This window comes from Kocuria sp. MNB10, assembly GCF_054073685.1.
The window spans coordinates 575673-691015 of the sequence record NZ_CM133411.1; the positions used below are offsets into that span (position 1 = coordinate 575673).

General features: G+C 68.6%; 86 protein-coding genes, 2 tRNA genes, 3 rRNA genes, 1 pseudogene and 2 riboswitches (1 of these 94 only partly in view). Of the genes and pseudogenes, 35 read left to right on the top strand and 57 right to left on the bottom strand.

What is annotated here, in order from left to right; translation table 11 throughout:
- The 3 genes from trpS to ACW9PK_RS02585 form a co-directional block, all read right to left on the bottom strand.
- Nucleotides 1-537: the 5' portion of a tryptophan--tRNA ligase gene (trpS, locus tag ACW9PK_RS02575; protein WP_167319190.1), read on the bottom strand. The gene continues 501 nt to the left of window position 1, outside the view; only the first 537 of its 1038 coding nucleotides appear in the window; its start codon is at nt 535-537; its stop codon lies off the left edge, out of view.
- Between the two features lie 79 nt (nt 538-616).
- Nucleotides 617-1456, bottom strand: coding sequence for an exodeoxyribonuclease III (locus ACW9PK_RS02580; protein WP_064847184.1), 840 nt, complete (start codon nt 1454-1456; stop codon nt 617-619).
- A 35-nt stretch (nt 1457-1491) separates the two neighbouring features.
- Nucleotides 1492-2025, bottom strand: a complete 534-nt coding sequence (locus ACW9PK_RS02585; protein ID WP_064847185.1) for a hypothetical protein — start codon at nt 2023-2025, stop codon at nt 1492-1494.
- A 174-nt stretch (nt 2026-2199) separates the two neighbouring features.
- On the opposite strand from ACW9PK_RS02585, the pseudogene ACW9PK_RS02590 reads away from it, so the two are divergent.
- Nucleotides 2200-2613: pseudogene (locus tag ACW9PK_RS02590) on the top strand (MFS transporter); the annotation flags it as partial.
- Complete coding sequence (locus tag ACW9PK_RS02595) at nt 2613-2795, top strand: hypothetical protein (protein ID WP_457016389.1); 183 nt, start codon at nt 2613-2615, stop codon at nt 2793-2795. The pseudogene ACW9PK_RS02590 and the gene ACW9PK_RS02595, both read left to right, overlap by 1 nt.
- A gap of 156 nt (nt 2796-2951) precedes the next feature.
- Here ACW9PK_RS02595 and ACW9PK_RS02600 read toward each other — a convergent pair whose 3' ends face one another.
- Nucleotides 2952-3839 (bottom strand): bifunctional methylenetetrahydrofolate dehydrogenase/methenyltetrahydrofolate cyclohydrolase, encoded by an 888-nt coding sequence (locus ACW9PK_RS02600; RefSeq protein ID WP_367404316.1) that lies wholly within the window; start codon nt 3837-3839, stop codon nt 2952-2954.
- 1 nt (nt 3840) lies between these two features.
- Nucleotides 3841-5127, bottom strand: coding sequence for a serine hydroxymethyltransferase (glyA, locus tag ACW9PK_RS02605; RefSeq protein ID WP_064847189.1), 1287 nt, complete (start codon nt 5125-5127; stop codon nt 3841-3843).
- 306 nt (nt 5128-5433) lie between these two features.
- Here glyA and ACW9PK_RS02610 point away from each other — a divergent pair, with 306 nt between their 5' ends.
- Both ACW9PK_RS02610 and ACW9PK_RS02615 read left to right on the top strand, forming a co-directional pair.
- The gene (locus tag ACW9PK_RS02610) at nt 5434-8790 is read left to right on the top strand and encodes a beta-phosphoglucomutase family hydrolase (RefSeq protein WP_144998687.1); all 3357 of its coding nucleotides are present in this window, start codon (nt 5434-5436) and stop codon (nt 8788-8790) included.
- 155 nt (nt 8791-8945) lie between these two features.
- Nucleotides 8946-9506 (top strand): gamma carbonic anhydrase family protein, encoded by a 561-nt coding sequence (locus ACW9PK_RS02615; protein ID WP_052160784.1) that lies wholly within the window; start codon nt 8946-8948, stop codon nt 9504-9506.
- A gap of 132 nt (nt 9507-9638) precedes the next feature.
- Here the strand turns inward: ACW9PK_RS02615 and purH are convergent, their stop codons facing one another.
- Together purH and purN are read right to left on the bottom strand one after the other, a co-directional pair.
- Entirely contained in the window at nt 9639-11249 is a 1611-nt protein-coding gene (purH, locus tag ACW9PK_RS02620; RefSeq protein ID WP_239318984.1) for a bifunctional phosphoribosylaminoimidazolecarboxamide formyltransferase/IMP cyclohydrolase, read from the bottom strand.
- A gap of 57 nt (nt 11250-11306) precedes the next feature.
- Nucleotides 11307-11900 carry a phosphoribosylglycinamide formyltransferase gene (gene purN, locus ACW9PK_RS02625; protein WP_085107030.1) on the bottom strand — a complete coding sequence of 198 codons (594 nt, stop codon included), beginning with the start codon at nt 11898-11900 and terminating at the stop codon, nt 11307-11309.
- 96 nt (nt 11901-11996) lie between these two features.
- Here purN and ACW9PK_RS02630 point away from each other — a divergent pair, with 96 nt between their 5' ends.
- Nucleotides 11997-12716, top strand: coding sequence for a DUF308 domain-containing protein (locus tag ACW9PK_RS02630; protein WP_368835715.1), 720 nt, complete (start codon nt 11997-11999; stop codon nt 12714-12716).
- Nucleotides 12717-12826: 110 nt separating this feature from the next.
- On the opposite strand, the gene ACW9PK_RS02635 is transcribed toward ACW9PK_RS02630, so the two are convergent.
- Nucleotides 12827-14623 carry a cell division protein PerM gene (locus ACW9PK_RS02635; protein ID WP_457016390.1) on the bottom strand — a complete coding sequence of 599 codons (1797 nt, stop codon included), beginning with the start codon at nt 14621-14623 and terminating at the stop codon, nt 12827-12829.
- Between the two features lie 118 nt (nt 14624-14741).
- Between ACW9PK_RS02635 and ACW9PK_RS02640 the strand changes: the two genes are divergently transcribed.
- Nucleotides 14742-15905: a glycosyltransferase family 4 protein gene (locus ACW9PK_RS02640; protein ID WP_457016391.1), complete on the top strand. Its 1164-nt coding sequence runs from the start codon at nt 14742-14744 to the stop codon at nt 15903-15905.
- Between the two features lie 111 nt (nt 15906-16016).
- A riboswitch (SAM riboswitch) is annotated at nt 16017-16159 on the top strand.
- A gap of 20 nt (nt 16160-16179) precedes the next feature.
- Nucleotides 16180-16476 carry a hypothetical protein gene (locus ACW9PK_RS02645; protein WP_457016392.1) on the top strand — a complete coding sequence of 99 codons (297 nt, stop codon included), beginning with the start codon at nt 16180-16182 and terminating at the stop codon, nt 16474-16476.
- 114 nt (nt 16477-16590) lie between these two features.
- Here the strand turns inward: ACW9PK_RS02645 and ACW9PK_RS02650 are convergent, their stop codons facing one another.
- Nucleotides 16591-17241, bottom strand: coding sequence for a BCCT family transporter (locus ACW9PK_RS02650; protein WP_457016393.1), 651 nt, complete (start codon nt 17239-17241; stop codon nt 16591-16593).
- Between the two features lie 293 nt (nt 17242-17534).
- Complete coding sequence (locus tag ACW9PK_RS02655; RefSeq protein WP_367402952.1) at nt 17535-20615, bottom strand: hypothetical protein; 3081 nt, start codon at nt 20613-20615, stop codon at nt 17535-17537.
- A 224-nt stretch (nt 20616-20839) separates the two neighbouring features.
- On the opposite strand from ACW9PK_RS02655, the gene ACW9PK_RS02660 reads away from it, so the two are divergent.
- From ACW9PK_RS02660 to purU, 5 genes are all read left to right on the top strand, one after another.
- Entirely contained in the window at nt 20840-23833 is a 2994-nt protein-coding gene (locus ACW9PK_RS02660) for a DEAD/DEAH box helicase (RefSeq protein WP_457016394.1), read from the top strand.
- Nucleotides 23834-24085: 252 nt separating this feature from the next.
- Nucleotides 24086-24694 (top strand): hypothetical protein, encoded by a 609-nt coding sequence (locus ACW9PK_RS02665; protein ID WP_457016395.1) that lies wholly within the window; start codon nt 24086-24088, stop codon nt 24692-24694.
- Complete coding sequence (locus tag ACW9PK_RS02670) at nt 24676-24822, top strand: benzoate/H(+) symporter BenE family transporter (RefSeq protein ID WP_240505687.1); 147 nt, start codon at nt 24676-24678, stop codon at nt 24820-24822. The genes ACW9PK_RS02665 and ACW9PK_RS02670 overlap by 19 nt, the downstream gene beginning before the upstream one ends.
- A 214-nt stretch (nt 24823-25036) precedes the next feature.
- Nucleotides 25037-26197 (top strand): VIT1/CCC1 transporter family protein, encoded by a 1161-nt coding sequence (locus ACW9PK_RS02675; RefSeq protein WP_457016396.1) that lies wholly within the window; start codon nt 25037-25039, stop codon nt 26195-26197.
- A gap of 687 nt (nt 26198-26884) precedes the next feature.
- On the top strand, nt 26885-27757 hold the full coding sequence (gene purU / locus ACW9PK_RS02680; RefSeq protein WP_193519794.1) for a formyltetrahydrofolate deformylase: 873 nt from the start codon (nt 26885-26887) through the stop codon (nt 27755-27757).
- Between the two features lie 204 nt (nt 27758-27961).
- Here the strand turns inward: purU and sucD are convergent, their stop codons facing one another.
- The gene (gene sucD / locus ACW9PK_RS02685; RefSeq protein WP_064847200.1) at nt 27962-28879 is read right to left on the bottom strand and encodes a succinate--CoA ligase subunit alpha; all 918 of its coding nucleotides are present in this window, start codon (nt 28877-28879) and stop codon (nt 27962-27964) included.
- Nucleotides 28880-28911: 32 nt separating this feature from the next.
- Nucleotides 28912-30081 carry an ADP-forming succinate--CoA ligase subunit beta gene (sucC, locus tag ACW9PK_RS02690; RefSeq protein WP_085107038.1) on the bottom strand — a complete coding sequence of 390 codons (1170 nt, stop codon included), beginning with the start codon at nt 30079-30081 and terminating at the stop codon, nt 28912-28914.
- Between the two features lie 221 nt (nt 30082-30302).
- Here sucC and ACW9PK_RS02695 point away from each other — a divergent pair, with 221 nt between their 5' ends.
- Nucleotides 30303-31103, top strand: a complete 801-nt coding sequence (locus ACW9PK_RS02695) for a hypothetical protein (protein ID WP_144998671.1) — start codon at nt 30303-30305, stop codon at nt 31101-31103.
- A gap of 219 nt (nt 31104-31322) precedes the next feature.
- On the opposite strand, the gene pcrA is transcribed toward ACW9PK_RS02695, so the two are convergent.
- Both pcrA and ACW9PK_RS02705 read right to left on the bottom strand, forming a co-directional pair.
- Entirely contained in the window at nt 31323-33779 is a 2457-nt protein-coding gene (gene pcrA / locus ACW9PK_RS02700) for a DNA helicase PcrA (RefSeq protein WP_457016397.1), read from the bottom strand.
- Nucleotides 33780-33838: 59 nt separating this feature from the next.
- On the bottom strand, nt 33839-34567 hold the full coding sequence (locus ACW9PK_RS02705) for an NHL repeat-containing protein (RefSeq protein WP_231885634.1): 729 nt from the start codon (nt 34565-34567) through the stop codon (nt 33839-33841).
- A gap of 107 nt (nt 34568-34674) precedes the next feature.
- Between ACW9PK_RS02705 and ACW9PK_RS02710 the strand changes: the two genes are divergently transcribed.
- Nucleotides 34675-35376 carry a hypothetical protein gene (locus ACW9PK_RS02710; protein WP_064847205.1) on the top strand — a complete coding sequence of 234 codons (702 nt, stop codon included), beginning with the start codon at nt 34675-34677 and terminating at the stop codon, nt 35374-35376.
- 223 nt (nt 35377-35599) lie between these two features.
- On the opposite strand, the gene ACW9PK_RS02715 is transcribed toward ACW9PK_RS02710, so the two are convergent.
- Nucleotides 35600-35672, bottom strand: a tRNA-Arg gene (locus ACW9PK_RS02715).
- Nucleotides 35673-35747: 75 nt separating this feature from the next.
- On the opposite strand from ACW9PK_RS02715, the gene ACW9PK_RS02720 reads away from it, so the two are divergent.
- Nucleotides 35748-36629, top strand: coding sequence for a DUF4031 domain-containing protein (locus ACW9PK_RS02720; RefSeq protein ID WP_368835704.1), 882 nt, complete (start codon nt 35748-35750; stop codon nt 36627-36629).
- 186 nt (nt 36630-36815) lie between these two features.
- Here ACW9PK_RS02720 and ACW9PK_RS02725 read toward each other — a convergent pair whose 3' ends face one another.
- The 4 genes from ACW9PK_RS02725 to ACW9PK_RS02740 all read right to left on the bottom strand — a co-directional run bounded on the left by ACW9PK_RS02725 (nt 36816) and on the right by ACW9PK_RS02740 (nt 40600).
- Nucleotides 36816-37103, bottom strand: coding sequence for a hypothetical protein (locus ACW9PK_RS02725; RefSeq protein ID WP_064847234.1), 288 nt, complete (start codon nt 37101-37103; stop codon nt 36816-36818).
- Nucleotides 37104-37388: 285 nt separating this feature from the next.
- Entirely contained in the window at nt 37389-38483 is a 1095-nt protein-coding gene (locus tag ACW9PK_RS02730; RefSeq protein ID WP_457016398.1) for an NlpC/P60 family protein, read from the bottom strand.
- A 232-nt stretch (nt 38484-38715) separates the two neighbouring features.
- Nucleotides 38716-39327 (bottom strand): C40 family peptidase, encoded by a 612-nt coding sequence (locus ACW9PK_RS02735; protein WP_144998660.1) that lies wholly within the window; start codon nt 39325-39327, stop codon nt 38716-38718.
- Nucleotides 39328-39330: 3 nt separating this feature from the next.
- Nucleotides 39331-39489: riboswitch (cyclic di-AMP (ydaO/yuaA leader) on the bottom strand.
- A gap of 400 nt (nt 39490-39889) precedes the next feature.
- Entirely contained in the window at nt 39890-40600 is a 711-nt protein-coding gene (locus ACW9PK_RS02740) for a metal-dependent transcriptional regulator (protein ID WP_144931175.1), read from the bottom strand.
- Between the two features lie 206 nt (nt 40601-40806).
- Between ACW9PK_RS02740 and serC the strand changes: the two genes are divergently transcribed.
- Nucleotides 40807-41925 (top strand): phosphoserine transaminase, encoded by a 1119-nt coding sequence (serC, locus tag ACW9PK_RS02745; protein WP_312917415.1) that lies wholly within the window; start codon nt 40807-40809, stop codon nt 41923-41925.
- Nucleotides 41926-41931: 6 nt separating this feature from the next.
- Here the strand turns inward: serC and ACW9PK_RS02750 are convergent, their stop codons facing one another.
- The 3 genes from ACW9PK_RS02750 to ACW9PK_RS02760 are packed head-to-tail and all read right to left on the bottom strand — an operon-like array spanning nt 41932 to nt 44172.
- Nucleotides 41932-43179, bottom strand: a complete 1248-nt coding sequence (locus ACW9PK_RS02750) for an MFS transporter (protein WP_085107044.1) — start codon at nt 43177-43179, stop codon at nt 41932-41934.
- A 56-nt stretch (nt 43180-43235) separates the two neighbouring features.
- Nucleotides 43236-43796: a DUF3027 domain-containing protein gene (locus tag ACW9PK_RS02755; RefSeq protein WP_457016399.1), complete on the bottom strand. Its 561-nt coding sequence runs from the start codon at nt 43794-43796 to the stop codon at nt 43236-43238.
- A complete protein-coding gene (locus tag ACW9PK_RS02760; RefSeq protein WP_098054966.1) occupies nt 43789-44172 on the bottom strand; it encodes a cold-shock protein in 384 nt (127 codons plus the stop codon). Before ACW9PK_RS02760 ends, ACW9PK_RS02755 begins: the two co-directional genes overlap by 8 nt.
- A 149-nt stretch (nt 44173-44321) precedes the next feature.
- Between ACW9PK_RS02760 and ACW9PK_RS02765 the strand changes: the two genes are divergently transcribed.
- From ACW9PK_RS02765 to ACW9PK_RS02780, 4 genes are all read left to right on the top strand, one after another.
- Entirely contained in the window at nt 44322-44579 is a 258-nt protein-coding gene (locus ACW9PK_RS02765) for a hypothetical protein (RefSeq protein ID WP_368835700.1), read from the top strand.
- An 87-nt stretch (nt 44580-44666) separates the two neighbouring features.
- The gene (locus ACW9PK_RS02770; RefSeq protein ID WP_035963961.1) at nt 44667-45380 is read left to right on the top strand and encodes a response regulator transcription factor; all 714 of its coding nucleotides are present in this window, start codon (nt 44667-44669) and stop codon (nt 45378-45380) included.
- 4 nt (nt 45381-45384) lie between these two features.
- The gene (locus ACW9PK_RS02775; RefSeq protein WP_183085815.1) at nt 45385-46857 is read left to right on the top strand and encodes a sensor histidine kinase; all 1473 of its coding nucleotides are present in this window, start codon (nt 45385-45387) and stop codon (nt 46855-46857) included.
- Between the two features lie 106 nt (nt 46858-46963).
- Nucleotides 46964-47254: a WXG100 family type VII secretion target gene (locus ACW9PK_RS02780; RefSeq protein WP_064847213.1), complete on the top strand. Its 291-nt coding sequence runs from the start codon at nt 46964-46966 to the stop codon at nt 47252-47254.
- An 8-nt stretch (nt 47255-47262) separates the two neighbouring features.
- Here ACW9PK_RS02780 and ACW9PK_RS02785 read toward each other — a convergent pair whose 3' ends face one another.
- The 4 genes from ACW9PK_RS02785 to ACW9PK_RS02800 form a co-directional block, all read right to left on the bottom strand.
- Nucleotides 47263-48204 carry an RNase H family protein gene (locus ACW9PK_RS02785; RefSeq protein WP_313361934.1) on the bottom strand — a complete coding sequence of 314 codons (942 nt, stop codon included), beginning with the start codon at nt 48202-48204 and terminating at the stop codon, nt 47263-47265.
- A gap of 239 nt (nt 48205-48443) precedes the next feature.
- Complete coding sequence (gene groL, locus ACW9PK_RS02790; RefSeq protein ID WP_064847215.1) at nt 48444-50078, bottom strand: chaperonin GroEL; 1635 nt, start codon at nt 50076-50078, stop codon at nt 48444-48446.
- A gap of 256 nt (nt 50079-50334) precedes the next feature.
- Entirely contained in the window at nt 50335-50661 is a 327-nt protein-coding gene (locus tag ACW9PK_RS02795) for a hypothetical protein (protein WP_240505689.1), read from the bottom strand.
- Nucleotides 50662-50812: 151 nt separating this feature from the next.
- Complete coding sequence (locus tag ACW9PK_RS02800) at nt 50813-51037, bottom strand: DUF3263 domain-containing protein (protein WP_035963809.1); 225 nt, start codon at nt 51035-51037, stop codon at nt 50813-50815.
- Between the two features lie 59 nt (nt 51038-51096).
- Here ACW9PK_RS02800 and ACW9PK_RS02805 point away from each other — a divergent pair, with 59 nt between their 5' ends.
- Together ACW9PK_RS02805 and ACW9PK_RS02810 are read left to right on the top strand one after the other, a co-directional pair.
- Nucleotides 51097-51780 (top strand): uracil-DNA glycosylase, encoded by a 684-nt coding sequence (locus tag ACW9PK_RS02805; protein ID WP_206051961.1) that lies wholly within the window; start codon nt 51097-51099, stop codon nt 51778-51780.
- Between the two features lie 19 nt (nt 51781-51799).
- Nucleotides 51800-52651: a siderophore-interacting protein gene (locus ACW9PK_RS02810; protein WP_457016400.1), complete on the top strand. Its 852-nt coding sequence runs from the start codon at nt 51800-51802 to the stop codon at nt 52649-52651.
- Between the two features lie 4 nt (nt 52652-52655).
- On the opposite strand, the gene ACW9PK_RS02815 is transcribed toward ACW9PK_RS02810, so the two are convergent.
- The 9 genes from ACW9PK_RS02815 to ACW9PK_RS02855 all read right to left on the bottom strand — a co-directional run bounded on the left by ACW9PK_RS02815 (nt 52656) and on the right by ACW9PK_RS02855 (nt 65649).
- Nucleotides 52656-54773 carry a threonine/serine exporter family protein gene (locus tag ACW9PK_RS02815; RefSeq protein WP_457016401.1) on the bottom strand — a complete coding sequence of 706 codons (2118 nt, stop codon included), beginning with the start codon at nt 54771-54773 and terminating at the stop codon, nt 52656-52658.
- A 148-nt stretch (nt 54774-54921) separates the two neighbouring features.
- Nucleotides 54922-56004: a lipid II:glycine glycyltransferase FemX gene (locus tag ACW9PK_RS02820; protein ID WP_457016402.1), complete on the bottom strand. Its 1083-nt coding sequence runs from the start codon at nt 56002-56004 to the stop codon at nt 54922-54924.
- A gap of 88 nt (nt 56005-56092) precedes the next feature.
- A complete protein-coding gene (locus ACW9PK_RS02825; protein ID WP_457016403.1) occupies nt 56093-58000 on the bottom strand; it encodes an FMN-binding glutamate synthase family protein in 1908 nt (635 codons plus the stop codon).
- Between the two features lie 125 nt (nt 58001-58125).
- Nucleotides 58126-58407, bottom strand: a complete 282-nt coding sequence (locus tag ACW9PK_RS02830) for an HPr family phosphocarrier protein (protein ID WP_035963817.1) — start codon at nt 58405-58407, stop codon at nt 58126-58128.
- Between the two features lie 47 nt (nt 58408-58454).
- Nucleotides 58455-60188 carry a phosphoenolpyruvate--protein phosphotransferase gene (gene ptsP / locus ACW9PK_RS02835; protein WP_064847220.1) on the bottom strand — a complete coding sequence of 578 codons (1734 nt, stop codon included), beginning with the start codon at nt 60186-60188 and terminating at the stop codon, nt 58455-58457.
- Between the two features lie 6 nt (nt 60189-60194).
- Nucleotides 60195-62423: a PTS fructose transporter subunit IIABC gene (locus tag ACW9PK_RS02840; protein ID WP_457016404.1), complete on the bottom strand. Its 2229-nt coding sequence runs from the start codon at nt 62421-62423 to the stop codon at nt 60195-60197.
- A gap of 34 nt (nt 62424-62457) precedes the next feature.
- Nucleotides 62458-63504 (bottom strand): 1-phosphofructokinase family hexose kinase, encoded by a 1047-nt coding sequence (locus ACW9PK_RS02845; RefSeq protein WP_457016405.1) that lies wholly within the window; start codon nt 63502-63504, stop codon nt 62458-62460.
- Nucleotides 63501-64292 (bottom strand): DeoR/GlpR family DNA-binding transcription regulator, encoded by a 792-nt coding sequence (locus ACW9PK_RS02850; RefSeq protein ID WP_035963819.1) that lies wholly within the window; start codon nt 64290-64292, stop codon nt 63501-63503. Before ACW9PK_RS02850 ends, ACW9PK_RS02845 begins: the two co-directional genes overlap by 4 nt.
- 82 nt (nt 64293-64374) lie before the next feature.
- Nucleotides 64375-65649: an Nramp family divalent metal transporter gene (locus tag ACW9PK_RS02855; protein WP_457016406.1), complete on the bottom strand. Its 1275-nt coding sequence runs from the start codon at nt 65647-65649 to the stop codon at nt 64375-64377.
- 186 nt (nt 65650-65835) lie between these two features.
- Here ACW9PK_RS02855 and ACW9PK_RS02860 point away from each other — a divergent pair, with 186 nt between their 5' ends.
- The 3 genes from ACW9PK_RS02860 to ACW9PK_RS02870 all read left to right on the top strand — a co-directional run bounded on the left by ACW9PK_RS02860 (nt 65836) and on the right by ACW9PK_RS02870 (nt 70178).
- Nucleotides 65836-67581, top strand: coding sequence for an ABC transporter ATP-binding protein (locus ACW9PK_RS02860; RefSeq protein WP_457016407.1), 1746 nt, complete (start codon nt 65836-65838; stop codon nt 67579-67581).
- On the top strand, nt 67578-69497 hold the full coding sequence (locus ACW9PK_RS02865) for an ABC transporter ATP-binding protein (protein WP_144998635.1): 1920 nt from the start codon (nt 67578-67580) through the stop codon (nt 69495-69497). Before ACW9PK_RS02860 ends, ACW9PK_RS02865 begins: the two co-directional genes overlap by 4 nt.
- 78 nt (nt 69498-69575) lie before the next feature.
- A complete protein-coding gene (locus ACW9PK_RS02870) occupies nt 69576-70178 on the top strand; it encodes a TIGR03085 family metal-binding protein (protein WP_240918952.1) in 603 nt (200 codons plus the stop codon).
- A gap of 105 nt (nt 70179-70283) precedes the next feature.
- Here ACW9PK_RS02870 and ACW9PK_RS02875 read toward each other — a convergent pair whose 3' ends face one another.
- Nucleotides 70284-70769 carry a ferritin gene (locus ACW9PK_RS02875; RefSeq protein ID WP_167318787.1) on the bottom strand — a complete coding sequence of 162 codons (486 nt, stop codon included), beginning with the start codon at nt 70767-70769 and terminating at the stop codon, nt 70284-70286.
- Nucleotides 70770-70942: 173 nt separating this feature from the next.
- Between ACW9PK_RS02875 and ACW9PK_RS02880 the strand changes: the two genes are divergently transcribed.
- A tRNA-Thr gene (locus tag ACW9PK_RS02880) sits at nt 70943-71016 on the top strand.
- 98 nt (nt 71017-71114) lie between these two features.
- Here the strand turns inward: ACW9PK_RS02880 and ACW9PK_RS02885 are convergent.
- A complete protein-coding gene (locus ACW9PK_RS02885; RefSeq protein ID WP_064846617.1) occupies nt 71115-71990 on the bottom strand; it encodes a DsbA family protein in 876 nt (291 codons plus the stop codon).
- A 246-nt stretch (nt 71991-72236) separates the two neighbouring features.
- Between ACW9PK_RS02885 and ACW9PK_RS02890 the strand changes: the two genes are divergently transcribed.
- Genes ACW9PK_RS02890 through ACW9PK_RS02900 form a run of 3 tightly spaced genes read left to right on the top strand, consistent with a single transcriptional unit; the run spans nt 72237 to nt 75853 of the window.
- Nucleotides 72237-73781, top strand: a complete 1545-nt coding sequence (locus ACW9PK_RS02890) for an alpha,alpha-trehalose-phosphate synthase (UDP-forming) (protein WP_457016408.1) — start codon at nt 72237-72239, stop codon at nt 73779-73781.
- Nucleotides 73774-74571, top strand: coding sequence for a trehalose-phosphatase (gene otsB / locus ACW9PK_RS02895; protein WP_457016409.1), 798 nt, complete (start codon nt 73774-73776; stop codon nt 74569-74571). The genes ACW9PK_RS02890 and otsB overlap by 8 nt, the downstream gene beginning before the upstream one ends.
- Nucleotide 74572: 1 nt before the next feature.
- Nucleotides 74573-75853: a DUF4032 domain-containing protein gene (locus ACW9PK_RS02900; protein ID WP_144998624.1), complete on the top strand. Its 1281-nt coding sequence runs from the start codon at nt 74573-74575 to the stop codon at nt 75851-75853.
- Here the strand turns inward: ACW9PK_RS02900 and ACW9PK_RS02905 are convergent.
- The 4 genes from ACW9PK_RS02905 to ACW9PK_RS02920 are packed head-to-tail and all read right to left on the bottom strand — an operon-like array spanning nt 75850 to nt 80530.
- Nucleotides 75850-76470 (bottom strand): TetR/AcrR family transcriptional regulator, encoded by a 621-nt coding sequence (locus ACW9PK_RS02905; protein WP_064846614.1) that lies wholly within the window; start codon nt 76468-76470, stop codon nt 75850-75852. The genes ACW9PK_RS02900 and ACW9PK_RS02905 overlap by 4 nt on opposite strands.
- Nucleotides 76471-76472: 2 nt before the next feature.
- Nucleotides 76473-77288 (bottom strand): ferritin family protein, encoded by an 816-nt coding sequence (locus ACW9PK_RS02910; protein ID WP_064846613.1) that lies wholly within the window; start codon nt 77286-77288, stop codon nt 76473-76475.
- 3 nt (nt 77289-77291) lie between these two features.
- The gene (locus tag ACW9PK_RS02915) at nt 77292-79550 is read right to left on the bottom strand and encodes an HAD-IB family hydrolase (RefSeq protein WP_457016410.1); all 2259 of its coding nucleotides are present in this window, start codon (nt 79548-79550) and stop codon (nt 77292-77294) included.
- The gene (locus ACW9PK_RS02920; RefSeq protein WP_457016411.1) at nt 79547-80530 is read right to left on the bottom strand and encodes a hypothetical protein; all 984 of its coding nucleotides are present in this window, start codon (nt 80528-80530) and stop codon (nt 79547-79549) included. The genes ACW9PK_RS02915 and ACW9PK_RS02920 overlap by 4 nt, the downstream gene beginning before the upstream one ends.
- Nucleotides 80531-80627: 97 nt before the next feature.
- Between ACW9PK_RS02920 and ACW9PK_RS02925 the strand changes: the two genes are divergently transcribed.
- Genes ACW9PK_RS02925 through ACW9PK_RS02935 form a run of 3 tightly spaced genes read left to right on the top strand, consistent with a single transcriptional unit; the run spans nt 80628 to nt 83983 of the window.
- Nucleotides 80628-81410, top strand: a complete 783-nt coding sequence (locus tag ACW9PK_RS02925; protein WP_064846610.1) for an SDR family NAD(P)-dependent oxidoreductase — start codon at nt 80628-80630, stop codon at nt 81408-81410.
- A gap of 4 nt (nt 81411-81414) precedes the next feature.
- On the top strand, nt 81415-82278 hold the full coding sequence (locus ACW9PK_RS02930) for a lysophospholipid acyltransferase family protein (RefSeq protein ID WP_240505691.1): 864 nt from the start codon (nt 81415-81417) through the stop codon (nt 82276-82278).
- Nucleotides 82279-82306: 28 nt separating this feature from the next.
- Complete coding sequence (locus ACW9PK_RS02935; protein ID WP_368844417.1) at nt 82307-83983, top strand: FAD-binding oxidoreductase; 1677 nt, start codon at nt 82307-82309, stop codon at nt 83981-83983.
- A 59-nt stretch (nt 83984-84042) separates the two neighbouring features.
- Here ACW9PK_RS02935 and ACW9PK_RS02940 read toward each other — a convergent pair whose 3' ends face one another.
- The 7 genes from ACW9PK_RS02940 to ACW9PK_RS02970 form a co-directional block, all read right to left on the bottom strand.
- Nucleotides 84043-86058, bottom strand: coding sequence for an acetoacetate--CoA ligase (locus ACW9PK_RS02940; protein WP_085107067.1), 2016 nt, complete (start codon nt 86056-86058; stop codon nt 84043-84045).
- A gap of 334 nt (nt 86059-86392) precedes the next feature.
- Nucleotides 86393-86509, bottom strand: a 5S ribosomal RNA gene (gene rrf / locus ACW9PK_RS02945).
- A gap of 224 nt (nt 86510-86733) precedes the next feature.
- Nucleotides 86734-89861, bottom strand: a 23S ribosomal RNA gene (locus tag ACW9PK_RS02950).
- A gap of 438 nt (nt 89862-90299) precedes the next feature.
- Nucleotides 90300-91831: ribosomal RNA gene (locus ACW9PK_RS02955) — 16S ribosomal RNA — on the bottom strand.
- The 16S, 23S and 5S rRNA genes sit together here, the layout of an rRNA operon.
- Nucleotides 91832-92400: 569 nt before the next feature.
- A complete protein-coding gene (gene glgB, locus ACW9PK_RS02960) occupies nt 92401-96669 on the bottom strand; it encodes a 1,4-alpha-glucan branching protein GlgB (protein WP_457016412.1) in 4269 nt (1422 codons plus the stop codon).
- Between the two features lie 63 nt (nt 96670-96732).
- Nucleotides 96733-98502 (bottom strand): maltose alpha-D-glucosyltransferase, encoded by a 1770-nt coding sequence (gene treS, locus ACW9PK_RS02965; RefSeq protein ID WP_085108343.1) that lies wholly within the window; start codon nt 98500-98502, stop codon nt 96733-96735.
- 115 nt (nt 98503-98617) lie between these two features.
- Nucleotides 98618-101131, bottom strand: a complete 2514-nt coding sequence (locus tag ACW9PK_RS02970) for a maltotransferase domain-containing protein (protein WP_457016413.1) — start codon at nt 101129-101131, stop codon at nt 98618-98620.
- A gap of 133 nt (nt 101132-101264) precedes the next feature.
- Here ACW9PK_RS02970 and glgP point away from each other — a divergent pair, with 133 nt between their 5' ends.
- Nucleotides 101265-103895 (top strand): alpha-glucan family phosphorylase, encoded by a 2631-nt coding sequence (gene glgP / locus ACW9PK_RS02975; protein ID WP_085108340.1) that lies wholly within the window; start codon nt 101265-101267, stop codon nt 103893-103895.
- 17 nt (nt 103896-103912) lie between these two features.
- On the opposite strand, the gene glgX is transcribed toward glgP, so the two are convergent.
- From glgX to ACW9PK_RS03005, 6 genes are all read right to left on the bottom strand, one after another.
- The gene (glgX, locus tag ACW9PK_RS02980) at nt 103913-106057 is read right to left on the bottom strand and encodes a glycogen debranching protein GlgX (protein WP_457016414.1); all 2145 of its coding nucleotides are present in this window, start codon (nt 106055-106057) and stop codon (nt 103913-103915) included.
- Nucleotides 106044-107012 carry a 23S rRNA (guanosine(2251)-2'-O)-methyltransferase RlmB gene (gene rlmB, locus ACW9PK_RS02985; RefSeq protein WP_085108335.1) on the bottom strand — a complete coding sequence of 323 codons (969 nt, stop codon included), beginning with the start codon at nt 107010-107012 and terminating at the stop codon, nt 106044-106046. Before rlmB ends, glgX begins: the two co-directional genes overlap by 14 nt.
- 84 nt (nt 107013-107096) lie before the next feature.
- On the bottom strand, nt 107097-108539 hold the full coding sequence (gene cysS, locus ACW9PK_RS02990) for a cysteine--tRNA ligase (RefSeq protein ID WP_085108332.1): 1443 nt from the start codon (nt 108537-108539) through the stop codon (nt 107097-107099).
- Nucleotides 108540-108678: 139 nt separating this feature from the next.
- On the bottom strand, nt 108679-109212 hold the full coding sequence (gene ispF, locus ACW9PK_RS02995) for a 2-C-methyl-D-erythritol 2,4-cyclodiphosphate synthase (RefSeq protein ID WP_457016415.1): 534 nt from the start codon (nt 109210-109212) through the stop codon (nt 108679-108681).
- Nucleotides 109205-110053, bottom strand: a complete 849-nt coding sequence (locus ACW9PK_RS03000) for a 2-C-methyl-D-erythritol 4-phosphate cytidylyltransferase (protein WP_368836100.1) — start codon at nt 110051-110053, stop codon at nt 109205-109207. The genes ispF and ACW9PK_RS03000 overlap by 8 nt, the downstream gene beginning before the upstream one ends.
- An 18-nt stretch (nt 110054-110071) precedes the next feature.
- Nucleotides 110072-110557, bottom strand: a complete 486-nt coding sequence (locus ACW9PK_RS03005) for a CarD family transcriptional regulator (protein WP_064846759.1) — start codon at nt 110555-110557, stop codon at nt 110072-110074.
- Nucleotides 110558-110857: 300 nt separating this feature from the next.
- On the opposite strand from ACW9PK_RS03005, the gene ACW9PK_RS03010 reads away from it, so the two are divergent.
- Entirely contained in the window at nt 110858-111397 is a 540-nt protein-coding gene (locus tag ACW9PK_RS03010) for a hypothetical protein (protein WP_082943372.1), read from the top strand.
- Nucleotides 111398-111565: 168 nt separating this feature from the next.
- Here ACW9PK_RS03010 and ACW9PK_RS03015 read toward each other — a convergent pair whose 3' ends face one another.
- Nucleotides 111566-112231, bottom strand: coding sequence for a winged helix-turn-helix domain-containing protein (locus ACW9PK_RS03015; protein WP_457017154.1), 666 nt, complete (start codon nt 112229-112231; stop codon nt 111566-111568).
- Between the two features lie 11 nt (nt 112232-112242).
- On the bottom strand, nt 112243-113430 hold the full coding sequence (locus tag ACW9PK_RS03020; RefSeq protein WP_064846277.1) for a sensor histidine kinase: 1188 nt from the start codon (nt 113428-113430) through the stop codon (nt 112243-112245).
- Nucleotides 113431-113663: 233 nt separating this feature from the next.
- On the opposite strand from ACW9PK_RS03020, the gene phoU reads away from it, so the two are divergent.
- Nucleotides 113664-114362: a phosphate signaling complex protein PhoU gene (gene phoU / locus ACW9PK_RS03025; RefSeq protein WP_085108323.1), complete on the top strand. Its 699-nt coding sequence runs from the start codon at nt 113664-113666 to the stop codon at nt 114360-114362.
- 195 nt (nt 114363-114557) lie between these two features.
- On the opposite strand, the gene ACW9PK_RS03030 is transcribed toward phoU, so the two are convergent.
- Nucleotides 114558-115316, bottom strand: coding sequence for a phosphoglyceromutase (locus ACW9PK_RS03030; RefSeq protein WP_064846279.1), 759 nt, complete (start codon nt 115314-115316; stop codon nt 114558-114560).
- Between the last annotated feature and the right edge of the window lie 27 nt (nt 115317-115343).

The following is a 115343-nucleotide window of genomic DNA, read 5'->3' on the forward strand; positions in this document are numbered from 1 at the left end:
GGAGTTGAACCGCTGCGCGAGGTTGCGGGTCAGCTCGAGGTGCTGGCGCTGATCCTCCCCCACCGGGACCTGGTTCGCCTGGTACACCAGGATGTCCGCGGCCATCAGCACGGGGTAGGTGAACAACCCCACCGTGGTGTTCTCCGCCCCCTGCTTGAGGGACTTGTCCTTGAACTGGGTCATCCGCGCGGCCTCCCCGTAACCGGTGATGCAGTTGAGCACCCATGACAACTGCGTGTGCTCCGGCACCTGGGACTGGATGAGCAGCGTGGAGCGCTCGGGGTCGATGCCCGCGGCGATGTACTGCGCGGCCGTGACCCGGGTGCGCTCGGACATCGTGGCCGGGTTCTGGCCCGCGGTGATCGAGTGCAGGTCCGCCACGAAGAACACGCACTCGTTGTCGTCCTGCATGTCCACCCAGTTGCGCAGCGCTCCCACGTAGTTACCCAGGTGCAGGGAGTCCGCGGAGGGCTGCACGCCCGACACCACGCGGGGTGTGGGGTTCGGGGCGGTGTTCTGTTCGGTCACGGTCGACATCTTCTTTCGGTTCTCGGTCACGGGAGGCGGGGAGGTGCGGTGCGGGCAGCGGCGTCGTCGTCCGACGGCGCGCGGGACCTCACGAGAGGCGGTAGTCCACCACGAGCGGGGCGTGGTCGGAGAAGCGCGTGTCGTACGCGGCGGCCCGGTCCACGACGGCACTCCGGGCGGCCGCGGCGAGCCCGGGGGTGGCCATGTGGTAGTCGATGCGCCACCCGGCGTCCGTGTCGAACGCCTTGCCGCGGTAGGACCACCACGTGTAGGGCCCGGGGACGTCCCCGGCGAGGCTGCGGGCCACGTCCACGTAGCCCACGTCCCCGAAGAACTTGTCGAAGTACGCCCGTTCCTGCGGCAGGAAGCCCGCGTTCTTGACGTTGCCCTTCCAGTTCTTGATGTCCCGCTCGGTGTGGCCCACGTTGAGGTCACCCACCACGAGGGCATGATCGCCGCGCTCGGCCAGTTGCGGCATGCGGGTGAGCATCGCGTCCAGGAAGCGGTATTTGTCGTCCTGGCGGGGTGTGTCCACCTCGCCGGAGTGGACGTACGCGGAGACCAGGGTCAGTGTGGTGCCGTCCGGCAGGCGGACGTCGTTCTCGATCCAGCGCCCGGAGTCGTCGAAGTACTCGTCCCCGATGCCCACGCGGGACTCGGTGGGGAGCAGGGCGCCGTCGAACGCGTCGCGGCGCGTAGCGATCGCGACGCCCGCGCGGCCCTTGGCGGCGGCCTCGGTGTGCCGCACGTCCCACACGTCCTCGTCGAGCAGCTCGCGCGTGATCTTGTCCGGCGCGCGCACCTCCTGCAGGCACAACAGGTCGACGCCGCGCGGGGCGAGCCAGTCCGCCATCCCGCGCCGGTACGCCGCTCGGATGCCGTTCACGTTCACCGTGGCAATGCGCACCGTCTGCTGGGAATCCGCCATGTGCCTGTGTCTCCTCGCTCGTTACGGGGTGGTTCTCAGTCCACCACCGTACCGCTCACGGGCTTCGAGGAGTCCTTGAGGCTGCGCAGCCCGTTGGCCGCGGTCATGTCGATGGTCTCCAGGGCCCGCTGGATCTGCTCAGGATCGGGCTCGGCGCCGGAGAGCTGTTCCTTCACGACCTTGGACTGCACCAGGATCACCTGCATGCCGTGGGCGAGCTTCTCGTCCCGCAGGGACTGACCCGCACCGGCGGACGCCGAGGCGGCGGGAGCGCGGCCGTGCTGGGCCTGGAACTGCTCCTGTGCCTGGCGCACCTGCTCACGGCCGTACGCCGCGGCCTTGCGCACCATGCTCAGCGCCCACACCGCGAGCATGAGCCAGCCCAGGGCGATCCCCGCGAGGATCCAGCCGAGCAGGGAGTTGGAGTTGGCGGCCTGGATCAGGGCCACCGCGAAGATCACGGCCAGGACGGCCAGCCCGATCACCGTCCCCCACAGGGCGGTGCGTCCGGTGCGGGGAGCGTCCGGGGAGTCGGTGGCGCGGGTGTGTGCTGATCCGATCGACTGCATGAACCCATTGTCTCAAACCGCGCGGGGCGCACCGAATCGGGCGGGTCCCCGGGGACCCGACCCACCGGCGTCGCCCGAGCCCCTCGGCACAACCGGGCCCCGAGGGGGTATCAAGAGAGGGTGAGCACATCTTCCGCGGACTCTCCGCGCTCCCCCGGGGACGACTCCCCCGCCCTGGACCCCGCCGAACGATGCCGCATCCTGTGTGTCTTGCTCGTTCCCCTGTTCATGTCCCTCATCAGCGTCTCGATCGTGAACGTGGCCCTGAGTTCCATCCAGCAGGAGCTGGGGGCGAGTTCCTCGGCACTCCAGTGGGTGCTCACCGGGTACGCGCTCGCGTTCGGGGTGCTGCTCGTGGCCAGCGGCCGCGCGGGGGACGTGTTCGGCCGCCGGAAGCTGTTCATCGCGGGAATTGCGGTCTTCGCGGGGGCCTCGCTGTTGTGCGGTCTCGCGCCCAACACCACGGTGCTCAACATCGGCCGGGTGATCCAGGGCCTCGGATCCGGGATGCTCAACCCCCAGGCGGTGGGCATGATCCAGGAGTACTTCCAGGGTCGGGAGCGCGCCAAGGCGTTCGGGCTGTTCGGTTGGGCACCGCGATCGGCACCGCCCTGATCACGGCGGTGACCTTCGGTGTGCTCGCCCGCGCCGACTGGGATGCCGCGTTCACGGCGAGCTTCGCGGTGATCACTGTGATCGTGCTGATCGCCGTGGGGATCGGGATCGCGGACATGCGCCGACGCACCCCCGAGGAGCCATCCCGGGGCTGAGCCCCGCGCACCTCGTTCCCGGCACGTGTTCGGACCGCGGACTCCCGGGCTTTACGGCCGCCCGCGTACCGCACAGACCCCGGGGACGACGCCGCCGCGCGGCCGGCTCGAACGAACGAGACGGCCGCGCGGCGTCGTGACCGGAAGGCTACGGGATCAGGCCGACTCGACGGCCCGTTCGCAGGACTCCACCACGTTGACGAGCAACATGGCCCGGGTCATGGGACCCACGCCCCCGGGGTTGGGCGACAGCCACGAGGCGCGCTCGGCGGCGGCCGGGTCGATGTCCCCCGTGAGCTTCTTCTTGCCGGTCTCCGTGTCCTCGACCCGGGAGACACCCACGTCGAGCAGGACGGCACCCTGCTTGATCTGGTCCGCCCCGATCATGTGCGGGCGCCCCGCCGCGGCCACCACGACGTCCGCTTGCGCGAGCAGCTCGGGCAGGTTGCGGGTGCCCGTGTGGGCCAGGGTCACGGTCGCGTTGATCTCCCGGCGGGTCAGCAACAGACCGATGGGCCGACCCACGGTCACACCGCGGCCGATCACCAGCACGTGGCGCCCCGCGAGGTCCACCCCGTGACGCGTGAGCAGCTCCACGATCCCGTGCGGCGTGCACGGCAGCGGGGACGTGATGGGCTCGTTGACGTTGAGCACCAGCCGCCCCAGGTTCGTGGGGTGCAACCCGTCGGCGTCCTTCGCGGGATCGATGCGCTCGAGCACGGCGTTGGTGTCCATGTGCGGCGGCAGGGGCAACTGCACGATGTACCCCGTGCACCGGGGATCGTCGTTGAGCTCGTCGATGACGCGCTCGAGCTCCTCCTGGGACGCGTCCGCGGGCAGTTCCTTACGGATCGAGGCGATCCCCACCTGCTCGCAGTCGCGGTGCTTGCCCGCCACGTACGAGTGCGAGGCGGGATCGTCGCCCACGATCACGGTCCCGAGACCGGGCACCACGTCCCGTTCGCGCAGTGCGGCCACGCGCTCGGTCAGTTCTTCCTTGATCCGGGCCGCGGTCGCCTTGCCGTCGAGGACCTGGGCCGTCATCTCACCACTCCTCGAGGCCGGGGTACAGCGGGAACTGCTCGGTCAGGGCGTCCACGCGCGAGCGCAGGGCAGAGACGTCCGCACCGGGCTTGAGGGCCTCGGCGATCACGTCCGCGACCTCCTCGAACTCGCCCGCGCCGAAACCGCGGGTCGCGAGCGCCGGGGTCCCGATACGCAGCCCGGACGTGGTCATGGGCGGGCGGGGGTCCCACGGCACCGCGTTGCGGTTGACCGTGATCCCCGCCTGGTGCAGCAGGTCCTCGGCCTGCTTGCCGTCCAGCTCGGAGTGGCGCAGGTCCACGAGGACCAGGTGCACGTCCGTGCCGCCGGTCAGCACGGACACACCGTGCTCCGCGAGATCCGGGGAGTTCAACCGCTCGGAGAGGATCTGCGCGCCCTCGATCGTGCGCTGCTGGCGCTCGCGGAACTCCTCGGTGGCGGCGATCTTGAACGCCACGGCCTTGGCCGCGATCGCGTGCATGAGGGGCCCGCCCTGCTGGCCGGGGAACACTGCGGAATCGACCTTCTTCTTGAGGTCCGCTTCCGCGAGGATCACACCGGAGCGCGGGCCCGCGAGGGTCTTATGCACCGTGGAGGTGGTCACGTGCGCGTGGGGCACCGGGTTGGGGTGCAGCCCCGCGGCCACGAGACCCGCGAAGTGGGCCATGTCCACCCACAGCTTGGCATCCACCTCGTCCGCGATCGAGCGGAACGCCTCGAAGTCCAGCTGGCGCGAGTAGGCGGACCAACCGGCCACGATCACGTTCGGCCGGGCCTGCAGTGCCTGCTCGCGCACCTTGTCCATGTCGATGCGGTAGGTGTCCGGGTCCACCTCGTACGCGGCGATGTTGTAGAGCTTGCCCGAGACATTGATCTTCATGCCGTGGGTCAGGTGCCCACCGTGGGCCAGGGACAGCCCCATGAGGGTGTCACCGGGCTGCATGAGCGCGGCCATCACGGCGGTGTTCGCCTGGGCGCCCGAGTGCGGCTGCACGTTCGCGTGATCCGCCCCGAACAGTTCGCACGCGCGGTCACGAGCGAGGTTCTCCACGACGTCCACGTACTCGCAACCGCCGTAGTAGCGACGGCCGGGGTAGCCCTCCGCGTACTTGTTCGTGAGCACCGAGCCCTGCGCCTCGAGCACGGCACGCGGCGCGAAGTTCTCCGACGCGATCATCTCGAGCGTGGAGCGCTGGCGCCCCAGTTCGTCCTCGATGGCCCGTGCGACGTCCGGGTCCACCTCCGACAGCGGCTGATTGGTCACAGGGTGTCCCAGGGATTCCGTCATGCTCCACCTTCTTTGTGCGCGGGAGGGTCCGCTCCAGCATATCCGCGCGTCGCGGTGTTGCGCCTCAGCACGGCGGGGGCACGAGCGCGGCGATGCTCGTAGAGTTTCTGGATCGTCCGGGCCCTCGGCGGGCGGGTCCCGCCCGGGGAGCGAATGCGGGTAGCATGTGTACCCGTACCGCGTGCGTACCCCCTGCGCGCGGCAGCCGTCACAGCGCAGCCGGTCTGCCGCTCTCGCTCAGCGAGCGCGAGCATTCGCATCGTCCCGCCCCACGTCCTGATCCTTCGTGTTAGGAGATCTCGCGCCGTGAACGTTCTTCCCACCGCCCCGTTCACCGCTTCCATGCCGCGCATCACCGACGGCCAGTCGCCGCCGGAACCCGTGGACGTGGTGCGCACCCCGTACGCCGCCGTGATCTTCGACATGGACGGTGTGGTGACCGATACCGCCGGGGTGCACGCCCGCGCGTGGCAGAAGCTCTTCGACCGGTTGCTGACCGATCCCCGCCTCGAGCCCGTAGCTCCGGCCACCGAGGTGGACCGGCGCCCGTTCGACATGGGCGGTGACTACCGCACGTACGTGGACGGACGACGTCGCGAGGACGGCGTCCGCGCGTTGCTCGCCGCCCGCGGGACCATGCTCCCCGAGGCCCAGAGCCACGAGGACCCGCAGCCGGGTGACTGGACCGTGCAGGGCCAGGCCGCCGCGAAGGACGGCTTCTTCCACGAGGAGCTGCGCGAGCACGGTGTGCGCGTGTTCACGGGCACCGTGGCCCTGATCGAGCGGCTGCGCGAGGGCGGTGTGCCCGTGGGGCTGGTGACCGCGAGCCGCAACAGCGCCGTGGTCCTCGAGGCCGCCGGGTTGCAGCACTTGTTCGACCGCATCGTGGACGGCAATTGGGCCGCCTCGCACGACCTGCCGGGCAAGCCCGCCCCGGACACCTTCCTCGAGTGCGCACGCCTGCTGGGCGTGGCCCCCGGCGAGAGCGTCGTCGTGGAGGACGCCGTGGCCGGCGTCCAGGCCGGTGCCGCCGGCGACTTCGGCCTGGTCGTGGGGATCAACCGGGACGGTGCCCGGGAACGGCTCTACCGCGCGGGCGCCCACGTGGTGCTCAACGACGTCGCCGAGCTGGACCTGGGCGCGCGCCGGGACGACCCGTGGGCGCTCGTGTTCGACGGTTTCGACCCCGCCACCGAGCCCCGCCGCGAGGCCCTGCTGACCCTGGCCAACGGCTACATGGGCGTGCGCGGCGCGGCCTGTGAGTTCGCCGCGAACACCGTCCACTACCCCGGAACCTACCTGGCCGGCGTGTTCAACCGGGTGCTCAGCCACATCAACGGCCGGGACGTGGAACACGAGTCCATGGTCAACGTGCCCAACTGGCTGCACCTGGACCTGCGTTTCGCGGAGGGCCAGTGGTGGTCCGAGGGCGGAATGAAGCCCTCCGAGGAACGCGTGGAACTGGACCTGCGCCGCGGTCTGCTGACCCGCACGCTCGTGCTCACGGAAGCGGACGAGGACCCCGGCGCGGACCAACCCCCGCGCAGCCTGGAGATCACCCAGCGCCGCCTGGTGTCCCTGCGCTACCGCCACCTGGGCGCCCAGGAGACCCGGATCGTCTCGCGTGGATTCAGCGGGCGGTTGCACGTGCGCACCGGTGTGGACCCCGCCGTGACCAACAGCGGCGTGGCCGAGTACCGGGAACTCAACGCCCACCACCTCGCGCTGCTCGAGTCCACGACCCTGCCGGACGAGCACGAGACCCTGCTGTCCCTCGTGCGCACCTCCCAGTCCAAAATCGAGATCGCGATGGCCCAGCGCACGCGCATCGAGTCCGAAACCCCCGTGCGCGAGCGCCGCGAGGTGCGCCCCGGCGGGATCGAGTTCCGCCGCTACACGGTGCAGATCGACCCGCACAACCCCGTGCTCGTGGACAGCACGACCGCGGTGGTCACGAGCCGCGACGCCGCGATCGGTTCCCCCCGCGAGGGAGCGCTCGCCGAGCTTAACCGCACGCCGTTCGGGGTGCGTAAGCTGCTGGCCTCTCACGAGATCGAGTGGGCCCGGTTGTGGGACCGCTACGAGGTCACCCTGGAGGCCGCGGAGGACACCCCCGAGCACGTGGCCACCCAGCTCGCGGTGCGCACCCACCTGTTCCACGCGGCCCAGACCCTGGCCCCCCACCTGTCCCTGCGGGACGCCGGCATCCCCGCCCGCGGTCTGCACGGTGAGGGCTACCGCGGCCACATCTTCTGGGACGAGCTGTTCATCCTGCCCGTGATCAACATGCGTCAGCCGCACGTGACCCGGTCCCTGCTCTCCTACCGGTGGCGGCGCCTGGCTATGGCCCAACAGCACGCCCGGGACTTCGGTCTCTACGGCGCGGCCTTCCCGTGGCAGTCCGGTTCCGACGGGCGCGAGGAGACCCCGCCCGAGCTGTACAACCACCACTCCCGGCGCTGGCTACCGGACAACTCGTGGCGCCAGTTCCACGTGGGCCTGGCGATCGCGTACAACGCGTGGGTGTACTACGAGTCCACCGGGGACATCGACTGGCTCTCCAGCCACGGGACCGAGCTGATCGTGGGAATCACCCGACTGTTCGCGTCCCTCGCGGAGTACGACTCGCACGACGGCAAGTACCACATCTCCGGTGTCATGGGCCCCGACGAGTACCACGACGGCCCCGCGGGCCAGCACGGTGGCGGGCTCAAGGACAACGCCTACACCAACGTGCTCACGTCCTGGCTGTTCCGTCACTCGGCCCACATCTTCCACGACATGGTCGAGCACCAGCGCGAGGACCTGGAGTCCCGCTTCGAGATCTCCCCGCAGGAGGTCCAGAAGTGGCTCAAGATGGCCGAGAACATGTACGTCCCGTTCAACGCGGACGGCACGATCGCGCAGTTCGAGGGCTACGACGAACTCGCCGAACTGGACTGGGACTTCTACCGCACCAAGTACCGCAACATTGGCCGCCTGGACCTGTTGCTCGAGAACGAGGGCGACCTGACCAACAACTACAAGCTCTCCAAGCAGGCGGACACGATCATGCTCGTGTACCTGCTGGGTCCCGAGGGTTTGATCGAGGAACTCGCGCGCATGGGCTACACCACGGACCTGGACGCCATCCAGCGCACCGTGGACCACTACATCACACGCTCCTCCAACGGTTCGTCCCTGTCCCGCGTGGTCAATGCCGCGGTGCTCGCGTGGCTCGACCCGGACCGCTCGTGGGGTTCGTTCCAAGACGCGCTCATGATCGACATGGACGACACCCAGGGCGGCACAACGGGTGAGGGCATCCACCTGGGTGCCATGGCCGGTTCGGTGGACGTGATCACCCGCGCGTACGCCGGGCTGCGCGTGCGGGGCCAGTGGCTCGAGTTCCAGCCCGCCCTGCCCCGCGAGTTGGACGCCGTGGACTTCACGGTCCTGTACTGCGGTCAGGTCATCGAGGTCTCGCTGGACCACGACATCCTGGAGCTCGAGGCGAGCTCGGTCAAGGCGGATCCGGTCACGGTGCACGTCAACGGCGCCGAGTACGTGCTCAAGGGCGGGCAGAAGATCTCGGTGTCACTGCGCCACCGCGAGTCCCGGCGTCCCGAGAAGGCCATGGCTGCCTTGCGGCGCCGGTTCATTTCCGACGCCGGCGAAGGCTGAGCCCCGCCCCGAACCGTGGCCGTACGACAACGCCGCGCGGCTCGGGCGCGCCTGCTCATCGCGCGCACACCGCGCCGAGCCCCGGCCACGCGCCGGGCGCGTGGCGGCTACCGGCGGCGTCGTGACGAGCGCGAGCGCGCACTATGCTATGGCTCATGACACAGTTCTCCGAGCCCGCGGGCGCCGACGCCGCCCGCGAACCCCTGATCCTGCCCTACGGTCAGCACCGGCCCTCCGTGGCCCGCTCCGCTTTCGTGGCACCCAACGCCACGATCGTGGGTGACGTGGTGGTGGGTGCCGGGGCGGGCATCTTCTACGGCGCCGTGGTGCGCGGTGACCGCTCCCCCCTGCGGATCGGGACGAACTCCAACCTGCAGGACAACGTCACGGTGCACTCGGACCCGGACCACCCCACGACCATCGGCGAGCGCGTGAGCGTGGGCCACAACGCGGTCATCCACGGGTGCGTCCTGGAGGACGACGTCCTCGTGGGGATGAACGCCACCGTGCTCAACGGCGCCGTGGTGGGCCGCGGGAGCCTGATCGCCGCCGGGACCGTGGTACTCGAGGGCGAACGCATCCCGCCCGGTTCCCTCGTGGCCGGGGTCCCGGGCAAGGTCCGGCGGGAGCTGTCCGTGGACGAGCAGCATGCCGTGAGTCGCAACGCCCAGAACTACATCGAGCTCTCCCGGGAACACCGCGCCATGTTCTCCTGAGCCCGCCTGGACAACCGCAACACACGACGACGCGCGGCCCCGGAAGCCCGGGACCGCGCGTCGTCGTACGCCGGGTGAAAACGCGGTAGCCCGGCGGGAGCGGCTCAGTGAGTGTCGCCCAGTGGATGCCGCTCAGTGAAAGAAGTGCCGCGCCCCCGTGAGGTACATGGTCACGCCCGCGGCCTGGGCCGCCTCGATGACCTCCTCGTCACGGATGGAACCGCCCGGCTGCACCACGGCGCGCACGCCCGCGTCCAGGAGCACCTGCAACCCGTCCGCGAACGGGAAGAACGCGTCCGACGCCGCGACCGCACCGCGGGCACGTTCGGCGTGATCCTCGGCGAGCGTGTTTGCCCGTTCCACGGACAGGCGGCACGAGTCCACGCGGTTGACCTGGCCCATGCCGATGCCCACCGAGGCGCCGTTGTTCGCGAGCAGGATCGCGTTAGACTTCACGGCTCGCAGGGAACGCCACGCGAACTCGAGGTCCGCCAGGGTCTTCTCGTCCGCGGCGTCACCCGAGACCAGGGTCCAGTCGGCAGGGTCGTCGCCCTCGGCGTCGAGGCGGTCGGCCTGCTGGAACAGTGCGCCGCCGGAGACCCCGCGGTACTCCAGGGGATCGCGGCCGAAGCCCTCGGGCAGCGCGAGCAGGCGGATGTTCTTCTTGGCCCCGAGGATCTCGAGCGCCTCCGGCTCGAACTCGGGGGCCACGACCACCTCGGTGAAGATGGGCTTGAGGTTGCGGGCCATGTCCGCCGTGACCGTGCGGTTGGCCGCCACGACACCGCCGTACGCGGAGAGCGGGTCGCACGCGTGGGCCTTGAGGTGGGCGTCCGCAATGGGGTCCTGCGCGCCGGGGGTGGCCACGGCCACGCCGCACGGGTTGTTGTGCTTGACCACGGCCACGGCGGGCTCGTCGTAGTCGAATGCGGCGCGGACGGCGGCGTCCGCATCCACGTAGTTGTTGTAGGACATCGCCTTGCCGTGCAACTGCTCGGCCTGCGCGATCCCGGGCGCCGCGGCGTCGTTCGTGTAGAGCGCGGCCTTCTGGTGCGGGTTCTCGCCGTAGCGCAGGGACTCCGCGCGCTGCAGCGCGAGACCCGCGTACGGGGGCCAGAAGTTCGCCTCGGGGTCGTGGTCGAACTGCTGGGCGGTCCACGTGGCCACGGCGGTGTCGTAGGCCGCGGTGTGGGCGAACGCCGCCGCCGCGAGCTTCTGCCGGGCCGCGAGGTCGTAACCGCCCTCCTGGGCCGCGCGCACCACGTCCGGGTAACCGGCGGGATCCACGACCACGGAGACCGCGGCGTGGTTCTTGGCGGCCGCGCGCACCATGGACGGACCACCGATGTCGATCTGCTCCACCACGGCATCCTGCTCCGCACCCGAGCGCACGGTGTCCTGGAACGGGTAGAGGTTCACGATCACCAGGTCGAACGGCTCGATCTCGAGCTCGGTGAGCTGATCCATGTGTTCCTGCTTGCGCCGGTCCGCGAGGATTCCCGAGTGCACGCGCGGGTGCAGGGTCTTGACCCGCCCGTCCAGGCACTCCTGGAACCCGGTGACCTCGGAGACCTCGGTCACGGGGACCCCCGCGCCGCGGATGGTCCCGGCGGTGGAACCGGTCGAGACGATGCTCACGCCGGCGTCGTGGAGCCCTCGCGCGAGCTCCTCCAGACCGGTCTTGTCGTACACGGAGATCAGTGCGCGCTTGAGCGGCACACGGTTCAGGTCGGCAGTGTTCACGAGCTCTCCAGTGGGGACGAGGGTACGGACGGTAGGCGGGCCGGAGCCCGGTTCAGTCTACGACCGGGGCAGATCGGGGTCGGTGCTCGTGACGTCCCAGCTCAGTTTCGCCAGCGCGTTGACGAGCAGGGTGCGCTCGGCGGATTTGATCCGCTCGTGCAGCACGGCCTCGGTATCGTCCTCGGCCACGGGGACCGCGACCTGGGCCAGGATGGGTCCGGCGTCCACGTCCGCGACAACCTCGTGCACCGTGGCGCCCGTGACCTTCACGCCGTAGGCCAGGGCGTCCCGCACGGCATGGGCACCGGGGAAAGACGGCAACAAGGACGGGTGCGTGTTGATGATCCGGCGCGGGAACACGGACACGAACTCCGCGTCCACGATCCGCATGAACCCGGCGAACACCACGCGGTCGGGGTGGTAGGACGCCACGCGTCGTTGCAGCGCACGGTTCCACTGCTCCCGGTCCGGGTACTCGGACAGCGGCACCACGAAGGTGTCGATGCCCGCGGCGCGCGCCCGGTCCAGACCGGCGCACTCCAGGTCCGCACCCACGGCGGCGATATCCACCTCCACGTCCCCCTGGTGCAGGGCGTCGATCATCGCCTGCAAATTCGTACCGGAGCCCGAGACCAGAACCACTAAACGCATGGGCCCACTCTATCCAGCGAGGCTGCCTCGATGGCGCCGCGGCGGTGCCGCACCCGCGGCGCTGCTCGGTTCGTCGGCTCGCCTACAGTGGTGGGTATGCACGATTCCCGCCACCGGAGCACGCCGCCCCACGCCACGCACTCGATGGGTTCGACCTCCGGCGGCACCCCTTCCGGGGGTTCCCACTCAGGGGGACCGCACTCCGACGGCCCGCAGCAGGGAGGCCCGCACGCCGGCGACCCGCGCGGTGAGAAGCCCTCACCTCGCGGCCCCCAGTCCGGGGACCCCTCCGACGGCGACGGCGCTCGGCTCCGGTTCGCCGCGGTGGCCGCGGCCCTCGCGGTGCTCGCCTCCGCACTCGTGGTGGGTGACGTGTGGTCCACCGTGGCGGGGCTCGCGCTCGCCATCGCCGGGATCGTGCTGGGCATCATCGCGCTCGCTCGTTCCCGCGGTTCGTCCTCACGGGTCCTGATCACGGTGCTCGCGGTGTTGGCCATCGTGTGGGGTGTGATCAATGCGCTGGGCGGTGGCACCCGATTGCTCGTGTGGCCGGCCACCCAGGTCTACCAGGAATGCACCGATCGGGCCCTCACGCTGTCCTCGACCAGCCGGTGCGAGCAACAGCTCAACGACAACATGTGGAAGCATTTCTCGGGTGCGCCCCTCGAGACGGGTGCGCCGCAGGACGATCCGACGGCCACCGCCACGCCTGAGGCCTCCCTTGTCACGCCCACGCCGAGCGCCTCGAACCCTGCCCCTTCGGGGAGTGCTACACCGGGAGCGACCTCGCCGACCTCCGCCGGTCCCGGGTCCTGAGACGCCCGTTCCCAGCGAGTCCATTGCTATCGAGAGCGGTTCGTCATCGGCCCAGTCCCATGTCCTGGGACGCCCGAGCCCGTCGGCGCCAGGAGCGGTTCATCGTCGTCTCAGTCCCGCTCGTCGTCGAGGGCGGCCAGCCGCGCGGCCTTGCGCTTCTCGGACCTGCGCTGCGCACGACGACGCTTGGCCTCCTCACGGCGGGACAGTCCCGGTTCGTCTGCCGATCGTCCCACGGCCGTGGACCCGCCGCGGGGCTGGGACTCCCGCTCGGGCTCGGCGGCAGCGCGCGACGCGCGGCCCCGGAACAGACCCCGGACATCCCGAGCCGTGACCTCGCCGTCCGGGACGGCCGCCCCGGATCCAGGACGGCCACCGGGTGCCGTGCGAGCATCCTGCCCGGCGCCGGGGCCGGAAGCCGACCGGGAACTGTGCACGGCGCCAGCGGCGGGCAGGGCGTCGTGGTGGGCCACAGCGGCGTCGTCCTCCGGGGCCGGGGAATCCGACTCGGGGAGCTCGTCCGCCTCGGCGCGGGAGCGGGAACGGTAGCCCTCGCGTTCGAGCCAGGGCCCGGCCAGGCACCCCACGGTGGCGCCCACCGCGAGTTCGGCACCGAGCCACAGGAACACGTGCCACGCGTGCGGGCCGATGTCCGTGAGCCTGCCGATGCCCAGCGAACCGCTGGAGAGCCACGCGAGCGCGGTCACGAGGCCCGCCCCCACCACGGCCATGAACACCGCCGTGAGCACGGTGGAGAGCACGAACGTGATCCAGCGCAGGGGCAGGCGGATGGCCATCCAGTCGTCCAGGTGGTTCTCACCCTCGCGGCAGAACCACCACCCCGCGAGCAGACCCGCGAGCACGGGCAACCCCAGGACCGCAGGGGCGTACAGCCACGGGTCACCGGTGGGCAGCGCGGCGAGCGCCGGGAACTGCGGCAGCGGTCCCAGCGTGCTCTGGAACGGCGACACCAGGGTCCCGGTGCCCAGCGAGAAGCCGGCACCGGTGGCCCACGTGAGCGCCCACACGACCATGTTGGGCAGGTACCCGAACTGCAGTGCCGTCAGGGCGGTGTCCCCCGCAGCGCCGGTACCGAGGTCCTGGTAGACCGTGATCACGCGGTCCCAGTTCCACGCGAGCGCCACCACGAACAACAGGGCACCGGCCGCCACAGCGGTGACCGCGGCGAGGAAACCGGCGCGGATCACGGCCCACACGTAGGAACCGGCCCAGCGTGAGTGCTGGCTCGTGCGCTGCAACCAGGACGCGACGTCGGCCCCGAGCACCGCGGCGAGCGAGCGCGAAGCGCTCCACCCGCCCACGAGGGTGCCCAACCCGGCCGGGACCAGGGGCAACAGGGCGGCCGCCACGAGGTCCACCGAGACTTGTTCGGTGCGGCTGAGCCACCCCACGAGGGCCCCGAAGAGCGCGTACGCGAGCATCCCGGCGAAGAACGGGATCAGGAACTGACCGCGCCAGCACGCCCGGGCGATCCGGCGGCCCGCGATCACCGCGAGGCCGAACGGGATCAGCGTGAGCCCTAGAGGCACGAGCGTGACCGTCCCGCCACCGTCCAGCGACAGGCCCTGGATGGCTTGGATCGTGAGAGGCACGCAGTGCGCGAGCAACCAGACCTGACCGGCGAGCTGCAGGCTCCCGCCCGCGCCCATGGTCGCGAAGCCCCCCGCAGCCCATACCGCACCCAGGAGCACGGTGCCCAGCAACAGGCCCACCACGGCCACCGCGAGCAGCTCGATCACGCCCTGCAGCGCGAGCGGCATGGGCAGTCCCGGGGAGTCGTCCGGTTCGGGGCGGGGCACGTCGGCGGCGCGCACGGGGGACGAACCGTGCGACGTGAAGCGGTCGCGTACGCCCGAGACCACGCCGGGCAGTGAGGGAAGTTTCATCACCGGACATCTTTTCACGTTCACCCGCGCACCACGGGCAGCGAAGTTAGCCCGGACTTCACCTGCGGGCCACCCCCGGGTGACTCCCCCGTGAGGCGCCGGGCCCACAGTGGGAACCGTGAGAATCGCATTGGTGGCCGAACAGTTCCTCCCCCACGTCAACGGTGTCACTCATTCGGTGATCCGCGTCCTGGAACACCTGCGGGATCACGGGCACGAGGCCATGGTGATCGCCCCCTCCTACGAGAAGACCCTGTTCCTGGGCTCGGTGGACCACGTGGACGGCGTGCGGATCGAGCGCATCCCGTCCCTGCCGCTCGCGGGCTATCCCGAGGTCCGCGTGGCGAGCTGCACCGTGAGTCGCATGCAGCGCATCCTGGCCCGCTTCGCCCCGGACGTGGTGCACGTGGCGTCCCCGTTCGTGCTGGGCTGGCAGGCCATCCAGGCCGCCAAGGGTCTGGGCCTGCCGTGCGTGGCCGTGTACCAGACGGACGTTCCCGGTTACGCCGCCCGGTACGGGGCGTCCGTGCTGGAGACCGCCATGTGGTCCCACGTGCGTGCGATGCACAACAGTGCGGCCCTCACTCTCGCTCCCTCCACGGCGTCGATCAGCCAGCTCCACGAGCACGGCGTCCAGCGGGTGCACATGTGGCGCCGCGGCGTGGACACGAGCCGGTTCCGTCCCGCGCTGCGCGATCACGCGTGGCGCGAGCGCGTGGGCGGCGGCAAGCGACTCGTGGGATACGTGGGGCGGTTGGCCCCCGAGAAGCAGGTCGCGGACCTCGCCGCGATCGACGCCCTGCCGGACACCCGGCTCGTGATCATCGGTTCCGGCCCCGGGAAGGAGTCGCTGCGCTCGGTATTGCCCAACGCGCACTTCGAGGGCTTCCTCACGGGCACCGAACTCGCCACGGCCATGGCGTCGCTGGACGTGTTCGTGCACCCCGGTGAGCACGAGACGTTCTGCCAGACCATCCAGGAAGCCATGGCCTCCGGGGTCCCAGTGGTGGCCGTGGGCCGCGGCGGCCCCCTGGACCTCGTGGACTCCTCGCGTAACGGGTGGCTCTACGCCCCGGGTGACCCGGCCGGGTTGCGCGAGCGCGTCCGGGACCTCGCGGGCGACGACGCCAAACGCCTCGCCTTCGCGCGCACCGCCCACCAGTGCGTGCAGGAGCGCACGTGGGGTGCCGTGTGCGAGCAGTTGCTGGGCCACTACGAGCGCGCTCGCACGGTCACCTCCCGGATGCGCGGCACGCGCCGCAGCGGCCTGCACACCCCATGAGAACCGCCGCCGGGTGCCAGATGTTACTCAACAGAAGCTTGATTAAGTTTTGATGACATTCTCGGTCCGCGCCTGGCTGGTCCCCCGAATCCACGGATAGGCTCGAAGCAGCTTCACGAGATGCGCCCGCGCAACGACAAGGACGTCACCGCGCGCCCAGAGCTCCAACTCGGCGTACGCCAACCCTCGGTTCAGGGGTGGATTGGATGACGAAGCGGCCGGGGCCACACGTGTGGTTCCGGCAAGCGACCGGAAAAATCAGAGGCCCGACATCATGAACACGACAACGCAGAAATCCCACCCCGACCGTCAGACCCTTCCCGAGACCCGCGAGCAGTGGGTGGACGTCACCGTCCAGGCGGACCCCGCCCGGCACGTGGTGTCGATCACCGGATCGGACGGTCGTCAGCACGAATACTTCGCGGACGACGCCCGCGAGGTCGCGCTGGCCGCACAGCACACACGGGGGCGCGGCCAGTGGTGCGCCAAGTACAGCCGACTCCTGGTCCCCGGGGCCTCCCGGGTGACCGGCGGGGTGTCCTTCTACAAGCTGGAGCCGATGCCCGCGTAGTCCACGCGCACACGGTCACCGCGACCGCGAACTCCACGAACGGTGTGGCCCGGGTCCGAACGGATCCGGGCCACACGCGTGTGTCGAGCGCTTCTCTGCGCTCCCGCCCGGTTCTCAGTGGGCGGTCGTATCCCGATCCTGGGCGATCAGCTCGGCGGCGCGTTCACCGATCATGAAGACCGTGATGTTCGGGTTCACCGTCACGAGCTCGGGCATTATCGAGGCGTCTGCCACGCGCAATCCGCTCACGCCCTTGACGATCGCATCCAGCAGGAACGCCGTGCGCCCGGTGATGAGCACGTACAGCATGAGCCCGATCGCAAGGATGATGCTCAGCTCGGAAAGCCGCCGGATGCCCTTGTCCACCCCAAAGATGGTCCCCAGCAGCGCCGCGGTGTCCACGGCGTCGCCGGCGGCACCGTGGATCCGGCACCCGATCAGGGGGTAGAGAGCGGAGCGGATGCTCAGCGGCATGCCGAAGCGGTAGGCGAAGTAACCGAACGCCATGCCCATCAGGGCGTACATGGCCCACCCCGTGAACAGGTTGAACTGGGGTTTCGCCTGGTCCGGGCCCATCTTGATCGTGCCGTGCCTGCAGTCCGCGACCAGGATCACGAACACGATCACGAGAGCGGCCGTGAGGATGTAGAACCACCCCAGCCGGGAGGCGACCCACGCGACCACGCCGCCGATCACGGCGTCGGCGTGCTCGGGTGCCTCCGTAGCCCAGGCGGACGGCGAGACAAGCAGGGTTGCCGCGGCCACGAAGACCCGCCAGTTGACGGGCAACCGGGGTGGCGCAGAGCGAGGGGCCCGGACGGGGCGGGCGGATCCGCGACGGGCGACGAGCCCGGGCATGGGTGACGGGTGGACGAGGAATCGTGGGTGGTCACGTCGGGGATGCGGATCGGACGTCGGACGACCCGGGGTTGAGGCGCCTTACTACCAGCCGTTAGTCATGGCACGCCACCTCACTGTAGGGGAGGGCCGCGCAGCAGCCGAATGCAGCCGCGCGGCCCCACGAGCACACCCCCCCCCGTTCGCCCGGGGCGGCACTGTCAGCCCAGCAGCTTGGCCACGAGGGCGCTCGCGAACTCCTCGGAGACGTCCCCGTAGTTCAGGGAGAAGTCCTCGTCCACGAGCGTGGGCAGCAGCCCCGAGCACAGCACCGTGGCGCGCGCGTACAGCCCCGGCAGGGCGGCACCGATGGGCACGGAGAGCAACCGCAGCTCGGGATCGTAGCTGACCAACGCCGTGCCGGTGTCCCGCGCCGCGAGGTGCTTGCCGAGCCCCGAGGACACGGGACGGGCGTGACCCGAGACCACGTCCTCCGCGGTGCGGTAGGCGTAGCGCGTCTTGTGGTGGTGGTTGATCCGGTACAGCCCCGCCTGGTTGCGGTCGTCCGTGGCCTCCCACGTGGCGTCCGCGGGCACGAAGCGTTCCGCGACCCCGTTGTACTGCATCTCCTTCAGGGGCAGCCCGGCGACGACCGAGGACAACGGGGGCAGGGTGTCGAGCATGACGGGCCCGGCGTCGTAGACCACGTCGCACAGCCCCTCGGGCAGCAGCTTGCTCAGCGCGTCGAGGTCCACATCCTGGAGCATGGTGGTCGCATGGTCCTCCGGGGACAGCACCACGACCTCACCACCCTGGGCCCCGACCGCCTGCGTCACGGCGTCCTCTTGGTCGGTCTTCCACCCGCCCGTGAGCAGGATGGAGCCGTCCACGAGCTGGGTCAAAGCCGGGGAGCACACCTGCCAGCGGCGCACCGTCCAGTTCTCGTCCCGGATCACCTCCAGGAAACCGAGGGCCTGCAGGTGACCCACGAACCATTCCTCGAAGCGCTCGGAGTCCTCGAGCTGGCGCGCCACGATGGACAGGCTCGACCGCTTGCCGCCACCCAAGAACGTGAGGATGTCCTTGAACGGCGCCCAGGACCCCGGGTACTCGCCCTCGTCCGGGCCGATGAACTGCAGTGCCTCGACCGAACCCGTCTGGCCCACCGCCGAAAGCTTGGTGAGCCGGCCGGGGTAGCGCTTGGTAAGCCCGCAGAACTTGCAGCGCCCGAACACCCACGGCGCCTTGGCCTTGGGATCCATTGGGGGCAGGATCACTTTGTGCTTGCCCGTGACCATGCAGGACACGTCCGGGGCCTCGGGCAGCTCGTTGCTGCGCTCGGGGAACATCTGCCCCTCGGCGGACTCCCACCCGGCGACCTCGGGCACGGGGACCTCGTCAACGGTGGCTTCGTGGGGGTCCATGTTGTCGAACGACCCCTGGACGTACTCATCCGGGATCTCGTCCCGCGTCACCGCGGTGACGGGCCACAACGGTTCCTCCGCGACGTGGACCATCTCACCGTCGTAGCCCAGGGAGCGTTGAGTGATGTAGTAGGAACTGTCCCGCACGCGGAACTCGAGGCGCTGCTTCACGGTGCGCCCGGAACGCAGCACCAGCGTGTAGTCGTTGGGCTTGAGGTGACCGTCCTCGCGGGCCAGTTCCGTACCGCCCAGGCTCACCTGGAACGGTGGCACCCGGGGTGCGGTGAGCTTGGTGCTCATGAGCTTGAACGAGTGCGGGTTGCGCCACTCGCACTCCACGGACAGGGGGTCGTCGCTGTCGGACGTGACGGTCAACTGCGGGGGCCGCAGGGCCGAGAACCGGTCCACGTCCCCGGGGATCCGCAGCCCGCCGGACAGGGTGATTGCGGGGACCAGGCGGGGTACCAGGGCCGAGAAGTTGTCGTTGACGGTCAGCGCGGGGTCACCGGCACGCAGCACCTGGACGTCGTCGAACAGCACCCAGCCCTCGCAGACCCCGTTCTCCCCCGGGCCCACCACGCGGTAGTCGGGAGAGGCCGAGTCGTCCAGGATCGCACGGATCTGATCCACCCATTCAGGTTGATCGCGCACCATGATCCGGCACGGCCACGCCGCGGGGACGTGGTCCACGGAGATGAACGTGTCCGAGTACGCGTCCTTGGCGAAGACCACCACGGGCCGCGGATTACGCGTGAGGGTGAGCTCCCCCGCGGTGATCTGCAGCTGCCCGGACAGCAGCGTGTCACTCGTCATGCGGGCGTTGTACGCGGAGATCCCCAGGAACGCGTCCCCGATGTAGGACAGGAACATGGTGCGCGGGCCGACCGTGGTCGCGAGATCCACCTCGCGACCGGGCACCAGCCGCTTGGGCACCACGAAACCGAGTTCGTAGATGGGGTTGCCCACGTAGTCCGTGCCGTCCGTGAGGGACAACCCGGGGCTGCGCGAGCCCAGGTGCCGCGTGCCGCGGGCGGCGGCCGCAGCGTCGTCGTCCGGGGCGGACTCCCACGCGTCCAACTGGGCGAGCGCGACCTGCAACGCGGGATCGCGCGTGAGGGGGTTGGTCCAGATGCTGCGCAGGCTCTTGGACACATCGGTGTCCGCGATGTCGAGCCAGAAGTCGATGTAGATCCCAAGCTCCGCCGCGCTCATCCCCTGCGCCGTGGTCAGCTCGAGGTCCTCGAACATCTGGTGCAGATGCCGCAGCTCGGACGGGCCGAACAGGGTCTGGGACAGCGCGAGGCCCACGGGACGGTGGTTCACGGCGTACGCGGACGGCAACCCGAGTTGGCCGTCGAAGGCCTCGAGCCAATAGCGCAGCGCGTCCCAGTAGGTCTCGGAGTCCTTGCGCACCGAGGTCTCGAGCGCCTTGACGTTGTCCTGGCCCGCTTGCAGCAACACCGCGAGCGGCAGGTAGAACGTGGACACGGATTTCTTGCCCGTGCGCGCCGCGAGCGCGGACATGTGCCGCCCGGCCAGGGCGAACAGGGCCAACAGCGCCACGATGGGCGGCGGGCCGATCCTGGTGAGGTCCTCGAGCTGGCGCCGGGACGTCCGGTACCACGCCTCGGTGAGCTTGTTGAACGCGTCGAACACGGACCGGCGGGAGCCGTCCGTCACGAGCAGCGGCGTCACGGAGTCGGCGAGCGCACGCAGCGTGGCCGGGCCGTCCAGGCCGAATTCCGAGCCGATCTGTTCGAGCATCTTCTCGTCCAGGTCCAGGTGGACCAGTTCCCCGGCCCTCCTGGGGCCGAAGAATGCCCGCGCCACGGCGTCGTTCCAGCGCAGGTACTCGACTTCCCGGGGTCCGGATGCCATTGCGTGGTCCCCCGTGTGGAAACCGGCAGCGTCAGCCACAAATCCTCCGTCTGCGCCGTGCGGCGCGCTCGAAACACGACAATCCCTGTCGATTATAAGTTCCCGCCCGTCGGCGGTTCACTGCCCGATCCCACCGCGCCCCCGGTTTGCACGACGACGACGCTGCCCCGGCCCTCGCCCGCCGGCGCCCGGCCGTGTCCGCACCGGGCGGTACGGTAGGGGCCATGGATGGTGCTGCGCAGTTCACGGACGCCCGCGGTCCGGGTGCCGCCCCGGACTGGCGCAGCGAACTCTCCCGGATCGTGCCCGGCACGAGTCCCGACAGGGTCGTGGCGGACCCGGAATCCGGACCCACCGTGGCCCTCGAACTGGACCTGGCCCGGGTGCAGAACCGCACCCCGAAAGCGTGGCAGGAATCACCCCGGGAGACCCCGCTGAGTCTCACGGCCCGTCCGGTGCTGCGCGGACAGCGCCACGGGTGGGTGCACACCGGCATCGACTGGGGCAACCTGGCCTCCCACGCCCGCTCCGGGCACCTGAGCGCGGAGCAACTGGACTGGTTCGAGGAGCTGCGAGCGCTCTCCGAGTCGCACCGCGGCAGTTACGCTGCGGACCGGCACCAGCTGCACATGGAGCGCTACACCTCTCCCCTGTTGTGGCCCATCCTGGGGCGCGCCCGGGGGCTCGGGATCCCGCTCGTCTCCAAGGGCACGGGAGCACCCGTGATCGTGGATCGCGACGGCCGGTTCGAGGTGCGCGTGGATCCCGGCGAGCACGGCGAGCTCGCCCTGCACCCCCAGCTCATCGTGGGCGAGAACGAGATCCCCCTGCGCTGGACCCGGATCATCGGCCAGCCAGGTCACGGCCTGTTCTACCCGGACGCGCCCCCCGCGGCCCTGGACACCGCGGAGGACCTCAACCAGTTCCCGTTGCACCTGGTTGCCCTGGGCACCCGCCTCAATCAGCAGCAGCGCTCGTTCCTGGACCGCGCCGAATCCCTCACGGTCCCGCAGGACGGTGTGGAGGAGTTCTTCGACACCTACTTCCCCCGGTTGCACCAGAGCATGCACGTGATCGCGGGCGAGGACTCCCTGGTGCTGCCCCAGGTCGCGGATCCGCAGTTCGTGCTCACCATCCACCATGACGACCTCACCGAGCGCGTGAAGTGGGAGTGGGAGTACCAGAAGGGTCGCGAACGGATCCGGCTGCCCTTCCGCCCCCTGGACCCTCTCGGGGACGAACCCGTGGCCCGCGAGTCCCGGTGGGAGTCCTCCATGGTCCAGGCCGTGCACCGCCGGATCCCCGAGTTGGACTTCAAACGCAGTTCGTACGCGGCGCAGGACGCCCTGACCCTGTTGCGGGTGTGGTTGCCGCTGCTGCGCAAGATCCCCGACCTGCGCATCGTGGAGACCGGCGGGAGTCCCGCCTACCGCGAGGTCACCGAACCCACCGAGATCACGGTGTCCACCGCGCCCACCGAACACCACGACTGGTTCGGCCTGGGTGTCACCATCAGGGTCGGTGAGCACTACCTCCCGTTCTCCCAGATCTTTCAAGCGCTCGACCGCGGTCAGGACGTGATGCTGCTGCCGGACGGTTCCTACTTCTCCCTGGACCGCCCGGAGTTCACGCGGCTGCGCACGCTCATCGCCGAGGCCCGCACCCTGCAGGAGGACAAGGACGCGCCGCTCGCGTTGAACCGCTACCAGGCGAGCTTGTGGGAGCAGTTTGAGGACCTCGCCACGGACACCCGCCAGGCCGAGCAGTGGCGCGAGGGCGTGCGCGCACTGACCCACCTGCACGAGATCCCCTCTCCCCCGGTCCCCGAGGCCCTACAGGCCAACCTGCGCCCCTACCAGTACGAGGGCTTCCGGTGGCTGAGCTTCCTGTGGGACCACGGACTGGGCGGGATCCTCGCGGACGACATGGGCCTGGGCAAGACTGTGCAAGCCATTGCCGCGATCCTGCGCGCCACGGACCGGGATCCGCAGCTGCCACCCCACCTGGTGATCGCACCCACCTCCGTGGTGGCCAACTGGTCCGCCGAGCTGCGCCGCTTCGCGCCCTCCTTGGACATCACCGTGCTCACCCACACCAAGGACTCCGTGGCCGACGCCGCCGCGCATTCCCATGTGGTGCTCACGTCCTATGCCCTGCTGCGTCTGGACGCGGAGGCCTACCGTTCGGTCGAGTGGACCGGGGTGATCATGGACGAGGCCCAGTTCGTCAAGAACCCCCGGACCAAGGCCTACCGCGCCGTGAAGAACCTGCGGGCACGCACGTGTCTCGCGATCACCGGCACCCCCATGGAGAACAGTCTTTCCGAACTGTGGTCGTTGCTCTCGCTCACCGCCCCCGGGCTGTTCCCGTCCAAGAAACGTTTCACCGAGCACTACCAGCGTCCCATCGAACGCGCCATGGACTCGGACGCCCTGGCCCGGCTGCGGGCCCGGATGCGCCCGTTCATGCTGCGCCGCACCAAGGCGGACGTGGACCTGCAGCTGCCACCCAAGCTCGAGCACGTCCTGCCCGTGGGCTTGAACCCCGAACACCGCAGTGCGTACGACCGCCGGCTGCAGCGTGAGCGCGCCAAGATCCTGGGCCTGCTGCGCAACTTCGACAAGAACCGGTTCACCATCTTCCAGTCGCTGACCACCCTGCGGATGTTGGCGCTGGACCCCGTCCTGGTGGACCCGGAGTCCAAGGCGCCATCCTCAAAACTGGACGTCCTCTTCGACCAGCTGCCCCAGCTCGTCCAGGAAGGCCACCGCCCGCTCGTGTTCAGCCAGTTCACGAGTTTCCTCAAGATCGTGGCCCAGCGCCTCGACGACGCCGGGATCGCCTACAGCTACCTCGACGGCAGCACGCGGGACCGCGCGGGGGCGCTCGAGAAGTTCCGCAGCGGCCGCGCTCCCGTGTTCCTGGTGAGCCTCAAGGCCGGCGGTTTCGGCATCAACCTCACCGAGGCCGACTACTGCTACCTCCTGGACCCGTGGTGGAATCCCGCGGCGGAGAACCAGGCCGTGGACCGCACCCACCGGATCGGGCAGACCAAGAAGGTCATGGTCTACCGCATGGTCGCGCAGGGCACGATCGAGGAGAAGGTCATGGACCTCAAGGCCCGCAAGGCGGACCTGTTCGGGGCCGTGCTCGACGATGAACGGTTCTTCTCCGCCACGCTCGACGCCGAGGACATCCGCGCGCTGGTTGGTGTCTGAGCGAACCCCGGGGTCCGTTGAGTGCCCTGCACGGTCCCGATCACGCCGACGGTCGAGCTCGGGCGCACGCGGGAACACCGCGCGGGGTCTTTTCCGTGGAAGTCACACTCCCCCCGACCTGTCGACCCGGCACGGTCAGCGGGTTAGCGTGAGCACAGATCACGCCGGCCCCGGCGCACCCGCACCGCGTGCGCGGACCCCTGACCCGATCCGTGGGTGTTGCGTGATCACGGTGTTGGGAGGCACTCGAGCATGTCACACAGCAGGACGCCGCACGGCCACGGTCCGAGTACCGAGGTGGCACTGCGGCGCGCCGGGATCGGTGTTGTGCTGGCCCGGGTTGCCTCCGCCGTCCCCGATCCGCCGGTCTGTCCATGGTCCCGTCTGGAGTCCGTCCTCACCGGGGCCATCGCCGGGATGCTCTGGAACGACTTCCTCATGGTCGAGTACGACCCACCGGAGGGCACCCCGGACGTTCCCGCCGCGTGGGTGCGCACGGGACCCCGCGGGGTGCAGTGCGCCCTGCAGCGCGTTGCGGGCCGTTCCGCGGCCGCCACCCACGGACCCGCCGAGTTCACCGGGCCGTGGTGTCCCGCGGAGCGGCTGAGGTCGTGGGGGTGGGACGACCCCACCGCCCCCGGACGGCCGTGGACGTGCGGACCGTGCCTGCCGCGGGCGGCCGCGCGCAGCGTTCTCGCTGGCATGCGCAGTCACCGGGCGTGCGGGGACCCGTACGAGTTCCACTGGGGCGTGGGGTCGCTCCCCGCCCCGGAGATCACCGCGAGCCGCCTGCTCGCGCTACCCTCGGCAACTACGAGTTCTCCGACGCCGAGGGTGCCCGCGTGGTCGCCGCCCTCGTGAGTCTCGTGCCGGGCGCGACCGGGCTGTTCGGCAAACTCCTGGCCGCCGTACCCCAACCCATCACCGCGGGGTTGCTCGCGGGGGTCCTGTTGCCGTTCGCGATGCGGGTGGCTCCGGCCGTCGCCTAGCGTCCCGGCACGCTGAGCGGCCCACGGGCTGGATGGTTCCGCGGGCTGACTGGCTCCGCGGTCGATGGCGCGCAGAGCGTATTGCGGCGCAGACAGCGTTCGGCGCGGGTTCAGGTGCGAGCCAGGCGCGAGGCGGGATCCACGGCCGACGGCGCGCGGGGTGCTTCGGAGCCCCGAAACCACCGCCGGTGACCCGCGCGTAAAATACGGGTACATGCCCGAGCACCACAGCGCTTCCTCCACCGTTCCCGAGTCACCGGAACCCACTGTCGCCCAGATCCGCAGGTGGCGTCACTACCTCGCGGACGAACTCGCCGAGGCCGCCACGTACGAACACCTGGCCCGCCACAGCTCGGGCCGCCATGCCGAGATCTTACAGAGCGTGGCCGAGGCGGAGGGCCGCCACGCCGAACACTGGCGTCGTCTGCTCGGACCCCACGCCGATCGTCCGGCGAGACCCGCCCTGCAAGCGCAACTGCTCATGTTCTTGGCCAAGCACGTGGGATCCGTCTTCGTCCTGGCGCTGCTGCAGCGCGCCGAGTCCCGCTCCCCGTACCGCGAGGACCCGGATGCCACGGCCGCCATGGCGGCGGACGAGGCCGTCCACGAGGAGATCATCCGCGCACTCGCAACCGATGGCCGCACGCGGTTGTCCGGCAACTTCCGGGCCGCCGTGTTCGGCGCCAACGACGGCCTGGTGTCCAACCTGGCCCTGGTGATGGGCGTGGGCGCCACGGGCACGTCCAGCTCCCTGGTGCTGTTCTCGGGCATCGCCGGACTGCTCGCGGGTGCCCTGTCCATGGGAACGGGCGAATACGTCTCCGTGCGATCCCAGCGGGAACTGCTGGACGCCTCCCAACCCACCCAGGTGACCCTGCGCGTGGCGCCGGCGTTGGACCTGAACGCCAACGAGCTCACACTGATCTACCGGGCCCGGGGCATGAGCGAGAAGGCTGCAGAGCACCGGGCGGCCGAGCGACTCGGACACTTCGACTGCGACTGCGATCCATCGCTGTCGTTCCAAGACGAGAAGGCGCGTCGTGTGCTCAACACGGAACCCGGCGAGGAGCTTCCCGCCACGGACGACAACCAGGCCCTGGGCACCGATCTGGGGGCGGCGGCATCGAGCTTCTGCTTCTTCGCGTCCGGGGCGATCATCCCGATCCTGCCCTACCTCTTCGGCCTGGGCGGCGGAGTGGCCATGGCCGTGGGAATGGCGCTCGTGGGCATCGCGTTGTTGATCACGGGCGGTTTCGTGGGCCTGCTCTCCGGCGCCTCCCCGTTCAGGCGGGGACTGCGGCAGCTCGGGATCGGGTACGGGGCCTCGATCGCCACCTACCTTCTGGGGCTCGCATTCAACACGACGGTCTCGTGAGTACCGAACGGCGACTGTTCTCCGTAGGCAGAAGTGTGATTTGTACGACATAAAAGTGGTGCGTGCCCACAATCAGGAGGCATTTCTTGTCCCCTCTATCGCCCACAAGTGCAGTAAGTATTGTTGAGATATTCGCTCATTAGCATTTGTTAACCTTCGCTCACTAGGCGAAAAACCCTGTTATTGCAGGTCAGAGCGGCTTTAAGGGGTCAATTTCCGGCTAATTTACACGCATAAATCGGTGGGCCGATTCGCGCGAACCACACTCCATGAAACTTCACCGGCTCCGAGTCATCTGAGAAATTCCGATATTCTGGGGGCGTGGTTCTACGAACCACCGCAACGGGAGACTTCGCACAGGGAAATCGCCACACATGCACTGGGGGGTGCTCTGTGGTTGATGCTGTGCGTCGGTAGCCGCTCAGCCCACGGCTTGATCCCGTTGAGGCGTTATCGCCTGCCGGTGGCTGCGGGTTCTCTCGCAGAGGCGCACCTCTCCCCGCGCCGGACGGGCTCCTACCGTCCGCTCCCGCGGCCACCGGTCGTTAACGCCCCTTCCGAGATCCGGACCATCCCGCGCGCTGTGTAGCCCGGGGCGATAAGATCGTCTGCGGTCCCCGGACGGATGACATCCCGTGCTCCGGGGCCGCTCCGTTCCCCGTTCCGCGATCCCAGGAGTATCCCCTCATGTCGGCCCAGCAGCCCACGTCCGATGAACACGTCCTGACCGTCCACTGCCCCGAGGCCTACGGTCTCGTGAGCGCCGTGGCGTCGAACCTCACGGAGCAGGGTTGCGACATCTTCGACGTCAAGCATTTCTCGGACCGGCACAACGACGAATTCTTCATCCGCTGCCACACCATGAACGAACCGGGCACCGTGACCACTGAGTCCCTGATCGAGGGGTTCCGCCCGGTGGCCGAGAAGCACGACATGCGCTTCCGTCTGGTGGACGCCCGGCACAAAACCCGTGTGCTCGTCATGGTCTCCAAGATCTCGCACTGCCTCGTGAACCTGCTCCACCGAGCGCGCGTGGGCTCGCTGCCCATCGAGATCGTGGGTGTGGTGTCCAATCACACAGACCTGCAACCCCTCGTGGACTTCTACGGTGTGCCGTTCCACCACGTGCCCGTCACCCGGCACACCAAGCCGCAGGCCGAGGCGCAACTGCTCGAGATCGCCGCGTCCTACGACACCGAACTCGTGGTGCTGGCCCGCTACATGCAGATCCTCTCGGACGAGCTCACGCAACAGCTCGCGGGTCGGTGCATCAACATCCACCACTCGTTCCTGCCCTCCTTCAAGGGCGCCAAGCCGTACCACCAGGCCTACGAGCGCGGGGTCAAGATGGTCGGGGCCACCGCCCACTATGTCACCCCGGACCTGGACGAGGGTCCGATCATCGCGCAGCGCGTGATCCCGGTGGATCACGCGCACACCCCGGAGGACCTCGTGGCGGTGGGTTCCGAGGCGGAGACCCAGGCCCTGTCCCGCGCCGTGAAGTGGCACGCGGAGGGTCGCGTGGTGATCTCCGGCAATCGGACCATCGTCCTGGCCTGAGTCCCGGCCCGAGTCACGGTCCGCATCGCGCGCCCGCATCCCGTCCGGCCGGCGCTCGACTCGCACCACGACGAACCGCGCCGCTGTCCCTCACCGGCTGACACTCGCGTCCGAACGGCGCCACGACGAACGACGCCGCTCCTCCACCGAGGTGGGCGAGCGGCGTCGTCGTGGATGCACCGGCGGCGAAGCGCCGGGAGGGGCTTACTTGCCCTCGAAGATCTCCCGCATGAGCTGCGCGGTCTCCGACGGGGTCTTGCCCACCTTCACACCGGCGGCCTCGAGGGCCTCCTTCTTGGCTTGGGCCGTGCCCGAGGAACCAGAGACGATGGCGCCGGCGTGGCCCATGGTCTTGCCCTCGGGAGCGGTGAAGCCCGCGACGTAGCCCACCACGGGCTTGGTTACGTTCGCCTTGATGAACTCCGCGGCGCGCTCCTCGGCGTCGCCGCCGATCTCACCGATCATCACGATGGCCTCGGTCTCGGGGTCCGCCTCGAAGGCCTCGAGGGCGTCGATGTGCGTGGTGCCGATGACCGGGTCACCGCCGATGCCGATGGCCGTGGTGAAGCCCAGGTCCCGCAGTTCGTACATCATCTGGTAGGTCAGCGTGCCGGACTTGGAGACCAGGCCCAGCTTGCCCTTGCCCGTGATGTTCGCGGGGGTGATCCCCAGCAGCGACTCCTCGGGGGAGATGATGCCCGGGCAATTAGGGCCGATGATCCGGGTCTTTGGCTTGCCGTCCGCGCCGGTGTTCGCCTTGGCGTGCGCCCAGAACTCGGCGGAGTCCTGCACGGGGATACCCTCTGTGATGACCACCACGAGCGGGATCTCGGCGTCGATGGCCTCGATCACGGCGTCCTTACAGAAGGCCGGCGGTACGAACACGATCGACGCGTTCGCCCCGGTCTCCTGCACGGCCTCGCTCACGCTGCCGAACACGGGCAGTTCGACGGCGTTGCCGTCCTTGTCCTGGTGGTTCACCGTGGTGCCCGCCTTACGGGCGTTGACACCGCCGAGCACGTTCGTGCCGGCAGCGAGCATGCGCGCGGTGTGCTTGGTGCCCTCGCCGCCGGTGATGCCCTGAACGATGACCTTGGAGTCCTTGTTCAAAAAGATCGACATGTCTTCTTCCTGATAGCTGTTCGCGTGGGCGATTACTTGGCGGAGTGGGCCAGCTCGGCCGCCTTGTCGGCGCCGGAGTCCATGGTGTCCGCGGAGGTGACCAGCGGGTGGTTGGCCTCGCGCAGGATCTGGCGGCCCTCCTCCACGTTGTTGCCGTCCAGACGCACCACGATGGGCTTGGTGGCGGAGTCACCGAGGATGTCCAGCGCCTTCACGATGCCGTTGGCAACGGCGTCGCACGCGGTGATGCCACCGAAGACGTTGACGAACACGGACTCGACCTGCGGGTCATTGAGGATCACGTCCAGACCGGCGGCCATGACCTCGGCGGACGCGCCGCCTCCGATGTCCAGGAAGTTGGCGGGCTTCACGTTGCCGTGCTTCTCACCGGCGTAGGCCACGACGTCCAGGGTGGACATCACGAGACCGGCACCGTTGCCGATGATGCCCACCTCGCCGTCGAGTTTGACGTAGTTGAGGTCGTTCTCCTTGGCCTTCTCCTCGAGGGGGTCCGCGGAGGACTTGTCCGCGAGCGCCGCGTGGTCCTCGTGGCGGAACTCGGCGTTGTCGTCCAGGGAGACCTTGCCGTCCAGGGCGAGGATCTCGCCGTCGCCGGTCTTGACCAGCGGGTTGACCTCCACCAGGGTGGCGTCCTCCTTGGTGTAGACCTCACCGAGCTTGACGAGCACGGGGACGACCTTCTCGGCGGTCTCGGCGTCGAACTTGGCCTGCTCCACGATCTCGCGGGCCTTGGCCTCGGTGATGCCCTCCGCGGGGTTGACGTCCACGCGGGCCAGGGCGTCCGGGCGCTCCACGGCGAGCTGCTCGATCTCCATGCCCCCCTCGACCGAGCACATGGCCAGGTAGGAGCGGTTGGCGCGGTCCAACAGGACGGAGAAGTAGTATTCCTCGGCGATGTCCGCGCCCTGCGCGATCATCACGCGGTGCACGGTGTGGCCCTTGATGTCCATTCCCAGAATCTGCTGGGCGTACTCGTAGGCCTCGTCGGCGGACTTCGCGACCTTCACACCGCCGGCCTTGCCGCGGCCGCCCACCTTGACCTGTGCCTTGACGACGGTGACCCCGCCGATCTTCTCTGCTGCTGCCTTGGCTTCTTCTGGGGTAGTGGCGACGATGCCGGCCAGCACGGGAACGCCGTGCTTCTCGAACAGGTCGCGTGCCTGGTACTCAAACAGGTCCACGGATAAGTGTCCTTCTGCGTCGAGGTGTGTCGTTCCGCACCGGGAACCCCCGGTTGGAGCGACCTGATGTGGGGGGATGAAGCGCAGCACTGCGCTCACAGAGCCCTCACGAGCATTTTAGGCCATGGGCCCTTGATTCGCGTCACACCCGGCCCCCGCGGACACCGCGGGACCGGGCCCGGGATTCCCGCCCGCACGGCAGCGGCTGGTTGACTGGGGGCATGCGACGCATCGGACTGCCGGAGATCTGGGACGCCCGCGAGGCGGACCCGGGGTTCATGGCCTCGTTGGCCACCTTCTCGTTCGTGGCACTCGGGCTGGAGTTGGTGGTCAGCGGGACGATCCTGACCCTCACGGGTTCGGTATCCACCTTCTATCCCCTGGGCTGGCAGGTCGTGGAATGGGTGGGTCTCGGGGCACTGTGGGTGCTGCTCGCGCGCGCCCTGGTGGCCTGGTCCCGGCGCCGCGGGGTCGATCCGTTACCGAGCGAGGAAACGGGCGCGGGGCGCGACGACGCGGTCGACGGCCGGGACGACGCCGCCGCGGGCCGAGTCGGCGTCGACGGCGGGGTGGACCACCGCCGCTGGCGGGAGATCCTGTTGTGCTTCGTCCTGGCCGTGGTGCTCGCGATCGTGCTGCCCGCATTGATCGGGGCGCCGTGGGGTCTGGCCCCGCTGGACCGCTACCTGCAACTGTTCGACGTGTACGGGCCCCTCGGGTGGCTCGCGATGGTCGCGTGGGTCTGCTACCTGGTGGGCCGCAGTTTCCTGGTCGCGGGCCTGCTGGCGTACTCGCACCGTGCCATCCGGGAGGTCCTCACGTTCCGGGGGTCCCGGTGGGTCCCGTGGGGCGGTCTCGTGGCGGGCCTCACGATGGGGGCCGTGGCTTTCCTCGCCGGCGGCCAGGCGGCCGCCGTGACCACCCTGTTGAGCTGCGTGCTGCTGGGCGTGATCCACGTCCGCTCCGGCGAATCCCTGCGCGTGACCACGCTGTTCACCGTGCTCGTGTTGATCTTCGTCTGAGCGATCACCGCCTCTACTGTCTCCATGCCTGGGAGCAACCCTGATCGGTTGCGCTCCGATCCCGCCGGGCCACCCGAACGGTTCGAGCATCCGGGTGAGTCTCAGCACACCGGGCTGCGCCGGGCCGCCAGATGGGTTCGCCAGGCAGGTTCGAGCCACCCGGTGCGTTTCGGCGCACCGCACGACACCGCGCGCGACGGGGCCGCGGCGTCGTACCCCTTACGAGACCTTGGTCATGGGCGCGTAACGCAATAGGAGCCGCTTCTCCTCCGCACCGAAGCGCACCTTGGCGACCGTCTTGTCCCCAGAGCCCTCCATGGCGACCACGGAACCGCGGCCGAACGCCTTGTGCTCCACCGTGTCCCCCACGCTGAGGGAAGGAATCTCCCGCTGGGGCTGCACGCGCCCGGCGGAGGCCGGTGAGAGCCTGCGGAAACTTGCCCCGGATCCGGCGCCCGCACCCCACGAGGAACCGCGCAACGGATCGCGGGCCTGGAATCCGGCGTGCACGGGCGAACCCCATCCGCCCGCGGCGCTGGCGCCCTCACGCTTCCACTCGATCAACCGCGAAGGGATCTCGTCCAGGAACGGGCTTGCGGGATTGAATTGGGACTGCCCCCACATGGAGCGGGACTCGGCGCGCGTGAGGTACAGCCGTTTGCGCGCCCGGGTGATCCCCACGTACGCGAGGCGGCGTTCCTCCTCCATGCTCGAGGCGTCGGCGAAGCTGCGCTGGTGCGGGAAGATCCCGTGCTCCATGCCCGTGAGGAACACGACCGGGAACTCGAGTCCCTTGGCGGTGTGCAGGGTCATGAGCGTCACGACCCCCTGGGAACGCGCTTGCGCGACCTGCTCCGCGATCTGCTGGGCACTCGCGCCGCCCTCGGGTTCGGGCTGGGTGGGGATCTGGTCCGCGTCCGCCACGAGGGCCACGTGTTCCAGGAACTCCCCGAGGCCCGCGTCCGGGTGGTCCTTTTCGAACTCGCGCACCACGGCCACGAGCTCCGCGAGGTTCTCCACACGGGACTCGTCCTGCGGGTCGGTGGACGTACGCAGGGCCTCGAGGTACCCGGACTGTTCGAGTACGGCCTCGAGAACCGCGGTCACCGAGGCGCCCTGAGCGAGTTCCGCGAGATCGTCCATGAGCTGGGAGAACTTCTTGATGGCGTTCGCCGAGCGAGTGGCCAGGGCGGGTGCCTCGTCCAAGCGGTGCATGGCCTCGGAGAAGGAGATGCCCTCGCGGTCGGCGAGCGCCGCGATCGAGCCCTGGGCGCGGTCCCCGATCCCTCGCTTGGGCTCGTTGATGATGCGCCGCACGGTGATGTCGTCCGCGGGGTTCGCGATCGCGCGCAGGTAGGATATGGCGTCCTTGATCTCCTTGCGCTCGTAGAAGCGGGTCCCGCCCACCACCTTGTAGGGCAATCCCACGCGCATCAGGATCTCCTCGAGGGAGCGCGATTGTGCGTTGGTGCGGTAGAACACGGCGACGTCGCCGGGGCGGATCCCGTGCTCGTCCTGTAGCGTGTCGATCTCCTCCGCGATGAAGCGAGCCTCTTCGTGTTCGTTCTCAGCGGCGTACCCGATGATGGGGGCGCCATCGCCTTCCGCGGTCCACAGTTTCTTGTCCCGGCGGTCCGCGTTCTGGGAGATCACGGAGTTGGCCGCGGAGAGGATGTTCTGCGTGGAGCGGTAGTTCTGTTCCAGCAGGATGGTGCGTGCGGAGGGAAAGTCCCGCTCGAAGTCCGTGATGTTGCGGATGTCCGCGCCGCGGAACGCGTAGATGGACTGGTCCGAGTCCCCCACCACCGTGAGTTCGGCCAGCGGGATCCCGGAGTCATCCGGGTGGTTCTCGGAACCGCCTCCCACGAGTTCCCGCACGAGCGCGTACTGGGCGTGGTTGGTGTCCTGGTACTCGTCCACGAGCACGTGTCGGAAGCGGCGTCGGTAGTACTCGAGCACCTGAGGGAACGCGCGGAACATGTGCACGGTCTCGCCGATGAGGTCGTCGAAGTCCATGGCGTTGGCCGCGCGCAACCGCTGGGTGTAGCCCCGGTAGACCCGGGCCACGGCGGACTCGAACGGGTCCGAGGAACTCGCGCGGGCCAGGTAGGTCTCGTCGTCCACGAGCTCGTTCTTGAGGGCGGAGATCTTGTGCTGGATGGCCTTGGGCGCGAACCGCTTGGGGTCCAACTCATGCTGCTTGGCCACCTGGGTGATCAACCGCAGGGAGTCCGCGGAGTCGTAGATGGAGAAGTTGGTGGACAGCCCCAGGGTCTTGGCCTCGCGGCGTAGGATCCGCACGCACAGCGAGTGGAACGTGGAGATCCACATGGAGCGCGCGGACTCCCCCACGAGATCCACGATCCGCTCCCGCATCTCCGCGGCGGCCTTGTTCGTGAACGTGATCGCGAGGATCTCCCCCCGGCGGGCGCGGCCCGTGGCCAGCAAGTAGGCGATCCGGTGCGTGAGGACCCTGGTCTTGCCGGAACCGGCACCGGCCACGATGAGCAGCGGGGAACCCGCGTGCTCCACGGCGGCGCGTTGGGGGTCGTTCAGTCCCTCCACGAGTTGAGCCCCGGATGCCGGGGTGGGCTGGGAGAACTCGTCCGAGTCGGGCGCGTTCGCCGAGCGCACCGAGGCCGCGGACAGGAGGGGATTGTCAGAGAGGAAGTCCATGGTGGCACCAGTTTAGCCAGCGGTGGGGACGCCCTCACCGGCCCGTGGACAACCCCGGATCACACGTAGCGCGGTTCCAACAGGTGGCGCCCGTTGGCGTCCTCGACCCACAGGTGCGAATCCGCGACGGTGACCCGCGCCGGGGCCTGCAGCACGACGTCTTCGTCGAGGTCGTCCCCGTCCTGGTCGGGCCCGCCGTAAATGGTGAAGACCTCCCCCGCGGAGGGGTCCAAATGGCGGATGGCGTCGTTGCCGGTGTCCGCGACCACCACGGAACCGTCGTAGAGGATCTGCAGGTCCTCGGGGCGGGCGAGCTTGGCGTCCGCCGCGGGGCCGTCCTGGTACCCGGCACCGTGGCGGCCGATGACCGTGACCACGTGGGGATCGCCGTCGGGCCGGTCCGTATCGATCGCAATGTAGCGCAGCGCGGAGGAATCCTTGTCCACGAGCCACAACTTGCCGTCACCGGCCTCGGTGATCGAGACCGTGGCCGCGAACTTGGCCTGAGCGATCTTCCCGTCCCGGCGGCCGGGCTCACCCGTGCCGCCGTACTCCTGGAGGGCGTCGGTGTACGGGTCCCAGCGGAACAACTGGTTCTTGTCCGGAACGGCGGCGATCACGGCGGAGAGCTTGTGGGACCACACGATGTCCGCGATCCGCGCGCCCTCCAGGACGGAGCAGTTGATCCTGCGCCGGACCGTGGTGTGATCGGCCTCGTACAGGGTGAGTTCCGTGCCGTCACCCGCGCTCATGAGCAGTCCGTCCGGCAGGCCGATGGAGAGTTCCATGACCATCACCACCCTTCCGCAGTGCCCGCGGGGCACCTGTTCACCACCTCGTCATCGAGCGTGGTACCCGTAGTCATTCACAGTACAACCCGGGGGATAATGGGGCCATGGGTATGACCAGAGCGCAGAAGGCCAGGAAGTACGGGGAGAACGCGGGCTCCGCGAAGGCGGGGTCCTCGCCCGCTCGTGCACCCCGAGTGCGCCCCGCGAGCGTCCACGAGATGCGCCCCGGTGAGCTCGCCGCGGAACCCACCAAGGCGTCGTCGGCCGGGATCCTGGTGGGCGTCGCGTTCTTCGTGGGTGCCGCGCTGTGGCTCTACTACCACCTGCTCGTGCTGCAGGGCGTCTCCGGAAACCTTGCCGGCGGCGTCACCGCGCCCGAACTCATGGCCGGCGGTTTCTCCCAGGGCCACCTCGCGGACTTCGCCCGCGGCCTGGGTGCGGACGGCCGCACCGAGTACGAGGGCGTGCACGCGACCACGGGGCTCTTCACTCCCCTTCTCATGTGCCTGGGCTGGCTGCTGTTCACCGGGCTCAACACCCCGCAGCGCGCCCGCAAATGGGTGTACTGGGCGGTCATCCTGGTCTACGCGGTGGTCTTCCTGGTGGGCAACACCGTGCTCGACGCCGCCGTGGCCGACCCCGCGGACGCGTCCGCCGTGGCACTCGCCTCGGGGCTCGTGATCGCGCGGTGGGTGTTGTTCGCTCTGCTCGTGCTGATCGCCGTGATCGTGGCGGTATCCGTGACGCGCCGCAAACTCGACGACTTCTCCGAGGGCAAGCTGCCGGGCCAGCGTCCGCGCGCCTGAGCTCAGGGATACACCCCTCGCGCTTCCCCACACCGCGATTCAGCTGAGCTGACGCAGGTCTCAGGGCCGCGGGCTGCTTTTACTCCACTCGTACATCCCCGTTGACGTGCGGGGTCGGCCATCCTCACCGGGCGGGCGGGTTTCGCTGGGCGGGTCGGCCGGTTGTGGGAATGCACTGCGGGAATGACGACGTCCCGCCCGTTATCGGGCGGGACGTCCTCGGTGCCCCCGATTGGATTCGAACCAACGACACCGGCTTTAGGAGAGCCGTGCTCTATCCCCTGAGCTACGGGGGCAACACTGCACCACTGTATCGGCGGCGCGTTCCCCCCGCGAGTTGAGAGCACATCGGAACAGCGCACAATGGAGCCATGACCGTCTACATCGATCCACCCCGATGGCCCGCGCACGGCACGGTGTTCTCGCACCTGATCTCCGACACCTCCCTGGCCGAGCTGCACGAGTTCGCCCGCGGCCTGGGGGTCTCGGAACGTGCCTTCGACCGCGACCACTACGACGTCCCCGCGCACCGCCACGCTGACGCTGTGGCCGCGGGTGCCCTCGCTGTCGACGGCAAGAAACTCGTCCGTGTCCTGATCCACAGTGGCCTGCGGGTCCCCGCACGACGCCGCCCGGCCAAGCTCGCGGTGACCCTCACGCGCCGCTGGGCGCACCACTTCCCCGAGCATCCCGACCTGGGTGCCAAGCTGCTGAGCCGCTGGAGCGAACCGCACCGCGTCTACCACGGGCCTTCGCATCTGCTGAACGTGCTGGAAGGCATCGACCGGCTCACCCACGGCGCCCCGAGCGCGGAGCTCGTGCTCGCCGCGTGGTTCCACGATGCCGTGTATGACGGGCAAGCAGGTCAGGACGAACGGGACTCCGCCGAGCTGGCCCGGCAACGACTATCAGGCCCGGAGTGGCCCGCGGCCATCGGGCGCCGCGTGGCGGAGCTCGTGCTCGTGACCGTGGACCACCGCCCGGATCCGAGCGACGTGGACGCCTGTCGACTCGTGGACGCGGACCTGTCCGTGCTGGGCGGCAGCGAGAACGAGTACGAGCGGTATCGGACCACGGTGCGCCGCGAGTACGCCCACGTCCCGGACGAGCAGTTCAGGGCGGGCCGCGCCGAGATCCTGCGCGGACTCCTGGAAAAAGACACGTTGTTCCACGATCCTCGTGCGGTGACGTTGTGGGAGGCCCGCGCCCGGGAGAACCTGGAACGGGAGATCACGCAGCTGATCGCGGCCTGAGCCGGCCTTCGAGGTCGATTGGAAGTAACGGGGGACGGAGAGAACTCACCGCCGCGTGGAGCTCGGGGCCGGGCTGGACGGCCACGCGGACCCGTACGAATACCCAGCGACGTCGACCCGGCTCTCCGGTGGGTGGGTCTGCGACGAGCGCCGACAGCGGCGTGCCGGCTCCCCGGTGGGACGGGCTCAGCTGCGACGATCGGCGACGTCGTCGCCCGGCGCTGCGGGCGAGGTGGGCTGGGCTGCCCGGGCGGCCGCGCGGCGTCGCCGGAAGACGACCGTGGCGACCACGAGGCCGATGATGATCCCCACGCCACCGAAAACCGACAACCACATGGCGGCGTGACCCACGAACGCGGCCACTATGAACCCCACGACGATCCCCGGGATGGCACCGGCAACCATGCCCACGGCGTAGTAGGTGAATTCCTGGTCCTGCGGGGTGCGTGCGGCGGTGGAGAGATCGGAGGGCATGGCGTCCATTCTACGGGCCGGGGCTGCGCGATCGCTGGGGCCGATCCGCGATCGACGCCTGCACGAAGGGGGGTCGGGTGCTAGGTGGGCCGAGTGATCACCGCTGCCGGTCCACGTCCGGGTTCCAAGTTCCGGGTTCCGGGCACGAAAAAACGCACGGACCCTGCGGTCAACAGGGTCCGTACGTTCTCTATCGCTCTCATCGGGATCGGGTACACAACCGGTCCCGACTCGACACGAGGTGTGGCGCCGCGCGGATCAGCGCTGTGCCGAACTCGATCCGGTTCAGCCGACGCGGATGAACTCGGGGCCGGAGCCCACGTAGGCGCTGGTCTTCACGGTCTGGTTACCGTTCCAACCGCCGTGGATGGCCTGGCCGTTACCGGCGTAGATGGCCACGTGAGCCATGCCGGAACCGCCGTTGGCGTAGTAGGCGATGTCACCGGCGCGGGCCTGGTCCGCGGAGACCTGGGTGCCCAGCGACTTGTAGCTGGCCGGCCAGCCGTGGTGGTTGATGCCCACGGCCTTGAGGGAGTTGGTCACCAGCATGGTGCAGTCCTGGGACACACCGAGCTGAGCCTCGGCGGCACCCAGGATGGCCTGGCCCTTCGCGGAGCCGGACACGGAGGAGGCCTTGGCGGCGGGAGCAGCCTGAGCCTTGGCCTGAGTGTTGGACTGGGTGGTCGCCTGGGTGGCGGCGGGAGCAGCCTCGGCCTTCGCCTGGGTGTTGGACTGCGTGGTCACCTGGGTGGCGGCCTGAGCCTGGGGGGCAGCCTGCGCCTTCGGAGCGGCCGGGGCCTGCGGAGCCTTGTAGGACGCGGGCTGGGCGGCAGCGGCACCCTGGGCGGGGGCGTAGTTCGGGATCACCGGGGAAGCCACAGCGGCGCGCTGCTCGGCGGCGGCCTCCTTGGCAACGGTCTGAGCGGTGGCGGGAGCGGCGTGGCGGCCCTGGGCCACCGGAGCCTGCTCGGCGACCGAGGTGACGTTCTCGGAAGCGGTCACGACGGTGGGGGCTGCAGCCGGAACGGCGGGAGCCTGCAGCGGGGTCACGTCGGCCACGGGAGCGGCCTGGACCACGGAGGGCTGAGCGGGAGCCTGAGCGGCGGGCTGCGCCTTCTCGGTCTTCGCGGCCTTCTGCTCCTTGGCAGCGTTCTCCTGGGCCTTGTCGGCCTTGGCTGCGGGCTCCGCGGAGACGGTGTTATCGGAGGCGGGAGCCTCGGACACAGCGGCGGCGGGGGCCTGCTCGGAGGCATTCTGCGTGGCCTGCACGGACACGGTGGTCGCGAGGGCCAGACCTGAGAAGGCCGCGACGGCGGCGACGGTGCGGGCCTTACCCGCGAAGAGGCCCTTGGCGGCGTGAGGAGCGGTTTCGTTCGACATTCGTGTGGTTTCCTAACACGTTCGTGTCCACCCAGGGCACGGAGGTGTGCGGTGACCGGCACATCCGTCAGGACGCAGCAGCGGTGCACGGATTTGGGCGGGAGATTACGTTCGGTTTTCAGGTGGTTCCGGCGCGGTGTGCCGGCCGAGGTCCGGGGACCCAGCCAGCACACCCGGCCGCAATGTGGCTCGGTGTAGACCGCGCATCATGCTCGCGCGCGGTGTCACCGGGTCACCGGAAGGTGTAGTAACCATCCAGCTGCATGGCATTCACGGAGTGAACCTGAGTGCCCTGCGAGGGATTGAGAGCGGAGATCATCTGGCCGTTGCCGATGTAGATCCCCACGTGGGAGCCGCCGTTCTGGGAGACCAGATCGCCGGGCTGCGGGTTGGAGGTGGGGGTGCCAGCGGCGAACTGGGCCCAGGTGGTGCGGGGCAGGTTGATGCCGTTCTGGGCGTAGGCCCACTGGGTGAAGCCGGAGCAGTCCCAGGCCTTGAAGCCAACGCCGCCCCAGACGTACGCGCCGCCGATGCCCTGGTAGGCGGTGCCCACCAGACCACCCGTGGAGTGGTTCGACTGGGTGCTCACGCTGGCGGCGGAGCCCACGGTGTTGGTGGTCTGCATGGTGTACGACGCGTTGTAGGCCTGCACCGAGGAGGTGGACGCCTGGTAGCCGTAGGACGCCGTGGAGCCCAGATCGATGGGACCGCTCGAGGCCTGCGCGGGGGCCGCGAGGCCGACCACGGCGGCACCAGCGACGACCGTACCGATTGTGGTGTTACGCACGAGGTGCGACTGCGTCTCGGCGCGGTGCCGGGCAGAGTTCTGCTTCATGAAAGACATGTGTGTTCCTCCCTGCGCCTACGAGGTGAGCTGTCGGGTTCGGATGGGAGACATCCGGCCGCACGCACCTAGGTGCCGTGCTGGCTTGACCCCAAGGACCCGTCGGATTGCAACGAGCCCGGAAGTGGTTCCCCCGCTTCTGCCATGCGGATGTTCTGTGTACGGGTCCCGGAGCGCATGGCAGAACTCGGCGAACGCTCGGGAGTGGCGATCCGACCAGTGATCGGCACGGGCATGACTGTACAGGATGGATAACGAAAATGTCACGTTTTGATTACAGCCGGTCACGCATCGGGCATCGGTCGTTATGAATCACCGTGGATTACCACGACCGTCGATATCAATCGGCCGCCTCAACACGCCCGCCCGCTCGAAAGCCCACACCACGAAAAAAGCTCCTGACCTGCGGTGATACAGGGCTCACCCAGTGAGCGAAGGTCGAAACCGCACCGATCACCCGTGATTGTCCACACAGTCGAAAGGTCACGGTCAACTTCTCGAAGATCACGGCGCGTCGCGTTCCGACGTCACCGGAAGCAACCGCGAAGAGACGCAGCGGCGATCAGGCCTCGGCGGCGGCCACCCGAATGGCGCGCGCGGTGGCGGAGTCCAGGTCCAGGGACACTCCCGAATCGACCCGGGTCACCACGACCCGATTCTCGTTCCCGGGGTTGATCTCGGCCGTGACCCTGGAGCCCGTGAGGATGCCCGCGGAGCTGAGCATCTCGATGAGTTCCTGATCCGCCTGCACCACTTCCGGCAGCAGCCGGACTACGTACTCCGTGGAGTCCTGGGCTCCGGCGACCTCGAGCAGGGTGAGGCCGTCGAAGACCTCGGCCGCGGCACCGGTGCCGTTGTGCTCGCCCCGCCCCGGGATGGGCGTGCCGTACGGGGAGTTCTCGGGATCCCCCAGGAGGTTCACGAGCCGCTGTTCCACGCGCTCACTCATCACGTGTTCCCAGCGGCAGGCCTCCTCGTGGACGTGCGCCATGTCCAGGCCCACCACATCCGCGAGGAGTCGTTCGGCGAGCCGGTGCTTGCGCATCACGGACACAGCGGTGGTGCGCCCGGCCTCGGTGAGTTGCAGGGAGCGGTCCGGCGCGACCGAGAGCAGGCCGTCGCGCTCCATGCGGGAGACGGTCTGAGACACGGTGGGGCCGGAGTGGTGCAGGCGTTCCACGATGCGGGCTCGCATGGGGGTGATCCCCTCTTCCTCCAGCTCCAGCACCGTGCGCAAGTACATTTCGGTGGTGTCGATCAGATCGCCGCTCATGGTTCGTCCTCAGATTTCTGCGCACCACAGCGCGCGGGTCAACGACCCCCGGTGGGGGCTGCCGTTCAGCCTAGTCTGAATGATTCAGGATAATTATAGCCAGTGGGTGTCCTTGCGGCAGGCGTCTCGAACGCGCCATCGACTCCCCGGGCGGGCACAATGGGGGACACACCCGACCGCCCGCCAGAGGAGCCTTCGTGACCAGCATGCCCGTGATCCCCCCGTCCCTGTTGCCCGCGGATGGCCGTTTCGGCGCGGGCCCGTCCCGGGTGCGGGCCGAGCAGGTGGCCGCGCTCGAACGCGGTGGCAGCACACTGCTGGGTACGTCCCACCGCCAGGCCCCGGTCAAGAACCTGGTAGCGCAGGTGCAGGAGCGCCTCGCCGAGTTCTTCGCACTGCCCGAGGGGTACGAGATCGTGCTGGGTCTCGGTGGGTCCAGCACCTTCTGGGACAGCGCGGCCTTCAGCCTCGTGTCCCGGCGCGCCGAGCACCTCAGCTTCGGGGAGTTCGGCGCCAAGTTCGCGCACGTGACGGATCGCGCACCGTTCCTCGAATCCTCCGTGGTCATCGAGGCCCCGGCCGGTTCGCGCCCCGAGGGGCCTCGCGTGGCGCCCGGGGTGGACGTCTACGCGTGGCCCCAGAACGAGACCTCCACCGGCGTCGCCATGCCCGTACAGCGCGTTCACGCGGACGACGGCGCTCTGACGGTCATCGACGCGACGTCCGCCGCGGGTGGGATGGCGGTCGACCTCTCTGAGACCGATGTCTACTACTTCTCCCCGCAGAAGAACTTCGGCAGTGACGGTGGGATCTGGTTCGCCGCCTTCTCCCCCGCCGCGCTCGAGCGGGTCGAGCGCATCGCCGCGTCCGGTCGCTGGATCCCGGACGTGCTGTCCCTTGCCACGGCCGTGGAGAACTCCCGCAAGCACCAGACCTACAACACCCCCGCACTCGCGGGGCTCGTGATGCTCAACGAGCAGGCGGGCTGGCTCAACGCCCAGGGCGGTCTGGACTGGGCATCCCGCCGCACGGCCGAGACCTCGGGGCTCGTCTACGACTGGGCGCAACGCAGCGACGTCGCCGCCCCGTTCGTCACGCTGGCCGAGCACCGCTCCCCCGTGGTGTGCACGGTGGACTTCGACGACGCGGTGGACGCCGCCCGGATCGCGGCCGTCCTGCGCGCGAACGGCGTGGTGGACGTTGAGCCGTACCGCAAGCTCGGGCGCAACCAGTTGCGGATCGCCACGTTCGTCTCCGTACCGTCGGAGGACGTCCGCGCCCTGTTGGAGTGCATCGACTGGACCGTGGCGAACGGCCTGGACTGAGCGGACTCAGCCGCGCGACGTCGTCCCCGGCGCCGCCGTGGACGACGTCGCGAGCTGCCGTTCCCGGCGCAGTCGCCACGCGAAGCACGCGCCGATCAGCGCGCCCACGACCCCGGCGAGCACCGCCGCACCCATGCCCCACCGCGCCCCGAGCGTGTCGGTCAGCCACCCCACGGTGGGTGCGCCGATCGGCGTACCGCCCATAAAGATGGCCATGTAGAGACTCATCACGCGCCCGCGCATCGCGGGTGCGGTGGTCGTCTGGACATAGGCGTTGGCGGTGGTCATGATCGTGAGCGACGCGATGCCGCACGGGATCAGCCACAGCGCGAAAACCCACAGCGTGGGGGCGGTGGCCGCACCCAGGCACGTGATCGCGAAGGCCACGCAGCCTAAGAAGATGTAGCGCAACCGCGCCCGCGCGCGGCGGGCGGAGAGCAACGCCCCGGTCAGGGTGCCTACTGCCAGGATCGAGTTGAGGACGCCGAACTCCTCGGAGCCGCGCCCGAACACGGAACCGCCCATGGCCGCGAGGAACACGGCGAAGTTCATCCCGAACGTGCCGATCATGAAGATCGTGCTCATGACCGCCACGAGGTCCGGGCGGTGGAGCACATAGCCGATGCCCTCCCGGATCTGCCCGCGTGCCCGCCGCGCGCGTGGAGCGGGACGCAACTTGGCGGCGTCGATCAGCACGATCGCGCAGATCATCGCGGCGAACGTGAGGGTGTTAATCATGAAGACCCACCCCGTACCCACGGCGGCGACCAGCACACCGGCGACCGCGGGACCGATCAACCGCGCCGAGTTGAACGATGTGGAATTCAGGGCCACTGCGTTGGACACGTGGGTGTCCGGGACCATCTCCGAGACGAACGTCTGCCGGACGGGGGCGTCGAACGTCGCGACGATCCCCAGGCCCAGCGCGAACGCGTACACGGTGGGCAACTGCGCGACGTCCAGGAGCAACAGGATGCCCAACCCCAGGGCCAGCAGCGCCATGACACCCTGCGTGATCACAAGGATCCGGCGCCGGTCGTAGCGGTCCGCGAGCACCCCCGCATAGGGGGCGAGCAGCAATTGCGGAACGAACTGCAGGGCCATCACCACGCCCATGGCCGTGGCGTCGTGATCGGTCAGTTCATCGAACACGAGCCATGACTGGGCGGTGCGCTGCATCCACGTACCCACGTTGGACACGAGCGCACCCGTGAACCACAGACGGTAGTTACGGATGCGCAGGGACCGGAACATCCCCGACTCCGGGACCGCCGGCGGCGGGGCCCCGGGGGCGGCGGCCGGTCCGCTGCCTACGATGCTGCGCCGTCCTCGGCGTCTTCCGATGCAGCGGACTCGTCCTCGGTGCGGGAGGTCTCCCCATCGGTGGAGGTCTCCTCGGCGGGTGCGGTGTCACCGTCACCGGCGTGCTCGGCGTCGGCGGAGTCCTGCCCGTCGCCCGGGTGCTCGTCCCCCTCCGCCGGGGAGTCGTGCTCGTCCTGCGCCTCCTGCTCCTGCAGCGCCTGCATCCGCTCCTCCCACGGCACCCAGTCCGGGGCCAGGAGGGAATCAGGACCCGCCACGAGGCCGGTCTCGCACACGGTCACGTGCTTGCTGCGCGGGGCCCGGGCCACGGTCGCGTACCACGCCCAGCCGGGGTAGCCAGCCAGGCGACAGTCGAAGAGGTGGGTCAGCAGCCGGTCCTCGTGCACGGTGACACCGAGGTGTTCCCCCACCGAGGACGCGTCCGCCACGGGGGCCAGCACGGCCTCCCGCGCGAGATCCACCGCGCCCGTAAGCACCGGGTCCTGCTTGGGTGTGCGTGTACGCCCCGTGGGTCGCTGCGGAGCGGTCTCCGCGGTGGTCTCAGACATCGAGCTCATCCGCCACGGTGCGCAGGATGGTCGCGATCTTCTTGCCGTGTACGTGGTCCGGGTAGCGCCCCCGGCGCAGTCCGTTGGACATCCCGTCCAACAACCGGATGAGGTCCTCGGTGAGCACGGCCATCTCCTCGGGGGGCTTGCGCGTGTTGCGAGCCACGGACTGCGGCTTGCTCAGTAAGGTCGCGGACAGGGCCTGCGCACCGCGCTTGCCGTCCGCGATCCCGAAATCCATGCGGGTCCCGGGCTTGACCGTGGTGACCCCCTTGGGCAGGGCGGACGAATGCAGGAACACTTCCTGGCCGTCGTCGGTGGCCAGGAAGCCGAAACCCTTGTCTGCGTCGAACCACTTGACCTTGCCCGTGGGCACGCGGATCACCTCAGTCTCTCGTCGCCGTGTCTGCGCGGCCACCGACGGGAACGCGGGCGGCTCGCGAAGTCAATAGTTTAGCCCCCTCACGATCGCCCCGGGCCCGGATTCAACCCACCGCGTAACCGGTCCTTGCTACCGTGAGGACCATGTCCGAACCCACCGTTCCCACCGCATCCGGCCGCACCTCCCCGAGCCCTCACCGGGGCATGTCCCCCCTGCTCGTCGTCACACTGGTCCTCGCGTTCGTGTGCGTGCTGTCGCTGGTGGCGGTGCTCGTGGCGGCCGCCGGCGGGCACGTGATCTGGGGCGGGTTCACGGTCTTCCCCGCGATCTTCCTCCCCGTGGCCTTCCTGCTGATGTGCGTGGAACTGTTGCGGGGCGCGCGACGGCGCTCGGCCCGCTGAGGCGCGCGCAGCGGCGTCGCCGTCCTTCCAGATAACGGACGGCCCGAGAACAGAATCCATTCAGGAAACTCGGAGATACTGACGGGCGTGAACACGAAAACACCCGAAGCGAAACTGCTCGTCGTCGACGACGAACCCAACATCCTGGAACTGCTGGCCACCTCCCTGCGATTCGCGGGCTTCGAAGTGGTCACCGCGGCGAACGGCCGGGACGCCCTGCTCAAGGCCGAGGCCGAGGACCCGGACCTCGCCGTGCTGGACGTCATGCTCCCGGACATCGACGGATTCTCCGTGACCCGCAAGCTGCGCGCCGCCGGACGCCACTTCCCCATCCTGTTCCTCACCGCCAAGGACGACACCGACGACAAGGTCGCCGGCCTGACCGTGGGCGGCGACGACTACGTGACAAAGCCGTTCAGCCTGGACGAGGTCGTCGCCCGCATCCGCGCTGTCCTGCGCCGCACCCAGCCGCTCGAGGAGGAGGACTCCCGGCTGCGCGTGGACGACCTGGTCCTGGACGACGACGCCCACGAGGTCTTCCGCGGCGGGCGCGAGATCGACCTGTCCCCCACCGAGTTCAAGCTGCTGCGCTACCTCATGCTCAACCCCAACCGGGTGCTGTCCAAGGCCCAGATCCTGGACCACGTGTGGGAGTACGACTTCAACGGGGACGCCTCCATCGTGGAGTCCTACATCTCCTATCTGCGCCGCAAGATCGACAACGACCCCGAGCAGCCGTCCCTGATCCACACCAAGCGCGGCGTGGGTTACCTCTTGCGCTCGGCGGACAAGCGCCACTGAACCGTTGAACGTCCTCACCCGCCGGTTCCGCTCCGCATCCCTGCGTTCCCAGCTGATGGCCCTCACGGGGCTGTTGCTGGCCATCAGCATCTCGGTGACCACGCTCGTGGCCGTGTCCGTGCTGCGCGACTCGCTCGTGACCAGCATGGACCAGGAACTGCGCGGGTCCGTGAACACCGTGGCCCCGGTGCTCACGGGAGCGCTGCAGGGTGACGTGACCACACCGGTGCCCAATTCGGGGTACCTGCTGGATCAGAACGGCAACGTGGTGGCGAGCGCTCGCAGCGGTACCGGCACGTCCCCGGACAGCTCGAGTCCAGATCTGAGCGGGATGACCCTGGACTACGTCATGGCCCACGACGGCCAGGGGGAGACCGTGGGATCCGTGGGCGTCCCCGAGCGCAAGTGGCGGGTGGTGCCCACCAAGCTCACGGCGTTCGACATGTCCGTGGTCGTGGCCGAACCCCTGGACCGCACCAACGCGATCATCTCCGGCGTGGGGTTGCTGACGTTCAGCTTCGGCCTGGCCACCCTGCTCGCGGCCATGACCGTGGGCTGGGTCATGGTCACCCGGGCGTTCCAACCGTTGCGGCAGGTCGAGGCCACGGCCGCCCGGATCGCGGAGGGGGACCTCTCCCAGCGCATGGAGGGTTACAACCCCCAGACCGAGATCGGACAGCTCTCGGGCTCGCTCAACGCGATGCTCGGCCACATCGAGGACGCGTTCGACGCCCGCACCCGCTCCGAGATCAAACTGCGGCGGTTCGTCGCGGACGCCTCCCACGAGCTGCGCACCCCCCTGGTGTCGATCCGCGGGTACTCGGAGTTGTACCGCCACGGCGCGCTGCAGACGCCCGAGGACGTGGGCAAGGCCATGGAACGCATCGAGTCCGAGTCCAAGCGGATGACCCAGCTCGTGGAGGACCTGCTGACCCTGGCCCGGTTGGACGAACGCCGGGTCGCCACCACTCGACCAGTGGACCTCTTGCACCTGGCCTACGACGCCGCGTCCGACGCCCACGCCACGGCACCGGACCGCACGGTGCGGGTCGTGGGGCTGCACGACTCCCAGCCCGAGGCCGCGTGGGTGCACGGGGACGAGTCCAAGCTGCGCCAGGTCGTGGCCAATCTGATCACCAACGCCCTGCGCTACACCCCCGCGGGATCGCCGCTCGAACTTGCGGTGGGTCTGGAGAGTGCCGTGGACGGCGGGTTCACCTCCGTACTGCAGGTGCGCGACCACGGGCCCGGTATCGACCGGGAGGACGCCGAGCGCGTCTTCGAACGCTTCTACCGCGCGGATTCCTCCCGCACCCGCGAGACCGGCGGCACGGGGCTGGGCCTGTCCATCGTGGCCGCGATCATCGCCCAGCACGACGGCGCGGTGAAACTCGAGGAGACCGACGGCGGTGGGGCGACCTTCACCGTGCGGATCCCCCACACGAAACCTGTGGACGAGGACTCCGAGGACGCCTGAGTCCCCATCCCCTCCCTCTCCGGGGCGTTGCGCGGCACGTGCTGCCTAGCGTGGATCGGGCCCGGCAATCCACCGGCCACCGCATCCGCTCCAGGGAGGAAACACCATGGCCCACTTCGTCGTGGACAGTGACACCATTGCCGCCAAGTCCCAGCAGGCCCACGGGCACATCGAACGGCTCAGCTCCGAGGTCAACGGTATGAGCGCCACGCTCGCCGATCTCCAGGCCTCGTGGACCGGCACCGCCTCGGCCAGCTTCCAGGAGGCCTTCCACTCCTGGCGCTCCGCGCAGGCCCAAATGGAACAGGCCGTGGCCCAGATCAACCAGGCGCTCGCGACCGCGGGCACTCAGTACGCCGAGACCGAGGCCGCGAACGCGCGGATGTTCGCCGGGTGAGCCCGGGCTCAGACCTCCGCCGTGACCTGGTGGTACCGCAGTAGCCATGGGCCCATGTCGTGGTGCTGGTCCTCGCGGACCCACACGGAACTGCGCCGGGTCACGACGGATGTCTCCTCGAGCCGGTAGCTCACGTGGTAGGCGTGCGCGCCCAGGGCCGTGACCCGCAGCTCCCGGGGCTCACACCCTGCCGCTTCGACGATGCTCAGCACGGACTCGGGGGCTGCCGTGGCACCTCGCCGGTCCACGCACACCAGGTCGGGGTGCAGGGACTCCCCCGGTCCACCGGGAGCATTCCCGCGGCCGAGGACCGTGGCCTCACGCGAGGCCGCGTCCGAAATGAGATGCTCGGGGGTGCCGCCGGAATCTGGGGAGTCCGTGGACCCGGCGTGACCCGCCGGGAGGTCCTCCGAGGAGGCCCACGCGGAGAAAAGATCCGGTTCCACGTCTCCCGCCTCGATTCCGCGGCCCGCGTCGTCCCGGAAGCCCGGCCCCGCGGGCATGTCCTCCGGCGCGGTGCCGGACTGGTAGGCCGTGGCCATGGCGCGGGCGCGCTCGTCCGCGGCCTCGTTGAGCTCGTGACCCGCGTGCCCCTTGACCCACTCGAAGCTGACGTCCCGACCGGAGAGCTCGCGGTCCAGCGCCTTCATGATCTCCACGTTGAGCACGGGTTTGCCGTCGCGCTTCTTCCAGCCCTTCTTCTTCCAGCCCGGCATCCACTTGGTGACCGAGTTGATCACGTACTGGCTGTCGCACAGCACCCGCAGCGGTTCGTCCGCGCGGTGCCGGGTGGAGCGGAGCAGATCGAGCACCGCGGTGAGCTCGCCCATGTTGTTGGTCCCGTGGGCCCAACCCCCCGCGCGCCACGAGGTGGGATCGATGTACCAGGCCCACCCCGCGGGTCCGGGGTTGCCGAGTGCGGAGCCGTCCGCGGAAGCGATGATCGTCATGCGCTCATCCTCGCAAAACCTCCCGACACGTTGAACCACCGCCGCTGGCAGGCGATCGCCCGGTCCCGCATCGGCCCGCGGTTCAGCGGACCGCCCCGGGGCCACCACCCGGGCGCGCGAAGAGCACCCGGGTGCACGAGCACTCCCGGAGATGCGAGAACCCCGGGGACAGCACGTGTCCCCGGGGTTCTCGCAATGTCCGCCCGTGTAGCGGGCGGAACTCACTCAGAAGAGCGAGATCACATCATACCGCCCATGCCACCCATGGGATCGGCACCCGCGCCCGCACCGGCGGCCTCGGGCTCGGGCTTGTCCGCGACCACGGCTTCGGTAGTCAGGAACAGCCCGGCGATGGACGCCGCGTTCTGCAGGGCGGAACGGGTCACCTTGACGGGGTCGTTGATGCCCGCGGCCATGAGGTCCTCGTACTCGCCGGTGGCGGCGTTGAGGCCCCAACCGGTCTCGAGCCCGCGTACCTTGTCCACAACCACGCCCGGCTCGAGACCGGCGTTCAGCGCGATCTGCTTGAGCGGCGCGTCGATCGCGACCTTGACGATGTTGGCACCGGTCGCCTCGTCCCCGGACAGCCCGAGGGACTCGAAGACCTTGGCACCGGCCTGGATCAAGGCCACGCCACCACCGGCGACGATGCCCTCCTCCACGGCGGCCTTGGCGTTGCGCACGGCATCCTCGATGCGGTGCTTGCGCTCCTTGAGCTCGACCTCGGTGGCGGCACCCGCCTTGAGGACGGCCACTCCGCCGGCCAGCTTGGCCAGGCGCTCTTGCAGCTTCTCGCGGTCGTAGTCGGAGTCGGAGTTGTTGATCTCCGCGCGGATCTGGGCCACGCGACCCTCGATCTCCTCCTGCGTACCGGCGCCGTCCACGATGGTGGTCTCGTCCTTGGTCACCACGACCTTGCGGGCCTGGCCCAGCAGGTCGATCGTGGCGGACTCGAGCGACAGGCCCACCTCTTCGGTGATGACCTGGCCGCCGGTGAGGATCGCGATGTCCGCAAGCTGCGCCTTGCGGCGGTCACCGAAGCCGGGGGCCTTGACGGCCACGGACTTCACGGCACCGCGCATCTTGTTCAGCACGAGCATGGCGAGCGCTTCGCCGTCCACGTCCTCGGCGATGATCAGCAGCGGCTTGCCGGCCTGCATGATCTTCTCGAGTACGGGGACCAGGTCCTTCACGGCGGAGATCTTGGAGTTGACGATCAGGATGTAGGGGTCCTCGAGGACGGCTTCCTGACGGTCGGCGTCGGTCACGAAGTAACCGGAGAGGTAGCCCTTGTCGAAGCGCATGCCCTCGGTCAGCTCGAGGTCCAGCCCGAAGGTGTTGGACTCCTCGACGGTGATGACACCTTCCTTGCCGACCTTCTCCATGGCCTCGGCGATGAGCTTGCCGATCTCCGGGTCCGCGGCGGAGATGGACGCGGTCGCGGCGATCTCCTCCTCGGTCTCGATCTCCTTGGCGGAGGACAGCAGCTGCTCGGTCACGGCGGCCACGGCCTTCTCGATGCCACGCTTGAGGGACAGCGGGTCCGCACCGGCGGCCACGTTGCGCAGGCCCTCCTTCACGAGGGCCTGGGCCAACACCGTGGCTGTGGTGGTGCCGTCACCGGCGACGTCGTCGGTCTTCTTGGCGACCTCCTTGACGAGCTCGGCGCCGATCTTCTCGTACGGCTCCTCGAGCTCGATCTCCTTGGCGATGGACACGCCGTCGTTGGTGATCGTGGGGGCGCCCCAGGACTTCTCGAGGACCACGTTGCGTCCGCGCGGGCCGAGGGTGACCTTGACGGCGTCCGCGAGGGTGTTCAGGCCCCGCTCGAGGCCGCGGCGGGCTTCTTCGTCGAATGCGATCATCTTTGCCATGTGTTTCGTCCCTCCTGGACGGTTGACAAACAAGACTTGTCATCACGATGCCCGCGACGGACGGTGCCGCGCCGCGATCCTCACCGCGCCGCAACCACCTCACCGTGATGTCACTCGTCCGCCGCGCGACCACCACCGGACCCGGTTAGCAGTCCACGCGACTGAGTGCTAATCCCATAGTGGCACTCGTCATGCCGGAACCGCAAACGCCCTGCGTCCAGTGGACTCATGTTTCGTCCCCGGCTGAACGGGCGGCTCAGGCGGCCGCGGGGGCTCCGGGCACGACGTCGCTCGCGGCCGTCCCGAGCGCCACGGCACCCACCGCGGAGGCACCGGCCGCGGCGTCGTCGTCCGCGGACACCGCAACGGCTGCGGCGGGGAGGGCGAGCGCTTCCTGGGCCGTGCGCGGGGCGTTCACGAAGGCCACCGCCCCCAGGACGAGGGCGAGCACACCGGTCACGAGGATCGCCAGGAACTTGCCCCGGGACCCCGCTCGGGCGTTCGGGTTATGGCCCCGGTGGGCACCCTGCCGGGCGCCGTCCTCGGGGACGTCGTCGAACTCGTCACGGGGGTACTCGCTCATGCTGTGGCTCTCCTCAACGAACGGCGGGATCGGGGGCGCCGACCCGCGGGTGCCGGGACCGTGGGACGGCGTGCGCCCCGCCTGCCGGACCCGCGGCGGTCAGGGGTCCGCGGTGCGCTGCCCACTATCCCACGCGCACCCGGGGACCCACTCAGCGATTGCGCGCGCGGCGCAACCGGGAGATCAGCATGGGGGCGTGGCGCGCGGCGGCCTCTGAGGAGATCAGGGCGTTGAGCCGTTGGTAGTAGTGCACGGGGCTCAACCCCAGGCGGGAGCGGATCGCGGACTCCTTGGCGCCGCGGTACTTCCAGTGCTCGGACTCCAGGTCCAGGATGGCCCGGTCGAGCTCGTCGAGGCCGTCGCCCGTGGTAGACATGGGCTCAACCCTAACGCTCCGGGCGGCACCCGGAGGCCGCACGCCCTGGAGGTCGCACCGTGAACACCCCGCCCCCGTTGCACGAGATCATGAACGAGGAGTGGGCCCGTGCCTTGCAGCCCGTGGAGCCGCAGATCCGGGCCGTGGGCGAGTTCCTGCGCGCCGAACACGCCGAGGGCCACCACACCCTGCCCGCTGGGGACCACATCTTCCGCGCGCTTCGCGAGCCGATGTCCGCGGTCAAGGTGTTGATCGTGGGCCAGGACCCCTACCCCACCCCGGGCCACGCGATGGGCCTCTCGTTCTCGGTGGCCCCGGACGTGCGCCCGATCCCGCGGTCCCTGCAGAACATCTACAAGGAACTGCACTCCGATCTGGGGATCACGCCGCCCGCGCACGGGGACCTGTCCTCGTGGGCCGAGCAGGGCGTCATGCTGCTCAACAGGGTCCTCACGGTGCGCGCGGGCTCCCCCGCGTCCCACCGGGGCAAGGGCTGGGAAGCGGTCACGGAGTGCGCGATCCGCGCGCTCGGGGCGCGCGAGCAACCCCTCGTCGGCATCCTGTGGGGTCGCGACGCCCGCGGCACCAAGGACTGGCTGGGTGGGGCGCCCACCGTGGAATCGGTGCACCCGTCCCCGTTGTCCGCGTCCCGGGGGTTCTTCGGTTCCCGCCCGTTCTCCCGCGCCAACGAGCTGCTGCAACAACAGGGCGCCCAGCCCGTCTCGTGGGAACTGCCCGCGTAGCAGCACCTACGCTGGACGCATGGCACAAACTCCGGCGCGACCCCGCAAACCCCAGCTCAACCTCACGGTTACGGACCGGATTCAGCTCTCCCCGGGCATGGTGCGCGTGGTGTGCAGGATCGAGAACGCCGAGCAGTTCCAGGACATGGAGGCGCCGGAGAAGTACGTCAAGCTCGTCTTCTTCTCCGCAGCCACGCTCGCGGCGACCGCGCCCGGCGCGTTCCCCGACTACTGGGCCGCGCGCGAAAACGCCGCACCCCAGGACCAGCCCGTCACGCGGCACATGACCCTGCGCCACACGGAACCCGACGCCGAGACCGTATGGATCGACGTCGCCCTGCACGGCACCGAAGGCTATGCGGGGCCGTGGGCGGATGCCGCGTCCCCCGGCGACCGGATCGTGGCGCTCGGCCCGGGCGGCAAGTGGCTCCCGGATCCGGCCGCCGCGTGGAGCGTCTTCGCTGGCGACGACGCCGCCGTCCCCGCCGTGCTCGCGAACCTCGAGGCGCTGCCCGCCTCGGCGCGCGGAGAAGCCGTCCTCGAGGTCGAGGACGCCTCCCACGAACTCGACCTCACCGACCTCGCGATCCCCGAGGGCGTCCGGGTGCGCTGGGTGCACCGCGCCGCTCAGCGGGACGGTGAGCGCGCCCTCGTGACGGGACTCGCGAACGCCGCGTGGCCCGAGGACACCGCGGGGGTGCAGGCGTTCGTGCACGGCGAGCGCGAGGCCATGAAGGCTGCCCGGAAGGAACTGCTCGACGTCCGCGGGCTCGAGCGTTCGCAGGTATCCCTGTCCGGGTACTGGGCGGCCGGGCGGGCCGAGGAGACGTTCCAGGCGGAGAAGAAGCTGCCCGTGGGCAAGATCCTCTGACCGGTCAGCGGCGGCGGTTGCGCCGCTGGGAGAGGTACTGCATCCGCTCGATGAACGGGCGCATGAGGTACTTGGCGAGCACCACGCCCGCCGCGAGCAGCACGATGGACACCATGGCGTTGACGAGTCCCGTGATGCCGTCCCCCGTGGTCTCGTTCTCCACGGTGATCGCGTACATTCCGCGGAACAGGCTCAACCCGGGCAGCAGGTAGGTCATCGCGGGGATCGCGAGGATCGCCTGCGGGATCTTGGCCCTCGCCGCGAGCAGCGCGGCCACGCAACCGCTCGCCACAGCCCCCATGCCCGTGGCCAATCGTGTGCTGGGATCGAAGCTACCGATGCCGTGGTAAAAACCGAGGCCCACGAGGGCCGCGGCCACGGCGGGCAGCAGGTGACGCGGCTTCGCCTGCATGGTGATCGCGATCAGAGCGGTGGAGATCAGCATGAACACCGTGTTGGTCATGGCTGCCGCGGGTGTGAACCCGGACTGGGAAACGTCAATCCGTGGGACCCCCAGGTGCGCCGACAAGGTGATCCCCAGGGCGATCCCGGCCACGATCCCCAGGAACGCCATGGCGGTGGACAGTAGTCGTCCGGCCGCGGTCACGGGAAAACCGTTGATCGCGTCCTGCATCGTGGAGACCATGCGGGTGGTGGGCAACAACATGATGATCCCACCGGCGATGACCCTGGGCGGGGACACCTCGACCCCCACCGCCGAGATCAACAGGGCACCGAGCGTGACCACCAGGGCGTTGGCCGCGAGGGAGAAGAACTCCGGGATCCGCCACGCCCCCAGTTTCGCCGTGACGGACTGCACCACCACGGAGGAGACCACAGCCACGAGCGCACCGGCCGGGCTGCCGCCGATCGCCAGCGTGATGGTCCCCGCCGCGATCACCGTGGCGAGCCACACGACCCACTTGGGGTAGGGCTTGGGCCGGGCGTTGATCCGGGCGAGCTCCCGTTCGGCGTCCCGCAGGGGCGTGTTGCCCTCGATGATCCGAGTCACGAGCTGATGGGAGTCCGCGAGACCCGCGTAGTTGTCGGTCCATGAACGCACCACGCGCATCACGGTGTGGCTCGAAGTCGAAGAATCGCCCCACGGGTCCTGGCCGGTGCGCGGCGCGGAGCTCCCGCGCTGCTCCCCCGTGGTCCCGGGTGTGCCCGCCAGGGCGGTCGCGGGGTGGGCGGAGGAACCGGTGTCCTCGGTGACCCGCCGCGGGGCCTCGCCGGCGGCGGTGAGTTTGCCCGTGGCCGTGGTCTCCGCGACGTAGTTGATGGTCACCGACTGGTTGGTGATGTCCACGTCCAGGTTCTCCACCCCGTACGTGGCGCACACCGCGATGATCGCGTTCTCCACGTCCAGCGCGTCCGCGCCGTAGTGGAACATGGTCTCGGCCAGGCGCAGCGCGAAGTTCAGGGTGCGCCGGGCCTGGCGGTCCGTGCTGTCCCCGAACTTGCGCAGGTGCTGGAACGGTGTGGCGGTCAGCCGGTCCACCACACGCATGGGCGCGGTGGGCGCGGCGTCCCCCTGCACGAGGGAGCGCAACAGTGCCTTGGGTGCCCGCGACGATTTGACCCGGGTGGCCGGGTACACGCCCCGCGAGATCGCGGTGGTCGCGGGCGCCGGCTCGTGCGCCACGGTTTCCGGGCGCTCCACGGGTGAGCTCGCGGGGGCGGTGCCACGCCGGGACGGGCTGCCGATGGGTTCGGTCAATGCCGCGGGAACCGCCGCCCGGTGCCCCTGGCCCGCGCGGTCGGCGGCGATCTGGCCCGGTGTGAGGACGGGCAGGGAGGAGACCTGCGGCGTTCCGGTGCCGGTCGCGGGACCGTGCCCGGCGCTGCGGGGACGGACGCCAGGGACCCGCAGCTGCGACGTCGTCCGGGTGTCGGTGTGCACGGGCGCGTTACGCAGTTCCGCCCGGGCGGCCTGTTCCTCGGTGGGGCGCGGTGCGTAACGCGTACGACGCCGCGGACTCGTGTGCTGCACGGCGTCGCGCAGCGCGGTGTCCCCGGCGGGACCGAACGGTTCACCGTCCACCGCGTGCGGGCCCGTGCTCTCACCCGAGGACGGGTAGCCCTGGCGCGCCAGACGCGTCAATTGCTCGCTCACGCTCACGTGGGATCACCCTTCCCTGCCGCCGCAGGCACTGTTCGACTCCTGTGTGCTGGGGTGCGGCCCACACGCATCCGCTCGCGCGCCCGTGCTCGCCCACGTCCTCGCCTGCGGGCGAGCGGGGGCCGGGTGGAGGGGCCGCGGCCGCCTGTCAGTAGAAGGGCTGACCCGTGCGGCGCACCCACAACTGGCGCTGTACCTTCTCCGCCACGTTGTTCCACATAGCGTATTTCGCGCGGCTGAGTGGCTGATCCCAAACGCCCACGTAATCCACGACAGTCTTGGTGAAGCTCGTCTTGAACAACCCCAGACCGTAGTAGGGGTGCTCCTTGTTCTTGAGCTGGTCGGAGGGCGGGGTCCCGCAGAAGTCGTACTGGGTGATCTCGTGGTCCTGCTTCAGGTCCGTGATGGCGCTCCACTGCACGAGGTGCGAGTCCCCGTACTGCTTGCGCCGCGGCTTGGAGCCGCCGTCCTTGTAGGTGCCCTTGCGCCCGTAGGAGATCACGTAGGCACCGACCGAGGGCTTGCCGTCCTCGTACGTGAAGTAGAGCCGGCCCTGACCGCGATCGGCAAAATTGTTCCAGAACGCCCGGTAGTACTCGTAGGAACGCAGGGTCACCTTGGCGTGACCCTGACCCACGGAATCCATGAGCGCGTACATCGCGCGCATGTTCTCCTCCGTGAGCGGGACCTGGTCCACCTCGCAGCCCTCGCGGGTCGCACGGCGCACCGCGTTGCGACCCCGCGAGTGCAGGGACTTGAGCAGAGCCTTCTCGTCCATGTCCGTGTCCAGCACGGCGGTGGAGTCGTTGGGCTGAATCTCGAAGGACTTCACGAGTCCGCTGCGCGCCATCACGCCCGCGGCGTAGTCGGAGGCCACGATCTCGGGTTCGTACTTGATCGCGAACACGCCGCGCGCGGGACCCGCCACGAAGCGCTCGTTGGCCGCCACGATGCCGGGGATGTCGTCCACGCTCGCCACGTCCGGGCCCTTGATCATGTACCACAGCCTGCCCAGGGCGGGCACGGACTTCTCGAGCACCAGGTTGTAACTGGGCTGCGAACCGTCCGTGGGTTCGTACACCACGTACTGCGGCTTCCACCCGTGGTCCTTCTTGACCAGCGCGAACGCCTCCGACTGCAACAGGTTGCCGCCCGAGGGGTTGGCCGTGACGTGGGAGTCCCACTCGGCGATTTCCTGATCGGTGGCAAAACGTGCCGTGAATTCTCGCAAGGCTCTCTCAATCCTGTACAGGGGGGCACTGACGACGTGAGGCGGTGCCGCGCTGTCGCGGCACCGCCTCACATGGTATCCCTCGGGCTCAGGCGAGCCCGGGGTTGCGGGTGCGTGAGTCGTCGGAGGGGTCCACGTGATCGGAGTCCGGGGACGGGTCGCTCGTCGTGTGCTGGGCACCGGCCGCGTTGCCAGGCTGCCCCTCGGGACGCCGGCTCGTGCCCGCGGTGGACTGCCCGGGGTTCGCCTCGGAGGCCTGCCCCGCGGACGGCCCGCTCGTGCGCGGCGTGGCGGACTCGGTACCGCGCTCGCCGCCGCGGGCACCGGACAGCGCCGGCTCGCGATCGTCCGCCGGCATGACGTCGCCGGGTTCCAGCGGGCTGCGGCCCTTGAACACGTACTTGCCCGGGTGACCCGGGGTGAACTTGTCCGGATCGGCGTAATCCCAGTCCTCACCCCAACCGCCTTCGACGCCCTCGAACAGCTCGCCCGGCGTGAGCCAGCGGTAGAGGGTCTCGTACGAGATGCTCTGGGTGGCCGTGACCTTGCGGCGCAGCATCTGACGCGTGAGCTCCTCGGGGTGCTCGCAGCCCATGGTGGAGATGATCTGGCCCGCTTCCTCCACGGTCAGGCGGTGGTAACGCTCCACGCGGTCACCCTTGTCCTCGATGTCGAGGGCCTTGTAGAGCTTGGGGTTCTGCGTGGTCACGCCCACGGGGCACTTGTTGGTGTGGCACGCCTGGGCCTGGATGCAGCCCACGGCCATCATCATGGCGCGCGCGCTCATGCAGAAGTCAGCACCCTGGATGATGTGGCGCACGATGTCGTGGCCCGAGGTGATCTTCCCGGCGGCGCCGATCTTGATCCGGTCCCGCAGTCCCGCACCCACGAGCGCGTTGTGCACCAGGATCAGACCCTCCACGAGCGGGGTGCCCACGTGGTCCTGGTACTCGAGCGGTGCGGCACCGGTGCCGCCCTCGGAACCGTCCACGATGATGAAGTCCGGGGTGACTTTCTCCTCGATCATGGCCTTGCAGATGGCCAGGAACTCCACGCGCGAGCCCACGCACAGCTTGAAGCCGATCGGCTTGCCGTTGGACAGTTCCCGCAGGTGGGCCACGAACTGGATCAGACCGCGCGGCGTGGTGAACGCCGAGTGGCTGGCCGGGGAGATGCAGGTCTGGCCCACGGGGACCATGCGCGCCTCCGCGATCTCCTCGGTCACCTTGGAGCCCGGCAGCACGCCGCCCAGGCCCGGCTTGGCGCCCTGGGAGAGCTTGATGTTGATGGCCTTGACCTGCGGCAGGTTGGACTTCTTGCGGAAGGCCTCCGGGTCGAAGTTGCCGTTCTCGTCACGCGTGCCGAAGTACCCGGAACCGAACTCCCACATGATGTCGGCGTCGTGGGCGAGGTGGTACTTGGTCAGCCCGCCCTCACCGGTCTCCTGCGCGAACCCGCCCATGGCCGCGCCCTTGTTCATGGCGAGCACGGCGTTCTTGGACAGGGAGCCGAAGCTCATGGAGGAGATGTTCAGCAGCGAGGCGTCGTACGGCTGCTTGCAGTCCGGCCCGCCCAGGCGCACGCGGTGCTCGCTCTCCGGGGCCGCCTTGGGCGCCACGGACTGGACGAAGTACTCGTAGCCCGGTTCGTTCACGTTGAGCTCGGTGCCGAAGGCCTTGTCGCCCTTGAAGCCCTTGGCCCGCGAGTACACGAGCGAGCGCTGGTCACGGTTGAACGGCTTGCCGTCGTAGTTGCGCTCGATGAAGTACTGCTGGATCTCGGGGCGGATCTTCTCCATGAAGAACCGCGCGTGCCCGAGCACGGGGAAGTTGCGCAGGATCGAGTGCCTGCGCTGCGTCGCATCGCGGATGCCCACGAGCAACAGCAGGAAGAGGATGACTGCGAGGATCCACCATCCCCAGGGACCGAAGACCGCTGCGAGAACCGTGGCAATCGTGGCCACGACCAGACCGGTCAGAATGAGAAACCGCACCATGCGATTCACCGTACTCCTCGCCCTGGGCCCCGACCCCGGTCACCGGAATGCGACGATCACCCCCCCGGGAAAGCACCGACGCCGGGTGCCCACACAGGGGCGCCCGGCGTCGGCGGTGGTGAGGATCACTCGGCGTCGAGGTCCGTCTCGATGATCGAGGCGAGGTGCTCGAGGGCTTCCTCGGCGCCGTCGCCGTCGGCCGCGAGGACCACCTTGTCCCCGTGGGCCGCGCCCAGGGACATCAGGGACAGCACAGAGGACGCGTCCATGCCCTCCTCGGCGTCCTCGCCCTCGGCGCGGATGGTGATCTCCAGGTTCTCGTACTCGCCGGCGGCCTCCGCGAAGATCGCGGCGGGCCGGGCGTGCAGCCCCACACGGGAGGCCACGGTGGCAATGCGTTCTGACATGTCAGCTCCTTGCTGGGTCGGTTCGGGTGACGCTGGTTCGGGCGGGGTCACAGCCCCAGTTCGTGCAGCACGGGCAACTGTGCCCGCACGGCTTCCTTGGCCTCGCGCGCGCTCGTGGCGGACACGGCGAGTGCGGCCAGCCGCTCGGCCTGGGCGGTGTCCACGCGGGCGAGCACGGCGGCGACGGCGGCGAGCGAGCGCGCGCTCATGGACAGGGTGTCCACCCCGAGCCCCACGAGCACCACGGCGAGCGCGGGGTCCGCGGCGGCCTCGCCGCACACGCCCACGTTCTTGTGTTCACCGGACGCGTCAGACGCCGCTCGCGCACCCGCCGCGGTGCGCTCGATCATGCGCAGCACGGCCGGTTGCCACGGGGAGTTCAACTCGGCGAGTGCACCCAGCATGCGGTCCGCGGCCATCGTGTACTGGGTGAGGTCGTTGGTCCCGAGCGACACGAAGTCCACGCGCTCGAGGATCTGCTCGGCGGTGATGGCCGCGGCGGGTGTCTCGACCATGACGCCGGTGACCTGCAGCCCCTCGGCGCTCGCGAGTTCGTGGAACCGGGCGGCCTCCTCCGCGGTGGCGATCATGGGTGCCATGACCCACACGTGCGCACCGGTCTCCCGGGCCGCCGCCGCGATCGCCTCGAGCTGGCGCTGCAGCACGCCCGGGGTGGTCCAGTCGGTGCGGTAGCCGCGCACACCGAGCGCGGGATTGGGCTCGGTGGTGTCCGTGAGGAAGGGCAGGGGCTTGTCCGCCCCGGCGTCGAGCGTACGCACGACCACCTTCTTGCCCTCGAACGCCGCGAAGATCTCGGCGTACGCCTGGGTCTGTTCGGCCACGGTGGGTTCGCTGTCCCGGCCCAGGAAGCAGAACTCGGTGCGCAACAACCCCACGCCCTCGGCGCCGGCCTCGGCAGCCGCGCGGGCGTCGTCGCCGGTGCCCACGTTGGCGAGCAGCGGGACCTCGGTGCCGTCCGCGAGCGCGCCCCGGCCGTCGAAGGACGCGAGTTGCGCGGCCGCGCGCTGCCACGCGGTCACTGCCTCGCGTTCGTGCTCTGCCGGTGCCGCGACAACGGCGCCCTCGGCACCGTCCACGAACACGGGCGTCCCCGCGGGGACCTCGAGGATCCCCTCGACGGCCACGGCGGCCGGCAGCCCGAGGTTGCGCGCGAGGATCGCCGTGTGGGACTGGGGTCCGCCGGAGGCTGTCACCAGCGCCACGACGACGTCCGGATCCAGCACCGCGGTGTCCGCCGGTGCGAGGTCCTCGGCCGCGAGCACGAACGGCTCCTTGCGCTGGGGCACACCCGGGGCGTCTTCCCCGCGCAGTCGGGCGACGATGCGCGCGCGGACGTCCTCGATGTCCGCGGCACGTTCGGCCATGTAGCCGCCCATGGCCCGCATCTGGTCCGCGTACGCCGTGGCAGCCTGCCACAGCGCCCGCTCGGGGCTGAGCTGCTGATCGGTCACGAGCTTGCCCGCGTTCTTGATCAGGGCCTTGTCCCCCGCCATGAGGGACGTGGCCTTGAGTACCTCCGCCGCGGATTCCGAGCGCGCCCGAGCGGCCCTTTCCTTGAGCTCGGCCTTGACCTCGAGCGCCGCTGCCTTGAGGCGGTCGATCGCGGCCTCGGCGTCCCCGGTGAGCGGCTCACCCTCGGGCGGCTCGCTCACGGCGGGTGCCATGTGCACCACGGGGGCGATCACACGCCCGGGGCTGACCCCCACACCGCGCAGTTCCACGCGCTGCTGTGCGGCACCGGTCACGTCGTTGTCAGTCATGATGTCTCACACTTCCACGGTTTGTTGTGTCTGCGGAACCCCGGGGACCTCGCCCACGTGCTTCTTCACGTTGCCAATGCGCTTGAACAGGGTGACCAGCACGGCGGTGACCACGGTGCCCACCAGGATGGCGGCCACGAAGCCCCAGCGTCCGTCCACGACCGGCAGGATCCAGATCCCACCGTGCGGGGCCGCCGAGGTCACGCCCCACGCCATCGTCAGGGCACCGGTGATCACGCCACCGGCCATCGAGGCGGGGATCACGCGCAGCGGATCGGCCGCGGCGAACGGGATGGCACCCTCGGAGATGAAGGACGCGCCGAGCAGCCACGAGGTCTTGCCGTTCTCACGCTCCGCGGCGCTGAAGTACTTGCGGCCCAGCACGGTGGAGGCGAGCGCCATCCCGAGCGGGGGCACCATGCCCGCGGCGATCACGGTGGCCATGATCTCCTGCGGCGCCGTGTTGGTCACGGTCGCGGCACCCAGTCCGGCCACGGCGAAGGAATAGGCCACCTTGTTGATGGGACCGCCCAGGTCCGAGCACATCATCAGACCAAGCACGGCACCCAGGGCCACGGCCGAGGCACCGCTCATCCCGGCGAGCAGGCTCGTGAGCCACGTCATGAACGCGGCGATGGGCCCGCCGATCAGCAGGAACAGCAACCCGCCGGCGAACAGCGTGGCGAGCAGCGGGATGATGACCACGGGCATGAGTGATCCGAGCCAGCGGGGCAGTCGGGGCAGCGTCAGCCAGTACGCGCAGATGCCGGCCAGCAGACCGCCCACGATGCCGCCGATGAACCCGGCGCCCATGAAGTTGGCCACGAGACCGGCCGCGAAGCCGGGGGCGATGCCCGGACGGTCCGCGAGCCCGTAGGCGATGTAGCCCGCGAGCGCGGGGACCAACAGGCTGATCGCCAGGTTGCCGGTCTTGAACAGCACGGCACCCAGGTACATGGCCAGGGACACGTCCCCCAGGTTGCCCAGGGTGGTGGTGGCCAGGATGTCGTCGGCCTGCTGGGCCACGAGCACCGGGTCCGCGATCATGAACGCGATCGCCATGAGCAGACCGCCCGCGGCCACGAACGGGATCATGTAGCTGACACCCGTCATCACGGCCTTGCGGATCCGCGTGCCCCACCCCTCGCTGCCGGTCACGGCGGCGGAGATCTCACCGCCGTCGCCCGTGACCTTGGGCGCCTGGGGATCGTCCGCGGCCTCGAGGGCCTCCTGGATCATCTCGCGGGGTTCGTCGATCCCGCGCTTGACCGCGGACGCGATGTACGGCAGACCCGCGAACCGCGAGCGCTCCCGCACGTCCACGTCGGTCGCGAAGATCACGGCCTCCGCCTGACCGATCACGGCCGGGTCCAGACGCGTGGCGCCCGAGGAGCCCTGGGTCTCGACCTGCAGGTCCACCCCCATTTCCTGGGCGGTGTTGGCCAGGGCGTCCGCGGCCATGTAGGTATGGGCGATGCCGGTGGGGCACGCCGTGACGGCCACGAGCCTGCGCGGACCCCGGGCGCCCGCGTCATCGGGCGCCGTCGACGTCGCGGATTCGGTCAGCGGCGCGTGCGTTCCGGTGGGTGCCTGCGTCCCGGCGTTCGACGCCGCGGTCGCACCGCTCGCACCAGCTACGGCTGCGCCGGCAGCGGCACCGCCGGTTCCCGTGGCAGCGGACCCGTCGGCACCGGTCGCGGCGGGACCGGTCGCGGCGGAGGATCCCGCGGCCGCGGTTCCGGTCGCCGCGGTGGGTGCCGCAGCGGCGTCGTCCGGCTGCGGAGCGAGACCGAGGGCCGTGTCCACGATGTCCACGACCTCCTCCGGCGACTGCGCTGCGCGCAGGGACGCCACGAAGGGCTTCTTCATGAGGGAACGTGCGAGCTTGGACAGCAGCTTGAGGTGCTCCTGGTCCGCGCCGGCCGGTGCGGCGATGAAGAAGACGATGTCCGCCGGTCCGTCCTTGGCCCCGAAGTCCACGGCGGGGGCGAGCCGCGCCATGACCAGCGTGGCCTGCGTGACGGCCTCGGACCGGCAGTGCGGGATGCCGATCCCGCCCGGGATCCCGGTGGCGTTCTTGGCCTCCCGGGCCAGGGCGTCCGCGGCGAGGGAATCCGCGGTGCTCGCGCGGCCCTCCCGGTGGACGGTGGCCGCGAGTGCACGGATCACACTCTCCGTGGATTCGCCCAGGTCCCGGTCCAACAGGACCAGGCCGGGATTGATCAGATCTGACATGTCGGTGCTCCTTGGCTACGGGGCGGTGGGTGGATCAGGTCCGGGGTTGCGTCTCGCGGGGCGCGGCCGGGGTCGGTGGGTTCGGCGTCGGGACGTCCGGTGTCGCGGCGCTTTGCCGTGCGGACGTCAGCTGCGTGACCCGCACGGCGTCGGGCGTGGTCTGCGCGACCGTGGGCATCTGCGTCCCGGGCAGGGCGGCGGCGGCGGAGCCGTGGGCCACGGCCCGGCGCAGGCGTTCGGCCGGCGCCTCCCCGCGCTGGGCGGCCACGAGGTACCCGGTCAGGGCGCTGTCGCCAGCGCCCACGGTCGAGCGCACCGTGACGGGTTCGTGCACGGCGTGCCACGCGCCCTCGGGCGTCACGAGCACGGCACCGCTGCCGCCCAGAGTGCACAGCACGGCCCCCACGCCGCGGGCCACGAGCTCCCGCCCGGCGTCCGCTGCGGCGCACGGATCGGCCTCGAGCGCATCGCCGTCGGTGCGGCCCAGCAGCTCCGCGAGTTCGTGGCCGTTGGGTTTGATCACGTCCGGCAGGACGGTGACACCCGGGGCGAGAGCCGCGCGCAGCACGTCCCCGGAGGTGTCCAGCGCGAACGACGGCGCGGCCGCACCGAGCGCGCCGCTCACGCGGGCGGCCAGCACGGCGTAGATGTCCGGGGCGGGCCCGGGCGGCACGGACCCCGCGAACACGAGCCACTGCGCACCCGCGCCGCGGGAGACGATCCGTTCCACGATCCGGTCCACGGTGTGCTCGTCCAGCGGGGGGCCGGGCTCGTTGATCTTGGTCGTGGTCCCGTCCGGTTCGGTCACGGTGATGTTGGATCGCACGGGCGCACCGATGGACACGCTGTCGTAGCGCACCCCCGCGGCGTCGAGCGCGGTGAACAGCGGATCGGTGCCGTCCCCCGGGACCACGGCCACAGTCTCCACACCGCTCGCGGCCAGCGCGCGCGAGATGTTCACACCCTTGCCCCCGGGGTCCTGGCGGGTGTCGCTCGCGCGCTGCACGCGACCGCGGGCCAGCGGGCCGGGCAGGTCCACGGTGCGGTCCACGGAGGGGTTGAGGGTCACGGTGATGATCATGCGAGAACCACTTCCACGTCGGCGTCTTCGAGGGCTTGGGCCAGCTCCCCCACGGGAGCGCGGTCGGTGATGAAGGTGTCGATCTGTTCGAGCGAGCAGAAGCGCGTGAGGGTCTCCTGGTCCTGCTTGCTCGCGTCGCACAGGACGACGACGCGGCGCGCGGCCTGCACGATCGTCGCCTTGACCACGGCCTCGATGGGGTCCGGGGTGGACAGCCCAAAGGAGGCGTGGGCGCCGTTGCAGCCCACGAACGCGAGGTCCGGGCGCAACTGGTCGTAGTGCTGGGCGGCCCGCGAGCCGGTGGCCGCCCACGTGAGTTTGCGGATCCGCCCACCCACGAGCTCGAGCCCCACACCCTCGGCGTCCGCGAGTTTCGCCGCGATGTGCAGGGCGTGGGTAATGATCAGCTGTTCCTGCCCGCCGGGCAGGTGGTTGTCCCGGGCCAGCAACAGGTCCGCGAGCGCCTCGACCGTGGTGCCGGCATCCAGGACCACGGCACCGGCCTCGGCATGTTCGAGTACCTCGAGGGCCTTGCGGGCGATGGCCCGTTTCTCATCGGCCGCGAGGCGCGATCGGGAGTCCATCCCCTGTTCCCCGCTCGTGGACTGGTCCACGGACACGGCACCGCCGTGCACACGGCGCAGGTTCCCCTGGGACTCGAGCACGGCGAGATCCCGGCGGATCGTCTCCATGGTCACACCGAACCGTTTCGCCAGTTCCGCACCGTTGACACGGCGCTCGTGGCTCACGGTGCGTGTGATCTCCTCGTGGCGTTCTGCAGCGAACATCTTCACCTCACGGACCGGGGTGTCGGCGGTGAAACCCCTGAGTGATGTGAGCTTATGTCTGTTTATGTGGTTTTGCTAGCCCCTAACCCACATTTCCCATGCTCATGACGAGCAGGACCACGTTCAGCACCACCACGATCGCGGCGCTCACCCACCCGATGGCCGCGAGCACCGGGCCGTTGCGGAAGCGGCCCATGAGGGAGGCCCTGCCCGTGGCGCGCACCAGGGGGATGAGCGCGAACGCGATCCCGAAGCTCAGCACCACTTGACTCCCGACCAAGGCTGCAGTGGGTTCCGCGCCGAGCGCCAGGATCACGACGGCGGGGATCACCGTGATCAGCCGCCGCGCGAGCAGCGGGATGCGCCACCGCAACAGACCCGCCGTAACCACGTCCCCCGCGTAGGCACCCACTGCGGTGGAGGCGAGCCCGGAGGCCAGCAATCCCAGGGAGAAGACGACCCCCACGGTGGGCCCGAGCGCGTCGGAGATCGCGTGCTGCGCACCCTCGATCGTGTCCGTGCCCTCCATGCCGTAGAGGTTCCTGGCCGCGAGCAGGAGCATCCCTATGTTCACCGCACCGGCCACCACGAGTGCCAGCACCACGTCCACGCGGGTCGCGCGTAGGAGTTGGGAGACGCGCTCGGGGGCGTGACCCATGCCGTGACGGTCCCGACTCAGTGCGGAGTGGATGTAGATCGCGTGGGGCATCACGGTGGCACCCAGCATCCCCGCCGCGATCACCAGGGACTCGAAGCCCTCCAGCCGCGGTACCAGACCGTCGAGCACACCCCGCGGATCGGGCGGGCCCACCACGAGTCCCCCGAGAAACCCCACCGTGATGATCCCGAGCATCCCCAGGATCACGGTCTCGAACACGCGCTGACCGCGGTGGTTCTGGAGCGCGAGCACGAGCATGGACAGCGCGGCCACGATCACCCCGCCCAGGGGCAACGGGATGCCGAACAGCAACCACAATGCGAGCGCCCCGCCGATCACCTCGGCGACGTCCGTGGCGATCGCCATGAGCTGGGCCTGGGCCCAGTAGAGCACCCGGGTACCGGGCGGCAGCGAACCGCCTAGGACCTGCGGCAGGGACAGCCCCGTCACGATCCCGAGCTTGGCGGAGAGGTACTGGATGACCATGGCCATGAGGTTGGCGAGCACGAGCACCCATACGAGCAGGTAGCCATGCCCCGCACCCGCGCTCACGTTCGCGGCCACGTTACCGGGGTCCACGTACGCGATCGCGGCCACGAACGCCGGCCCGAGTGCGGCGATGGTCCCGTGCGACGACGCCCGCGCCGTCGTACCCCCCGCACCGGTCGCGTCCTGCGGCGCTGGATTGCCCGACGTCATGGTGGCCTCCTGCTCATGTCCACCGTCCCGCGCACCGTGTGGCACGGCAAGTTTCGGTGCACCGAAACTTTAGCGCGTGACGCCCGGATAGCCCGGGGTGCCCCGGTCCGTTCAGCGTGTCCCGGCCCGCGCGTATATTGGGCGCGTATTCGGCTCCCTCCGTGCTCGACGTCAGGATCGACCGTCATGCTGCTGAGTTTGTTACGCACTTTCACGCGCCCCTACGTCCCATGGGTCGTGGGCGTTCTCGTGTTCCAACTGGCGGCCACGATCGCCACGCTCTACCTCCCGAGCCTCAATGCCCGGATCATCGACAACGGTGTGGCCCGCGGGGACACCGACTACATCTGGCGCGCCGGCGCCGTGATGCTGGCCGTGGCGTTCGCCCAGGTGATCGCTGCCGTCGTGGCCGTGTGGTGCGGTGCCCGCACGGCGATCGGTGTGGGCCGGGACCTGCGCCGGGACGTCTACCGCCGGGTCGGGCAGTTCAGCGCGCGCGAGGTCGGGACGTTCGGGGCGCCGTCGCTGATCACGCGCACCATCAACGACGTCCAGCAGATCCAGATGCTCACCCTCATGGGCCTGAACTTCATGGTCATGGCGCCCATCATGTGCGTGGGCGGGATCGTCATGGCCCTGCGGGAGGACCCGGGGCTGTCGTGGCTCGTGTGGGTGTCCATCCCTGTAATGGGGGTGCTGCTGGGCCTCGTGGTCTCCCGGTTGATGCCGTGGTTCCGGATCATGCAGGAACGCATCGACGGGATCAACGGGGTGCTGCGCGAACAGATCACGGGGATCCGGGTGATCCGCGCCTTCGTCAAGGAGCCGTTCGAGACCGCGCGTTTTCGCAGCGCGAACCAGGACCTCACGGACATCTCCCTGCGCATCGGGGCGCTGTTCGTGCTGATGTTCCCCGTGATCAACATGGTCATGCACCTGGCCACCGCGGCCGTGCTGTGGTTCGGCGGCCACCGCGTGGACCAGGGCCAGATCCAGGTCGGGGCGCTGACCGCCTTCCTGCAGTACATGCTACAGATCCTCATGGCCGTGATGCTGGCCACGTTCATGTTCATGATGGTCCCGCGCGCGGTCGTGTGCGCCGAGCGGATCGGGGAGGTGCTCGACACCCGCCCCACCATGCACCCGCCGCAGCGACCGGCCGTAGCACCGCGCCCGGTGGGCCACGTCCGGTTCGAGGACGTCACGTTCCAGTACCCCGGCGCGGAGGACCCCGTGCTGTCCGGGATCGACTTCGCGGCGGAACCGGGACGCACCGTGGCCGTGGTCGGGGCCACGGGTTCCGGGAAAAGCACACTTATTAGCCTGATCCCCCGCTTGCTCGATCCCGTGACCGGCCGTGTGCTGCTGGACGGGGTGGATCTGCGCGACTACGCCCCGGACGACCTCGCGGGCCGGGTGGGCCTGGTCCCGCAGCGGCCGTTCCTGTTCTCCGGGACCGTGGCGTCCAACCTGCGCTTCGGCCGCGCGGACGCCACCGACGACGAGTTGTGGGAGGCCCTGCGCGTGGCCCAGGCGGACGACTTCGTCCGCGAGATGCCCGAGGGTCTGGACGCCCCCGTGTCCCAGGGTGGGACCAACGTGTCCGGGGGTCAGCGCCAGCGGCTCAGCATCGCCCGCGCCCTCGTGGCCCGCCCCCGGGTCTACGTCTTCGACGACTCGTTCTCCGCACTCGACGTCGCCACGGACGCCCGGTTGCGCGCCGCCCTGCGCCCCGTGACCCGGGACGCCACCGTAATCACGGTGGCCCAGCGCGTCTCCACCATCACGGACGCGGACCTCATCCTGGTCCTCGAGCACGGCCGGATCATCGCGCGCGGCACCCACGAGGAGCTCGTGGCCGCGAGCGAGACCTACCGGGAGATCGTCACGTCACAGCTCTCGGCCGAACAGACCACGGGAGGCGAACGGTGAGCGAGACACAGGAACCGGCCCGGAAGCCGCAGCGCTTCTGGGCCTCAGCCGGGCGACTCGTGAAGCTCATGGCCCCGCACAAGGCGGCGCTCGCCGTCGTCGTCGCGGCCGTCGTGCTGTCCGTGGTGCTCACGGTGTGGGCCCCGCGCGTGCTGGGACGCGCCATGGACGTGATCTTCGCCGGCGTCGTCGGCAGATCCCTGCCAGCGGGCGCGAGCCAGCAACAGGTCGAGGCCGGGCTGCGTGCGCAGGGCCAGGACACGCTCGCGGACATGATGTCCGCCATGACGCTCGTCCCGGGACAGGGCGTGGACTTCACCCGACTAGGCACCCTCATCCTCGTGGTGCTCGGCATGTACACCGTGGCCTCGGTGCTCATGTGGTTGCAGGGCTACGTGCTCAACCGCGTGGTCATGCGGGTCGTGTACGACCTGCGCGAGGAGATCGAGCGCAAGGTCAACGCCCTGCCCCTGAGCTACTTCGACGCGCGCCAGCGCGGGGACGTGATGTCCCGCGTGACCAACGACGTGGACAACATCCAGACGGCGCTGCAACAGACCTTCGCGCAGCTCGTGCAGAACGTGCTGACCGTGCTCGGCATCATGGTCATGATGTTCATCGTCTCGTGGCAATTGGCGCTCGTCGCGCTCGTGGCTCTGCCGTTGTCCGCCGTGGCGGCGGGGGTCATCGGCACCCGCTCCCAGCGGTTGTTCAAACAGCAGTGGCACGCCACGGGTCAGCTCAACGGGCACATCGAGGAATCCTTCTCGGGCCACGAGCTCGTGCACGCGTACGGCCGACAGCGTCAGATGCAGCAGCAGTTCGACGAGCGCAACGAGGAACTGTACCGGGCGGCGTTCGGGGCGCAGTTCATGTCCGGGACGATCATGCCGGTCATGCAGTTCATCTCGTACCTGTCCTACGTGGGCATCGCCGTGCTGGGCGGGCTGCGCGTGGCCACGGGCCAGCTGACCCTGGGGGATGCCACCGCATTCATCCAGTACTCCCGGGAATTCACCCAGCCGCTGTCCCAGGTCGCGGGCATGGCCACCCAGTTGCAGTCCGGCATCGCCTCCGCGGAACGCACCTTCGAACTGCTCGACGCCCCCGAACAGGAACCGGAGACGCCCACCGCCCACCTGCCGGGCACGCTGCGCGGTGAGGTGCGCTTCGACCACGTGAACTTCTCCTACGACAAGGCCGCCCTGGCCCGGGGTGCCGAGCCCCTGATCGAGGACATGTGCCTGCACGTGGCTCCGGGGCGCACCGTGGCGATCGTCGGACCCACGGGCGCCGGGAAGACCACGCTCGTGAACCTCATCCTGCGCTTCTACGAGATCGACGCGGGCCGGATCAGCTTGGACGGGATCGACATCCGGGACCTCTCCCGCCACGAACTGCGTTCACAGGTGGGCATGGTGCTCCAGGACGCGTGGTTGTTCAGCGGCACCATCCGGGAGAACATCCGCTACGGCCGTCAGGACGCCACGGACGAGGAGGTACTGGCCGCTGCGCGCGCCACGTACGTGGACCGTTTCGCGCGCGCCCTGCCGGACGGGTACGACACCGTGATCTCCGAGGACGGCTCCTCGGTCTCGGCCGGTGAGAAGCAGCTGATCACGATCGCCCGGGCGTTCCTGGCGCAACCGTCCCTGCTCATCCTGGACGAGGCGACCTCCGCGGTGGACACCCGCACGGAGCTGCTCGTGCAGAAGGCCATGGCCGCGCTGCGGGAGCGCCGCACGTCCTTCGTGATCGCCCACCGGCTCTCCACCATCCGGGACGCGGACACGATCATCGTCATGGAGTCGGGGCGGATCGTGGAGCAGGGTTCCCACGACGAGCTGATCGAGGCGGACGGGGCCTACGCCAACCTCTACAGGGCGCAGTTCAACGCGGCGGACCCCGCCTCGTGAGCGCGCGCGGCGGTGGCAATCACCGCGGCGCCCGTCTACCGTGGACGTGACGGTCCACCCCACAGAATGGATGTTCACGTGACCAACTTCGCCAATGTCGAACGTCGTCATCTTGCCGCGCTGCTGCGCCGTGTGGGGCCGGACGCCCCCACCCTGTGCGAAGACTGGGACGCCCGGGACCTCGCGATCCACCTGATCATCCGTGATTCCCGTCCGGACGCGGTCGCCGGGATGCTCTCCCCCAAGCTGCCCGTGCTCGGGCGCCACGCCAAGTCGGTGGACGCCGACTACCGGGAGATGCCGTGGGAGAAGCTCGTGGACCTCGTGGAGCGCCCCCCGCTCTTCTCCCCGGGTCGCTGGTCCCCGATCGACAAGCGGATGAACACCGGGGAGTTCTTCATCCACCACGAGGACGTCCGCCGCGCGCAGCCTCAGTGGCACGCCCGGCAGTTGCTCAACGACGAGCAGAAAGACCTGTGGAACGTGCTCAAGCTCATGGGCCCGGCACTGCTGCGCAAGAAGTCCGAGTCCGTGGTGCTGCTCGCGGGCGGTTTCGGTGCGGTGCGCGGCGGCAAGAAGTCCGCCCGGCGCGTGGAACTCGTGCGCGGTGAACCGTCCGAGCTGCTCTTGTGGGCCTTTGGCCGCGAGGAGCAGGCGGACGTGGAGAGCACCCAGGAGTAGTACCCGCCATGCAGGAAGAACCGGCCCCGCTCAAGCGGGGCCGGTTCTTCCGTGTTCTTCCGTGTTCGGGCGTTTTCGGGGTCGCCCGGACCGGGCAAGGTGCGTTCAGTCGGCCCGGACTGGCCGGGAACCCAGTTCGGAGTCCAGGCGCAACAGGCCAGGCCCGTCGTTGTGGACCAGGCGCACCTGGTCGCAGATCTCCTCCACGGTGGCCTCCTCCTCGATCTGCTCGCTGATGAACCAGTGCAGCAGGGGCATGGCATCGATATCGCCTTCTTCCTGCGCCAGCCGGTACAGGTTGCGGATCGATTCGGATACCTTGCGCTCGTGCGCGAGCGCGGCCTCGAAGCACCCCAGGACGGATTTGTCGGCGATGTTCGGACCGGCCATATCCCCGATCTGCGGATCACCGCCGCGGTCCACGATGTGGTCGATGAACTTCTCGGCGTGCGTGATCTCCTCGGCCGCCTGGGCGCGGAACCACTGCGAGAAACCGGGCAGACTCGCCACGTCCATCTCAATGGACAACTGGCGGTAGACCACGGTCGCCTGCAGCTCCATGGTGATCTGGTCGTTGAACGCTTCTGCCATTCTTCTCTTGATTTCCATGACCCCATCGAAGCAGTTTTTCTCCGGCATGGGTAGGTAGCACGCCACCGCATGACGGGTCCCGCCGCCCCGGCCGGTTCCCGCGCGCCGGGTGCCCGCCCTCGGCGCGTCGTCCAGTACCATGGAGCGGTCCCGTGATCGCACTGGGCAGCAGTGCCTCCTTAGCTCAGATGGCCAGAGCATCTGTCTTGTAAACAGAGGGTCGCCGGTTCGAATCCGGCAGGGGGCTCCGAACCCGGGCACGGCGCCGTCGTCCCCGCGTGACAGACGATGAGAGCCCCGGTCGGGATGACCGGGGCTCTCGTCGCGTCGGGGGCACCGCCCGCGTCACTTCTTCTCGTCGACCGCCTTCTTCAGTGCGTCCTGGAAGTTGCCTTCCTCGTAGCGCTTGCCGTCGATGAAGATGGTGGGCGTCCCGGCCACACCGTTGTTGATGGACTCGCGGGACATCACGTTGACCATGGGGCGGTAGGTGTTCTCACCGAGCTGGCCCGCCGTCACGTTCGCGCCGTGCTTGTTGGCGATGTCCGCGATCTGCTGGTTGCTCAGGCCGCCGGTGCCCTGGTGGCTGAACAGCTCCTGGGCGAACTCCATGTACTGGTCGCTGTCGACCTGCTCGGCGACCACGTAGGCCGCGTTGGCGGCGCGGGACGAGTACTGATCGCGGGTGGCCCGGTCCAGGAAGTTGAGGTTGCGGTACTCCACCTGCACGTCACCGGCGTCCACGGCCCGCTTGATCGCGTCCGCGTTCTGCTTCTCGAAGTCGGCGCAGTGCACGCACTCGAAGTCCTGGAAGATCACGACCTGCACGGGCTTGCCGTTGCTCGCGGCCTGGTCCTGGTCCACGACCCCCGGGGGCGTCTTGGAGGTGTCCGCGGTGGCAGCGGGCTCGGGCTCCTGGGAGAGGTCCCGTTCCTGGACGTCCGAGCTGTTCTGCACGATCCCGTCCTTCGTGACCGTGATGCCGCCGTACTGGTTGGCGCTCGCGGGCACGGGGCCGGCGTCGGGGATCCTGGCCCTGTTGTTCTGCCACACGACCACCCCGATGATCAGCGCGATGATCACGAGCAGCGCGATGACGGCGGCGATCAGCCCCACGGGTTTACCGTTGGAGCGGCGGGACTGCCGGTCTGCGATCTGGCGTGCCCGCTCCCGGGCCTGGTCCGAGGACGAGGAACCGGCGGTGTTGTTCTTGGAAGCCATGGGGCCCGGGTTTCCTTCCGATGTGCTACACGGGTGTCGGTCTTCGTCCCCAGATTACCCGGGCCCGGCGGGGCCTCGATTCAGCCCGTTCCCAGCTGCCGGGGACGATGCCGCTCGGGCCCCGTCGCGGCCGCCCCGCACCGGCGCGGCGTCGTGCTCCCGTCCCGGCGGCGACTTCTCCCCCGGTGCCGGTGGTACGCACACTTAGGATGGGGGTGAACAGCCGCCCCGGGGAAGGAAGCGATCATGTCCGCAGACCAGTCTCTTGAGAAGGTGCCCGTCCCGCAGGACGGCTACGACTTCGTGGTGGTGTCCAACCGCCTTCCCGTGGACCGGGACGTGGACGAGGACGGCAACAGCACGTGGCGCCGCTCCCCCGGCGGGTTGGTGAGCGCCCTGGCACCCGTGATGGCCCAGCGCGACGGCGCGTGGGTGGGGTGGCACGGCGCCCCGGACGAGACGCTGGAGCCGTTCGACCACGACGTCTTCCATCTCGTGCCAGTGAGCCTGTCCGAGCTCGAGGTCAAGCGCTACTACGAGGGCTTCTCGAACGCCACGCTGTGGCCGCTGTACCACGATGTCATCGCGCCGCCCGAGTTCCACCGCACGTGGTGGTACGCGTACCGTCGCGTCAACGAGCGCTTCGCGCGCCGGGCCGCGGAGACGGCCTCCCAGGGTGCGACGGTGTGGGTCCAGGACTACCAGTTGCAGTTGGTGCCGCGCATGCTGCGTCGGTTGCGCCCGGACGTGACCATCGGGTTCTTCAACCACATCCCGTTCCCGCCCACCGAGATCTACTCCCAGTTGCCGTGGCGCAAGGCCGTGCTGGAGGGTCTCACGGGTGCGGACCTGATCGGCTTCCAGCGCCCCGGGGACGCCCAGAACTTCCAGCGCTGCGTGCGCAAGTACCTGGGGGTGCAGTTCACCAAGGGCAGCGCCCGGTTCTCCGAGGACACGGCGGACGGCGAGAGCACCGAGTGGGCCATCAACGCGGGCTCGTACCCCATCTCGATCGACGTGGAATCCATCAAGGAACTCGCGTCGGACCCGCAGGTCCAGGCCCGGGCGCGGGAGATCCGCGAGGAGCTGGGCAACCCGGACACCGTGTTCCTGGGAGTGGACCGCCTGGACTACACCAAGGGCATCCGGCACCGCATCAAGGCCTACGGCGAGCTGCTCGAGGACGGGGAGATCTCCGTGGAGAACTCGGTGCTCGTCCAGGTCGCGAGCCCGTCGCGCGAGCGCGTGGACTCCTACCGGCAACTGCGCGAACTCGTGGAGGGCATGGTGGGGCGGATCAACGGCCAGTTCGACACCATTTCCCACACCGCCGTCCGCTACCTGCACCACGGCTACCCGTTCGAGGAGATGGTGGCCCTGTACCTCGCCGCGGACGTCATGCTCGTCACGGCCCTGCGGGACGGGATGAACCTCGTGGCCAAGGAGTACGTCGCGGCCCGGCAGGACCGCTCGGGTCGACTCGTGCTCTCGGAGTTCACCGGCGCCGCCGAGCAGCTCAAGCAAGCGGTGCTCGTCAACCCGCACGACATCGACGGGCTCAAGTCCGCCATGCTGCACGCGCGGGACATGTCCGACGCCGAGGCCCGCAAGCGCATGTCCTCGATGCGCCGGCAGGTGCTCACGCACGACGTCGTCGACTGGTCCCACCGTTTCCTCGACGACCTCGCCGCGCACGCCCCGGAGCTCGAGCAGGGCGCCGCGCCCGGGCGGGATTCCGCGCGCGACGACGGCGCCGCGGCCGACACGACGCCCGGAGCGGATCGTGACTGACTCGCTCGCGGACGCCCTCGCCACCGCGGCCACGGCCGACACCATGTTGCTGGCCCTGGACTTCGACGGCACCCTGGCACCGTTCACCGAGGACCCCGCGGATTCCCGGCCTCTGCCCGCCGCGCGGGACGCGCTCGACGCGCTCGCCGGACTGCCCCGCACCACGGTCGCGATCATCTCGGGGCGGCCCCTCGAGTTCCTGCGCACCGTGGTGGACCCGCGGCGCCGCATGGTGCTCTCCGGTTCGCACGGCGCGGAGCTGGACCTCGGCGCCGCGCCCGGCTCCGGTGCGGACACCGAGATCGAACTGACCGAGGACCAGTTGGCATTGCTGGACCGGGCGATCGATGCGACGTACGGGTTCGTGCAGCGCTACCCGGGCTCACGGGCGGAACTCAAACCCGCGGGGGTGGCCTTCCACACGCGTCCCATGGAGGACCCGGACACCGCCCGGCGAGCGCTGGACGAGATGACCGAGGCCTATGCCGCGATGCCCGGCCTGCGATTGACCCCGGGTCAGCAGGTCATCGAGTGCTCGGTGCTCAGCGCGACCAAGGGGGACGGTCTCACGGCCATCCGCGGGGCCGTGCACCCGCAGGTCACGGTCTTTGCCGGTGACGACGACACCGACGAGGACGCCATGGCGATCCTGGGACCCCACGACGTGGGGATCAAGGTGGGCACCAAGGACTCCGCGGCCCCGTGGCGCGTGGCGGATCCGGACGAACTGACCCGGCTGCTCACGGAATTGGCCCGGCAGCGGGCCCGTGCGGTGACTAGCATGAACTGACATGACCGCCTCCCCGTCCCCCGAGCCCGCGGCGCCGAGCCCCCCGCCCGCTCACCGCGGTGTCTCCATCAACACGGCCTTCCCGGAGCCGGGCCTGCTGGAACTGCCGTGGGACACGCCCCTCGAGGACTGGCCCGAGCAGGTGCTCGCGGCGTACCCGCGCGGGATCTCGCGCCACGTGGTGCGCTTCGCGCGGGTCGGGGAGAAGGTCGTGGCGGTCAAGGAGACCACTCAGTACTATGCCCGGCGCGAGTACGGGCTGCTGCGCAAGCTCCAACGCATGACCACGCCCTCCGTGGTCCCGGACTCGGTGGTCACGGACCGCTACTCCCCCGACGGCGAGTTGCTGCCCGCCGCGCTCGTCACGGAACACCTGAGTTTCTCGTTGCCCTACCGCACGATCTTCGAGCAGGTCCCCTCACCGGGGACCATCGACCGGTTGGTGGACGCCCTCGCGTCCCTGATCGTGCAACTGCACCTGTCCGGTTTCTACTGGGGGGACGTGTCCCTGTCCAACACGCTGTTCCGACGCGACGCCGGGGAGTTCGCCGCCTACCTCGTGGACGCCGAGACCGGCGAACTGCACCCGCAGCTCACGCGGGGTCAGCGCGAGTACGACATCGAGCTCGCCAGGACCAACGTGGCCGGTGAGGTCATGGACCTGCTGGCCGGGGAGCACATGCAGCAGCGCCTGGCCCAGGCCGGGGTGGATCCGGCCTCGGTGGACCCGTTCGCGGTCTCGGAACGGCTCGTGGACACCTACACCGGGCTGTGGGACGAGCTGACCGCGACCGAGATCTTCCCCGTGGGTGACCGGTGGCGGGTCCAGGCGCGCGTGCAACGGCTCAACGACCTGGGCTTCGACGTGGAGGAGGCCTCCATGGACGCGGACGAGTCTGGTCAGGTCCACCTGCGCCCGCGGGTCGTGGAACCGGGCCACCACGCGCGCAGGTTGTTGCACCTCACGGGGTTGAACACCCAGGAGAACCAGGCCCGGCGCATCCTCACGGACATCGACCAGTTCGGGCACGCGCTCTACCCCGGTCTGCCCGAGGACCTCACCGCCCAGTTGTGGATGCGCGAGATCTTCGTGCCCATCATGGCGGCCGTTCCCGCCGAGTTGCGGCGCAAACGGGAACCGGCGCAGATGATCCACGAGGTGCTCGAGCACCGCTGGTTCATGTCGGAGAAGGCCGGCAAGGACGTCCCCACGCAGGACGCCGTCCAGGACTACGTGCAGTCCTACCTGACCGAACGCCCGGACGAGAAGGACGTGTTCTAGTCCGCCGCGGGTCGCGTGGTGATCAGGTCCGTGACGGCGCGGTGCACCCGCGCGGTCCAGTTCTCGTCCAGCGAGCCATAGCGCGCCACGTGCGCGTACGCCGCCCCCAGGATGAAATCCACGACCATGTCCAGGTCCACGGTGTCCCGGATCAGTCCCCGGTCCTTGTCCCGTTGCAACAGTTTGCGCAGCGCATCCAAGCGTGGGCGCACCACGGTGGCCCGCAGCACCTGCGCAGTGGCCGAATGTGGTTCCTGCAGCAGGGTGATGGCCACGCCGAGTCCCATGTCCCGCAGGAGAATGTCCACGGCCGCGGTGAGCGCCTGCTCCCACGTGGCGTCCGGCGCCAGCGGTGCGGTCGCGGTGACCGTGTGCTCGAGCGCGGCCTCCAACAGTTGCGTGCTGTTGGCGTAGCGGCGGTAGATCGAGGTTTTGGCCACGCCGGTGCGGGCGGACACCGCCTCGATCGTGACCCGCCGGGGCCCGCCCTCCCGGAGCAGGCGCAACGCCCCCGCCACGATCTTGCGATCGGTGCGGGCCGTGCGGGGGTCCACGGAAGCGGCGTCGGCGCGTTCGGGCGCGGACGCGGATCGCGAACCAGCGGGGTGCGCGTTCATGATCAGGCGGGGACGGTGTCCCGGACGGGCGCCTCACGGGCCGGCGCCGTGGCCCTGCGGAAGATCTGCAGTCCCGCCATACCGGGCAGTCTGGCAATGTTCGCGTCCAACCGGTCGATCTCGTGGGCCCCGCCCCCGCCACCGAAGAGGTGGCGCATCACGTGGCCCACCTCGCGGTCGTCCATGACCCCGGAGCCCACGGGGGCCCAGAACTTGCGCAGGGCGAAGCGCGTGAGGCGCTGGGCCTTGCGGGACGCTTCCAGGCGGCGTCGTGCCTGGGTCGCGTAGAAGGCCACGTGGCGGGACTCCTGGTGGGCGATCCGCTGCAGCAGCACCGCGAGCACCGGGTGCTTCTCGAGGGACGCCATGCGCCGGTAGGCCGCCACGGCGGACCACTCGTTGGCCGCGCCCCACGCCATGTGCGTGGCGATGAAGTCCACGCCCACCATGTTGGACAGCAGCGACTGCTTGAGAGGCTTGAGCGACTCGGACCAGCCGAGCTTCATGCGCTTGGCCTTGATCTCGTCGTAGTCCACCACGATCCCGTGCATCCCGAGCACCTCCGCGAGTGCCTCACCGTGCCAGTACTCCTCGCGGTTCCACATGGTCATGAAGGTGGAGACGTCCTGGTCCTGGTGGGACGGCGTGACGAGCATGTCCCGCATGTAGCACACGGTGTGGTATTCGACGTCGCACATGTAGCGCAGGCAGCGCAGCGAGTCCTCGGACAGCGGGTTGGTCAGAAACTCGTCCATGTCCAGGTCCGACCACTTGACCCGCGCCGAGGTCTCCGCGAACTTGTCGATGTTGAACGCCATGACTCAGACCTTCCTCCAGTCCTCTACGGGCCAATGGGCCTTCTTGGCACGCCGGTACAGGGGCAGGTCGGGGTTCACCGCGTACGGGTGGCCCACGAGGGACAACCAGCTCACGTCCGCCACGGAGTCCCCGTACCCGTACGAGCGGCTCAGGTCCAGGCCGTGGTCCTGCGCGTAGCGCTTGAGCCACTGCGCCCGGGCCTCATCCACGAGCGGCGGGGCCGCCAGGTACCCGGTCAGCACGCCGTCCACCTGGTCCATCCGCCCGGCCACGACGTCGTCGAACAGTTCAGCGACGGGGCTCACGAGCAGGTCCAGGGACCCGGTCACGAGCACCGTGCGGTGCCCCGCACGCCGGTGTTCCTCGATCCGTTCGAGTGCTCCCGGGCGGATGCTGTTCTCCACGACCCGGCCGAGCGACCCGTTCATCAGTTCCTCGACCCGCGCCACGGGCACGCCCGCGTAGCGGCGCAGGAACGCCCGGATGAACTCGCCCCGATCGCGCCGTTCCGCCTTGATGTAGGTGGGGGCGTTGCCGAACAGTTCGGTGAGTTCCGCGGGCCACTGCAGCGGGCTCAGCTCCCGGCGGCGCAGTTGCGCGTACTGGGTGATGATGTTGCCCGAGGCCACGGTGCCCTCGAGGTCGAACACGGCCACGACGTCCGTGCCCTCGTTCAGTCCCCGACTGCGCACGGCCCGCTTGTGCGACGCCGCCTTGGCCCGGGTGTACGCACGGGTCATCTCGGTCAGTGCGGGCAGGTGCACTCTCTGCCAGTAGTCCCGCCAGTCGATGGCCCGCACGTCGAAGTGCTGGTCCTCGGGCGTGCCCTGCGGCAGGGAGCGGTCCAGTTGTCGCGTGTGGGTGTCGTCGAAGATCATCTCCGTGCGCGTGTAGTTCTGGTACAGGTCCACGTAGGTGCGCAGCGAGCCCAGCCCGGTCTGCATCCGGTGCAGGGAATTGGTCCACTCGCGTGTGCGCGCCGTGGCCGGCAGCACCGAGCTCAATCGGCTCCCCGCGGCGGCCAGTTTCTCCTTGACCGCGAGCCCGCGTTCCATCGAGTTGTTCGCGGGGAACTTCCACTCGGGCACCGCGATGGGATTGCCATGGGAGTCCTCGAGCGGGCGCTCGCGGAAGTACGAGCGCACGCTCTCGTACATCTGGTGGAACGGCAGGGGGTTCGAGGCCCCCGAGCACACCTGGTAGTACCGCGCTGCCGGATCCTGGGCGTCCCGCAGCGTGGGTGCCCCATTGGCTTCCCGGTGCCCCTCCCTCACGAGGGCCACGATCGCGTTGACCACGAAGTCCACAGGGATCACGTCCAGCACCGAGTCCGGCAGGCCCGGGAACTCGGGCAGCGCGCCCTTCGCGTACGCCATGATGAGCGGGTCCGCGACCTTGTAGCCGTCGATCCACCCCGGGAAGGGGTGACGCAGGGCGGACTCGATGATGGACGGGCGCACGATCGACAACCGGTGCCCGGCCCCGGCCCACTTCTGCTCCGCCACGCGCTCGCCCAGGGCCTTGGTGAACGTGTAGATGTCCGTCCACCCCAGGGACTGCGCGCGCGTGCGGCCGTGGTCCACGAGCCGGGAGCGCACCCACTCCAGGCGTGCTTCCTCGGCGGCGCGGGCCACGGACTTGGGCCCCTCCTTGCCGCGCGTGCTCGTGGCGCGCCGGATGAAGGACTCGAGACGCTCGGGTGAGCGGGACTCCACCTGGGCGGTGTCCGCGGCGCGGACGGCGGCGTCGTACTCCACCTGCCAGTCCACGTCGTGATCCACCGAGGCCTCCGGGCGCAACCCCTTGGCGATCCCGCCCACGTAGCACGTGGACACGTGGATCACGTGGGGGTCCTGGCCCGTGCTGCGCAGCGCGTCGTAGAGCCCCACGGCGCCACCCACGTTCGTGCGGAACGCCTCGTCGATGGGCGGGTCGAACGAGACCGTGGACGCGGAGTGCACCACCACGTCGAAGGGTTCCGCGATCTCCCGCAGCCCCGTGAGGTCGCCCTCGAGCACGCTCGTGCGGGCGTCGAAGATCTCCTGAGCGCGTTCCCGGCCCACGGCGTCCCGCCAGGTCTTGAAGGACGGCTTGCGCAACAGCTGCCTCAGGCGCGCCTCACCGGACTGCGTGCCCTTGGGTCGGACCACCGCCGTCACGTGGATGTCGTCCGAGCCGGAGAGCAGGCGCTCGAGGACGGCCTGGCCCAGGAAGCCCGTGGCCCCCGTGAGCAGGACGCGAGTCGTGGTGGTCTGGGTCAACGGGATCCTCCGGTGCTTGGGAACGGGTGCGCCGTGGGCGCGGTGGCCACCCGCGCCGACCGCGACGCGGGTGAAAGGGTCTGGTGGGGAGCGTATCGACTCAGTCGCCACTCGCGTTCCACGGCCCGGCGCAGGGGTTCGCTGCCCGCGGTGCCCGGCGTGGCCTGCAAGGGCTCGTCCGCGAGCGCGAACAGTTCGCGTCGCTGCGCGACCGTGGGCGCCAGGTCCCGCAGGAACCGGCGCGCGTGGGCGTGGGACAGGCCCACGGGCCGCAGCGGGTGGAATGCGAAGGTCAGGTAGGCGCGGGCGAAGCGCTGGGCGCGCGGGTCGGTACGGACCCGCGCGGTGGTCTCCTCGGCGAAGAAGCGTTCGTGGGTGGCCTTCACCTCGGCCACGCGCCGCAGCAGCGAGGACAGTTCCGGGTGCCCGGCGCGGCGTTCGAGCATCCGCAGGACCGCGCGGGTGCTCGCTTCCTGGGACCAGCCGCGCGCGGTCTGTCCCGCGACCACGGCCTCCCCGGAGAAGTTGGTCCACACGGAGTCCACCATGGGCGAGAGGTTGTCCAGGGCGGTCTCGACCCGCTCGACCCACGAGTGCTCGGGCGGCTGGGGAGCCCCGGCGTGCGGTCCGTGGGCGTCCAGGACGGCTTGATAGGCGTCCGCGATCCAGTGCCGCTCGTACGCCCACGTGGTCAGGAACGCGGCGACCCGCGACTCCTTGTTGGTGTAGCTGACCACCACGGAACGCACCTGGCCCATGGTGGAGCGTTCCATGTCCCGCAGGTAGCGCAGGTCCTCGAGCACGGCCGGGTCCAGGGGTGCGCGGTCGAAGGCGGCGAGGTCCAGCTGGGGTCGGAAGCTGCCCTGCGCGCGGTACGTGAAGTCCTTGACGTCGAAGCCCGAGCGCAGCACGATCGGTTGTTCCACGGGCCCGTAGAGCCGGCCCTGGCGATGCCGGGCGAGGTAGGACTGCTGGCTCACGGGACGCTCCTTCGATACTCCGTCATGGCTCGCCGAGGGGCGCTCACGCCGGGCCGGGGGACGCTGCGCTACGCCTACCGTAGTGCATCTTAGTGGCATGCTTACCGCTCTCGTGACCGGTGGGACGTCAGGCATCGGTGCCGCGTTCGCACGTTCCCTCGCCCGCAGAGGCTTCAACCTGGTCCTGGTGGCCAGGGACACGCAACGGCTCGAGAGCACCGCCCGGGAGCTCGGCGCCGCACACGGGATCCACGTGGAGACGCTGACCGCCGATCTGGCCGAGACCGAGGACCTGCTGCACGTGGCCGAGCGGCTCGAGGACCCCGATCGTCCCGTGGACATGCTCGTGAACAACGCGGGCTTCTCGGTCAAGGTGCCCTACACCGCCCAGGACTTCTCCCAGCACGAGGCCGGTTTCCAGGTCATGTGCGCGGCCGTCGCGCGACTCTCGGGGGCTGCGGCCCGCGCCATGACCGCCCGCCACTCGGGGTGGATCGTCAACGTCACCTCCACCTCGGGCTGCGTGACCATGGGCGACTACTCCGCGATCAAGGCCTATGCGACCGCCATGACCGAGTCGCTCGCCGTGGAGCTGCACGGCACGGGGGTCCACGTGACCGCCCTGCTGCCCGGGTGGGTCCGCACCGAGTTCCACAGCCGCGCGGGCATCACCGGCTCCTCGATCCCCGACTTCATGTGGCTCGACGCGGACCGGCTCGTGGAGGAGGCCCTCGCGGACGTGGCCCGCGGCAAGGTGATCTCGGTGCCCACACTGCGCTACAAGGTCATGGTCACCGCACTGCGCCACCTCCCGCGCCCCACCGTCCGGTGGATCTCCCGTCAGATCTCGAGCGTCCGACGCCGCGAGCTCCAGGCCTGATCCCATGGCACCCCAGGATTCCTCCCCGCAGCACGACGGCACTCCCGCCCGGCGTCCGCGCGCCGCGTCCCGCCAGCGCCCCGGATCCACGCCTCGGTCGACCCCGGAGCCCCGCCCTCGCGTGTTGGACTCCCTCGAGGGCCACACCGGTCGGCAGGAACCCGATCCGCCCGCTCCCCCGGCGGAGTCGGCGGATCTCACGGCGGCCCACTACACCCAGCCCGTGCGCCGGATACTGCGCCGGATCACCCAGACCGTCTTCTTCCGGGGGATCGTCAACCGCACGATCACCCGCACCAACGTGGTGGATCCCGCGGCCTACGGGGTCAAGGGCACGTGCGTGGTCGTCGCGAACCACTCGAGCCACCTGGACGCCCCGCTCGTGATGAGCGGCGTGCCGCACTACATCTCCCGCGATCTCGCGACCGGGGTGGCCGCGGACTACTTCTTCACCGCGTGGCACAAGAAACTGTTCACGCAGCTGATCTTCAACGCGTTCCCCGTGGATCGTCGCGGTGAGGGCGCGAACAAGGGCCTGTCCAAGAAGCTGCTGGCCGCGGGTGTCCCGCTACTGATCTTCCCGGAGGGGACCCGCTCGAAGACCGGGAAGATGGCCCCGTTCAAGGTGGGAGCGGCGTCATTGGCGCTGGCGGTGCAGGTGCCGGTCGTGCCCGTGGCCCTGATCGGGGCGCACGAGGCCATGCCGCGCGGTACGAGCTGGCCCCGCCGGGGCCGCCCGCCGGTGGTCGTGGCCGTGGGTGCACCCCTGCGAGCGCGGGGCAACGAGAACGCCTACAGCTTCAACGAGCGCATCGAGGCCGCGGTGCGTGCGCTGTACGCTGCGAACCGGCACAGAATCCAGGACTAGTCGGACCCAGGAAAGAGGTTGTTCCTCAGTGGCACACGTGAAGCATCAGAAGTGGTGGGGCTGGGGCGAGGAAGGCGTGTTCTTCGACTACCAGAACAAGCCGGCCTTCGCGCCGTTCGTCAAGAACGCGATCGGGGTGTCCCTGCGGCCGCGCGAACGGGACACCGTGGACTTCGCCACGGCGCGGGTCCCGGCGTCCACCGTGTCCGAGGACGTGCTGACCGTCCTGCGCGGGATCAGCGGCGCGGAGCACGTGTCCGTGGACGACGAACTGCGCATCGTGCACTGGGCCGGCAAGTCCGTCCTGGAACTGATGCAGACACTGCGCAATGATTTCGCGCGTGTCCCGGACGCGGTGGTCTACCCCGGCTCCGAGGACGAGGTCACCGCGATCCTCACCGCCGCCGTGGAGCACGACCTCGTGGTGATCCCCTTCGGGGGTGGCTCGAGCATCTCGCGCAGCCTCCAGGCCGAGGCGGACGAGACCCGCTGCATCGTGTCCGTGGACATGGGCCGGTTGAACAAGGTGCTCGAGATCGACGAGACCTCCGGGCTCGCGACCATCCAGGCCGGCGTGCTGGGCCCGGACATGGAGGAACAGCTCAACGCCCGCGGGTGGACCCTGGGCCACTTCCCGGACTCGTTCGCCCACTCTACGCTCGGCGGCTGGGCAGCCACCCGCTCCTCCGGCATGCAGTCGGACAAGTACGGGGACATCGCGGACATCGTGCGCGGCCTGCGCATGGTCCGCCCGTCCGGCACGGTCGTGCTACGCTCCCTGCCCTCGACCTCCACCGGGCCCAGCCTGCGCGAGATGATTATCGGCTCTGAGGGCCGGCTCGGGATCATCACCGAGCTCACCGTCCAGGTGCACCGGTTGCCCCAGGAGCACGAGGTCATCGCCTACATGTTCCCCACGTGGCAGCAGGCCCTGACCGCGGTGCGCCAGTATACCGAGGCGGAGATCCCCCTCACGTTCGCCCGCGTGTCGGACGCCCACGAGACCGCGTTCTCCTTGGCCACGCAGAAGGCCGCGACCTCCGTCAAGGGCAAGCTCGCCGCCAAGGGCCAGGACGCCCTGTGGGCCGTGATGCGCAAGCGCGGGTGGGACACGGACGCCATGTGCATTTCGTACGTGTGCTTCGAGGGCACCCCCAAGGACGTCGCCGAGCGCAAGAAGGCCGTCGCGAAGATCGCCAAGGCCCAGGGCGCCGTCGTCCTGGGGTCGGGGCCGGGCGCGCTCTACGACCAGAAGAAGTTCGACACCCCGCACCTGCGCGACTTCCTGCTCGAGCAGAACACGGTGGGGGACGTCTCCGAAACCGCCGCGCCGTGGTCGCGCCTGACCACGGTCCACAAGGCCGCGTACGACGCCGCTCAGCGCGCCTACGAGCGGATCGGCAAGACCGGCTGGATCATGTCCCACATGTCGCACTCGTACCACTCGGGGGCGTGCCTGTACTTCACGTTCGCCTATGTGTTCGACGACGAGAAACCGTACGAGGAGTACGAGATCGTCAAGTCCGCGATCCAGCAGTCCTTCGTGGACTCGGGTGCCACCCTGTCCCACCACCACGGCGTGGGCGTGGAGCACCAGCCGTGGATGGAGCAGGACGTCTCCCCCGAGGGTGTGGCCCTCATGAAGGGGCTGTTCCACGCGGCGGATCCGGGAACGAACTTCAACCCGGGCAAGATCGTGTCCTGATCCGACCCACCCATGCCGCAGGCCCCGCTCCCGGTTCACCGGGGACGGGGCCTGCGCCGTCAGGCCCCCGAGGTGTACTTTCGGGCCGCTTCGGCGTACCAGTCCAGGACCTCGGCGTCCTCCGCGGTCGCGCGGTTGACGCTGCTCGGGTCCGCGCCCTGGAAGAGCCTTTTGACGGGGATCTCCAGCAGCTTGCCCGTACGGGTGCGGGGAACGGCCGGGGCCTCGATGATCTCGTCCGGGACGTACCGCGGGGAGATCTTCTCACGGATGGCCCGCACGATGCGTTCCTCGAGCTCCTGCGTGAGCCGCGTGCCCGGTTGCGGGACCACGAACAGGGGCATGTAGTAGTCCCCGTCCGCGAGCTCCGCCCCGATCACCATGGACGCCGCCACGCCGTCCACCTGGTCCACCACATGGGTCAGATCGGCCGAGCCCATCCGGATCCCCCCGCGGTTGATCGTGGCGTCGGATCGCCCGTGCACCACGAACGGGCCCTCCGAGAGCTGGGTGACCCAGTCCCCTTGCCGCCACACGCCGGGGAACATGTCGAAGTAGGCCGCGTGATACCGGGAGCCGTCCGGATCGTCCCAGAAGAACACGGGCATGCTCGGCATGGGTCGGGTGATCACGAGTTCCCCCACCTGGTCGTACACCCGCCGTCCCTCGCGGTCCCACGACTGGGCGTCCACTCCCAGGTACGGGCCCATGAGCTCGCCCTTGTACACGGGTTGATATGGGTTCGTGCCGATGAACGCGCTCGTGACGTCCGTGCCGCCCGAATCGGATCCGAGACGCACCGTGTCGGACACGGATTCGTACACCCAGTCCCACGTGGCATCGGGCAGCGGTGATCCGGTCACGAGGATCGATTTCAGTGCGGAGAGGTCCATGCTCACATTGGGGACCACGCCGGCGCGCTGCATCATGGCCAGTACGCCCGCTCCCGTCCCGAAGAACGTGGCCCCGTTGCGCGCCGCCAGCTCGAGGGACTTCTCCGGTCCCCCGTACACGGGTGAACCGTCGTAGGTGATGATGCGGGAGCCGGTGAGCAGGATGCCCACGAGCATGTTCCAGACCATCCACGTGGTGGCCACGGCGTAGTACGCGATGTCCTCCGGTCCGAGACTGGCGTGCAGCCCCAAGGCCTTCAGGAACTCCAGGATCACCCCGCCGTGGGAATGCACAATCCCCTTCGGTTTACCCGTGGTTCCCGAGGAGTAGAGGATCCACAGGGGATGGTCGAAAGGAAGCTGCTCGTACCGCGGCGTCACGTCGCGCCCGCTGATCTCGGAAAAGCGCAGCGACCCCTCCGGCAGGGCGCCCACCTTGTCCCGCGGTTGTTGGTCAACCACGACCAGTTGCTCCACAGTGGGCAGGACCTCGAGCAAACCGGCGTAGCTCCCCGTCATATCCCGCAGCGACCCGCCGAACTCGTAGCCGTCCACCACGAACAGCACCCGCGGTTCGATCTGCGCGAAGCGGTCCGCGACCCCGGACGGCCCGAAGTCGGTGTTCACCACCGACCACACGGCACCCACGGACGCGGTGGCCAGCATGGCGATCGCAGTTTCCGGAAGGTTGGGAAGTACAGCGGCCACCCGGTCCCCCGGGACGATCCCGAGATCACGCAATTGTTGCGCCACGGAGGCCACTCGAGCTTCCAACTCACCCCAAGTCCAGGTGCTCGGTGCACGTGATTCGTGCTCCCCGATGATGGCGACGTCGTCCGGCCGGGTGCGGGCCGCCCGTAGCGAGTTCTCAGCGTAGTTGAGGCGTGCACCGGGGAACCACTGAGCGCCGGGCATCCCCGTATCCGCCTCCGAGTTCTCGGAGGTACTTAGTGCCTGTTCCCCCGGCCGGGAAGCCACAACGTCGAAGTAGTCCCAGACACCCTGCCAGAACTCGTTCATCTGCTCCACCGACCACGCGTGCAGCGAGGGATAGTCCGGGAGCTCGATCCCGTGCCGGCGTTCTGCCCACCGGGCGAAGTCGAACATCCGCGAGCCACGAATGGAGTCCTCCGAGGGGGTCCACAGTGGCGTTCTCAGGCCGTCATTCAATGAAGTGTTCATGGCCCCATCGTTGCATCCTCGGTGAGCGGCGTCACGCAAGGCGTCACCGGGATGCGATGTGGCGACAAGGGGAATCATTCATTGAATGCCCATTCCCGGAAAGGAAGGAGTAAGGACTCAGAGAGGCTACCCATGGGACACATGGAAAAAGCCCCCGGCTGGGAGCCTGGGGGCGTGTGCTGGTGATCGTGCGTGCATCGGTGCTCGCGAGTGGGCTGGATGTTGGTGGGTGGGCTTGGTGTTCGCGCCGGTGCTCAGGAATAGGCATGTTAAATGGTGGGAGGCCGCGCCCCTAAGGGGGTGCGGCCTCGACCACTTCTTTCTTTCATGTTAATCCCGGCGGTGTCTTACTCTCCCACACCCTTCCGAGTGCAGTACCATCAGCGCTGTGGGTCTTAGCTACCGGGTTCGGGATGGGACCGGGCGTTTCCCCCACGCTATAACCACCGGAAACCCTGCCACCAACCCCCTACACGGTGACTACCAGCAACCATGCGTGGGGTGATGAAACCATGGGGTCCCGTGTTTCGTGGACCAAGCTTTATTATATTACCAACCACTACCCCCAGCCCACCCCACGCACCAGCCTGCGCGGCCGGGTAGGGGTGGGGGGTTGTTGGTGGTCAACCACATGGTGGACGCGAACATCACATTCTTCGAATGAAGGCTATGTGTGTGTAGAAGTCTTCGGTGTATTAGTACCAGTCAGCTCCACGTCTTGCAACGCTTCCACATCTGGCCTATCAACCCAGTCGTCTACTGGGCACCTCACACCCCACAAAGGAGGTCAGGAAATCTTATCTCGGAGCAAGCTTCCCGCTTAGATGCTTTCAGCGGTTATCAATCCCGAACGTAGCTAATCAGCGGTGCTCCTGGCGGAACAACTGACATACCAGAGGTTCGTCCGTCCCGGTCCTCTCGTACTAAGGACAGGCCTCCACAAATTTCCAACGCACGCAGCGGATAGGGACCGAACTGTCTCACGACGTTCTGAACCCAGCTCGCGTACCGCTTTAATGGGCGAACAGCCCAACCCTTGGGACCAACTCCAGCCCCAGGATGCGACGAGCCGACATCGAGGTGCCAAACCATGCCGTCGATATGGACTCTTGGGCAAGATCAGCCTGTTATCCCCGAGGTACCTTTTATCCGTTGAGCGACGGCCATTCCACAATGTACCGCCGGATCACTAGTCCCGACTTTCGTCCCTGCTCGAGCTGTCACTCTCACAGTCAAGCTCCCTTGTGCACTTACACTCAACACCTGATTGCCGACCAGGCTGAGGGAACCTTTGGGCGCCTCCGTTACTCTTTAGGAGGCAACCGCCCCAGTTAAACTACCCATCAGGCACTGTCCCTGACCCGGATCACGGGCCGAAGTTAGATATCCAGAGTGACCAGAGTGGTATTTCAACAACGACTCCACCACCACTAGCGTGACGGCTTCACAGTCTCCCACCTATCCTACACAAGCCACACCGAACACCAATACCAAACTATAGTAAAGGTCTCGGGGTCTTTCCGTCCTGCTGCGCGAAACGAGCATCTTTACTCGTACTGCAATTTCGCCGAGTTCATGGTTGAGACAGTAGGGAAGTCGTTACTCCATTCGTGCAGGTCGGAACTTACCCGACAAGGAATTTCGCTACCTTAGGATGGTTATAGTTACCACCGCCGTTTACTGGGGCTTAAATTCTCCGCTTCAACCCCGAAGGGTTTAACGAGTCCTCTTAACCTTCCAGCACCGGGCAGGAGTCAGTCCGTATACATCGTCTTACGACTTCGCACGGACCTGTGTTTTTGATAAACAGTCGCTTCCCTCTAGCCTCTGCGACCCCGACCAGCTCACACCGCGTGGGTGTTCACCAACCAGGGCCCCCCTTCTCCCGAAGTTACGGGGGCATTTTGCCGAGTTCCTTAACCATGATTCTCTCGAACGCCTTAGTATTCTCTACCTGATCACCTGTGTCGGTTTAGGGTACGGGCGACTAGAACCTCACGTCGATGCTTTTCTTGGCAGCATAGGATCACCGAATTCCCTCACCTAAGAGAGTCCCATCACATCTCAGGCCCATGACCCGCGGATTTACCAACGGGTCGCCCTACATGCTTAGACCAGGACAACCATCGCCTGGCTCGGCTACCTTCCTGCGTCACACCTGTTAACACGTTTACCTCCCCGGATCAGGTCCCACGCTCCCCACACACTCCCGTGACCGTAAACGGCCACGGATCGTGATGGTTCGGGTGGTTAGTATCCCCGGTTCGATAGGGTCGGTTCTTCGTCGGTACGGGAATATCAACCCGTTGTCCATCGACTACGCCTGTCGGCCTCGCCTTAGGTCCCGACTCACCCAGGGCAGATTAGCTTGACCCTGGAACCCTTGATCATCCGGCGGACGGGTTTCTCACCCGTCTATCGCTACTCATGCCTGCATTCTCACTCGTTGAGGTTCCACCACTGGGTCACCCCGCAGCTTCACTACCCCAACGACGCTCCCCTACCCACAACACCACCTCAACCACAAACGGCTCGGCTATACGGTGTCATGCCACAACTTCGGCGGTGTACTTGAGCCCCGCTACATTATCGGCGCGGAATCACTTGACCAGTGAGCTATTACGCACTCTTTCAAGGGTGGCTGCTTCTAAGCCAACCTCCTGGTTGTCTAAGCAACTCCACATCCTTTCCCACTTAGCACACGCTTAGGGGCCTTAGTTGATGGTCTGGGCTGTTTCCCTTTCGACTATGAAGCTTATCCCCCACAGTCTCACTGCCACGCTTACACTTCACCGGCATTCGGAGTTTGGTTGACGTCAGTAACCTTGTAGGGCCCATCAGCCATCCAGTAGCTCTACCTCCGGGAAGCAACACGCAACGCTGCACCTAAATGCATTTCGGGGAGAACCAGCTATCACGGAGTTTGATTGGCCTTTCACCCCTACCCACAGCTCATCCCCTCCATTTTCAACTGAAGTGGGTTCGGTCCTCCACGCGCTCTTACACGCGCTTCAACCTGGCCATGGGTAGATCACCCCGCTTCGGGTCTAGATCACGCCACTACACAACGCCCTATTCAGACTCGCTTTCGCTACGACTACCCCACACGGGTTAATCTCGCGACGTAACACTAACTCGCAGGCTCATTCTTCAAAAGGCACGCTGTCACCCCAAAAGGCTCCAACGGCTTGTAAGCACACGGTTTCAGGTACTATTTCACTCCCCTCCCGGGGTACTTTTCACCATTCCCTCACGGTACTGATCCGCTATCGGTCATCAGGAAGTATTCAGGCTTACCAGGTGGTCCTGGCAGATTCACACGAGATTTCACGGGCCCCGTGCTACTCGGGAACAACGTCACACCACGCACACCACGGTTTCGTCTACGGGACTCACACCCCCTACGGTCTGGCACTCACCACCAGTTCGACTACCACAGCGCCACAGCGCCCGGGGTGGCGACCCCGAGAACAACGCATCCCACAACCCCGATCATGCAACCCTCGCCAGGTATCACACACAACCGGTTTAGCCACCATCCGCTTTCGCTCGCCACTACTCACGGAATCACTATTGTTTTCTCTTCCTATGGGTACTGAGATGTTTCACTTCCCCACGTTCCTCCTCGCACCCTATGAATTCAGATACGAGTGACCACGCATGATACGCAGCCGGGTTACCCCATTCGGAGACCCTCGGATCACAGCTCGTTTATCAGCTCCCCGAGGCTTATCGCAGATTTCCACGTCCTTCATCAGCTCCTGATGCCAAGGCATCCACCGTGTGCCCGTAACAACTTCTACGCCACACAACACAAAACAATCATCAAAGAACACACCACACACACCCACCACACCACCACAACCAGGAATCTAAAAAACCCCTTGACCGTGATCATCGTGTGACCAGATGCACGCGGCGTCAAAGATGCTCGCGTCCACTATGTAGTTGACAAACAACAACCCACCAACACCACACACCCACCACAATGGATGCGTCAGTGCCCCAGGAAACCAACCAACGTAACTTGTTGATCGACAACCCAACAATGTGCCACCACGAACCCCCACACACACCACCACCAACCATCCAAGCCGGCAGTGTTCCCGTGTGCGTAGTATCCGTGTCCGCTTGCTGATATTCCACCCATGAGCAAAACACCCACCACCGACTCAACGGCGCACCACGATCTCGTGGTCTGTGGGGCCACCAGCCACCCGGCCGGTCAGCGTGCTCCTTAGAAAGGAGGTGATCCAGCCGCACCTTCCGGTACGGCTACCTTGTTACGACTTAGTCCCAATCGCCAGTCCCACCTTCGACGGCTCCCCCCACAAGGGTTAGGCCACCGGCTTCGGGTGTTACCAACTTTCGTGACTTGACGGGCGGTGTGTACAAGGCCCGGGAACGTATTCACCGCAGCGTTGCTGATCTGCGATTACTAGCGACTCCGACTTCACGTGGTCGAGTTGCAGACCACGATCCGAACTGAGACCAGCTTTTTGGGATTAGCTCCACCTCACGGTATCGCAACCCATTGTACTGGCCATTGTAGCATGCGTGAAGCCCAAGACATAAGGGGCATGATGATTTGACGTCATCCCCACCTTCCTCCGAGTTGACCCCGGCAGTCTCCTATGAGTCCCCACCATCACGTGCTGGCAACATAGAACGAGGGTTGCGCTCGTTGCGGGACTTAACCCAACATCTCACGACACGAGCTGACGACAACCATGCACCACCTGTACACCAGCCCCACAAGGAGGAAAACCCATCTCTGAGCCGATCCGGTGTATGTCAAGCCTTGGTAAGGTTCTTCGCGTTGCATCGAATTAATCCGCATGCTCCGCCGCTTGTGCGGGCCCCCGTCAATTCCTTTGAGTTTTAGCCTTGCGGCCGTACTCCCCAGGCGGGGCACTTAATGCGTTAGCTACGGCGCGGAAAACGTGGAATGTCCCCCACACCTAGTGCCCAACGTTTACGGCATGGACTACCAGGGTATCTAATCCTGTTCGCTCCCCATGCTTTCGCTCCTCAGCGTCAGTAACAGCCCAGAGACCTGCCTTCGCCATCGGTGTTCTTCCTGATATCTGCGCATTTCACCGCTACACCAGGAGTTCCAGTCTCCCCTACTGCACTCAAGTCTGCCCGTACCCACTGCACACCCGGGGTTAAGCCCCGGGCTTTCACAGCAGACGCGACAAACCGCCTACGAGCTCTTTACGCCCAATAATTCCGGACAACGCTTGCGCCCTACGTATTACCGCGGCTGCTGGCACGTAGTTAGCCGGCGCTTCTTCTGCACGTACCGTCACTTTCGCTTCTTCCGTGCTGAAAGAGGTTTACAACCCGAAGGCCGTCATCCCTCACGCGGCGTCGCTGCATCAGGCTTGCGCCCATTGTGCAATATTCCCCACTGCTGCCTCCCGTAGGAGTCTGGGCCGTGTCTCAGTCCCAGTGTGGCCGGTCACCCTCTCAGGCCGGCTACCCGTCGTCGCCTTGGTAGGCCATTACCCCACCAACAAGCTGATAGGCCGTGAGCCCATCCACAACCAGTACAAACCCTTTCCACCCCCCACCATGCGACAGGAGGTCATATCCAGTATTAGACCCAGTTTCCCAGGCTTATCCCAGAGTCAAGGGCAGGTTACTCACGTATTACTCACCCGTTCGCCACTCATCCACCCAGTGCAAGCACCAAGCTTCAGCGTTCGACTTGCATGTGTTAAGCACGCCGCCAGCGTTCGTCCTGAGCCAGGATCAAACTCTCCGTCAAAAAACATTCAACAGAAACCACCCCACCACCACACCAAACAGCGCAGCAGAACCAGGGCAGGATCCCAGCTGACACCCAACACCCCCAGGAAACGGGAAAACACCCAGGGAACTGTCAGGCCATCAACCAAAAACAAAAAACTTTGGTATCAACAAACTAGACACACTATTGAGTTGACAAACAACAAACCACACCACCAGACCCCTCACCAGGGCCACAACGGTCGGTTGCGATCTGCAAGCTTAGCTGCGGGTGACCCAGGCTGCAACTCGACATGAACTCTCGATTGCTTCCTGCTGTCACTGCTCTTCAGCGGCTTGCGGGGAATCATTCTAGCACACCTTCTCGCCGTTGTGCGCGGCTCGTCAGTGGTGGGATCGACTCCGTTTCGTTGCCCCGTTCGGCCTTCGCGACCGCTGCCGTGGCAACTCGGAAGACATTACACGCCCCCACCGGAGACGGCAAACCTGGGACGGCGAACCCTTCGGAGGTGGCGAACCCTCCGGAGACGGAGAACCCGCGGGAGCACGTGCTCCCGCGGGTTCTGCATTCAATGATGCGTGACCTGATCAGTCCCGGTCGCGCGCCGTCGGGCTGGTGCTCGCACCCTTGGCCGGCTTCAGGAACAACACCGCGAGCGGCGGGACGGTGACCTCGGCGGACGCCGGCTTCCCGTTGTATGCACCCTCGGCCGCGGTGACCCGGCCCAGGTTGCCCACGCCGGAACCACCGAAGATGTCAGAGTCCGTGTTGAGCACCTCGTCCCACTCACCCGCCCACGGCAGACCCAACCGGAAGCGCTCGTGGGTGTTGCCCGCGAAGTTGGCCACGCACACGAGCGGGTTGCCCTGGTCGTCCCATCGGGTGAAGGACAGCGTGTTGCGCTTGGCGTCGTTGGCGTCGATCCACTCGAAACCGGACGGGTCATTATCTCGTGCGTACAGGGCCGGGGTCTCGCGGTAGATCTCGTTGAGGCTCTTCACCAGCTCCTGCACGCCGTGGTGCGGTGGGGTCTCGGAGAGCCACCAGTCCAGGCCGTGCTCCTGGGACCACTCGGACTCCTGGGCGTACTCGGTGCCCATGAAGATCAGCTGTTTACCCGGGTGGGCCCACATGTATGCGAGGTACGCGCGCACGTTGGCGAGCTGCTGCCACCGGTCACCCGGCATCTTGCGCAGCAGGGAGCCCTTGCCGTACACGACCTCGTCGTGGGAGATGGGAAGGATGAAGTTCTCTGAGTAGGCGTAGACCATGGAGAACGTGGCCTTGTTGTGGTGGTAGTGCCGGTTGACGGGATCCTCGGCCATGTACTCGAGGCTGTCGTGCATCCACCCCATGTTCCACTTGATCCCGAAGCCGAGACCGCCGGCGCTCGTGGGTTTGGTGACCCCTGGGAAGGACGTGGACTCCTCCGCAACCATGACGATCCCTGGATTGCGCCGGTACGCGGTGGCGTTGGCCTCCTGCAGGAACGCGATGGCCTCGAGGTTCTCGCGTCCGCCGTACTGGTTGGGCTCCCACTCGCCGTCGTTGCGCGAGTAGTCCAGGTAGAGCATGGAGGCCACGGCGTCCACGCGCAGCCCGTCCACGTGGAACTCCTCGAGCCAGTAGTTCGCGTTGGCCACGAGGAAGTTGCGCACCTCCCGGCGGCCGTAATCGAAGATTAGCGTGCCCCAGTCCTTGTGCTCGCCGCGGCGGGGGTCCGGATGCTCGTAGAGTGGTTGCCCGTCGAACTTGGCGAGCGCCCACTCGTCCTTGGGGAAGTGGCCGGGGACCCAGTCCACGAGCACACCGATGCCGGCCTGGTGCAGCTGGTCCACGAGGTAGCGGAACTCGTCCGGGGAACCGAAGCGCGACGACGGCGCGTAGTAGCCGGTGACCTGGTAACCCCACGAACCACCGAAGGGGTGCTCCGCGACGGGCATGAACTCCACGTGGGTGAAGCCCTGCCACGTGAGGTACTCCACGAGTTCGCGGGCGAGATCCACGTAGCCGAGACCCATGCGCCACGAGCCGATGTGCATCTCGTACACGCTCATGGGTGCGTTGTGGGGATCCTTGGCCGCGCGGGCCTGCATCCACGCGTCGTCCTGGAACTCGTAGGAGGACTCGAACACGCGCGACGCGGTGGACGGCGGGATCTCGGTGCCGAAGGCCATGGGGTCCGCCTTGTCCCGCCACGAGCCGTCCGCCGCCCGGATCCGGAACTTGTAGGTGTCTCCGGAGCCCATGCCGGGCACGAACACTTCCCACACACCGCTGGAACCCAGCGAGCGCATGGCATGCTCGGAACCGTCCCACCCGTTGAAGTCACCAATCACGCGCACGGCCCGGGCATTGGGGGCCCACACCGCGAAGCTCACGCCGGAGACGTCCCCCATGGAGGACGGGTAGTGGTGCACGTGGGCACCGAGCACGGTCCACAGGGTCTCGTGCCGGCCCTCGCCGATCAGGTGCAGGTCCAGCTCGCCCAGGGTGGGCGCGAAGCGGTAGGGGTCGTCGACCTCGGCGGGCTCCTTGCCCGCATAGGTCACCAGGACGCGGTAGTCGGGGATCTTGCCCTCGTCGTGCGCGGGGACCACGCCGGTGAAGATCCCACCCCACTCGTGCTCGAGGGGGAACGTCCCGTTGAGCGTGCGCACCGAGACGTGCGTCGCGAAGCGTCGTAGGGTCCGGATGGTCACCGAACCGTCCGGGTTGAAGTGCGCCCCGAGCACCGCGTGGGGATCGTGGTAGCGCCCCTCGGCCACCGCTGCGAGCACGTCCGCGCTCACGGGCACGGGCCCGCCCGCGGGGTGCTCCCGTTCCGACGCCGCTGCGACGCTCTGCTGGGAAGTCCCGGCCCGAGTTGACGCATGGTTCCCGCCCGCGGTCTCCGCCGGAGCCGTCACGTCATGACCGTCGGTGGTCCGAGCCGACGCGTCGTTCGTCCCGGTCGCCTCCGACGCAGCGCCCCGCGCGTTGCGCGGTTCCGCCGACGGCGCCCGGCCGTCGGCGTGCTGCGCGGACTCGGATGCCGGGGGCGGCGTGGATTCGGAGCCCGTAGGAGTCGACGACGCCGCGGGGCCGGTGTTCTCGGGGTGTTCAGGGGTCACGAAATCCTCGGTTCTGGATGCAGGTGTGTGGCTCTCGTGTGTTTCACGCCTCACGTTACGGGAGCGCGCACGTTCAAGCGAACGCACCACGGCACCGGCCGGGACCGCGACCCAGCCCGGGCGGTTGCGCTGCTCGTAGACCACTTCGTACAGGCCCTTGTCAAGCCACAGGGCGCGGAAGAGCACCGAATCCCGGTCCACGCCAGAACCGCTCGTGCGGGCGTACCCCTCGAGGAACGCGTCCGAGACCGCGTCGGTCCAGGCGCTCATGTCCTCGTCCCGCTCGCGCGCGGCCATGGCGCCCGCATAGTCGAACGAGCGCAGCATGCCGACGACGTCGCGCAGGGCCACGTCCGGGCGGACACGCTCCTTAATGGGTCGTAGGGGCTCACCCTCGAAGTCCAGGATCCGGAACCCCTGGGCGTCGTTGTGCAGCACCTGGCCCAGGTGGTAATCACCGTGGATCCGTTGCAGGGCGGGGATCTCCCGGATCCGGGACAGCTGCTCGAGCAGGTCCTCGACCTCGGCCCGGTAGGAATCGAAGTAGTCCCCGCAGGACTCCCACGCCCAGCGGATCCGCGAGGCGAGGTCGTCCAGGAACCGGCGCCGAGCATCGTCGTCCGCGGAGACGGGGTCGAAGGCACCGAGGAGGTCGGCGTGGACGCGCGCGGTCGTGGCACCCAGCTCGGCCGCGAGCTCGGAGAAGTCCCGGGCATGGCTCGCCGCGTCCAGGGCCATGGCCCACGCGTCCCGCGAATCGGCCAGGAACTGGGCGGCCACCGCGAGCTGACCGGACGTGGTGACCAGACCCTGGCGCCACTGGGCATCGAGCCATCCAGCCGTGGCCGGGACCGCGGTGGAACCGTGCGACGTGAGTTTGACGCCCACCTCCACGTCCGGGTTGCGCCCCTCCCCCACCACGCGGAAGAACTTCACGATCACCGCGTCGCCGCCCAGCGCGGAATCCGAGTCCTCCGCGTCCTGCGGAGTGAGGATCACGGACGTGTTGGACTGCTCTGAGGAGATCACCCGCACCTGATCCGCGGAGGCAATCCGATAATCCGTGTTCATGGCCCCGGTGTAGCGGCCGTGCAGGCCCATCCCGTGGCGCAGCACCCCGCCCTCGGTCAGCTGCGCATCCATGATCCGCAGCACCCGGTCCATGAAACCTGGGTCCCCCACGGCGTCGTAGAGGTGGAACGTGGCCGTCTCGTCCGCGGTGGTGCTCTCGCTGCCCTGTGCATCGGCGCGGGCCTCACTACGACCGGACGCGCCGGCCTTCTCGCGGGCGCTGGCGGTCCGACCGGCCTCCGGGGAGTCCTCCGAGGTAATGGGTTGGGCGGTCCGCGAGCGCTCCGAGCGGCGTCGTTCGCGGAAGGAACCCGCGTGCGAGATAGCGCGGCGCAGGAACGAGGCCGAGGCCTCCGCACCCGCGATCAGCTGCTCGGGCAGGGGACGGTCCGGGCCGCCGGAGCAATAGCTGCCGATCGCGAAGCGCTCGAGCTCGGGCAGGGCTTCGGTGCTGCGCACGACCGGTACGTTGAGCAATTCGCTGCGCTCGCCCACCGTGACCTGGACCAGGAACATGATGCGTTCCGTGCCGCGATGCGATCCGGTGCCGGAATCCAGGGTCGCGCGGCCCACGACGCTCAAGCGCAACTGGTCCGGGGTGGCCGTGAACGGGAACCACCGCTGCCGCGGCAACCAGTCGCGCAACCTGTCGAGAAATTGCTGATCCGTCATGGAGGGTCCCCCGCTTTCGTCTGGACAATCACTGCTTCGCGCGCGGGCCGTACCCGCGCGCGCTCACTCGTTGCGCGCGGGCTTGATGATGGGCATGGCCACCGTCTCGGGGTGGGAACCGTCCGTGCCGGGGGTCGTGCGCAACCGGAGCCAGAAGAAGTCCTGCGAACCGAGCGTGATGCGGTAGTCGCCCTGTTCCGAGAAGGAGCCGAACGGTTCACCGCCGAACAGTTCCCGGGTGCCCCGGCCCGCGTACTCGGCCAGGTGCACGCTGCAGCTCGCGGGGACGTGGGAAAGGTTGAACACACACAGCAGGGTCTCCCCCACGCCGTCGTCCGCGTCCTGCGGGCTCAAGCGGCGCAGGAACGCCAGGACGGATTCGTGGTCCGTGCTCACGTTGACGTAGTCCCCCAGCCCGAACGCCGGGTGCGCCTTGCGCACCATGAGCATCTGCCGGATCCAGTGCAACAGGGAGGAGGACGACGCGAGCTGCGTCTCCACGTTCGTCTGCGTGTAGTTGTAGACGAGCGACTGCACGACCGGGAGGTAGAGCTTGCCCGGATCCGCGGTGGAGAAGCCGGCGTTGCGGTCGGGGGTCCACTGCATGGGTGTGCGGGATGCGTCGCGGTCGTCGAGCCAGATGTTGTCCCCCATGCCGATCTCGTCCCCGTAGTACAGGAACGGCGACCCGGGCAGGGACAACAACAGCGCGTGCGCGAGTTCGAGCTCCGCGCGGGAGTTGTCGAGCAGGGGTGCTAAGCGGCGTCGGATACCGATGTTCGCGCGCATGCGCGAATCCGGGGCGTACCACCCGAGCATGGCCTGGCGTTCCTCGCTCGTGACCATCTCGAGCGTCAACTCGTCGTGGTTGCGCAGGAACGTGCCCCACTGCGTGCCCCGCGGGATCTGCGGCGTGTGCTCCATGGTGGAGACGATGGGCGCGGCCTTCTGATCGCGCAGCGAGTAGTAGATCCGCGGCATGATCGGGAAGTGGAAGCACATGTGGCACTCGGGCGCCTGCTCCGTGCCGAAGTACTCCACGACCTCGTGCGGCATCTGGTTGGCCTCCGCGATGATCACGCGGCCGGGGTACTCGCGGTCCACCATCTCGCGCAGCCGCACGAGGAAGTCGTGGGTCCCGGGCAGGTTCTCGCAGTTGGTCCCCTCCTCCTCGATGAGGTAGGGGATGGCGTCCGCGCGGAAGCCGTCGATGCCCATGTCCAGCCAGAACTTCACGACGTCGAACACGGCCTCGACGACCTTGGGGTTCTCGAAGTTCAGGTCCGGCTGGTGGGAGAAGAACCGGTGCCAGAAGAACTGCCGCCGCACGGGGTCGAAGGTCCAGTTGGAGACCTCCGTGTCCACGAAGATGATCCGCGCGTCCTGGTACTTTTCGTCCGTGTCCGACCACACGTAGAAATCGCCGTACGGCCCCTCCGGGTCCTCCCGCGAGGCCTGGAACCACGGGTGCTGGTCCGAGGTGTGGTTCAGCGGCAGGTCGGTGATGACCCGCAGACCCCGCGCGTGGGCCTCCGCGACCAGTCGCTTGAAGTCGCTCACGGTGCCGAACTCGTCCAGCACGGAGTAGTAGTCGGAGATGTCGTAGCCGCCGTCCCGCAGCGGGGACTCGTAGAACGGGGGCAGCCACAAGCAGTCGATCCCGAGCCACTGCAGGTAGTCGAGTTTGTCGATCAGACCCGAGAAGTCGCCGGAGCCGTCACCGTTGGCGTCCGAGAAGGCTCGCACGAGCACCTCGTAGAACACGGCCTTGCGGAACCAGTCCGGGTCGTGCGCGAGCCCGGGAGCGTTGAGTTGGAAAGGAGTGATGCTCATGGTCGGCGGGACTGCCCTCTCGGAGAAACGTGCGTGTCGGTCATGACGGGTGCGGGGTGCGGGCCGCCGTGGTGCGCCGCGCTCAGCGGTCGGGGCGCATCGCGACGGCGCTCGCTCACTTGACCCCGCGGCGGACGCTGAGCACGTGCGCGGGTTCCACGTACGGATCCAGGCGCACGTAGTTGTGGGTGCCCCACTTCCAGCTCGCGCCGGAGATCAGGTCGTCCACCCAGAAGGAGCCGTCCTCGTTGAAGTCCTGGTCCCGCAGGTCCAGGGAGTCGAGGTCCAGCCACACGGTGGCCTCCCGCGCGCTGTGCGGGTCCGTGTTGAGCACCACGATCACGGTGTCCCGGACCTGCTCGCCGTCCCGTTCCACGGTCTTGGTCTTGCTGTAGGCCACGATGGCGTCGTCCGTGGAATTTTGCAGCGTGAGGTTCTGCAGGTCCCCGAGTGCGGGATGGTCCTTGCGGATCCGGTTCAGGCGCGTGATGTACGGCGCGAGCGACTCGCCGCGTTCCACGGCGGCGTCGAAGTCGCGCGGGCGCAACTGGAACTTCTCGTTGTCCATGTACTCCTCCGCCCCGGGACGAGCGACGTGCTCGAACAACTCGAAGCCGGCGTACACGCCCCACAGCGGGGACGCGGTGGCCGCCAGGGCCGCGCGCACCTTGAACGCGGCCGGGCCACCGAACTGCAGGTACTCGGTGAGGATGTCCGGGGTGTTCACGAAGAAGTTGGGCCGGTAGAACCCGGAGGTCTCGTGGGAGATCTCCTGGAGGTACTCCTCGATCTCCTCCTTGGTGTTGCGCCACGTGAAGTACGAGTAGGACTGCTGGAACCCGGCCTTGGCCAGCCCATGCATCATGGCCGGACGAGTGAACGCCTCCGCGAGGAACACCGTGTCCGGGTGGTTCTTACGCACCCTGGCGATCAGCCACTCCCAAAACCACAGGGGCTTGGTGTGCGGGTTGTCCACGCGGAAGATGTTCACGCCGTGACCGATCCACAGCTCCACGACCCGCAGTACCTCGGCGGCGAGGCCCTTGGGGTCGTTGTCGAAGTTCAGGGGGTAGATGTCCTGGTACTTCTTGGGCGGGTTCTCGGCGTAGGCAATGCTGCCGTCCGCGCGGGTCGTGAACCACTGCGGGTGCTCGGCGACCCACGGGTGATCCGGGGACGCCTGCAGCGCGAGGTCCAGCGCGACCTCGAGACCGAGATCATGGGCGTGCGCGACGAACGCGTCGAAGTCCTCGAAGCTCCCGAGGTCCGGGTGGATCGTGTCGTGACCGCCCTCCGGCCCACCGATGGCCCACGGGGAACCGGGGTCCTGGGGTCCGGCCGTGAGGGTGTTGTTCGGCCCCTTGCGGTGGTTGCGCCCGATCGGGTGGATGGGCGGGAGGTACGCGACGTCGAAGCCCATGGCCGCGGCCCGGTCCAGGGCCGCGATGGCCGTGCGGAACGTCCCCGGGGTCCACTCGCCCGTCTCGGGGTCGTACGTGGCGCCCTCGGAGCGCGGGAAGAACTCGTACCACGCACCACGACCCGCGGCCTCGCGCTCGACGCCGAGCGGGTAGCGCGGGGACGAGCTGAGCAGATCGCGCAGCGGCCGCTCACGGACATAGTCCAGGAGCTGCGGGGACGTGGCGATCTCCCACCGCTGTTCCGGCGTGCGGTCGGTGTCCGCCATCGCTTCGGCGGCGTCCTCGAAGACCCGGGCCTCATCGGTCGAGCGATCGGACTCCTTGGAGGCGGCGTCGAAGAGCAGGGCCGCTTCCTGGAACATGAGCTCGACGTCCTGGCCGACCCCCAACTTGATCTGCGCGGCGTGGTGCCACGTGTCGTAGAGATCCGACCAGCCCTCCACCGCGAAACTCCAGGGGCCCTCGTACTCGGGACGCAGCCACGCCTCGTAGCGGTCCGTCCCGGGGGCCACGAGCGTCATGAGTCGGCGCTGGGTCTCACGGCCCTGCGGGTCGTACAGCACCGCGGTCACACCGAGGGAGTCATGACCCTCGCGGAACACGGTCGCGCTCACCCGGATGTCCTCACCGGGAACGGCCGTGGCGGGGAAACGCCCACCCTCGATCACGGGGCTCACGTCCGTCACGGGGATCCGCCCGTACACGAGATCGTCCGACGGGAAGTCCGCCAGGTGCTCGTCGTCCCCGGAATCGGTGTCCTGCTCGGCCGGGGCCTGCGCCGCGGCTTCGGCGTGCGGATCAGGTGCGGACTGAGTGTCGGGCTCGTACTGCGTGTCGGGCTCGCGCTGCGCTCCGGGTGCGGACTGTTGGTCGGATGCGGGCTGCGCCTCGGATTCGGTGTCCTCGGTAGGTGGTACGACCGCGGCGACCTCCTCGGCCGCGCCCGGTTCCGCATATGCGTGGGCGTCCGGCTGCCCGGCACCGGCGGACGACGCCGCTTCGGTTGCCTCCGGCGCGGACGGGACGCGAGCGGCATCGTCGTGGGGCTCCGCTCGGCGTACCGAGGGGGCGACGTCGGGAACGCCCGTGGCCGGGACCGGCGGGGTCAAGCGGGACCCGACGTCCGGGTGGGCATCGCCCGCGTGGGGATCCGGCACGGGATCTGAGGACGGACGGCGGCCCTGGGGCTGTGAGTTCTGCTGCGACACGAGACCAACGTTAGCGACAAACGCCCCGATTCATAAGGCCGTGGCCGTGGTCCCCGAACCGCGACGGCGACGCGCTCGCGTCACACGTCGGACCCCGTGGAGCGGCGGGGCCGAAGCCGCTAGGCTCGGGACCGTGAAGGCCATCCACAGGTTCACCGTCCGCACCGTCCTGCCCGAGTCGATCGCTGCACTCTCACGATTGGCCAAGAACCTCCGATGGACGTGGCATCAGCCCACCGAGGACCTCTTCGCCGAACTCAACCCGCACGCGTGGGACGCGGTCCACGGGGACCCCGTCAAGCTCCTGGGCTCGCTCACGCGCGAGGAGATCCAGCAGATCGCCGCGGACCCCGAGCTCGTGGCACGCATCCGCGACCTCGACGCCGATCTGGACACCTACCTCACCGAACCCCAGTGGTACCAGCGCACGCAGGGCGAGGACGCCCCGGCGGCCGTGGCGTACTTCAGCGCCGAGTACGGCATCACGTCCGCGCTTCCGCAGTACTCGGGCGGACTCGGGATCCTCGCCGGGGACCACTTGAAGACCGCGTCCGACATGGGCGTGCCCGTGGTGGGCGTGGGATTGCTGTACCAGGCCGGGTACTTCAAGCAGTCGCTGTCCCGGGACGGCTGGCAGCAGGAGACCTACCCGGTGCTGGACCCGGATGAACTCCCTCTCACCCTGCTGCGCGAAGCGGACGGTACGCCCGCGCGCGTGGTTCTCCCGCTGCCCGAGGGCCGGACGCTGTCCGCGCAGATTTGGCGGGCGGACGTGGGCCGCGTGCCGCTACTGCTGCTGGACTCCAACATCAGCGAGAACGACGACGCCGCACGCAACGTCACCGACCGGTTGTATGGCGGCGGCAGCGACCACCGGTTGTACCAGGAACTCTTGCTGGGCATGGGAGGGATCCGGGCGCTGCGCGCGCACAGCAGGATCACGGGTGCGCCCACGCCGGAGGTCTACCACTGCAACGAGGGCCACGCGGGTTTCCTGGGCGTCGAGCGGATCCAGGAACTCATGAACCCCGGGGCCGACGCCCAGGCCATGATGTGGGAGGAAGCACTCACCGCGGTGCGCGCCGCGACCGTGTTCACGACCCACACCCCGGTCCCGGCCGGCATCGACCGCTTCGAACGCGATCAGATCGCCCACGTCCTCGCCGCGGGGCTCGCCCCGGATGTCCCCTCCGAGCGCGTGCTTGAGCTGGGTGCGGAGACCATGCCGGGCGGTGACCCGAGCAAATTCAACATGGCGGTCATGGGGTTGCGGCTCGCCCAGCGTGCCAATGGCGTGGCCGAGCTCCACGGTGCCGTGTCCCGGTCCATGTTCCACGGGCTGTGGGAGGGCTTCGACACCGAGGAGGTCCCGATCACCTCGGTGACCAACGGCGTGCACGTCCCCTCCTGGATCGACCCCGCCGTGTGGCGCATGGCCGTGGACCCGGAGGAGAACGACACCAACCCGGCCGCTCGTTGGCGCAGGATCTACAATGTGTCCGACGCCGAGCTCTGGGCCACCCGCCGCGCCCTGCGGGAACGCCTCGTGCACGACGTCCGCGAGCGTCTACGGGCCTCGTGGAAGCGCCGCGGTGCTGCGGACGCGGAACTGGGCTGGACGGAGTCCGTGCTGGACCCGGACGTGCTGACCATCGGTTTCGCACGCCGCGTCCCCACGTACAAGCGGCTCACGCTCATGCTGCGCAACCCGGAACGGCTCAAGCGGATCCTATTGGACCCCCGCCGCCCCGTGCAGTTGGTGGTCGCGGGCAAGTCCCACCCCGCGGACGAGATGGGCAAGCGGATGATCCAGGACCTCGTACGGTTCACGGACGATCCGCAGGTGCGTCACCGGATCGTGTTCCTGCCCAACTACGACATCGCCATGGCGCGTGTCCTGTTCCCGGGGTGCGACGTGTGGCTCAACAACCCGCTGCGTCCGCTCGAGGCGTGCGGGACCTCCGGGATGAAGGCCGCGATCAACGGCGGGCTCAACCTCTCCGTCCTGGACGGGTGGTGGGACGAGATGTACGACGGGCAGAACGGCTGGGCCATCCCCACCGCGGACAACAAGGCCGGCACGGACGAGCGCGATGACATCGAGGCCGCCGCGCTGTACGAACTCATCGAGAGCCACGTGGCACCGCGGTTCTACGGTGACGGTTCCGAGGACGCCACGACCGCGGCCGGACCCGACACCGCGCCGTCGCGAGCGAGCACCGTGCCGCACCAGTGGCTCGCCATGGTGCGCCACACGCTCGCGACCCTCGGGCCCAAGGTCTCCGCCCGGCGGATGCTCACCGACTACGTCAACGAGCTGTACGTCCCCGCGTGCGTCGCCGGCCGGCGCGTGACCACGGACGACGGCGCCCTGGCCCGCGGCACGGCCCACTGGGTCGAGCGCGTGCGTACCGCGTGGCCGCAGCTGCGGATCGAGCACGTGGACGCACACGGTGTGCGCCAGGAACCGCAGATCGGTGACGAGCTCACGGTCAACGCGTACGTAGATCTGGGCGAGCTGACCCCCGAGGACGTGACCGTGCAGGTCAGCTACGGGCGCGTCTCGGAAACCGATCACATCCACGAACGGTCCTACGCCACGCTCGAGGACGTGACCGAGCTGGGTGGGGGACGCATGACGTTCTCCGGGCCCATCACGATCGACCGCTCCGGCCCGTTCGGGTACACCGTGAGGGTGTTGCCGCGCCACGACGAGTTGGCCTCACCGGCCGAACTCGCTCTCGTGCGCAACGCCGGGGACTGACGTCCGGCCCGCCCGGTTCACGCGATCGCGAACATCGCGATGCTCTGTGCCGGGACCGTGAGCTCCTCCCCGGCACGCCATCGGTTGCCGGTCAGTTCGTCGAGCTGAGGGTCCGTGGCGAGCACGAGCCGGTACGAGGCCCCCTCCACGTCCGAGCCGGCCAGGTTCTCGAAGCGCGGCAACACCGCGGCCACGGGCGATGCGGTGCCGTTGAGCACGAACAGTCCCGCGAGGTCACCCCCGCGCGCGCCGATCACGATCTGCAGCGCACGGACCCCGTCCGTCTGCCACAGATCGTCGCTCATGGGCTCCCCGGAACTCGCGTACCACTTGAGCACCACGTCCCGGGGGCGCGCGGGGAAGTCCCGGGGTTGGCTCGCCAGGAAGGCCCGGCGGATCCGGATGAGCCGCTGGGTCGTGCGTAGCATGGACCGATCCAGGGGTGTGAGTCGCCAGTCCACCCACGAGAGCCGGTTGTCCTGGCAGTACGCGTTGTTGTTGCCCTCCTGGGAGCGCAACAGCTCGTCCCCCGCGGTGATCATGGGGATGCCCTGCGAGAACAACAGGGTGGCCATCATGTTGCGCGCGGTGGCCGCGCGGGCGGCCCGCACGCGCACGTCCGGGGAGAAGCCCTCGTGGTCGTGGTTCCACGAGTGGTTGTCGTTGGTGCCGTCCGCGTTGTTCTCGCGGTTGGCCTCGTTGTGCTTGGCGTCGTACGCCGTGAGGTCGTAGAGCGTGAACCCGTCGTGCGCGGTGATGAAGTTGACCGAGGCCAGCGTGGTGCGCCCGTGCGGGGCGAACAGGTCCGCGGACCCGGAGATCGCCCCGGCGAGCCGACCGGCGGTGCCCCCACCGCCCCCGCGACGCATGGTGCGCTGACCCGAGAGCCAGAAGTCCCGCACGGTGTCCCGGTAGTGGTCGTTCCAGTCCGCCCAGCCGGTGGGGAAGCGCCCGGTCTGCCAGCCACCGGCGCCCACGTCCCACGGTTCGGAGATCATCCGCACGCCCTGCAGCACCGGATCCGCGGCGATCGCCACGAAGAACGGGTGGTTGCGCGTGAAGTGGTGGTGCTCGTCGCGGCCCAGTTCGGGGGCCAGGTCGAAGCGGAAGCCGTCCACGTGGCACTGCGTGACCCAGTAGCGCAGGGAGTCCAGAGCCATGCGCACGACCTGGGGGTTGCCGAAATCCATGGAATTGCCGCACCCGGTCACGTCCACGTAGTTGCCGTGCTCGTCGTGGCGGTAGTACTCCCGGTCCCCGAGCCCGCGCCAGCAGTACGGGCGCTGTGTGGGTCCGCCTTCTGCGGTGTGGTTGTACACGACGTCCAGGAACACCTGCAGCCCTGCGCCGTGCAAGGCGTCCACGGCGGCCTTGAACTCGTTGAGCACCGCGGTGGGCCCGGCCTCCTGGGCGGCCTTGGTCGCGTACCCCGCATGGGGTGCAAAGAACGCGAGGGTGTTGTACCCCCAGTAGTTGGTGAGCCCGTTCGCGGTCAGGTGGGCCTCGTCCAGGTGGGCGTGCACGGGCAACAACTCCACCGCGGTGATCCCCAGGCTGCGCAGGTACTCGAGCATCACGGGGTGTGCGAGTCCCGCGTAGGTGCCGCGCAGCTCGTGAGGGATCCCCGGGTGCAGCATGGTGAGGCCCTTCACGTGGGCCTCGTAGATCACGGTCTCGCGCCACGCCGGCCGGGGACGGTCGTGGTCGCGCCACTCGTGGTCCTGGGCGACCACCACGGAGACGTACTCCCCGCCGTAGGCGTCCGCGCCGGGATTGACGACGCCGCTCGGTGGCGCCACACGCGTCAGTCCCCGCCCGTAGGGGTCCAGCAGGACCGGTTCGTACGCCGGATCCGGCACGGGACTGCCCTCGGGCCGGGCACTCACGAATCCGTACTCGGTCCCCTCGGGCATCGCGGGACACACGTCCCGTGCGAGCTCGTCCGGGGTGAGTTCCACCTCCGGCACATGGCGTGGGCGCGAGACGGTCGCGTAATGGATCCCGTGGTTCTCCCCCGCGAGCCGTAACCGCTGCCACGATTCACCGGGGCGCCGGAACATGAGGTCCACCTCGGTCAGTCCCGGGGCGTACACCGCGACGTTGGCGGTCCCGTCCCCGGACGGGGAGGGGTGGACGCCCAGCGGATAACTACGCGCTTGCACGCCGGCGCGCGATCTCGTACAGCGTGATCCCCACCGCCATGGACGCGTTGAGGGACTCCATCGCGGATTCGATGGGGATCGACACGATCGCGTCGCAGTGCTCTGTCACCAGGCGGGACAGGCCCTTGCCCTCGGAGCCCACGACCACCACGAGGGGCTCGGTGGCCAACTCGAGCTGCGGCAGGTCCACGTCCCCGCCGCCGTCGAGGCCGACCACGAAGTAGCCCTGCTTCTTGCAGTTCTCGAGCGTGCGCGTGAGGTTCGTGGCCTTGGCCACGGGGACGCGCGCCGCAGCACCCGAACTCGTCTTCCACGCCGTGGCCGTGACCCCGGCGGAGCGGCGCTCGGGCAGGATGACCCCGTCCCCGGCGAACGCGGAGACGCTGCGGATGATCGCACCCAGGTTGCGGGGATCGGTGATCCCGTCCGCCGCGATGAGCAGGGGCGGGCGGGAATCATCGCCCCGGTCGGCCATGAGGGAGGCCGCGAGCTCGTCCGCGTCCTGGTAGTCGTACGGCGGGACCTGCAGCACCACACCCTGATGGATCGCGTCCGCGGAGAGCCGGTCCAGCTCGCCGCGCGAGGCCTCGAGCGTGGGCACCTGGGCCTCGGCGCACAACTGCAGGATGTCCTTGACGCGGTCGTCCATCTCGATTTTGGTGGCCACGAACAACGTCTTGGCGGGCACCCCGGCGCGCAGGGCCTCCAGCACGGCATTGCGCCCCGTGACGAGGTCCTCCTTGATGGGCCCGGACCCCGTGCGGGACGGACGCCGGTGCAGGTTCTGCTGCTTGCGCGCGACCGCCTGCTTGGCCTTGTACGCCTTGTGGTAGACGCGGTCCTCGGCCTTGGGCGTGGGGCCGCGGCCCTCCAGGCCCTTGCGGCGCTGGCCGCCGCTACCCACGACCGGACCCTTCTTCTTGCGCGTGGCTCCGGGTCGGTTCTTCTGGGCCATGGTCAATACTCCGTGTCTGTCACGGGTCACGGCCCGCGGGCCGCCCCGGGGTGGTCGGCGATCTGGCTCCAGTTTAGGCCAGGCTCATTCCCCCACGGACCACTCGGACCCCCGGGCGCCGTCCTTCACGACGACGCCAGCAGCGGCCAGCTGGTCCCGGATCCGGTCCGCGAGCGCCCAGTCCTTCGCCTCACGCGCGGCGGCACGCTGGGCCAGCAGGTCCTGGACGAGGGAGTCGAGCGCGCGGTGCTCGGCGCCGTCGGCGTCCCGAGCGCCGTCGAGACTCATCAAGGGGAGCAATCCCAGGACGTCGGACATGCCCGCGATCGCGGAGACGAGCGGCTGGGCGGTCGAGGCCTCCGGGCCCGAGAGAGCCGTGTTGGCCGCGCGCACCGTCTCGTGCAGCACCGCGAGCGCACGGGGCACGTTGAGGTCGTCGTCCATGACCGCGACGAACTCCTCAGGCACATCCATGTGCTCCCAGGACACGCTGAGTCCGGAATGCTGCGCGGCCGCGAGGACGGCTTCCACGCGCTCGACGGCGGCGGTGGCCTCCCGCAGGGACGTGGGCCGGTAGTCCAGCACGGAACGGTAGTGGGCCTGGCCCAGGTAGTAGCGCACGGCGAGCGGCCGTGCTTCCTCGAGCATGCTCGCCGGGGAGACCGTGTTGCCGATCGACTTGGACATCTTCTCGCCCTCGTACGTCACGAGCCCGTTGTGCAACCAGAAGTTGGCGAACGGGCGGCCCGCCGCGGTGGACTGGGCGAGCTCGTTCTCGTGGTGCGGGAAGCGCAGGTCTAGGCCACCGCCGTGGATGTCGAAGTGCGCGCCCAGGTATTTGTGGGCCATGGCCGAGCACTCCAGGTGCCAGCCGGGGCGGCCGCGGCCCCACGGGGAATCCCACGACGCCGTGGCGGGCTCGCCCTCCTTGTGTCCCTTCCACAGCGCGAAGTCGCGGGGATCGCGCTTGCCGCGGGGATCGGCGTCCGGGGCGTCCTGCATGTCCTCCACGCGTTGCCGGGTGAGTTCGCCGTAGCGGGGCCACGAACGGACGTCGAAGTAGACGTCGCCGGAATCGTCGAGTGCGGGGTACGCGTGCCCGGCGTCGATCAGCTCCTGGATCAGCGAGTGCATCTCCGGGACGTGGCCCGTGGCCCGGGGTTCGTACGTGGGGGCCTCGATACCGAGCGCGGCGTAGGCCCGCCCGAACACACCCTCGAACCGGTAGGCCAGCGCCCACCACGGTTCGCGCGGGTGGTCACCCTGGTAGTCGTTCTCGAACGAGGCGTGCGCGTTGGCCAGGATCTTGTCGTCGATGTCCGTCACGTTGCGCACCGTGGTGACCTCGTAGCCACGGAAGCGCAGCCAGCGGGCCAGGATGTCGAACACGAGCGCGGAACGCACGTGGCCGATGTGCGGTGCGCCCTGCACCGTGGCACCGCAGTAGTAGAGGCCCGCCTCGCCGGGTCGCACGGGGACGAAGTCCTTGACGGTCGCGGAAGCGGTGTCATAGAAGCGCAAAGTCACCCTGCCAGTCTAACGGGGTGGCGCCGCACGCTCGCGGCGGGCGGGTTCGGTCGGCCGGCACTACTGGCGGGCTCCCCCCGGTGGACTCGACCAGTCTGCTGGGTTGCGGCCGGTGGGCTCGGTCGCCGCCCGTTTGGGCTCAGCCGCGCGGGAACACGATCGCGGTGGCGATCGCCGCGAGACCCTCGCCCCGGCCCGTGAGCCCCAGGGCGTCCGTGGTGGTCGCGCTCAGGTGCACCGGCGCGCCGGCCGCTTCCGTGAGCACCGCGGCGGCCTCGTCCCGCCGCGGGGAGAACTTGGGTCGGTCGCCCACGAGCTGGACGGAGACATTGCCCACCCGGAAGCCGGCCTCGGTCACGATCCGCACTGCCTCCGAGAGGATCCGACACCCCGAGGCCCCCACGAACTCCGGGCGGTCCGTTCCGAAGTGCGCTCCCAGGTCCCCCACGCCGGCCGCGGAGAACAGCGCGTCCGCCGCGGCGTGTGCCACGACGTCCCCGTCCGAGTGCCCGCTCAGTCCCCGCTCGCCGGGCCACATGAGTCCGGCGATCCACAGCGGAGTGCCCTCCGGGCCGAAGGCGTGCACGTCCACCCCGATCCCCACGAGCGGGACGTTGAACGGCCGGGGTTCCGGGGTCGATGGATCGGCGGGGCCTGGGGTTGCGTCAGTCATGCGGCCATTGTGCCGGACAGGCCGAGTCCCGCTCACGCACGATCGCGTGGGCGAGTACCAGGTCCAGGGGACGGGTGATCTTGAAGGACTCCTCGTGCCCGGCCACGAATTCCACGGGGTGTTCGGGGGCGAACAGTTCCACAAGACTCGCATCGTCCGTGATGCCTTCGGGATCCCCTGCGGAACCCGTCACCGTGGTGGCCGTCTCTGCCGTTCGAACACTGTGCCCGAGCCGGGGGTCCTCCCCCGTGGCGTCCAGTGGGCCGTCCGGGAGCAGACCGGCCGCGCGGTTCACCCGTTCGAGCAGTGCACGGTCGAAACCCTGGGGTGTCTGGACGCTGCGCAGCCCCGCCCGGTCCACCGTCCCGGTACTGCGCCCGTGGGTGTCCACCCCGCGCACGGTGTCGGTCACCGGGGTCACGGGAACCACGGCCTGTGCACCCGTATGCAGGGCGGTGACCACCCGCTCGAGGACGGCGGGCGGAGTGAGACAGCGAGCGGCGTCGTGCACCAGGACGTGGGTGACACCCGCGGGCAGGGCGGTCAGTGCTGCCGCGACCGACTGGGCGCGTGTGGCACCCCCGGTCACGGCCGCGGCCCCCGCGGCGCGCGCGACGGCCGTGAGGTCCGTGTCTCCGGCGGGCACGGTCACGATCACCGCGGCACCGGGCAGGGTCCCGCACACCGTGGCAAGCGCGTGCTCCAGGATCGGTCGACCGGCCACGGGGACGAGCGCCTTGGGCATCCCGTACCCGAGCCGCGTGCCGGAACCGGCGGCCACGACAATGACGGCGAGCCCGTCCATGGCGGACGGGCTCGCGAGGTCGGAAATCTGGGACACGAAGACGTGCTACGGGAATCAGGCCGCGGACAGGATGTCGTCCAGGCGCTTCTCCGCTTCTTCCTCGTCGATCTTCTTGGCCAGTGCCAGCTCGGAGGTGAGGATCTGGCGGGCCTTGGTCAGCATGCGCTTCTCGCCGGCGGAGAGGCCCTTGCCGCGATCGCGGCGCCACAGATCACGCACGACCTCGGCGACCTTGAGGACGTCGCCGGAGGCGAGCTTCTCGAGGTTGGCCTTGTAGCGGCGCGACCAGTTGGAGGCTTCCTCGGCGTCCTTGGCCTGCAGGACCGCGATGACCTCCTTGAGGCCTTCCTCGTCCACGACGTCCCGCACACCCACGAGATCGACGTTCTCCGCCGGGACCTCGATCATGAGATCGCCCTGGGTGACCTTCAACCGGAGATACATCTTCTCCTCACCCTTGATGGTTCGAGTCTTGATCTCCTCGATAGTTGCGGCACCGTGGTGCGGATAGACAACCGTTTCGCCAACCTCAAAAACCATGCACAAACCCCTTTCAGCCCGCCAAGTCTACCACGGTGTATGATTGCCCACCTTTCCGCGAGCCCCGTCCGTGGCCGCTCCACGGACCGCATCACGGGGCCTTATGGAGGCCACCCGGGCAGCGCCCGGGCGGGTGTGCGTGACCCGGCCGTGCGGCGTCGTCGTCACTCCATAAGCGCGCGCACCACGGGCCCGCGGGCGCGCCACGAACGGGGCGTGGATGCAGACGATCCGTGGCCAAACCGATAGACTGACTGCAGATTTTGCACCCGCTGTCAGAGAGCCCGAGGAGTTCGTGCCGTGAAGAACGCCGCCCACAAGAAGTTGCAGCACCTCGGAATGGGTGCGGCGGCACTCGCCGTCCTGACCGGTGTGAGCGGGTGCGCGTACATCAGCCCGCAGGCCACCATGGACAGCTACGCCCCGACGGACGGGATCCAGATGGACCTGGGTGACGTCCAGCTGCGCAACATCCTGGTCGTCGCCGAGGACGAGAACTCCGAGGGCCGCGTGCTGGGCACCCTGATCAACACCGGCGACCAGACTGAGACCGTCACCATGGACGCCAACGGCGCCCGCGCGAGCGTGGAGGTCCCCGCCAACCAGGAGGTCGTGCTCGAGAAGTCCCGGCCCGTGCTGTTGGACCGAGCCGGCGCGAACCCCGGCCTGATGGTGGACACCACGTTCACGGCGGACGACCAGGACCAGACCACCCAGGTCCCCGTCCTGGACCACACCTACCCGCGCTACGCATCCTTCGTGCCCGGCGGCGCACCGTCCACCCCGGCCAACCCCTCCAACACCCCGGCCCCCGCGGGCGAGGCGCACGGCGGGCACTGACCTCTCATACCACCCGCGCCAACCGGCGCGATCGAGCGAGCGCCCGGGCCCCGAACACGAGGGTCCGGGCGCTCGCTTTCTCAGACCGGTGTACAGACGTAAGAACCGCACCCTGCTAAGGGTGCGGTTCTTCCGTCATACGGGTGCCGCTCGGTGGAGGCGTCGGGATCAGGGCTCGAACTTGTACCCGAGACCGCGCACGGTCACGATGTGCTGCGGCGCGGACGGCTCCGGTTCCACCTTGGAACGCAGCCGCTTGATGTGCACGTCCAGGGTCTTGGTGTCCCCCACGTAGTCGGAACCCCACACCCGGTCGATGAGCTGGCCCCGGGTGAGCACGCGGCCCGCGTTGCGCAGCAGCATCTCCAGCAGTTCGAACTCCTTGAGCGGCATGGCCGCCGGCTCCCCGCCCACGTGGACCACGTGACGCTCGACGTCCATCCGCACGGGACCCGCGGCGACCGTGGCCGTGATCAGTTCCTCCGGTTCGGAATGCCGCCGCAGCACCGCCCGGATCCGCGCCACGAGTTCGCGCGACGAATACGGCTTGGTCACGTAGTCGTCCGCGCCGAGCTCCAACCCGAGCACCTTGTCAATCTCCGCGTCCTTGGCGGTGAGCATGATAATCGGGACCGTGGAGCGCTGCCGGATCTGTTTGCAGACCTCGGTCCCCGACTGGCCGGGCAGCATGAGGTCCAACAGGACGAGGTCCGCGCCGGTGCGGTCGAACTGCGCCACGGCCTCGAGCCCGTCCGCGACCACGGTGACCTCGAACCCCTCACGGCCCAGCAGGTACGCCAACGGGTCGCTCAGGGATTCCTCGTCCTCGATCATGAGAATCTGGGTCACGCGCGCTCCTCCACTCGCTGTTTACGCAGCCCTCCGCGTGGGGGCTCCGCCTGGTCCTCGGGTTCCTCCATGGGCGGCAGCACGAGGGTGAACGTGGACCCCCGGCCCGGCTGGGACCACACGGAGACCTCCCCGCCGTGCTGCGCCATGACGTGTTTGACGATGCTCAATCCCAGACCGGTACCCCCGGTCTGGCGGGACCGAGCGCTGTCCACCCGGTAGAAACGTTCGAAGATCCTGTCCTGCTCGGTCTCCGTGATGCCGGGGCCCTGATCCGTGACGGTGATGTGCGCCATCCCCTCCCGCTCCCGCAGGCCGATGCCCACGCGGGTGTTCTCCGGGGAGTACCGCACGGCGTTGTCGATCAGGTTGCGCACCGCGGTCACGAGCATGTCCGGGTCCCCGAACACGGGGGTCTCGATCCGCCCGCCCACCTTGATGCTGATGTTCTTGGCCTCCGCGGCCAGTTTGTTCCGGTCCACGGCCTCACGCACCGCGCGGTTGAGATCCACGGCAGTGCCTTTGGCCACCACGTCCGTGGCCTGCAACCGGGACAGTTCGATGATGTCCTGCACGAGCGCACTCAGCCTCATGGACTCGCGCTGCAGGCTCGCGGCGAAGTGGCGAACCGCGTCCTGGTCCTCCGCGGCGTCCTCGATGGCCTCGGACAACAGGCTGATGGCGCCCACGGGCGTCTTCAACTCGTGGGAGACGTTGGCCACGAAGTCGGTGCGGATGGACTGGGCGCGCACGATCTCGGTCTGGTCGTCCGCGAGCAACAGGATGTACTCGTCCGCGATGGTCACGACCCGCACGTCCAGCACGATCGACCCGTGTTGGAACTGCCCGCGGGTCAGCTCCAGGCGCTTCTCCTCCACGACGCCGTTGCGGCGCGTATTGCGGATCATCTCCAGCAGGTCCTGGTGCACCACCGTGTGCCCGCGCACAATCCCGTACGCGTAGGACGCGGGGGACGCGCGCACGACGCCGTCCACGCCGTCGACCACGACGTACGCGAGGCCCAGTGCCGCGAGGATCTCCGCGGTGCCCTCGGGCAGCGTGGGTTCCTGGACGTCCGCCAGCGAATGACGACGCCGCTGGCTCACCCGCACGGCGATCACCCCGCTGATGCCGAGCAAGAAGCCGATGAAACCGGCCAGCAGGGCAATCGACGTATCGCTCACGGTGTCAGCTTAGACGGCCCGCCCGGACGCACCCCGGTGATCCGCGCCCCGTGGGGGCCGGTTCAACGAACGTTCACCTGGGGATGACGATTCGTTCACGGCAGCCTGTGAACCTGGTCGGGCGCGTGCGAATTCGTCGTGCCGCTCCCCCGATGACATCCCGATGGCACCCGGCCCACTCAACCCGCGTAGGCTACGGACCAGGACTTGCCATGAACGAAAGGACGCCCCCTGTGCGTAAGGTTTTCCAGGCTGAGCTCCACCAGGTCGGTGAGGAGCTGATTCAGATTGCCACGCTCGTGCAGCAGGCATTGGGCAGCGCCCGCACCGCATTCCTCGACGCCGACATCCAGGTGGCCGAAGAGGTCATCTCCAACGACGCTCGCATCGACTTCCTGCAGAACGATCTCGATGAGCGTTCCATCGACATCCTGGCCCTGCAGTCCCCCGTGGCCTCCGACCTGCGCATGATCGTGGGCGCGTTGCGTATGAGTGCCTCGCTCGAGCGCATGGGCGACCTGGCCCGTCACCTGGCCCAGCTGGCCCGGTTGCGCTTCCCCGAGCCCGTCCTGCCCGAGGCCATGCGTGGGCACTTCGAGGAGATGTTCGACATCGACGCGCGTCTGGTCGAGCGCGTGATCTCCGTGCTCGAGGACCGGGACATCTCCGAGGCGGACCAGATCTTCGCCCTGAAGTCCGAGCTGAACCTCAAGCACCAGCAGGTGTTCGAGATGCTCGCGGATCCCAACTGGGATTCCTCCGTGCCCACCGCGGTGGACGTCACGCTCGCTTCCCGCTACCTCGAACGCATCGGTGACCACGGCGTCTCCGTGGCCCGCAAGGTCTCCTACCTCGTGACCGGCGACTGGGCCCCCGCGACCGACAGCCACCCCACCGGCCACGGACACATCGGCGCCGACGCCGGCGAGTGAGCGGTGCGGGTCCCGGTGGCGTGAGCCGCCGGAACCCGTGATGGCGCGCCCCGGGTGGGATCATCCGGGGACCGGCCCGAGCGGCGTCGTCCGATCGCTCCGAACGGAGGCGTACACGCGGCCCCGCGAGACACGGCGACAATGAGAATCCCCGGCACCGAAATGTGCCGGGGATTCTTCACGGTGCCAGAAGGGTTACTTCTTGCCCTGGTTGGCCACGGCCTTGATGGACTCGGCGGCGGCGTCCGGGTCCAGGTAGCGCCCACCGGGGGTCACGGGCTTGAGGTTCTGATCCAGCTCGTAGTACAGCGGGATGCCCGTGGGGATGTTCAGCCCGGCGATGTCGTCGTCCGAGATGCCGTCCAGGTGCTTGACGAGTGCGCGCAGCGAGTTGCCGTGCGCGGCCACGAGAACCGTCCTGCCGCTCTTGAGATCGGGGACGATCTGCTCCTCCCAGTACGGCAGGAACCGCTCCAGGACGTCCTTGAGGCACTCGGTGCGGGGCAGGTCGGCGACGTCCGCGTAGCGGGGATCCCCGGCCTGCGACCACTCGGAGGAATCGTCCAGGGCGGGCGGCGGGGTGTCGTAGGAACGGCGCCAGACCATGAACTGTTCCTCGCCGTACTGCTCGCGGATCTCCGCCTTGTTCTTGCCCTGCAGGGCACCGTAGTGGCGCTCGTTGAGCCGCCACGACCGCTTGACGGGGATCCAGAGGCGGTCCGCGGCGTCGAGCGCGAGGTTGGCGGTGTTCATGGCGCGGCGCAACAGGGACGTGTGCACCACGTCCGGCAGCAGCTGGTTCTCGGCGATCAGTTCACCGCCGCGGGTGGCCTCGGCGCGGCCCCTGTCCGTGAGCGGGACGTCCACCCAGCCCGTGAACAGGTTCTTCTCGTTCCAGTCGGACTGACCGTGGCGCAGCAGGATGAGCTTGTGGGTAGCGGAATCGTTAGCCATGGGGCCATTGTCCCACCCCGGGGCCAC

What these genes read in the sequence shown, in the direction of transcription:
- ACW9PK_RS02580 (WP_064847184.1), bottom strand. Translation starts at nt 1,456, where the DNA reads ATGGCGGATTCCCAGCAGACGGTGCGCATTGCCACGGTGAACGTGAAC.
- ACW9PK_RS02585 (WP_064847185.1), bottom strand. Translation starts at nt 2,025, where the DNA reads ATGCAGTCGATCGGATCAGCACACACCCGCGCCACCGACTCCCCGGAC.
- ACW9PK_RS02600 (WP_367404316.1), bottom strand. Translation starts at nt 3,839, where the DNA reads ATGACGGCCCAGGTCCTCGACGGCAAGGCGACCGCGGCCCGGATCAAG.
- glyA (WP_064847189.1), bottom strand. Translation starts at nt 5,127, where the DNA reads ATGACGGAATCCCTGGGACACCCTGTGACCAATCAGCCGCTGTCGGAG.
- ACW9PK_RS02615 (WP_052160784.1), top strand. Translation starts at nt 8,946, where the DNA reads ATGACACAGTTCTCCGAGCCCGCGGGCGCCGACGCCGCCCGCGAACCC.
- purN (WP_085107030.1), bottom strand. Translation starts at nt 11,900, where the DNA reads ATGCGTTTAGTGGTTCTGGTCTCGGGCTCCGGTACGAATTTGCAGGCG.
- ACW9PK_RS02630 (WP_368835715.1), top strand. Translation starts at nt 11,997, where the DNA reads ATGCACGATTCCCGCCACCGGAGCACGCCGCCCCACGCCACGCACTCG.
- ACW9PK_RS02635 (WP_457016390.1), bottom strand. Translation starts at nt 14,623, where the DNA reads ATGAAACTTCCCTCACTGCCCGGCGTGGTCTCGGGCGTACGCGACCGC.
- ACW9PK_RS02645 (WP_457016392.1), top strand. Translation starts at nt 16,180, where the DNA reads ATGAACACGACAACGCAGAAATCCCACCCCGACCGTCAGACCCTTCCC.
- ACW9PK_RS02655 (WP_367402952.1), bottom strand. Translation starts at nt 20,615, where the DNA reads ATGGCATCCGGACCCCGGGAAGTCGAGTACCTGCGCTGGAACGACGCC.
- ACW9PK_RS02660 (WP_457016394.1), top strand. Translation starts at nt 20,840, where the DNA reads ATGGATGGTGCTGCGCAGTTCACGGACGCCCGCGGTCCGGGTGCCGCC.
- ACW9PK_RS02665 (WP_457016395.1), top strand. Translation starts at nt 24,086, where the DNA reads ATGTCACACAGCAGGACGCCGCACGGCCACGGTCCGAGTACCGAGGTG.
- ACW9PK_RS02675 (WP_457016396.1), top strand. Translation starts at nt 25,037, where the DNA reads ATGCCCGAGCACCACAGCGCTTCCTCCACCGTTCCCGAGTCACCGGAA.
- purU (WP_193519794.1), top strand. Translation starts at nt 26,885, where the DNA reads ATGTCGGCCCAGCAGCCCACGTCCGATGAACACGTCCTGACCGTCCAC.
- sucD (WP_064847200.1), bottom strand. Translation starts at nt 28,879, where the DNA reads ATGTCGATCTTTTTGAACAAGGACTCCAAGGTCATCGTTCAGGGCATC.
- ACW9PK_RS02695 (WP_144998671.1), top strand. Translation starts at nt 30,303, where the DNA reads ATGCGACGCATCGGACTGCCGGAGATCTGGGACGCCCGCGAGGCGGAC.
- pcrA (WP_457016397.1), bottom strand. Translation starts at nt 33,779, where the DNA reads ATGGACTTCCTCTCTGACAATCCCCTCCTGTCCGCGGCCTCGGTGCGC.
- ACW9PK_RS02705 (WP_231885634.1), bottom strand. Translation starts at nt 34,567, where the DNA reads ATGGAACTCTCCATCGGCCTGCCGGACGGACTGCTCATGAGCGCGGGT.
- ACW9PK_RS02710 (WP_064847205.1), top strand. Translation starts at nt 34,675, where the DNA reads ATGGGTATGACCAGAGCGCAGAAGGCCAGGAAGTACGGGGAGAACGCG.
- ACW9PK_RS02720 (WP_368835704.1), top strand. Translation starts at nt 35,748, where the DNA reads ATGACCGTCTACATCGATCCACCCCGATGGCCCGCGCACGGCACGGTG.
- ACW9PK_RS02725 (WP_064847234.1), bottom strand. Translation starts at nt 37,103, where the DNA reads ATGCCCTCCGATCTCTCCACCGCCGCACGCACCCCGCAGGACCAGGAA.
- ACW9PK_RS02730 (WP_457016398.1), bottom strand. Translation starts at nt 38,483, where the DNA reads ATGTCGAACGAAACCGCTCCTCACGCCGCCAAGGGCCTCTTCGCGGGT.
- ACW9PK_RS02735 (WP_144998660.1), bottom strand. Translation starts at nt 39,327, where the DNA reads ATGTCTTTCATGAAGCAGAACTCTGCCCGGCACCGCGCCGAGACGCAG.
- ACW9PK_RS02740 (WP_144931175.1), bottom strand. Translation starts at nt 40,600, where the DNA reads ATGAGCGGCGATCTGATCGACACCACCGAAATGTACTTGCGCACGGTG.
- serC (WP_312917415.1), top strand. Translation starts at nt 40,807, where the DNA reads ATGCCCGTGATCCCCCCGTCCCTGTTGCCCGCGGATGGCCGTTTCGGC.
- ACW9PK_RS02750 (WP_085107044.1), bottom strand. Translation starts at nt 43,179, where the DNA reads ATGTTCCGGTCCCTGCGCATCCGTAACTACCGTCTGTGGTTCACGGGT.
- ACW9PK_RS02755 (WP_457016399.1), bottom strand. Translation starts at nt 43,796, where the DNA reads ATGTCTGAGACCACCGCGGAGACCGCTCCGCAGCGACCCACGGGGCGT.
- ACW9PK_RS02765 (WP_368835700.1), top strand. Translation starts at nt 44,322, where the DNA reads ATGTCCGAACCCACCGTTCCCACCGCATCCGGCCGCACCTCCCCGAGC.
- ACW9PK_RS02780 (WP_064847213.1), top strand. Translation starts at nt 46,964, where the DNA reads ATGGCCCACTTCGTCGTGGACAGTGACACCATTGCCGCCAAGTCCCAG.
- ACW9PK_RS02785 (WP_313361934.1), bottom strand. Translation starts at nt 48,204, where the DNA reads ATGACGATCATCGCTTCCGCGGACGGCTCCGCACTCGGCAACCCCGGA.
- groL (WP_064847215.1), bottom strand. Translation starts at nt 50,078, where the DNA reads ATGGCAAAGATGATCGCATTCGACGAAGAAGCCCGCCGCGGCCTCGAG.
- ACW9PK_RS02795 (WP_240505689.1), bottom strand. Translation starts at nt 50,661, where the DNA reads ATGAGCGAGTACCCCCGTGACGAGTTCGACGACGTCCCCGAGGACGGC.
- ACW9PK_RS02800 (WP_035963809.1), bottom strand. Translation starts at nt 51,037, where the DNA reads ATGTCTACCACGGGCGACGGCCTCGACGAGCTCGACCGGGCCATCCTG.
- ACW9PK_RS02810 (WP_457016400.1), top strand. Translation starts at nt 51,800, where the DNA reads ATGGCACAAACTCCGGCGCGACCCCGCAAACCCCAGCTCAACCTCACG.
- ACW9PK_RS02825 (WP_457016403.1), bottom strand. Translation starts at nt 58,000, where the DNA reads ATGGTGCGGTTTCTCATTCTGACCGGTCTGGTCGTGGCCACGATTGCC.
- ACW9PK_RS02830 (WP_035963817.1), bottom strand. Translation starts at nt 58,407, where the DNA reads ATGTCAGAACGCATTGCCACCGTGGCCTCCCGTGTGGGGCTGCACGCC.
- ptsP (WP_064847220.1), bottom strand. Translation starts at nt 60,188, where the DNA reads ATGACTGACAACGACGTGACCGGTGCCGCACAGCAGCGCGTGGAACTG.
- ACW9PK_RS02840 (WP_457016404.1), bottom strand. Translation starts at nt 62,423, where the DNA reads ATGTCAGATCTGATCAATCCCGGCCTGGTCCTGTTGGACCGGGACCTG.
- ACW9PK_RS02845 (WP_457016405.1), bottom strand. Translation starts at nt 63,504, where the DNA reads ATGATCATCACCGTGACCCTCAACCCCTCCGTGGACCGCACCGTGGAC.
- ACW9PK_RS02850 (WP_035963819.1), bottom strand. Translation starts at nt 64,292, where the DNA reads ATGTTCGCTGCAGAACGCCACGAGGAGATCACACGCACCGTGAGCCAC.
- ACW9PK_RS02855 (WP_457016406.1), bottom strand. Translation starts at nt 65,649, where the DNA reads ATGACGTCGGGCAATCCAGCGCCGCAGGACGCGACCGGTGCGGGGGGT.
- ACW9PK_RS02860 (WP_457016407.1), top strand. Translation starts at nt 65,836, where the DNA reads ATGCTGCTGAGTTTGTTACGCACTTTCACGCGCCCCTACGTCCCATGG.
- ACW9PK_RS02875 (WP_167318787.1), bottom strand. Translation starts at nt 70,769, where the DNA reads ATGGCAGAAGCGTTCAACGACCAGATCACCATGGAGCTGCAGGCGACC.
- ACW9PK_RS02885 (WP_064846617.1), bottom strand. Translation starts at nt 71,990, where the DNA reads ATGGCTTCCAAGAACAACACCGCCGGTTCCTCGTCCTCGGACCAGGCC.
- ACW9PK_RS02890 (WP_457016408.1), top strand. Translation starts at nt 72,237, where the DNA reads ATGTCCGCAGACCAGTCTCTTGAGAAGGTGCCCGTCCCGCAGGACGGC.
- ACW9PK_RS02900 (WP_144998624.1), top strand. Translation starts at nt 74,573, where the DNA reads ATGACCGCCTCCCCGTCCCCCGAGCCCGCGGCGCCGAGCCCCCCGCCC.
- ACW9PK_RS02905 (WP_064846614.1), bottom strand. Translation starts at nt 76,470, where the DNA reads ATGAACGCGCACCCCGCTGGTTCGCGATCCGCGTCCGCGCCCGAACGC.
- ACW9PK_RS02910 (WP_064846613.1), bottom strand. Translation starts at nt 77,288, where the DNA reads ATGGCGTTCAACATCGACAAGTTCGCGGAGACCTCGGCGCGGGTCAAG.
- ACW9PK_RS02925 (WP_064846610.1), top strand. Translation starts at nt 80,628, where the DNA reads ATGCTTACCGCTCTCGTGACCGGTGGGACGTCAGGCATCGGTGCCGCG.
- ACW9PK_RS02930 (WP_240505691.1), top strand. Translation starts at nt 81,415, where the DNA reads ATGGCACCCCAGGATTCCTCCCCGCAGCACGACGGCACTCCCGCCCGG.
- ACW9PK_RS02940 (WP_085107067.1), bottom strand. Translation starts at nt 86,058, where the DNA reads ATGAACACTTCATTGAATGACGGCCTGAGAACGCCACTGTGGACCCCC.
- glgB (WP_457016412.1), bottom strand. Translation starts at nt 96,669, where the DNA reads ATGACGGATCAGCAATTTCTCGACAGGTTGCGCGACTGGTTGCCGCGG.
- treS (WP_085108343.1), bottom strand. Translation starts at nt 98,502, where the DNA reads ATGAGCATCACTCCTTTCCAACTCAACGCTCCCGGGCTCGCGCACGAC.
- rlmB (WP_085108335.1), bottom strand. Translation starts at nt 107,012, where the DNA reads ATGGCCCAGAAGAACCGACCCGGAGCCACGCGCAAGAAGAAGGGTCCG.
- ispF (WP_457016415.1), bottom strand. Translation starts at nt 109,212, where the DNA reads ATGACTGACGCAACCCCAGGCCCCGCCGATCCATCGACCCCGGAACCC.
- ACW9PK_RS03005 (WP_064846759.1), bottom strand. Translation starts at nt 110,557, where the DNA reads ATGGTTTTTGAGGTTGGCGAAACGGTTGTCTATCCGCACCACGGTGCC.
- ACW9PK_RS03015 (WP_457017154.1), bottom strand. Translation starts at nt 112,231, where the DNA reads ATGATCGAGGACGAGGAATCCCTGAGCGACCCGTTGGCGTACCTGCTG.
- ACW9PK_RS03030 (WP_064846279.1), bottom strand. Translation starts at nt 115,316, where the DNA reads ATGGCTAACGATTCCGCTACCCACAAGCTCATCCTGCTGCGCCACGGT.